We start from the raw sequence: 112,202 nt of genomic DNA on the forward strand, positions 1-112,202 counted from the left end.
GCGGATGCCTGCCGCATCCGCGCGGAACGCGCGAGCGGGGCTTTCTCGCGCTTACAGCGTTCCTCGCGGACATGAGCACCATGTTTCGCGGCACGGCGGCGACACGAAGCCAACAGCTTGCGCCGTGCTTTCACCGCGCTATGAGTGTATTTACACAACGCTTATGTGTTTTCATTGGAGTTCGAATCGTCAATAGCGGCAACGCCATACCGCGTTTCAGGCGGCGGCAACCGCGCACGGATAGCGTTTCGATACACTCGACACAGCGCCTCGAATCGTCTTTCGCGAGGCTCAATAACCAGGAGAGCACCATGCAAACCAGCGCACGCAATCAATTCGCCGGCGAAGTCGCCGAAGTCAAACACGGCGCCGTGAACGACGAAGTCACGTTGCGCACACCGGACGGTCTCGAGATCGTCGCGATCATTACGCACGGCAGCGCGACGTCGCTCGGCCTCGCTGCCGGCAAGAAGGCGTTCGCGCTGGTCAAGGCGTCGTCGGTGATCGTGATGGTCGACGTGGCGAAGAGCCAGGTGTCGGCGCGCAATTGCATCGCCGGTACGGTGTCGGCCGTCACCAAGGGCGCGGTGAATTCGGAAGTGACAATCAGCGCGGGTGGCGCGCAGATTGCCGCGATCATCACCAATGAAAGCGTCGAGCGTCTCGGCCTCGCGAGCGGCAAAGCGGCGACGGCGATTTTCAAGGCATCGAGCGTGATCGTCGGCGTCGAATAATGATCTGCGCATGGCGTTGTCCGCAGGACTAACGTCCGGATCAACCTTCAGGCCGTACGCAGAACGGGCGGAATCTGACGAAATCGGGCGGAAAGAGGACGGCACGCGCAGCAGGGCGTGCCGTGAAGGAAACAGCGGCTTGCTTTACACTGCACACCTCGCTGTTTCTCTTTCCGCTTTCATCACGGACGCCGTCATGTTCGAAGTCTCCTCCACCTCGCATCTCCCCAAAGCCGCGCATTACGAAGAACTGGTCTCCCAGGCCCGTTCGCTGCTCGCCGGCGAAACCGACTGGGTCGCCAACGCCGCGAATTTCTCCGCGTTCGTGTTCCATTCGCTGAGCGATCTGAACTGGGCCGGCTTCTATTTCCACGACGGCCGCGAACTGGTGGTCGGGCCGTTCCAGGGCAAGCCCGCCTGCGTGCGCATTGCGCTCGGCAAGGGCGTGTGCGGCACCGCTGCGCAAACCCGTCAGACGCAAGTGGTGCGCGACGTGCATGAATTCCCCGGCCATATCGCCTGTGATTCGGCATCGCAATCGGAAATCGTCGTGCCGCTGGTCGCGCCGGACGGCACGCTGATCGGCGTGTGGGATGTCGATAGCCCGATCGTTGCGCGCTTCGACGAAGAAGACGCGAAGGGCATGGAAGCGCTGTGCGCGGTGTTTATCGAAGCCGCGTTGCCGCGCGGAGCATAGGCGTTTCAATAAACGCCGATCCGGCGGTGCGGCGGCACCAAAGCGTTGCCCGAGTTTTCCAACTGAGACGATCCCGACGTCCAGTAGATCTTGCCGCCCCGGTGGATAGCAACGCTTCGGCGGGACATCAGATTTAAGGTTTCATCGACGTCGGCGTACTGCTCTTCGCATGCCCGGCCGTGTACCTTTCCGATAGCGGCTGTCTGTCGATCCTGAATGCAGCGAGCCTGGTGTCCGCGCGTGAGACGCGTCTGTTCGTGCCGGGCAATGTTGTCGTGCGCGGTTGCCGTGCGCGACACGCTCGATTCAATCAGCAGCGTGTGCCGCACTTTGAGCATGCCGGCAATAGTGAGCACTTCTTGATGTGCGCGATGACGCGCATGCCGCCACCTGAATTGGGGAATACACCGAGGGAAACGATTGCTGCGAAGAATGCACGGTCCCGGCACTGGACCCGGCCAGGAAAGCCGTTATCATACAGACGGTTACCCGGCGGATCGGACCGAATCTGCCGGCGTCGCCGATTGCGCCGTACACGCCATAAAAAACGCTTACCCGCTTTCCTTATTCGCTTCCAATACCCAGGAAATTCAAAGGCCGGCGCGATGCAAGATCACCATTATGCCGAAGCGCGTCCACGCGACGCCGCGCTCGCGGCGGCGCCATACGGCATGTTCATCTGCACAGCCGACGGCACGTTCGACTCCGTCAACGCTGCTTTCGAAAAGCTGACCGGCTTTGCCGCCGAAGAACTGGTCAGCCGGCGTACTTTCGAATCCTTGCTCGACCCGGCCGAACTCGCGAGGCGCCGCGCCGAATTGCCGCCGCTCCCGGAAATAAGCTCGCGCTACGAAGGCGAATGGACTTATGTGCGGCGCAACGGCACGCCGATTCGTGTGGTGTTCGCGCTCGCGCCGCTTGCACCGCTTGCCGCCGAGCCGGCGTATCCCGGCGGGGTCGCCATGGGGCCCGTTCGCTACGTCGGCATCGCTATCGACATGACGCGCTACGCGCAATCCGAGGCGCGCCTGTGGTACGTCGCGCATCACGACGGCGTGACGCGCCTGCCCAATCAGACGCTTTTCACCGAACGCCTCGAACTCACGATCGCGCGTTGCCAGCGAAGCGGCAATGGTTTTACCGTGCTGATCGCCGAGCTCGATCATTTGCGCAAACTGCGCGATGCGCTCGGTTTGCATGCGGCCGAACTGGTGTTGCAGATCGTCGGCGAGCGGTTGCGCGGTCTGTTTCCCAACGACGGTACGATCGCCTCGATCGGCGGCACGCAATTCGCGCTGCTGATCAACGAAACCGGTGCGGCGGCCGATGCTTTCGCTGCCGAGGCACTGAGCCGCATCGCCGAATCGATCGACTACGCGGGCACTGCGCTGAACATCACGGCGAGTATCGGCATCGTCGCTTATCCCGCCGACGGTGCCGATGCGCCGACGTTGATGCGTCGTGCGGGCGTGGCGTTGTCGGCGGCTTCGGCGGTGAACGGCAATGCGGTGCGGCGCTTTTCCACCGCGCTCGAAGGACTGGCGGCGCGCCGCTTCGAACTGGAGACGATGCTGCGCGAAGCGCTCGAGCGTCAGCAACTGCATCTCGTGTATCAGCCGCAGGTGACGCTGTCCAATGGCCGTATCGCGCAGGTGGAGACGCTGTTGCGCTGGAATCATCCACAGCGTGGTTTGATCAGTCCGGTCGAGTTCGTGCCGGTCGCGGAAGAGTCGGGCCTGATCGAGCAGATCGGCGAATGGGTGATCCGTACCGCGTGCCGCGACGCCGGCAAATTGCTGCGGCTCACCGGCACCTTGCCGCGGGTCGCGGTGAACGTGTCGCCGCAGCAGTTCCAGCGGCACACGCTGTTCGAGACGATCCGCGGAGCGCTGGAAGATGCCGCGCTCGACCCGTCATACCTTGAAGTGGAAATCACAGAGGGCGTGCTGCTCGGCGATACTGAGCAGGCCTTGCAGACACTGCATGCGTTGCGTGAATTAGGTGTCGAAGTCGCGGTGGACGATTTCGGCACCGGCTATTCGAGTCTCGCGTATCTCACGCGTTTTCCGCTGAACCGCCTGAAAATCGATCGCTCGTTTGTGATGCGCATGAGCACCGACGCGCAATGTGCAGCGCTTGTCGGCGCCATTATCGCCATGGCCCATGCACTGAAACTGCGCGTGACGGCCGAAGGCGTCGAGACGGCTGAACAGGCCGCGCAACTGGAAGCGCTCGGCTGTGACGAGGCGCAAGGATTCTGGTTCTCGCGACCCGTCACCATCGCGGCGTTGCGCAATTTGCTAAGGCCGTTGGGCGCAGGTTGATGAACCGGCTAACCTGGTTTTAGCAAGCTGCGTGCCTCGGTTCCGCGGATGCAAAACGCGGGAACGTATCCTGCTTCCTTGCGTCAAGAGAACATATACGCAACGGAACGCAGGCAAACAATGAACGATCTCCTGACTCGTCTAGTGCATTTCCAGCCGTCGCTGCTCGTCACCTTGACGCACGATGCCCTTCAGATCGTGCTGGCCGCGCTGATCCTGATCGTCGGCTGGTGGCTGTCTAACCGGGTCGGCTCGGTATTCGAAAGAGCGCTCGTACGCTCGCGTGCGGATCCCACGCTCGCGCCAATGTTAGCGGCGATGGGCACCTGGGCTGTGCGTGTACTCGTTTTCATCGCGGCGCTTGGCGAAGTCGGCATTGCCACGGCGAGTGTGCTGGCCGTGCTGGGTGCCGCAGGTCTCGCGATTGGCCTCGCTTTGCAAGGCACGCTGCAGAACATTGCGGCCGGCATGATGCTGCTGATGTTGCGGCCATTTCGCGTCGGTGACGTGATCGAGGGGAGCGGGGCGGCCGCAGGCATTGTGCGCGAAGTGGGGCTGTTCACTACGCGCATCGAACGTGGCGATGGCAACGCGGTGTTTGTGCCGAACAGTCAGATCTGGAGCAATCCGGTGATCAACTACAGCAGCGGCGGCACACAGCGCATCGAGGTCGAAGTTGGACTCGCGCAGCGTAAGGACGTGGATACCGCGATCGGCGAATTGAAGAAACTGGTCGCCGACGAACCGCGCGTCCTGAGCGGCTCGACGCTTGCGCCGGTCATCACCGTAGCCGACTATCCCGAGCGCGGCGGCGCAACGCTGCGCATCGCCGCATGGGTGCGCTCGCCGGATGCGTCGCTCACCACCGGCGATCTCCACGATCACGCTCAGACCGCGCTCGAACAGGCCGGCTGTCCGGTGGCGGCGTAGCGCCTGGCGTGTCGCGCTCAGTGTGTGCCCGATGCTCGCGGATGGGCGAGGAAAAAACGCAGCATTTCGGCTGTCGCGTCGGGACCGGATGGGTCCGTGTACGAGCCGCGCGGACTGCCGCCCGCCCATGCGTGGCCCGCGCCATGAATCGTCCATGACTCCGCTTCGACGCCATTCGGCGCGACAAGCCGCTGCACCGTGCAACCGTGCCGGCCGCTCGCGGTGCCCGTGACATGTGACGGCGCGACTGTCGTGGCGCCGGCGTCGAAGCCCGCTACGAGCGCTGCGGCGTTCGAGGGATGCACGGTCGTGTCCGCATCGCCATGAAACACGATGAGCGGACGTTGCGGGTCGAGACGTGAGCGGTCGCGATGCACCTTGCCGCCCTTCATTGCGGCGAGCGCTGAGGGCAGATTCTTCGCGCTGCCGTAGGCAAGGCCGGAATGCACGCAGGCTGCCGCATACAGATCGGGCGAGGTCTTCAGCATGATGTCCGCCATCGCGCCGCCCGCGGACAGACCCGCCACGTAGACCCGCGCCGGGTCGACGCGGTAGCGCGCCATCACCTCACGGGTGATGCCCGCGATCAACGACGGTTCGCCCTGATCGCGCTGCTGGTCGGCAGGCTTGAACCAGTTCCAGCATACCGAAGGATTGGCCGCTTGCGACTGATTCGGATACACCACGATAAAGCCGTGACGCTCGGCCATTTCGTTCATGCGCGTGCCGGCCGCGAAGTCGTCGGCGTTTTGCGTGCAGCCGTGCAGCATCACGATCAGCGGCAACGGTTCGCCGTGGTAGACGGCGGGCACGTAGAGCTTGTATTGGCGTTGGCCCGCGCTATTGCTGAAGGTATGGGTGCTGAAAGTGCCGGGCGTGTCGGCGTCGAAAGTGTGTTCGGCAGGTGCGTGCGGCGTGGCGTCGGTGTGTGACTGCGTCCACGCTTGCGCCCATTCGTTGACACTCTGCGGCATCGACGGGCTTTGCGCATGACCTGCTTTGGCCGCGCTGCCCGCGAGCGCGCGCTGAACCGCGGCGGTTGCTTCCTTCGGCCCCTTGGTGCGTAGCAGGTCGAAGGCTTCTTTCATCGACTTCAGGAAATCTTCATTCATTTTTTTGAGCGTGGGCTACTGCGTTGACTTGCATGGGGCGTGGCTGGGTCAGGCGATGAGCTTCACAGGTTCAAGTCCGCGTTCAATCGTCGGATCAGGATCGGATCAGCCAGGCGCGGCGTGCCTACCTGATGCGGCCGGCGAGCGCGGCCTTGACCGCGGGCGACGCGTGAAACGCGCCGAGCACCGCCACCGATGCGATCGTGGCCGCCGCGAGTTCCGGCGGCACATCGGCGGCAATGCTGGCGAGGCCGAGTACCTGAATGTCCAGTTGTTCGTTCGCGGCCTGAACGGCTTCGAGGTTCTGCCTCGAGAAATGCTGCAAGCCGAGCACCATCGCGCGCCGGGTTACCGTTTCCGTGACGACCTGCGCGTGTACCGCGAGTTGATTGCGGATCGCCGTACGGATCAGATCGGTGCGGTTCGAGTAAAAACCTTCTTCGACGAGTAAATCGATCTGGCCGAGGTCGACCGGACCAAGGTTGATGGTGATTTTTTCGGTCTCGCCGCCTTTGGGGCGGGAGGTGTCGATCAGTTTGAGGTTGGCCATGTCTATCTCGTGCGGTGTTTGGTCTGGAATCCAATTACCATCCATATAACATCCAGTTGGATGGTTGTACGCCTCGTATCTCGCGGCGGTCAACCGGAAAATTGAGGGTCGATAGCAGCGGCGGCATTCCGCGTCAGTGAAATCCCTTAACGACACGTTCTGATGGTATCGCTACCATCGGCGGCAATGAAGCATTCGGCAGCGTGTAGTCGTCGAATGCAATGGTAGCGTTACCATGGAGATATCAGTGTCATCGAACCGCAAAACATCTGAACAGCTTCGCAGTTATCGCTGGTATGGCGTCAATGACCTGCGCTCGTTCGGCCACCGTTCGCGCACGGCGCAAATGGGTTATCACCCGTCGGATTACATGGGCAAGCCGGTGATCGCCGTGGTCAACACGTGGAGCGAGATCAACTCGTGCCACACGCATTTCAAGCAGCGCGTGGAAGAAGTGAAGCGCGGTATCTGGCAGGCCGGTGGTTTTCCTGTCGAGATGCCGGTGATGACCCTCGCCGAACCGTTCCAGAAGCCGACGACGATGCTGTATCGCAACTTCCTCGCGATGGAAACCGAGGAGTTGCTGAAGTCCTATCCGTTCGATGGCTGCGTGCTGATGGGCGGTTGCGACAAGACCACGCCCGGTCTGCTGATGGGCGCGATCAGCATGGATCTGCCGGCCATCTATCTGCCGGCGGGTCCGATGCTGCGCGGCAACTGGAACGGCCGCACGCTCGGCAGCGGTTCGGACACGTGGAAGTACTGGGCCGAACTGCGCGCCGGCAAGATCACGGAAGAGGAGTGGAAGGGCATCGAGAGCGGCATTGCGCGCTCGCCGGGCCATTGCATGACGATGGGCACCGCGTCGACCATGACCAGCGCCACCGAAGCACTCGGTCTGACGTTGCCCGGCTTCTCGTCGATTCCTGCTGTCGACTCGCGGCACGCGCAGTTCGCCTCGCTGACCGGCCAGCGCATCGTCGAGATGGTGTGGACCGATCAGAAACCGTCGGACATTCTGACCGCCAAATCCTTCGACAACGCGGTGACCACCGTGCTGGCAATGTCCGGTTCGACGAACGCGATCGTCCACCTCGTGGCCGTGGCGCGCCGTGCAGGCATCGATCTGACGACGGCGCGTTTTGACGAACTCGCGCGTATCACACCGGTACTCGGCAATCTGCGCCCGGCGGGCCAGTATTTGATGGAAGACTTTTTCTACGCCGGCGGCTTGCGTGCGTTGCTGGTCGAGTTGGGCGAACTGATCGACGGCACGCAGATGACGGTCAATGGCGCGACGCTCGGCGAGAACATTGCCGGTGCGGAAATTTTCAACGACGACGTGATCCGCAAGCGCGGCAATCCGCTCGTCGCCAGCGACGGTCTCGCGGTGCTCACCGGTAATCTCGCGCCGGATGGCGCGGTGATCAAACCGGCCGCGATGGAAGCGCATCTGCAGAAGCACCGGGGTCCGGCGGTGGTGTTCAAGGACTACGCCGACATGGCCGCGCGGATCGACTCTGAAGAATTGGACGTTACTGCCGATTCGGTGATCGTGCTGCAACACGCGGGTCCGGTGGGCGCACCCGGTATGCCCGAGTGGGGCCAACTGCCGATTCCGCAGAAGCTGCTGAAGCAGGGCGTGCGCGACATGGTGCGTATTTCCGATGCGCGGATGAGCGGCACCAGTTACGGCGCGTGCGTGCTGCACGTTGCGCCTGAATCGTTCGTCGGCGGTCCGCTTGCGCTCGTCAAGGACGGCGATGTGATCGAGCTGGATGTTCACAGCCGCCGTCTGCATCTCGAAGTGAGCGATGCAGAACTCGTCGCCCGCAAGGCCGCGTGGCAACCGCCCAAGCGTCCGTTCGAGCGTGGCTTCGGCGTGATGCATCAACTGCACGTGACGCAGGCCAATAAAGGCTGTGATTTCGACTTCCTCGAAGAACCGGTGAGCGCAGGCGTGCAGCAGACTCCGGCGCCCGTCACGCAGACGGAGCAAACCGTGTCGGCCACGGCGCGCGCTGAACCCGACATTCACTAACTCGATCCAAATCCTCTCATGACCACATCCGACATCACCATCAACGACGCGACACTCGAGCAGTTGCGTCACGTCAGCACGGCAACGCTGACTACGCAACTTTTCAAGCGCGGCTTGCGCAACGTATTTCTGCAAGGCGTCGCGCCGCTCGTCAAACCGGCGCCTGGCGCACCGAACCTCGTCGGCCCGGCGTTTACGCTGCGCAACATCCCGGCACGGGAAGATCTTGACCACGTCGGCGTGTTTCAGGACCCGGATCATCCGCAGCGCAAAGCCGTTGAAACGGCGCCGCCCGGCAGCGTGCTGGTGCAGGACTGCCGCGGCGAACGCGCGGTTGCGTCGGTCGGTTCGATTCTCGCGTTGCGTCTCGCGAAGCGCGGTGTGGCCGGCATGGTCTCGGATGGTCCGGTGCGCGATAGCGGCACGATCGCGGACCTCGGCTTGCCGCTCTGGTGTGCCGGCGCGAGCGCACCGCTGAATCTGGCAAAACATCATGCGGTCGATATGAACGTACCGATCGCCTGTGGCGGTGTGCCGGTGTATCCCGGCGATATCGTCGTCGCCGATGTGGACGGCGTGGTCATCGTGCCGCGCGAAATGGCAACCGAAGTCGCGCGCGACTCCATCGAGCAGGAGCAGCTCGAAGCGTTCATTACGCAGCGCATCGCAGAAGGCCGGCCGCTGCGCGGCACGTATCCGCCGAACGAGGAAACGCTTGCTGCTTACGCGCAATGGCGCGCACAAAAACAATAATGCGTTGAGGCTGTTTCGATCCATCGCATAGTCATGGTTCGCGCGAAAGGCGCGAGCGCAGGAGACACAGTGAATATCACGACACCGGCGATCGACGAATCGCGCCTGATCAACCGCCTGGCACTCCGTTTGATGCCGCTGCTGGGCGTGCTCTATCTCGTTGCCTACATCGACCGTTCCAATATCAGTTTTGCCAAGCTGCAGATGCTCGGCAGCCTTGGGCTTTCTGAAGTCGCGTACGGACTCGGTGCGTCGTTGTTCTTTATCGGCTATCTGTTGTTCGAAGTGCCGAGCAACGTATTGCTGCATAAGTACGGCGCGCCACGCTGGATGGCGCGCATCATGTTCACGTGGGGCGTCGTCACGATACTTCTCGCGTTCACGCAGAATGCGACGATGTTCTACGCGCTGCGTTTTCTGCTCGGCGCGTCGGAAGCGGGCTTGTATCCGGGTGTGATTTACTACCTGACTTTGTGGTTTCCGTCGCGGCATCGCGTGCGAATGCTCGGCTACTTCACCGTCGGCAGCAGTCTGGGCAACATGGTGGGTGCGCCGATCTGCGGCTGGCTGCTCGACAAAGGCGGCCTCGCTGGGTTGCATGGCTGGCAGCTCGTGTTCATCGTCACCGGCCTGCCGTCGATTCTGTTGACTTTCGTCGTGCTGTTCCTGCTGCCGGCGTCGCCGGCCCAGGCAACATTTCTCTCCGCCGACGAAAAGCAATGGCTCACCAGCACGCTCGACGCGGAACGCGCGCAGATGAAGGCAAATTATGGAGGTCACTCCTCGCTGCTGAGCGTGCTGACGGAGCCGCGTGTGATCGGCATGGCGCTGTACTACATGATGCTGTCGATATCCGTCTACGGCGTGAGCTACTGGTTGCCGACGCTGGTGAAGGGTTTCGGCGTCAGCAACACAACCAACGGTTTGCTGAACATCATTCCATGGCTGATGGCGACGATCGTGCTGGCGTGGCTGCCGTCGAAGCTGCGTGGCGGTAATCGCGCAATCGTCGCGATGCTGGTCGCCGCGCTGCTCGGTGTTGCGTGCTTCCTGAGCGCCGTTTTTCTGCCGACCAACACGTTGCGTTTTGCCGCGCTCTGTTTTGGCGCGCCTTGCATGTACTTGCTGATCCCGTGTTTCTGGACGCTGCCGCCGAAGTTCCTGTTCGGCGCGCGCGCCGCAGCCGGGATTGCGGCGATCAATTCGCTTGGCAATATCGGCGGCTTCATTGCGCAGAATCTGGTGCCATGGGTGCGTCAGACCACGGGCAGCGTGAAAGCGCCGATGCTGATTCCGGCGACTTGCCTGCTGGTGTTTGCCGTCGTCACATTGCTGATTCTCCGCCGCAATCGAAACACTCGCGTCGCGCAAAGCCAGGTGCCGGTGACCGAATGAATCACCTCTTTCCGGCGATGGATTCGTACCGCCTGAAGCGCGTGCCTACCCGCAGCGGACGGCGGGCCGCAGTCTACAATAGCCGCGATACCTAACTCCAGTCACTGAGCCATGCCGAATCACAAGCCGACCGACGCCAGCCCTGACGTGCCGGAAGCGGCGACGGCGCCCGCGAAACGCTTGCGAGGCGGCCCCAAGGGCCTGCGCATTACAGACGTCGCCGCACAGGCGGGCGTCGCGCCGATTACGGTATCGCGGGTCTTCAACAGTCCTGAGACGGTCGCGCCTGAGACGCTCGAACGGGTGCGGCAAGTGGTGCAAAAGCTCGGCTATGTGCCCAATCGTCTCGCGGGCGGCTTGTCGTCGTCACGCTCGCGTCTGATTGCGGCGATCGTGCCCACCATCGCCCACTCGCTGTTTTCCGAAACGATCCAGGTGTTCAGCGAGACGATGTCGCGTGCCGGTTACCAGGTGCTGCTGGCCTTGAGCGGCTACAGCGATTCGAGCGAAGAGGCGTTGCTCGACGCGGTGCTGAGCCGGCGTCCGGAAGGCGTGTTGCTGACCGGTGTCGCGCACGCCGATTCTTTGCGCGAGCGCTTGCGCAATGTGGGCATGCCGATCGTCGAAACGTGGGACATGACCGAGACGCCGATCGACATGCTGGTGGGCTTTTCGCACTATCAGGTCGGCGTGGCGGTGGCTGAGCATTTTCTGGCGCGTAACGTGCGGACGCCGGGCCTGGTCTCAGCGAACGACGACCGCGCGCTCGCGCGGCGGGCCGGTTTTCGCGAGCGTCTCGCGCAAGCGGGTATCGACGGGATCGCCGAAGTGCTGGTGTCGCCCCCGAGTTCGGTTGCTGTCGGCAAGGCGGCATTGCCGACGCTGATCGACCAGGCGCCGAACCTCGACGCGGTGTTCTGCGGTTCGGACCTGCTCGCTATCGGCGTGCTCGGCGCGGCCAAACGCATGGGGATGGACATGCCGTCGCAACTTTCTATTTGCGGTTTCGGCGACCTCGAATTCGCGACTGAAACCACGCCGCAATTGACTACTGTGCGAGTCGACGGCACGCGCATCGGACTGACGGCCGCGCGATGTTTGCTGGACCGGTTAGCTGGTGTCGACAAGACCCGGGTGACGGATGTCGGGTTTCATATTGTTGAGCGTGAGACGGGCTGACGCGGTTGCGCTTGCCCTCGCTGGATCAAGCGCATCTGGCATGCCGATGAAGGCAGGGATTTTGCCGATTACATAAGCACGATATCGTACTGCTCCTGGCTCAAATTCGACTCCACCTGTAACGACACGGGCTTGCCGATGAAATCGATCAGCATCGCCAGATGCTGCGATTCTTCCTCCAGGAAAAGATCGATCACCTGCTGCGACGCCACCACGCGGAACTCGCGCGGATTGAACTGCCGTGATTCACGCAGAATCTCGCGCAGCACGTCGTAGCACACCGTGCGCGACGTCTTGACCTGCCCCTTGCCCTGGCACACCGGGCAGGGCTCGCACAGCACATGCGCCAGCGATTCGCGCGTGCGCTTGCGCGTCATCTCCACCAGACCCAGCTGCGAGAAACCATTCACCGTCACGCGCGTGCGATCGCGCGACAACGCCTTCTTCAACTCGCCGAGCACCTGATCGCGATGCTCGACGTTTTCCATATCGATGAAGTCGATGATGATCACGCCGCCCAGATTGCGCAGCCGCAATTGCCGCGCGATCGTGTGCGCGGCTTCGAGGTTGGTCTTGAAGATCGTATCGTCGAAGTTGCGCGCGCCGACGTAACCACCGGTGTTGACGTCGATGGTGGTCATCGCTTCGGTCTGGTCGATCACCAGATAGCCGCCCGATTTCAGATCGACCCGGCGTGACAAGGCGCGCTGGATTTCCGCCTCGATGTTGTACAGATCGAAGAGCGGCCGCTCGCCGGTGTAGTGATGCAGCTTCGACGACACCGCCGGCGTGAATTCCGCCGCGAAGTCGGCAAGCATCTGATAGGTCTCGCGCGAATCGACCTGAATACGCGAGGTCTCGTCGTTGACGAAATCGCGCAGCACACGCTGCGCGAGATTCAGGTCCTGATACAGCAGGCTGGTCGGCGGCATACGCTGACCTTGCGAGATGATGGTCGCCCACGTCTTGCGCAGATACGCCACGTCACCGGCCAACTCTTCGCTGCTCGCATCTTCAGCGATGGTGCGCACAATGTAGCCGCCTTTTTCATCGGCAGGCAGCACGGCGGTCAAACGCGCGCGCACGGCCTCGCGTTCGGCTTCGCTCTCGATCTTCTGCGAGATGCCGATGTGCGGCTCCTGCGGCAGATACACGAGCGTGCGCCCGGCGATACTCACTTGCGTGGACAGCCTTGCGCCCTTGGTGCCGATCGGATCCTTCACGACCTGAACCATCAACGTCTGACCTTCGAAGACGATCTTTTCAATCGGCTGATGCGGCGTCTGATGCTGCGGCTCGCCGGCAATGCGCGGATGCCAGATATCCGCTACGTGCAGGAACGCGGCGCGTTCCAGACCGATGTCGATGAAGGCGGATTGCATGCCCGGCAACACGCGGACGACTTTGCCGAGATAGACATTGCCGACGCGTCCTCGCGACAGCGTTCGTTCGACGTGAAGTTCCTGGACGGCGCCTTGCTGGACTAGCGCGACTCGCGTTTCCTGCGGCGTGACATTGATCAGGATTTCTTCATTCATGGTGTTGTTTTAGAAGTCGATGCTCGCTGCACGCAGGAGGGCAGCGGTTTCAAAAAGCGGCAAACCCATGATACCTGAATAGGACCCGTCGATATGTTCGACAAACTCCGCGGCGCGTCCCTGCACGCCATACGCGCCCGCCTTGCCGAGCGGCTCGCCGCTTGCGGCATAGCGGCGCACGGCGTCCGCGTGCAGTGCAGCAAAACGCACCTTCGATACCGATAGCGCAGCAGGCAGCAACGTGCCTTCCGCATCGACCACCGCGACGGCTGTCAACACTTCGTGGGCGCGGCCCGCGAGACGCGTGAGCATCGCGACGGCATCGGCGGCGTCGACGGGTTTGCCGAGGATCGCGTCGTCGATCGTGACGGTTGTGTCGGCCACCAGGATCGGCCGCGCGGCATGGCCGCCTGCCACGAGACGCGCGCGTGCGGCGTGCGCCTTGGCGATGCACACGCGCTGCACGTAGTCGCGTGCGCGTTCGCCGGGCAGTTCGACTTCGAGCGCTTCGGCATCTTCGTCGGGACGCGGCAGCAGCAATTCGAAACGTACGCCGAGCTGTTGCAGCAACTCCTGACGGCGTGGGCTTTGCGAAGCGAGGTAGACGAACGGATGTAGCGAAGCAGCGGGCGTTGGCATGAACAGGTCTCGATGAAACGGTTGCTGGCGATGTTTCGCGGATTGCACGTGAACGCCAGGTGCGTGCGCTGCGTTCGAACGGCATGCGCTCACGTGCAAAGGCATCGGATGAAAAACATCGAATGGAAGCGCCGATCAGCGGATCGGCCCTCAGCGGCGCCGCGCGAAACACGGCGACGAGCAACGAGAGGCTGGATCACGCGATCTGTCAGCCGCCTCGTTCGCTCACACGCGGTGATAGGGGTGATTTTGCGTGATGGTCCACGCGCGGTAAAGCTGTTCGGCGAGCAGCACGCGCACCATGGCGTGCGGCAGGGTCAGGCTGGAAACGCGCAACAGCATATCGGCGCGTGCTTTCAGATCGGGATCGAGTCCGTCGGCGCCGCCGATCAGAAACGCCACGTCGCGGCCGTCCTGCTGCCAGCCGGGCAGCGCGCCGGCGAGCTGCATCGTGGTCCAGTCCTTGCCACGCTCATCGAGCGCGACAATGCGCGCGTTCTTCGGCAACGCGGCTTCGATTTTCTGCCGCTCGGCCGCCATCACGCTTTCGGCCGGCCGTCCCGACGAACGCTGCTCGGGCTTGATCTCGCGCAACTCGATGCGCAGCTCGGGTGGCATGCGTTTCGCGTATTCGTCGAAGCCGGTGGCGATCCAGTCCGGCATCTTGTGGCCGACGGCGAGGATGTGCAGTTTCATGACGGATGTAATCAGGGGCGCAAGCGCAGCAATCGCTGCAATCGCGGACGCAAGCGCTTGCCATGCGTCGCAGACTTCAGCGGTTTGCCGGCCACAACCTTACTTGCGGCGTACCGGCGTCTTGCGTGCGGTTTTCTTCGCAGCCGGCGCTTCGTCCTCTTCTTCCTCGTCGTCCGGCTCGCTCACGCTGGCGCCGCCGAACGGATTCGGCGTGGACAGCTTGATGCGCACCGGCTTGTCGCCCCAGATCTCTTCGAGGTTGTAGTACTGGCGCAGCGCCGGTTGCAGGATGTGCACGATCGCGTCGCCGCAATCGACCAGCACCCATTCGCCGACGTCTTCACCTTCGGTGCTGACCACGTCGCCACCGTTTTCCTTGACGCTTTCGCGCACGCTCGAAGCGAGTGCCTTGGTCTGGCGGTTCGAGGTGCCGGAGGCGACGATCACGCGATCGAACAGGGCGGTCAGGTGGCTGGTGTTGAACACCTTGATGTCTTGCGCTTTGACGTCTTCGAGAGCGTCGACGATCACGCGTTGCAGTTTGCGAATATCCATGGGGTTACCGGTGGTACAGATGATGTTGAAGAATATAGTCCCACACCGCGGTGGGGACATGGCTTGCGGCCCGGGCCTGGCTCTTGTCCTGCGGTTCGCCGCCCGCGAGGGCAAGCCGCTGGGTCACCTGTTCGCGCAGATGCGCGCGAATGTCGGTGGCCGAGACGTTGAACGCAAGCGTCGTATCGATCAGCAAGTGGCCGCAGGGGGTGGCTTGCAGAACGTCGGCGCGGGCACGGCGCGCGTCGATTTCTTTCGCGACCACGGGCGGAATCGACGCGAGGTCGAAACCGGGGCGCGTGGCCGCGCAAATATGGGCAAACTCGAACAGGCGCCGCCAGTCGCGCCATGTGTCGAGATGCACCAGTTGATCCGCGCCGATCAGAAGCGCAATCGACGCATCCTGACCTTCGCGTTCACGCCATAACTGCAGCGTGTCGATGGTGTACGTCGGACCGTCGTGTTCAATTTCGTCGGTTGCGACCCGCACGGTCACGCCCGGCAGCACCAATGCGCCGGCGGCGGCCCGGGTCATGGCCAGCCGGTGAACAGCCGCTGACACGTCGGTTTTTTGCCACGGCTGGCCGGCCGGCAGCAGCACCAGTTCGGTCAGGTTCAGCACCTCGGCGAAACGCCGCGCGAGCGCGAGATGGCCGTCGTGGATCGGATCGAATGTGCCGCCGAGCAGTCCGATCCGGCGAGGCAAGGCGACAGGATGAGCGTTCGGCTTCAGGTGAAAATCCTTTGCGTGGTCACGTGGAGTACGGTGTGGGCTTAAAGCCTCACACCCACTCGCGCGGCACGAGAAAATCGCTGTAAAGACGCGCTTCCGGCGTGCCGGGCCCGGGCTGCCAGTTGTAGCGCCAGTTCACCACAGGCGGCATCGACATCAGAATCGATTCGGTGCGTCCGCCGCTCTGCAGCCCAAACAGTGTGCCACGGTCGAAGACCAGATTGAACTCGACGTAGCGGCCGCGCCGGTATGCCTGGAATTCCCGCTCGGCTTCGCCGTACGGAATGTTGCGGCGCTTTTCGATGATCGGCAGATACGCTTTGAGGAATCCTTCGCCGACGCTTTTCAGCATCGCAAAGGATTGATCGAAGCCCGGCGCCGAGAAATCGTCGAAGAAAATCCCGCCGATGCCACGCGGTTCGTTGCGGTGCTTGAGGAAGAAATACTCGTCGCACCAGCGCTTGAAACTCGGGTAGAGGTCGGCGCCATAAGGCTGCAGCGCATCGCGGCACACCCGGTGGAAATGCTGCGCGTCTTCCTCGTAGCCATAGTACGGCGTCAGGTCCATGCCGCCGCCGAACCAGAACACCGGTTCTTCGCCGGCCTTGGTCGCGATCAGCAGACGCACGTTCATATGCACGGTCGGGCAGTGCGGATTGTGCGGGTGCAGCACGAGCGAGACGCCCATGGCTTCGAAACCGCGGCCGGCCAGTTGCGGGCGCGCGGCGCTCGCCGAACCCGGCAGCGCGTCGCCCGCTACGTCCGAAAAGCCGATGCCGGCTCTCTCGAAGAAATTGCCGCCTTCCAGAATCCGCGTGCAGCCGCCGCCGCGCAGCTTTTCGCCGGGGGCGCGCTGCCATGCGTCGGTCGCGAACGGCTTACCGTCGAACGCGCCGAGCGTGTCCGCGATATGCGTTTGCAGGCCTTGCAGCCAGCTGCGCACGGCCTGTGCGTCATAGCTCGAATCGGTCATGAGTGCAGATGCTGAGGGCGGCACGCTCGTCGTGCCGCGGGTTCTTCGTGAAGGGCGAGGGCCGGGCTTCGCCTGGGGTATCCCTGCGAAGACGCGGCGCTACGGTTATTCGCGCCGGGTGAAATACCGATCAACCGGGGGCAGCCCACGTGGTGCGGTGGGCGCCGCGACAGCCGCGAAAACCCGCAGTGTAGCGCCGTTGGCGCCGCACGCGGGCAAGTGGGGGTAGGGCTTACTGCTTGCCTTCGCTCTTGGCGTCGTGCTTGCGGTTCAAGGCGCGGTAACCGATGTCGCGGCGATATTGCATGCCGTCGAACGAGATCTGGTTGATCGTTTCGTACGCGACCGATTGAGCGCTGCGCACCGAATCCGCCAGACCGACCACACACAATACGCGGCCGCCCGAGGTGGTCAGCTTGCCGTCCGACAGCGTTGTGCCCGCGTGGAACGTGACCGAATCCGCGGTTTCAGCCGGGATATCGCTGATCCGGTCACCCTTGCGCGGCGTGTCCGGATAGTTGTGCGCGGCGAGCACCACGCCAAGCGCGGTGCGGCGGTCCCATTCGAGTTCGATCGTGTTGAGCGTGCCGGCGATGGCCTGCTCGACCACCTTCGAAAAGTCGCCCTTCAGGCGCGCCATGATCGGCTGCGTCTCCGGGTCGCCCATCCGGCAGTTGAATTCGAGCGTTTTCGGGTTGCCTTGCGCGTCGATCATCAGGCCGGCGTACAGAAAGCCGGTGAAGCGGATGCCTTCTTTCTCCATGCCGCGCACGGTCGGCTGGATGATTTCGCGCATCACGCGTGCATGCAGTTGCGGCGTGACGATCGGCGCGGGCGAGTAGGCGCCCATGCCGCCGGTGTTCGGACCCTGGTCGGCGTCGAGCAGGCGCTTGTGATCCTGGCTCGAAGCGAGCGCCAGCACGTGCTTGCCGTCCACCATCACGATGAAGCTGGCTTCCTCGCCCGCGAGGAATTCCTCGATCACGACGCGCGCGCCGGCGTCGCCCAGCTTGTTGTCCGACAGCATCATGTCGACGGCTGCGTGCGCTTCTTCCAGCGTTTGCGCAACCACGACGCCCTTGCCGGCGGCGAGGCCGTCGGCCTTGATCACGATCGGCGCGCCCTTGGCGTCCAGATACGCGTGCGCGGCGGCGACGTCGGCGAAGGTTTCGTATTCGGCGGTCGGGATCGCGTGGCGCTTCATGAACGCCTTGGCGAAATCTTTCGAACTCTCGAGCTGGGCGGCTTCCTTGCTCGGCCCGAAAATCTTCAGACCGCGCGAGCGGAACAGGTTGACGATACCCGCGGCGAGCGGCCCTTCCGGCCCGACCAGCGTGAAGGCGATCTGTTCTTTCTCGACGAAATCGGCGAGTTCGGCCGGATCGGTGATGTCGATATTGCGCAGACGCTCGTCCTGGGCGGTGCCGCCATTGCCGGGAGCAACGTAGACGAGCTGGACCCGTGGCGATTGCGCGAGCTTCCATGCGAGCGCATGTTCGCGACCGCCGGAACCGACGACGAGTAACTTCATGTGAATCCCCGAGACTTAAAAACCATAAACGGCTGAAGCATCACGCCCAGCCGTGGAATAACAGCGAGGTTTGCAATGGGCCCGCAGCCAGGCAGCGGCGCAGGGCACATAGCGAACCCGGGTGGCGGCAATGTGGAAGGGCATAAATCGATGCCCGATCAACGCCCAACCAATGCCCAACCAACGCCCGCTCAACTGCAACGCGAGGGCCAACCGGCGGCGCGGGCGTGGTTCGACGAAGCAAACTCACGCGCGAGGCACCGCCGGAGCACGCTCATTCGTCGGCGATCGCGGCGTTTGTATAGACTTCCTGCACGTCGTCCAGACTTTCCAGCGCGTCGAGCAGCTTCTGCATTTTCACGGCGTCTTCGCCCGTGAATTCGACTTCCGTCTGAGGTTTCATCGTCACCTCGGCCAACTCGGCCTTGAAGCCCGCGGCTTCAAGCGCGGTCTTCACCTTCGGGAAATCGTTCGGCGGGCACAGCACTTCGATACTGCCGTCTTCGTTCGTGACGACGTCTTCGGCGCCGGCTTCGAGCGCGGCTTCCATCAGCTTGTCTTCCGGCGTGCCGGGCGCGAACAGGAACTGGCCGACGTGATCGAACATGAACGACACCGAGCCGTCCGTGCCCATGTTGCCGCCGTTCTTCGAGAACGCGTGACGCACGTCCGCCACCGTACGGGTGCGGTTGTCGGTCATGGTGTCCACGATCACTGCCGCGCCGCCGATGCCGTAGCCTTCGTAGCGGATTTCTTCGTAGTTTGCGCCATCGACACCGCCCACACCGCGCTGGATCGCACGGTTGACGTTATCTTTCGGCATGTTGGCGTCGTACGCCTTTTCGACGGCGAGCCGCAGACGCGGGTTCGAGTCGATGTCGCCGCCACCCATGCGGGCCGCCACCTGAATTTCCTTGATGAGCCGCGTCCAGACCTTGCCGCGCTTGGCGTCCGCCGCTGCTTTTTTATGCTTGATGTTGGCCCATTTCGAATGACCCGCCATACTTTTCTCCGTCGCGCGCGCCAGTGGGGCGCACGCATAGTGCAATTGTCGTTGCGATGTCGGGCGCGCGGCGCTGCTGATTGCGGCCTTGCGCCTCGATGTCAAACCGCTCGGCGCCGGACCGCCCGGTGTCAGGCTTTCCTCAGCTTGATCGCGCCCGGCCGGTCCGGCTGGCGGGACCAAAGGTCGGCAGCGCGGTTGGGGCGGGGCAGGACGGTCAGCGGGCGGCTCAGCGGCGCTCAGATGCGCCGGTCCCGGCAGACCCGGCGTAGAGGCGTGATGCACCGCGTGGCAGTGCAAGTCGAGCCGCTCTTTGAGCGGATTCGAATTTTATCACGGCGCAGGGGTGCGGCAGAGGAGAGCTTAGTCGGAAATCGCGTGGAAATTGAGCGGTGGCGGCGTGTTGCGCGCGCCTCCACCGCGTTTTTTCAGCCCGCTGTCAGTTTTTCGTGCCGAACAGGCGGTCGCCGGCGTCGCCGAGACCCGGCACGATGTACGCGTGCTCGTTCAGGTGCGAATCGAGCGACGCCACGTACAGCTTGACGTCCGGATGCGCGTCCTGGAACACCTGCACGCCTTCCGGGGCCGCCACCAGCGCGAGGAACAGGATGTTCTCGCCGCGCACGTTGCGGCGCTTGAGGACGTCCACTGCGTGGACGGCGGAGTAACCGGTCGCGACCATCGGATCGCACAGAATGAACACGCGGTCTTCCAGATCCGGCAGGCGCACCAGATACTCGACCGGGCGGTGGTCCTCGGCGCGATACACGCCGATGTGGCCCACACGCGCCGACGGCACCAGCTCCAGCAGGCCGTCCGACATGCCGATGCCGGCCCGCAGTACGGGCACGATCGCCAGTTTCTTGCCGGCGATCACCGGCGCGTCGATCTCGACCAGCGGCGTGGTGAGGCGGCGCGTGGTCATCGGCAGGTTGCGGGTGATTTCGTAGCCCATCAGCAGCGTGATTTCGCGCAGCAGTTCGCGGAACGTGCGGGTCGAGGTGTCCCGGTCGCGCATATGCGAGAGCTTGTGCTGGATCAGCGGGTGATCGAGGATGAAAAGATTGGGAAAACGGCTGTCCTGGGTCATGGCGGGGGCGCAAGCGGCGGCTAGAGGGATCGGTTTGGCGGTCCGCACGGCCTGAGACCGGCGGGCGGACGCGCCACGGCGCAAGTTTACCGAAAGAGTGGCGCCGGAAGATACCGGAGATTGCAGTGGCCCGGCACAGTCCGGCACCGATTCTTCTAGAATCGGGGGAAACTTTGCCAGGATCGGGCAAACGCGGGACCATCCCCGCGCCACGACTACGTCATGAGGATAGATACATGGACATGGGAATCGCAGGACGCACCGCGCTGGTTTGCGCGGCCAGCAAGGGTCTGGGGCGCGGCTGCGCGGAAGCGCTGGCCGCCGAAGGCGTCAACCTGACGATCGTCGCGCGCACGGCCGAGACCCTGGAGGCGACCGCCGCCGAGATCCGCAAGCAGAGCGGCGTCGAGGTGAAAACGGTGGCGTGCGATATCACCACGCCCGAAGGACGTGCCGCGGCGCTCGCCGCCTGTCCGCAGCCGGACATTCTGGTCAACAACGCGGGCGGCCCGCCGCCGGGCGACTTTCGCAACTTCACGCACGAAGACTGGATTCGCGCGCTGGAGAGCAACATGTTGACGCCGATCGAACTGATCCGCGCGACCGTCGACGGGATGAGCGAGCGTGGCTTTGGGCGCATCGTCAACATCACGAGCTCGGCGGTCAAGGCGCCGATCGACGTGCTCGGCCTGTCCAACGGGGCGCGCTCCGGGCTGACCGGCTTCGTGGCGGGTCTCGCGCGCAGCAAGGTGGCGTCTTCGGGCGTGACGATCAACAACCTGCTGCCCGGCCTGTTCGACACCGATCGCATTGCCACCACTTTCGCGGCGCAGGCCAAGGCGCAAAACATTTCCGTCGACGACGCACGCAAGCAGCGCATGAAGACGATTCCCGCCGGCCGTTTCGGCAATCGCGATGAGTTCGGCCGCGCCTGTGCGTTCCTGTGCAGCGTGCATGCCGGCTACATCACCGGGCAGAACTGGCTGATCGACGGCGGCACTTACCCAGGTACGTTCTGAGCGGCCAGGTATTGAGGCACCGGCGCAGCACCGACGCAGCACCGGCCTCACCATCACTACAACAACGACATTCACAACGGTTTCAGGAGTCTTACGTCATGACCACCCGCATTGCGCTGATTGCGCACGATCACAAGAAAGACGATATCGTCAAACTGGCCGGCGAATACGTCGATACGCTCAGGCGCTGCGAGATCGTCGCGACCGGTACGACCGGCACGCGCATCGGTGACGCGCATGGCCTCACGGTCGAGCGGATGTTGTCCGGCCCGCATGGTGGCGACTTGCAGATCGGCGCGCAACTCGCGGAAGGGCGGGTGGACATGGTGATTTTCCTGCGCGACCCGATGACGCCGCAGCCGCACGAACCGGACATCAACGCACTGGTACGCGCCTGCGACGTTCACAACATTCCGTGCGCCACCAATATTTCGACCGCGCGCATGATTCTCGACGTGCTGGCCTTGCGCCTCGGGCAGCAGGTCTGAACCGGCGCGGTGGCGCTTCACGATCAGGCTGAATCACACATCAAGGAGACATGATGGTCAAAGCAATCCGATTCGACAAAACCGGTGGCCCGGAGGTCATGAAATGGGTCGACGTCGAAGTGGGCGAGCCGGGAACGGGCGAGATTCGCATCAAGCAGACTGCGGTGGGCCTGAACTATATCGACGTATATTTCCGCACGGGTTTGTATCCGCTGCCGTTGCCCGGTGGCCTCGGCATGGAAGCGGCCGGTGAAATCACGGCGGTCGGTGCGGGCGTGACCGGCCTGAAGGCAGGCGACCGCGTGGCATACGTGGCGCGTCCGCCAGGCGCCTACACCCAGGAGCGTGTGCTGCCGGCGGCGCAAGTCGTCAAGGTGCCGGACGCGGTGAGCGACGAGCAGGCGGCCTCCGTCATGCTGCAAGGCTTGACCGCGCAATACCTGCTGCGCCGTACCTATCCGGTGAAGGCCGGCGATACGATTTTGATCCAGGCCGCGGCCGGCGGCGTCGGCCTGCTGGCTTGCCAATGGGCGAAAGCGCTGGGCGCGACGGTGATCGGCACGGTGGGTTCCGACGAGAAAGCCGAGATCGCCAAGGCACACGGTTGCGATCATGCGATTGTTTATACGCGCGAAAACTTCACCAAGCGCGTGCGCGAAATCACCAACGGCGCGGGCGTGCCGGTGGTGTACGACTCGATCGGTAAAGACACGTTTACGGGCTCGCTCGACTGCCTCGCGCCGCTCGGCATGTTCGTGAGCTTCGGCAATGCGTCGGGACCGTTGCCGCCGATCGATTCATCGGAATTTGCCGGACGCGGTTCGCTGTTTTTTACGCGCCCCACGCTGTTTACCTATATCGCCAAGCGCGGCGACTACGAGGCGATGTCCGCCGAACTGTTCGACATGCTGGTGTCGGGCAAGGTGAAGGCGAGCATCAATCAACGCTACGCGCTGGCAGATGCCGGTAAGGCGCACGCGGATCTCGAAGGGCGCCGCACTACGGGTTCGACGATTCTGCTGCCGTAAGGCGTCTGGCGCCAATCCATACCCCATTGGCACAAGGCCGTTCCATCCCATGATGGAACGGCCTTTTCCGTTTACGCGATTTTTACACCCCGTCTCGGATCTTTGACCAGCCCTTTACGCGCTTCGGCATAACGTTGCACCTATCCAAAGTCCGTGAATGGGGAATAAAAATGGATGTGCTGTATGTCGGGGGGCTGGTGCTGTTTTCCGCGCTGACCTTTGCGTTGATCGCCGGCTGCGAAAAGTTGATGCAGTTCCGGCGCGGCCAGGGAGCGCGCTCATGAACTGGATTCTCTGGTTGTCGGGCGCGGCGACCGCGCTGCTGTTTGTGTACCTGGTCTATGCGCTGTTGCGCGCGGAGGACATTGAATGAACTCGAACAATGTCCTGCAAGCGGGCTTTTTCATCGTCGTGCTGCTGGCGGCCGCGGTGCCGATGGCCCGCTATCTGAGCAACGTGATGGACGGCAGCTCGCGCGTGGTTCGCTTCGGCGGCCCGATCGAGCGGTTGCTGTATCGCATCGCGGGCGTCGATCCGTCGACGGAAATGGGCTGGAAGCACTACGCGATCGCCACGATCGCGTTCAACGCGCTTGGCGCGCTGTTCCTTTACGTGTTGCTGCGTGTACAAGGCTGGCTGCCGGGCAATCCGCAGCAGTTCGGTCCGATGACCGTGGACGGCGCATTCAATACAGCGATCAGCTTCGTGACCAATACGAACTGGCAGGATTACACGCCCGAGCAGACCGTCGGCTATCTGACGCAGATGCTCGGCTTCACCGTGCAGAACTTCTTCTCGGCCGCCACCGGCATCGTGGTGGTGATCGCGCTGATTCGCGGCTTCGCGCGTCACACCGCGCAAACCATCGGCAACTTCTGGGTCGACCTGACGCGTGTGACGCTCTACGTGTTGCTGCCGATGTCGGCGATCATCGCTGCGTTGCTGATGAGTCAGGGTGTGATCCAGAACTTCAAGTCGTATCAGGACGTGCCGACGTTGCAAACCACGACGTACGCCGCCCCGAAGCTCGATGCACAAGGCAATCCGGTGAAGGACGCCAAGGGCAATCCGGTAACGGTCGATACGCAGGTGAAGACGCAGACCATCGCGATGGGCCCGGTTGCTTCGCAGGAAGCGATCAAGATGCTCGGCACCAATGGTGGAGGTTTCTTTAACGGTAACTCGGCGCATCCGTACGAAAACCCGACGCCGTTCTCGAACTTCGTGCAGATCTTCTCGATCCTGATCATTCCTGCGGCATTGGCGCTCGTATTCGGCCGCATGATCATGGACCGCAAGCAGGGCGTGGCCGTGCTCGCGGCGATGACGATCGCTTTCGGCGCATGCGTGTTCGGCGAAATCGGCGCCGAGCAATCGGGTAATCCGGCCTTGACCGCGTTGCACGTCGATCAATCGGCGAATGCGATGCAGTCGGGCGGCAATGCGGAAGGCAAGGAAACGCGCTTCGGTATTGCGCAGTCGGGCATCTTCACGGTGGCGACCACGGCGGCTTCGTGCGGCGCGGTAGCGAATACGCACGACTCGCTGACGCCGATCGGCGGCCTCTATCCGATGCTGTTGATGCAACTCGGCGAAGTGATCTTCGGCGGCGTGGGTTCCGGTATGTACGGCATGCTCGTGTTCGCCCTGCTGGCCGTGTTCGTGGCAGGCCTGATGATCGGCCGCACGCCTGAATACGTCGGCAAGAAGATTGAGGCGTACGAGATGAAGATGGTGTCGATCGTGGTGCTGCTTACGCCGCTGCTGGTGCTGGTGGGCACGTCGATCGCGGTGCTGACCGAGGCGGGCAAAGCGGGTATCGCTAACCCCGGCGCGCACGGTTTCTCTGAAATTCTTTACGCGTTCAGCTCGGCTGCGAATAACAACGGCAGTGCGTTTGCCGGCCTGACGGTGAGCACGCCGTTCTACAACTGGCTCACGGCGATCGCGATGTGGTTCGGCCGCTTCGGCTCGATCATCCCGGTGCTGGCGATTGCCGGTTCGCTGGCATCGAAGAAGCGCATTGGTGTGACGGGCGGCACGTTGCCGACTCACGGCCCGCTGTTCGTCGTGCTGCTGCTCGGCACGGTGTTGCTGGTCGGCGCGCTGACTTATGTGCCCGCGCTTGCGCTCGGACCTGGTGTCGAACATCTGATGATGATGGGTGCCCATTGAGGCGGCCCATCGGGATGACACAGGCGACCAGCGAGTGAACACGCGCAAACGGGAAATTCGAGGATTCAATGACTGAACATAATGCAACCAGGTCCATGTTCGACCCGGCGCTGCTGCGCCCGGCGATCGTGGACTCCTTCAAAAAGCTCACGCCGCGCACGCAGTTCCGTAACCCGGTGATGTTCTGCGTGTACGTCGGCAGTATTCTGACGACCATTCTGTGGATCGCCGCGCTCGGCGGCCAGGCCGAGGCGCCCGCGGGCTTCATTCTCGCGGTCACCTTGTGGCTGTGGTTCACGGTGCTGTTCGCGAACTTCGCGGAGGCGCTCGCCGAAGGCCGCTCCAAGGCCCAGGCCGCGTCGCTGCGCAGCGCGAAGAAAGACGTGATGGCCAAGAAGCTCAACGAGCCGCATCCGAAGTCGCCGATCCGTATTCTGACGGCGTCCGATCTGCGTAAAGGCGACGTCGTGCTGGTCGAAACCGGCGACGTGATTCCGGCTGACGGCGAAGTGATCGACGGTGTCGCGTCGGTCGACGAATCGGCGATCACGGGTGAATCCGCGCCGGTGATCCGCGAGTCGGGCGGCGACTTTTCGTCGGTGACGGGCGGCACGCGCGTGCTGTCGGACTGGATTGTCGTGCGTGTTACGGCGAATCCGGGCGAGGCCTTCCTCGACCGCATGATCGCGATGGTCGAAGGCGCCAAGCGTCAGAAAACGCCGAACGAAATCGCGCTGACGATTCTGCTGGTCGCGTTGACGATCGTGATGTTGCTCGCTACCGCCACGCTGCTGCCGTTCTCGATGTTCTCCGTCGAAGCTGCGAAAGCGGGTCACGTGGTCACGATTACCGCGCTGGTCGCGCTGCTGGTGTGTCTGATTCCGACCACCATCGGCGGCTTGCTGTCCGCGATCGGTGTGGCTGGGATGAGCCGGATGATGCAGGCGAACGTGATCGCCACCTCGGGCCGTGCTGTTGAAGCCGCGGGTGACGTCGACGTGTTGCTGCTCGACAAGACCGGTACGATCACGCTCGGTAACCGTCAGGCATCGCAATTTGTGCCGGCGCCCGGCTTGACCGAAGAAGCGCTCGCCGATGCAGCCCAGCTTTCGTCGCTCGCCGACGAAACGCCGGAAGGCCGCAGCATCGTCGTGCTGGCCAAGCAGCGTTTCAATATCCGTCAACGCGATATGGGCTCGCTGCATGCGGTGTTCCTCGCGTTCACGGCGCAAACGCGCATGAGCGGTGTCGACCTGCCGGGCCGCGAAATCCGCAAGGGTGCGGCTGACGCGGTGAAGCACTACGTCGAAGTAAATGGCGGCCGTTTCCCGAACGAAGTCAGCACGGCAGTAGCCGAAGTCGCGCGCCGCGGCAGCACGCCGCTGGTGGTCGCCGAGAAAGGCGAGCAGGGCGCACGCGTGCTCGGCGTGATCGAACTGAAGGACGTGGTGAAGGGCGGCATCAAGGAGCGCTTTGCCGAACTGCGCAAGATGGGTATCAAGACCATCATGGTGACGGGCGACAACCGCCTGACGGCAGCAGCGATTGCAGCCGAAGCAGGCGTCGACGATTTCCTCGCCGAAGCCACGCCGGAAGCCAAGCTCGCGACGATTCGCTCGCACCAGGCCGAAGGTCGTCTGGTGGCGATGACCGGCGACGGCACTAACGACGCCCCGGCGCTCGCACAGGCCGACGTCGCGGTGGCGATGAACACCGGCACGCAGGCCGCGAAAGAAGCCGGCAACATGGTCGACCTCGATTCGAATCCGACCAAGCTGATCGAGATCGTCGAGATCGGTAAGCAGATGCTGATGACGCGCGGCTCGCTCACCACGTTCTCGATTGCCAACGACGTCGCCAAGTACTTCGCGATCATTCCGGCGGCGTTCGCGACCACCTATCCGGCACTGAACGCGCTGAACGTGATGCATCTGGCCACGCCGGCTTCCGCGATTATGTCGGCGGTGATTTTCAACGCGCTGATCATCGTGCTGCTGATCCCACTGGCGCTCAAAGGCGTGCGTTATCGCGCGCTGGGCGCGGCGATCCTGCTGCGCCGCAATCTGCTGATCTACGGTTTGGGCGGGATTATCGTGCCGTTCATCGGCATCAAGCTGATCGATATGGTGCTGGCCGCATTCGGCTGGGTTTGAGCAGCGGCTGTTTAAGAGGAATTACTCATCATGAAAAATCTGTTCCGTCCGTTGATCGTGATTTTCGCGGTGCTGACCGCCGTCACCGGACTCGCTTATCCCGCCGTGATGACCGCGGTCGGTCAGGCGGCTTTCCACGATCAGGCTAACGGCAGCATGCTCGAGCAGGACGGCAAAGTGGTCGGCTCGAAGCTGATCGGCCAGCAGTTCGATGCGCCGCAGTACTTCTGGGGCCGTCTGTCCGCCACCAGCCCGATGCCGTACAACCCGCAGAGCTCGGGCGGTTCGAACCTCGGGCCGACCAACCCGGCGCTGCTCGACGAAGTCAAAGGCCGCATCGACGCGCTGAAGGCTGCCGGCACGGATATGTCGAAGCCGGTGCCGGTCGATCTGGTGACGTCCTCGGGCAGCGGTCTCGATCCTGAGATCAGCCCGGCGGCCGCCGCGTATCAGATCGACCGCGTCGCCAAGGCGCGTAAGCTCGCTACGAACGATGTGCAGGCGCTGGTCGATCGTTATACGAGCGGTCGTCAGTTCGGTATTTTCGGTGAGCCGCGTGTGAACGTGCTGCAACTGAATCTGGCGCTCGATGAGATGAAACACGGTTGAGCGTCACTGACGCCGATAAGCGTGGTTGATGGCTGTGGTTCGAGGAGGCGGCGACCATGTGGTGCCGCCTTTGCCATTTGTTCGCGACTCCGCTTTTGCAGCGGGCCGCCTGGGCGCCGCATGTATCGCCGGCAACTGGCAGCCGGCGTGGCTGCTTGTGCCATTTGCGGCGCGGCCGCTGCCGTGCCACCATGCATGCACTATCGCTCGCCTTGCTATGAAAACCATTGAGCATGAACCGCCCCGATCCCGATGAACTGCTCGACAAGCTGCAACGCGACGAAGAGAAACGTCAGCGGGGCAGGCTGAAGATTTTCTTCGGCGCGTCGGCAGGCGTCGGCAAAACCTACGCGATGTTGCAGGCTGCGCGGCGCCGTGCCGATGAAGGTGCGGACGTGGTGGTCGGCATCGCCGAAACGCATGGCCGCAGCGAAACCGCCGCACTGCTCGACGGCCTCGACGTGCTGCCGCTCCAGCATATCGAGTATCGCGGCCGCAAGCTCGGCGAGTTCGATCTCGACGCCGCGCTCGCCCGCAAGCCGCAACTGATTCTCGTCGACGAACTCGCGCATTCGAATGTGCAGGGCGCGCGGCATCTGAAGCGCTGGCAGGACGTCTACGAACTGCTCGATGCGGGCATCGACGTCTACACCACGGTCAATGTCCAGCACCTCGAAAGCCTGAACGACGTGGTCGGCCAGATCACCGGCATCCGCGTCTGGGAGACGGTGCCCGACCGTGTGTTCGATCGTGCCGACGAAGTCACGCTGGTCGACCTGCCCGCCGAAGAACTGCTCGACCGGATGCGCGACGGCAAGGTGTATTTGCCGCAGCAGGCCGAGCGCGCGGTGCGCAACTTCTTTCGCAAGGGCAATCTGATCGCGTTGCGCGAGTTGGCGCTGCGCCGCACGGCCGATCGCGTCGATGCGCAAATGCGGGAATACCGCGCCGATCGTTCGATCCAGCGAATCTGGCAGGCGCGTGAGCGCTTGCTGGTGTGCATCGGTCCCGGCCCGGAAGCGCCCATGCTGGTGCGTGCGGCGGCGCGTCTCGCCGCCAGCCTGAAGGCCGACTGGATCGCCGTCTATGTGGAAACGCCCGCGCTGCAGCGTTTGCCCGACGCGCGCCGCGAACGCACGCTGAACGCCTTGAAGCTCGCCGCCGAACTCGGCGCCGAAACCGCGACGCTCGCCGGTACCGATGCGGTCGCCGCGCTGATCGGTTATGCGCAGGCTCGCAACGTCTCGAAGCTGGTGGCCGGTGCGTCGGCGCGCACGGGGCTCAAGCGCTGGCTGCGCCGTCCGCTCGGCGAGCGCATCGCCGAGCGCGCGGGCGATCTCGATCTCACGCTGATTCGCGCGTCGTCCGAACGTGACGGCGGGGAGCAGCGCCGCTTGCTGAACACCACCGCCAATGCGTGGCGCGAGGCGCTGAGCACGGCGCGCGAACGCCGTTCGCCGCCGCGCGCCTACGGCATCGCGCTGGCGATTTGCGCGGCCATCACGCTGCTGTCGAGCCAGTTGATCGACCATATCGATCTGACCAACCTCGTCATGCTGTACCTGCTTGGCGTGATCTTCACGGCCGTGAAGCTGGGGCGCGGGCCGGGTGTCGTGCTGTCGTTCCTGAGCGTGGCCGCATTCGATTTCTTCTTCGTGCCGCCGCGCATGTCGCTCTCAGTGTCCGATACGCAATATCTGCTGACCTTCATCGGCATGCTGCTGACGTCGCTCGTCATCAGCCATCTCACGTCGAGCTTGCGCCGCGAGGCGAGCGTGGCGCGGCGCCGCGAGCAACGCACCGGTGCGATGTATGCGATGGCGCGTGAGCTGGCGGCGGCGCTCACCATGGAGCAGATCGTCGGCATCGGCAGCCGGCACGTGAGCGAGGTGTTCGGCGCGCGCGTCGCGATTCTGTTGCCGGACAGCGCCGACCAGGTGAAGCAGAAGATCGAGGACCCGGACGCGACGATCACGCTCGAAGGCGAGATGCTCGATAGCGACGTCGGCCAATGGGTCTACGACCAGCAGAAGCCGGCCGGGCACGGCACCGATACGCTGCCGGCCGCCGCCGCGCTGTACCTGCCGCTGAAAGCGCCGATGCGTACACGCGGCGTGCTCGCAGTCGTGATGCGCGACGAGCGCGAGCTGGACGTGCCCGAGCAGCAGCGCATGCTCGACGCGTTCGCCGCGCAAATCGCGCTGGCTCTCGAGCGTGTGCACTACGTCGACATTGCGCGCGATGCGCTCGTCAATATGGAATCGGAGCGTTTGCGCAATTCGCTGCTGTCGGCGATTTCGCACGACCTGCGTACGCCGTTGACGACAATCGTCGGCTTCTCGTCGATGCTGGCGCAATCGCGCGAGGCGCATCCCGGTGCGCAACCCGGCGACGATCTCGTTGAAGCGATTCATGAAGAAGCGCTGCGCATGACCGGCATCGTCACCAATCTGCTCGACATGGCGCGCTTGCAGGCAGGCAGCCTGCAACTGAACCAGCAATGGACGCTGCTTGAAGAAACGGTGGGCGCCGCGCTGCGCGCCTGCAAACGCGTGCTGGCGAATCATCCGGTGCAGGTGAAGCTGCCTGCGGATTTGCCGCTGCTGCATCTCGATGCCGTGCTGATGGAGCGGCTCTTTTCCAACCTGTTCGAGAACGCGGCCAAATACACGCCGCCGGACACGCCGTTGACGATCGGCGCGCAACGTCTCGACGCGGACGGCAAGTCGTTCGTCCGCGTCGCGATCGACGATAACGGCCCTGGTCTGCCGGCCGGCATGGAAGCGCGTGTGTTCGAGAAATTCACGCGCGGCGAGAAAGAGTCGGCCAAGCCGGGCATCGGCCTTGGCCTTGCGATCTGCCGCGCAATCGTGGAAGCGCACGGCGGTACAATCGGCGCGCTCAATCGCGTGTCCGCGGACGGCCGCATCGAAGGCGCGCGCTTCTGGTTCACGCTGCCGGTGGAAACGCCGCCCGAAGCGCCGGACGCGCTGGAAGACGAAGGCGCCGACGCCTTGCCCGACCTCGATTCAACTCCTAATCCGCTTTCCAAGCCCAGCCATGAGTGACCCGAGCATCACAGTCGTCCTGATTGAAGACGAAAAGCAGATTCGCCGCTTCGTGCGAACCGCGCTGGAAGGCGAGGGCATCGTCGTGCACGACGCCGAGACCGGCAAGCAAGGTCTCGTCGAAGCCGCGACGCGCAAGCCCGATCTCGTCATCGTCGATCTCGGTCTGCCCGACACCGACGGTCTCGACGTGATTCGCGAATTGCGCGGCTGGAGCGAATTGCCGGTGATCGTGTTGTCGGCCCGTACCCAGGAAACCGAGAAAGTCGCCGCGCTCGACGCCGGCGCGGACGATTACCTCACCAAGCCGTTCGGCGTCTCCGAACTGCTGGCGCGAATCCGCGCGCATATGCGCCGGCGCAATCAGGGCGGAGCGAATGAATCGCCGGTGGTGCGCTTCGGCGCGGTGACGGTCGACCTGGCTTTGCGTCAGGTGAGCCGCGACGGCGCCGCCGTCCATCTCACACCGATCGAATACCGCCTGCTTGCGACGCTGGTGCGTCACGCCGGCCGCGTGCTGACGCACCGGCAATTGCTGCGCGACGTGTGGGGGCCCTCGCATGTCGAGAGTCATCACTATCTGCGGATTTATATGGCGCATCTGCGCGGGAAACTGGAGCGCGATCCGGCGCAACCGGAGCATATCGTCACGGAAACGGGCGTGGGATACCGGCTGGTGGGCTCGGTTTGAGCCCGCCGGGGGCGTCCGCCGCGCCCTTGCGGCTCTCGCTACGGCAAGGCGGCAGGCTATTTTGATATAATTACAGTTCGTAAGGACGACCTTGCGCATCTGTTACGAACGGGGACGGCCCCATCTGACCATGGAGCTGTCTCATGTCCTGGATTCTTCTGCTGATTGCCGGTTTGCTCGAAGTCGCGTGGGCGGCCGGTCTCAAAACCTCCGAAGGCTTTACCCGGCTCTGGCCGTCCGTGTTCACGATCGTGACCGCGCTCGGCAGCTTCGTGCTGCTCGCCATGGCCATGCGCCAGTTGCCGCTCGGCACGGCCTACGCCGTGTGGACGGGGATCGGCGCGGTGGGCGCGTTTATCTTCGGCATCGTCATGATGGGCGAGGCTTTGACGGTCGCGCGGGTGGCCAGCGCGGCGCTGATTGTGATCGGATTGATCGGTTTGAAGCTGTCGTCGGGGCATTGAGCCTTTGTTCCCTGACGGGGCTGGCGTGTTCGCGTGCGCACGAACCGCGCAATTAGAGTCCGCCATTTGTTAGCCGCTCTGCGTTCTGCGAATTAACGTGGCTATAATGAGATTGAATCCAACCTGAAATTGCCCGCGTCCTATTTGGCGCGGCCGGCTTGGCGCGGGTCTGACGACTTCGGTGCGGCGGCTCCCTTTCCTTTGCCCGTCGAAGCGCCCGGCACGCACAGCGCGCCTGGAGGCGGCCATGCTTGAATCACTTTCGCTCGCTGCGGGCCTCTCATGGGGCAGCGGTCTGCGCCTCTATCTGACAGTCCTGCTGGCCGGCGTGTTTGCACGCCTGGGCTTCATCCATCTACCCGATACGCTGTCCGCACTGTCCTCGCCGTGGGTGATCGGCGTGGCCGGCGTGCTGACGGTCACTGAATTTCTCGCCGACAAAATCCCCGCGTTCGATTCCTTATGGGACGCGGTCCATACTTTTATCCGCATTCCGGCCGGCGCCGTCCTGGCAGCCGGCGCGCTCGGCCATGCCGATCCAGCGCTGCTGACCGTCGCGGCACTCGCGGGCGGCACGCTGGCGGGCACCGCGCATCTGGCGAAAGCGGGCACCCGCGCGTTGATCAACCTGTCGCCGGAACCGGTGTCGAATGTCGTGACCTCGACCGCTGAAGACGGCCTCGTGTTCGGCGGCATGCTGCTCGCGCTGTTCGTGCCGGTGCTGTTCCTGGTGTTGATGGTGGGCTTCCTGATGTTGGCCGGCTGGGCGTTGCCGCGGCTGTGGCGCGGCGTGCAGGGCGGTTTTCGCGGGATGGCGACGCACATGGTGTCGCGCTTTGCCAGGAGCAGGCACGATTGAGCGATACGGGACGAGGTGTGACGGCGCGCGCCAAGGCCGCGCGCCGGTTGGGCGGCGGGGATCTGTTGCGGCAGGCTATCCGCATGACGGCGCGCGACTGGCGCGCGGGCGAACTGACGATGCTGCTGCTGGCGCTGGTACTGGCCGTCGCGGCGCTGTCGAGTGTCGGCTTTCTGGCTGACCGCCTGCATCAGGGGCTTGAGCGCGATGCGCGGCGCATGATCGCCGCCGATTTCATCGTTCGCGCCGATCATCCGGTTGATCCGCAGTTTGCGCAGCAAGCCACGGCACTCGGTCTGAATACCGCCAGCACGGCGATCTTTCCCAGCATGATCAACTCGGCCGGTGCGCAGCCGGTCTCGCGGCTGGCCGCCATCAAGGCGGTGTCGCCGGGTTATCCGTTGCGCGGCGCGTTGCGGATTGCGTCGGCGCCGGGCGCGACGGATCATCCTACCCAATCGATTCCAGCGCCGGGCACGGTCTGGGTCGACCAGGCATTGCTCGATGCATTGAAACTGCATGTCGGCGATGCCGTGAAGGTCGGCAATCGCAGCTTCACGATCGGCGCGATCATCACCCGCGAGCTCGACCGAGGTTTCTCGTTCGTCAATTTTTCGCCGCGTTTGATGCTGCGTGCCGACGATGTCCAGTCGACCGGCCTCATCACTTTCGGCAGCCGCGTGACTTACCGCTTGCTGGTGGCGGGCGCGGATGCATCGGTGGCGCGCTTCGCTCAATTCGCGCACGACAAGGTGGACGGCGGCAAGATGCGCGGCGTCGCGCTCGAGTCCTTGCAGGACGGTCAGCCGCAAGTGCGTCAGACGCTCGACCGCGCGAGCCACTTCCTGACGCTGGTCTCGCTGCTCACCGCGTTGCTCGCGGCGGTGGCGATCGCGATGGCCGCGCACCGGTATATGCGCCGCCATCTGGACGGTTGCGCGGCGATGCGCTGTCTGGGTGTCAGTCAGGCCACGTTGCGTGCGCTGTTCACGCTTGAATTCGTGGGGCTGGGTTTGATCGGCGGCGCGCTTGGTGTGGCGCTCGGTTATCTGGGACATCTGGTCTTGCTGACGTGGCTCGGCAGTCTGATCGACGTCGTGTTGCCGTATCCGACCGCATGGCCCGCGCTCGAAGGAATTGCAGCCGGTCTCGTGCTGTTGCTCGGTTTCGCGCTGCCGCCGCTGTTGCCGTTGACGCGCGTGCCGCCGGTGCGTGTGCTGCGTCGCGAATGGGGCGATGCGGGGCGCACCGCCTGGGCCGCCTACGCGCTCGGCATTGTGCTGTTCGCCGCGCTTCTGATCGTCGCAGCGGGCGAGTTGAAGCTCGGCGGCATCGTCGCGGGCGGCTTCGCCGGTGGACTGCTGGTGTTCGCGTGCATCGCGCGGCTGGCGTTGTGGGGCGCGTCGCGTTTCGTGCGCAGCGAGCGTGTGAATGCGGGCATCGGCTGGCGCTACGCGCTGGCCTCGCTGGAGCGGCGCAGCGGCGCGAGTGCGTTGCAGATCACCGCGCTCGGCATCGGTCTGATGTGCCTGTTGCTGATCGCGATGACGCGCAACGACCTGGTGGCCGGCTGGCGCAAATCGACGCCGCCCGATGCGCCGAACGAATTCATCATCGATATTCAGCCCGACCAGCGCGAAGCCGTTACGCAGTATCTGAGCACGCACGGCGTGCCCGGCACGGTGCTCTCGCCGATGGTGCGCGGCCGGCTGATCGCGATCAACGGCAAGCCGGTCAATCCGGATTCGTTCAAGGGCGACGATGCGAAGCGGCTCGTCGACCGCGAATTCAATCTGTCGTACACAACCGAGCTGCCCGACGACAACCGCCTGTCTGCCGGCACATGGTATGGCGATACCAAGACGCCGCAGATTTCGATCGAGCAGGGGCTCGCGAAGCTGATCAGCGTGAAGCCCGGCGACACGCTGCGCTTCGACGTGACAGGCCTGCAAATCGACGCGCCGGTGACGAGTGTGCGCAAGCTCGACTGGGGCTCGTTCAAGGTCAACTTTTTCGTGTTGATGCCGCCGGCGGCCTTGCAGGATTTCCCGGCGACGTTCATCACGAGTTTCCACTTACCGTCGGAAAAGCAATCGACGATCGACGGACTGATCGCCGCCTATCCGAACCTCACGGCAATCGACACCGGTCCGATTCTGGCGCAGGTGCAGCGCGTGTTGCAGCAGGTGATCGGCGCCGTGCAATTCCTGTTTGCATTCACGCTGGCGGCCGGCGTGCTGGTGTTGTACGCGGCGCTGGCCGGCACCCGCGATGAGCGTATGCGAGAATCCGCGCTGCTGCGCGCGCTGGGGGCCTCGCATCGCCAGGTGCGCGCGGTGCAGATCGCCGAATTCGTGGCGGTTGGCGCGCTGGCCGGGTTGATGGCGGCGCTCGGCGCGCAGGTGATCGGCTGGCAACTGGCGACGCGCGTGTTCGAGTTTTATCTGGCCTTCGATCCGTGGTTATTGCCGGCGGGCATTGCGGCCGGCATTGCCTGTGCGGGCGTGGGCGGCTGGCTAAGCCTGCGGCATGTGCTGGCGCGCCCCGCGTTGCAATCGCTGCGGGACGCGTGAATTTTCTATTTTGTGATTGGGTATGAGCGAACTTAACGACGAAGTGTCCGCCGCACAGCCGACGGCCTTCGAACTGGTGGGCGGCGAAGCGCGCGTGCGCGAACTGGTCGACCGCTTTTACGACTTGATGGATCTCGAAGCGGAATTCGCCGGGATTCGCGCCTTGCATCCGGAGTCGCTCGACGGCTCGCGCGATAAGTTTTTCTGGTTCCTGTGCGGCTGGATGGGTGGGCCCGATCATTACATCAGCCGCTTCGGGCATCCCAGGCTGAGGGCGCGGCACATGCCGTTTCCGATCGCGTCCAGCGAGCGGGATCAGTGGCTTCGCTGCATGGCATGGGCGATGGAAGACGTCGGGCTTGCCGAGCCGTTGAGAGAGCGCTTGCTGGCGTCGTTCTTCGAGACCGCGGACTGGATGCGCAATCGCAATGGTTGAGAGGGGAGCGGAACCGGAAGCGGCAGAGGATGCAGAGGCGCGTGCGGTCCTGGACTGCTGGTTCGGCGCCCCGAATACGCCCGGCTTCGGCCACGCGCGCAAGCTCTGGTTCTCCCGCGACAAGGTTTTCGATGCGATGCTGCTGGAACGCTTCGGGACGCTCATCGACGCGGCGCGCGAAGGCGCCCTCGACAGTTGGACAGTAACGCCGCTCGGCGCGTTGGCGCTGGTCATCGTGCTGGATCAGTTTTCCCGCAATTGCTATCGCGATACGTCGCGTGCTTTTGCTGCCGATCACAAAGCGCTGCTTATCGCGCAACAGATGATCGCAAGCGGCGCCGATCTTCTATTGCCGGGCGTGCATCATCGCGCGTTCGTGTATCTGCCGTTCGAACACGACGAGACGCTTGCGAGCCAGCGTGAATCGATGCGCCTGTTCACTCAGTTGAAGGCCGAGCCGGGCGGCGCGTCGTACTACTCCTCGGCGGTCCGGCACGCCAGAATCATCGAGCGCTTCGGACGCTTTCCCCATCGCAATGCGCAGCTCGGGCGGCCTTCGACGGCTGAAGAAACCGTTTTCCTGAAAGGGCCCGGCTCGTCGTTCTAAAGGCAAAGCAGGCGCATAAGCATACGCAGACGCGCCGGCCAGGTGTCATCTGGCGCGATGTCCTAATCGTCGCGCTCGGGCGCCGCCGGAGTCCGCACGAACACCCGCAGCAGTTCGTCGGTGTCGCCTGGCCGCGCGCCCGACCAGAACAGCCGCCAGTCGCCGGCCGGCATGCGTGCATTGTCGCGGCGGCTCTCTTCGATCAGCCACGTGCACTCGGTCGTCGCCGTGTTGGCGGTCGGTTGATGCTCGATGCCGGTGTAGTAGTACAGCATCGGCGCTTCGGATTCGCCGAGTCCCGTGCTGGCCATGCAATCGCCATCGTTCCATTCGATATTCATGCGGGCGCCGAGTTCTTCGAACACGGAGCGGTAGCTCTTCGCATAGTCGAGCCATGGCAGCAGCAGCGTGCTCACCAGCCCCCACGCGAGAATCGCGCCCGCGCACCAGCTCAGCGCGCCACGCCATTTGCCGGTGTATTTGAAGACCGGCAGCAGCCACAGCCAGCCGAGCGTCATCAGCAGCGCGGCCGCGATCATCCCGGGCCTGACCGGCAGGACCCAGTCGAGCGGCAACCAGCGGCCGAGCCGGTGCAGCGACGCATGCGTGTTGGCCGGATCGCTCATGATCGACCAGATGATCCACGCGAGCGCGGCGGTGCTGCCGAACAGGATGCGGCTCGTCATGTCCCAGCTCGCGTGCACACGCCGCGGCAGTTTTTCGATGCCTTGCATCGCCAGCAGGGCGAGCGGGGCGATGAACGGCAGGATGTACAGCTCACGCACCGTCGCCGAGCTTTGCAGGACGGCGAAACCCGTCCCCGCGAAGATCACCGGCAGCGCCACACGCGGATCGCGCCAGCGGCGCCAGGCGCCGCCTGCGAGTGCGACCAGCGCCAGCGGTACGACCGGAAAGCCGACGCTCAGCACGGTGCGCAGCACGAACAGACGGCTCTCGTTTTCAGAGCCCAGTTCCGCCACCGAAAAGCCGAAGAAGCGGCCGATATTGTTGTCCCACAGCCAGACCTTGAAGAGCGCTTCGGAGCGCAGATAGAAACAGATCGGCCAGATCAGCGCGAAGGGCGCGCAGACCAGCGCGGCGATGCCGAGCGCCCCGGCAAAACTGCGCGTGCGGCAGGCGGGATACAGCACCAGCACCGCGACCGTGGTCGCGCCGAACACGAGTGGCACGAACAGGCCCTTCGCCAGCAGCGACACCCCCACGCCCGCGCCGAACATTGCCGCGCCGCTCAGAATCGCGTGGCGCCGGTGGCGTGCGTCGACCGGCAGCAGGCGCGCTTCGTCGCGCAGGTGCACCAGCACCAGTTCGAATAGTCCGCAGAAGCCGATCGCGGCGCCGGCCATCAGCGCGACGTCGGTCATCATGTCGTGTACGTGCTTGATGACGACGAGCGTGCTCGCGAATAACGCCAGCGTGCCGATCACGCGGACGTCGAGCCAGCTCGACGCGGCCACCGCGCGGCGCGCGACGCGTGCCGTGTAGTAGACGGTGAGGCCGGCGAAGAGCGCGCTCGCGAGGCGTGCGGCGTCATGCAAAGGCAGGTAGCGGCCGAACATCCATGCGAGGCCGGCGGCGACCCAGTCGTAGATGGGCGGCTTTTCGACGAAGGGTTGGCCGGCATTGGTCGGCACGACCAGATCGCCGGTGTCGAGCATGTGCTGGATGATGCCGAAGGTATAGGTCTCGTCCTGTTTCCACGGCTCGTGGCCCAGGATGCCCGGCAAAAGCCAGGCGCACAGGATCGCCAGTGCGATCAGCCATCGCATCGGACGGGCAGCCGTGAGCGCGCGCAAGCGCCGGGCTCCGCGCGAAGCGGGAGGCGCAGCGGCGGGCTCCGCGGAACCGGCCGGCGCGGCGGGTCTTGCGGGCGTCGAGGCGTCGGCTACGGTGGTGTTACCGGCCGGCAAAGCCGTGCCGGATTCGGCAGTGTGTGCCGGGTCGGGTTGTTTGTCCGGCGCGCTATCGGCAGGGCCGGCCGGTGCAGGCGTCGCAACCGCACCGTTCCCCGCGCGCCACGGCGCGGATGGGTTTTCGTACATGAGAATCTCTGGTCGCCGTACGCGGCGACGTGGGCCGCGGACTTATGCTGTGGCTGTGCGTCGCATGCGGTCGCGTGCGAACGCTGCGATTGTAGTCCTGGTTTATTACTGTGGATTACAGATAATGTAGGGAATATCGCGGCTAGTCAGACAGATCGCGCTGATTCCTCGTCAGATCGACGGGAATTCGGGGTGAGAAGGGGAGAAATCGGCCGCCGGGAGCCGTCGGCCGTGGGAACAGAAGAGGGATTCAGCGTCCGCCGGCGACGTCGAGCAGCGCGCCCGTCACATAGGAGGCGGCATCGCTCAGCAACCAGACGATCGACTCGGCGACTTCGTCGGCGCTGCCGGGACGGCCCAGCGGGGTTGTCGCGCCGAGCTGGGCGGCACGCTCGGGCTTGCCGCCGCTGGCGTGGATTTCAGTATCGATCAGCCCCGGCCGCACCGCGTTCACGCGCACGCCCTGCGGACCGAGTTCCTTGGCGAGGCCGATGGTCAGGGTGTCGACGGCGCCCTTGGAGCCGGCGTAGTCGATGTATTCGTTCGGCGAACCCAGACGCGCGGCCGCCGACGAGATATTCACGATCACGCCCCCCGCGCCGCCGCGTGTGGTCGACATCCGGCGCGCGCCTTCGCGTGCGCACAGATACGCGCCGAGCACGTTGACGTCGAACATGCGCTTCAGGCGTGCGAGGTCCATGTCCGCGAGCTGGCTCGACGGCGCGACGATCCCGGCATTGTTGACGAGCGCATCGAGTTGGCCGAACTTCTGCTGGAGCGCGTCGAACATCGCGATCACATCGGTCTCGCTGGCGACGTCGCCGGCAATCGGCACTGCACGGCCGCCGGCGCGTTCCACTTCAGCAACGGTTTCCTGCGCGGCCGCCAGATTCCGCGCGTAATTGACGCCGACCGACCAGCCGCGTGCGCCCAGCAAACGTGCGGTCGCGCGGCCAATGCCGCGGCTGCCGCCGGTGATCAGAACGGTTTTCGTCATCGCAACCTCATCCTCGGGTGTGTTCAGCAGGGGCAGTACGGCGGGTGTTCAGAAGGCCGGAGACGCGCAACAGGCGGAGATCAGACCGCGTCGCGTTTGATGGCCCATTTGTCGCTGACCGGCGGTTGATAGCGTTGCAGCTTGTCGATCAGCGCGACGGGATCGGCATCCCTTTGCAGGATGTCGAAGTAGGTCTGCCGCATGAAGCCCTCGTCTACCGTGTGCTTGAGCAGCGCGATCAGCGGATCGTAGAAGCCGTCGATATTCAGCAGTGCCACCGGCTTCTGGTGATAGCCGAGTTGCGCCCACGTATAGACCTCGAACAACTCTTCGAGCGTGCCCGCGCCGCCCGGCATCGCGACGAACGCGTCGGACAGATCGGCCATCATCTTCTTGCGATGATGCATATCGGGTACCACGTGCAACTCGGTCAGGCCGTTATGGCCGACTTCCTTGTTGACCAGCAACTCGGGAATCACGCCGATTGCGCGGCCGCCTTCGGCCATCACCGTATCGGCGATCACACCCATCAGGCCGACCTTGCCGCCGCCATAGACCAGCGCGAGATCGGCTTCGACCAGCGCGCGGCCGAACGCGCGCGCGGCTTCGGCATACAACGGTCTGGCTCCGTCGGAGGAGCCGCAATACACACACACCGACTTCATGCTCAAACGTCCTTCGGTTCGTTACGGGGCGCTGCCCCTTCCTTCGGCGGCAGGTAGTCGTAGAACTCGCGTTTGGGCAGCTTGCCCGACACGAGGTCGTCGAAAATCTGCCGTGAGCGGCCGCGCAGATAAGGCGCCATCAGCGACACGATCTGCACGCTCACCTGGTGCAGTTCGGCGCGAATCGTTTCCTGCTCGTTGTACTTGCGCGGGTTCATCACGAACTGATACGACAGCCAGTACGTGCCGATCACCCCGACGTTGGTGGCGATCACGTGCAACTCTTCCGGCGTGGCGACCATTTCTCCGTCGGCCACGAGCTGCTCGCAGAACTGGCTCGCAAAACGCACCTTGTGGCTGATGATCTGTTTGAAGTGCGTTTCGAGCGTGCGGTTGCGCGCCAGCAGATCGTTCAGATCACGATACAGGAAACGATAGCGCCAGGTGAAATCGACCATGTACTGCAGGTACGACCACATCTCGTCAATTGTTGCGCGGTGATCGTCGGGAAAGCGCAGACGCTTTTCGATCTCCTGCTCGAACTGACTGAAGATGCTGTTGATGATGTCGTCTTTGTTGCGGAAGTGGTAGTACAGATTGCCTGGACTGATTTCCATTTCCTCGGCGATCGTCGTTGTTGTGACGTTCGGTTCGCCGATCTCGTTGAACAGCTTCAACGAGAGCTCGAGTATCCGTTCGCGGGTGCGGCGGGGAGGTTTGGCTTCCATGTCGTCCGGCCCTGGTTTCGCCGGGCTGGGCGCGTGGCGGCATGCCGCTGTTGCGTGATCCACCCGGACGCGGTTGGTATTTTGATTGAGCGCCTCGACGGTTTTCCGTGAGACTGTCAGACGATTATAAACCGACCGTTCTTATACCAAGCGGATACTCAGGGTTTTCATTCTTTGGGACGTTTTCAGGACCTTTGGCGGCGACGTAAAGCGAGTTTTTACAGCCACGCTTTAACCCAGCGCACGACGAGTGGCCCGACGATCAGTCCCCACGTCATCACGCACATGCCGAGTGCGACCATGACCGCCGCGCTGCCGAGATCTTTGGCCCGGCGCGACAACTCGTGGCGCTCGAGCGAAATCCGGTCGATGGCGGCCTCGACGCTCGAATTCAGCAATTCGACGATCAGCACCAGAAACACCGAGCCGAGCAGCAACACGCGCGACACGGGATCGACCGGCACCAGCACGCCGCACGGAATCAGAATCGCGGCGAGCGTGAGCTCCTGGCGAAACGCGCTTTCTTCGCGGATCGCCACGCGAAATCCGGCGAGCGAATTTTTCATCGCATGCCATGCGCGGGTCAGCCCCCGATTGCCCTTATACGGGTTGAAGGGCAGCGGGGCGAGCGGATCGTCGGGGCTGAGCGGTTCGTGGTGGGGATCGTTCTCGGGGCGCTCGACCCTCGCGCCGTTCACGCCGTGGAAACCATTCGCGTGATTGGCATGATTCGGCGTGCCGTGCTCGCTCACGTCGTCGAACGGGTCGACGCCGGCGGCGTCGGTGCCGGCATCGACAGCGCGCAACGCGCCATTCGATGCGCGTGCCGCAGTGGAGTTTCGGGTTCGCATAAGCGGGTCGGCACGTCGCGTCATGCGGCGGCGCTTTCCTCGCTGTACGACGTGCGCGGCAGCGGCTTCAGATGCGCCGCGAACTGTTCGGATGCCGCCGCCCACGAGAAGCGTTCGGCCCATGCGCGTGCGTGGCTGCGTTCGATCTTCAACGCTTCGAGGCAAGCCTCGCGCAAATCTTCGTGCATCGCGCCCGCGCCGCCGTCGCCGAGCACGTCGATCGGGCCGGTCACGGGATACGCCGCGACCGGCGTGCCGCAGGCCAGCGCTTCGAGCAGCACGAGTCCGAAGGTGTCGGTGCGGCTCGGGAACACGAAGACGTCGGCGGCCGCATAGACCTTGGCCAGTTCAGCTTGCGTCAGGACGCCCAGGTAATTCGCTTGCGGATAGCGCGATTTCAGTTCGGCGAGCGCCGGGCCTTCGCCCGCTACCCACTTCGAGCCGGGCAGGTCGAGTTTGAGAAACGCCTCGACGTTCTTCTCGACCGCTACACGCCCCACGTACAGAAAGATCGGCCGCGCGGTGTTGAGCACTTTCGAGTCCATCTGGTGAAAGATGTCGAGGTCGACGCCGCGGGTCCACAGCACCACATTGGTGAAGCCGAATTTTTCGAGGTCGGTCTTGACCACCGGCGTGGGCGCCATCACCGCCAGCGAAGCCTTGTGGAACCAGTGCAGAAACTTGTAGGTAAGCGCGAGCGGAATGCCGAAACGCGCCTGCACGTATTCGGGAAAGCGCGTGTGATAAGCGGTTGTAAACGGCAGCTTGTGCTTGATCGCATAGGAACGCGCGGCCATGCCGAGCGGGCCTTCGGTGGCGATGTGCAGCGCGTCGGGCGCGAATTCGTCAATCCGCTGATGGAGCTTGCGGCGCGGCAGCAGCGACAGGCGAATCTCGGGATAGGTCGGGCACGGAATCGTTTTGAATTCGAGCGGCGTCAGCAGATCGACGTGGTGGCCGAGTGCAGTGAGCTCGCGCGTAGTGTTTTTCAACGTGCGCACGACGCCATTGACCTGCGGTTCCCATGCGTCGGTGACGATCATGATCTTCATCGGTTTCGGCCCAATAGAAGTGGAGAGGGACTACGCGGTCGCCCGGGCCTTTTGCACGCCGACTTCCGGTGCGCGCATCACAGTCCAGTAGATCACCTTGAGTTCGCCTTCATACGTCTCGACGAGTGCCGACAGGCTTTCGACCCAATCGCCGTCGTTGCAATACAGCACGCCGTCGATCTCGCGGATCTCGGCTTTATGGATGTGTCCGCAGACCACGCCGTCACAGCCGCGGCGGCGTGCTTCGTCGGTCATCACGCGCTCGAACGACGAGATGAAATTCACCGCGTTCTTCACCTGGTGTTTCAGGTATTGCGACAGCGACCAGTAGGGGAAGCCGAGGCGGCTGCGGATCCGGTTGAACCAGCGGTTCAGGATCAGGATCATCGTGTAGAGCGTGTCGCCGAGATAGGCGAGCCACTTGGCGTGCTGGATCACGCCGTCGAACAGATCGCCGTGCACGATCCACAGGCGCTTGCCGGCGAGCGTCGTGTGGAATGCTTCGCCGCGTACGTGGATGTCGCCGAATGCGAGGTCGCAGAACTGGCGCGCGGCTTCGTCGTGATTGCCCGGGACGTAGATGACCTGGGTGCCTTTGCGCGCTTTGCGCAGCACCTTCTGCACGACGTCGTTGTGCGCCTGCGGCCAGTACCAGCCTTTTTTCAACTGCCAGCCGTCGATGATGTCGCCCACGAGGTACAGGTATTCCGACTCGTTGTGCCTCAGGAAGTCGAGCAGATACGGCGCCTGACAACCGCTCGAACCGAGGTGGATGTCGGATAGCCAGATGGTGCGGTAGCGGTGCGGCTCGGCGTGGTCGTCGTCGTGACGACTGGCGTGCGCGTCGAGCGGCAGTGACGGCACGGGCAGCGGCAGTCCGTGACTAGGGTTGGGTTCCGGGCGGAACGCGACAGGGTCGACGCTCGGGCCGGTCTGGCGGAACAGGGAAGTCGCGGACGTTTTGGGGTCCATGGCTCACGCGTCGAGTTGCGGTGCCCGTATTGCGCCAGCCGCGCGTGACCGTGCCGTGACAGTCACGAGAAGTTCTTATTACTGTGTCGGAAGACAACGGTGCGGACGAGATCTGTGGCGAGCGGCAATCGCAGTCAGGCGAGCGCGAACCGCGGGCGCGGCGGCGTGAATTGCGAAACGCTCAGGTCAGTGAGCTTACTGCGCGACGCCGATGACGCGCGTGCCGGCGAGGCGGTCGTGCAGGAATTGACGCTGCGGATCGAAGCGGCCGGTGGCGGCCCATAGCACGAACCAGAGCGCCGCGACCAGCAGCGTTTGCGGCACAGCGAGGTTCAGCAACGGATGTAGCGCGAGCGGCGGTAAAAACCACAGCCACGCCAGCACGTAACGAGCGATCGCGCGGCCCGTGGACAGCGGCGCACCGTCAGCGGCGACGACGCGCAGGCGCCACGTTTTCATCGGCAGCGTCTGGCCGCTGTGGGTCCAGAACCAGACGAAATACAGCCCGACCACGAAGCCGATCCACGCTGCGAGCAGGTTGTGGTGGGTCAGACCGTTGCGCTGCTGCGTCAACGTGCTGAACAGATAGCCCGCGATGAACACGACGCCGAACAGGATCACGGCTTCGTAGAGCAGCGCCGCGAGGCGGCGGCGGACGGTGGGCGCGGTGCCGGATGAATCGGCGGGCAGGGTCGAGGTGGCGAGCGGCTGGGACACGGGCGGGCCCGGCTCAGGAGCCGTTGAAGATCGACGGCGCCTCAGCGGGCGATACCGGTAGCGGCGTGGCGGGCACGAAGCTGCCCGCAGCAGGAATCTCCGGCGTGACGGGGGGGCTCGGCAGGGGAGCGGCCGCCGCGGCACTCACCGCTGCGGCACCGCTCGCGCCATGCTCCCGGGCATTGACCAGGCGGTCGATACCCTTGATCTCGGTTTTGCCGGACGGCGGCGCGCTGACGACGCTAGGCCGCCGTTTGCGCTCGCTCGCGGCGAGCCGTTCCTTCTGCTCTTCCGGCAATTGCTGATACGTCTTCCACGCATTCTGGCGGGTTTCGCGCGGCAATTCCTTCGACACCTGGTAGTTTTCGCGCGCAACGCGCCGCTGATCGGGGGTCATACGCACCCATTCAGTCATTCGGTCATGCAGGCGTTTTTGTGCATCAGGCGATAACTTCGGATAACGTGCCGCGATCTTGATCCATTTTCGCTTGCGTTCGTCGCTAAAGGAATCCCAGACGCTGGCGAACGGCGCGAGCGCAAGATGTTCGGCCGAATTCAGGCGCGACCACGCCATCGGACTATTGCTGTTGGACAGGCCGGGCAATTCGACGGCGAGGGTGGGCGCGGGCGCTTTTGCGGTCGGGTTGCCGCCGGCAGCAGGCGCGCTGGCGGTCGACGGGCTCGGATAAAAGCGCGGATACGTCGCGGCGAACGACACCAGAGCCGCGATCGCGCATCCGAAAACAACGGCCAGGCCGCGCTTGTAACTCACCCGAAGAATCTCCCGCTCAGTGGGCGCGTGATAGGTACGCGTTGAAGCCGTGGTCGAGATAGGCATTGAGCGGCAAGTCGTCGCTTAGCATGGCTGCGTCGATATCGGCGAGTTCGGCGGTGCGCTGCTGGTCTTCCCAGTAGGCGATGCCCACGAGGCTGACGACCAGCGCGACCAGCGGCCAGGCGAGCGCAAAGCGGCGCAGCGGCGAACGGCGGCGCTGCGGCATGTTGAGTTGCGGCATGCCAGCCGCCATGCCGGCACCGGCGAAGGCGGGCACGAATACCGGGGCGCTCACGGTTTCGGGCTTCTTGCGAGCAAGCGCGGCGCGGCGCGCCACGGCGAGCCGGTCGACGGTGGCGGCCGGCATGCTGGCGGCGGTTTCGTCGAGCGCGCGGCGCACTTGGCGGGCGAACTCGAGTTCTTTGGTTTCCAGGGAGCTCATAGCGTGATTCCTTTAGCCTTGAGCGCTTGCGCCAGCGTGTGGGTGGCCCGCGAGCAGTGCGTTTTCACACTGCCTTCGGAGCAGCCCATCGCGGCGGCAGTCTCGGCGACATCCATATCTTCCCAATAACGCATGAGAAACGCCTCCCGTTGACGTGCCGGTAACTTTTGGATCTCGTCGTCGATTAACTGTAAGACCTGTTCGCGTTCGAGTTTCTGTTCGTTGCTCTCCGAGCCCGCCGAACCTTGCTGCGCCTCGAATGTTTCGAGAGGGTCGAATTCGTCGTCGTCGGCATTGCCGAGTGAAGAAAACAGGCTAACCCACGTGTTGCGCACTTTGGCACGACGGAAATAGTCGTGCATCGCATTCTGGAGAATACGCTGAAACAGGAGCGGAAGTTCGGCGGCCGGACGGTCGCCGTATTTTTCGGCGAGCTTGATCATCGCGTCCTGCACGATATCGAGCGAGGCGTCGTCGTCCCGCACGGCGTAGACCGTCTGCTTGAATGCGCGCCTTTCGACGCCCGCCAGAAAATCGGCGAGTTCCTTGTCTGATGCCATCCGTTTGGGGGTCGGCGCAGCGTGCGTGCGCGTAATCGGTCGAAAAATGTCGTAAAACTCGCGGATGCTAACAAACTTTCGCGCCGCTGGGGCGAAACCCGCCCTACCTTGCATCTCGATAACAAGGTTTCGGTCAATATTGAGATTGGAGGGAGGCCGCCACGGCAATATTTGCTTGACCGCGCGGACATCTGCAGATATCGTCGCTGGTTCGCAACATAAGTGACTTGTCTCAATTGAGGTGTGGCCCAAGAAGCTCACCTGTCAACTGGACGCGCCGCTTGAACCCGAGCCACAAGCCCGGCAGAGAGCACCCGATCAATTTTTTGCCGAAAATTCGAAAGGTGAATAAATGAATATGCCCAGCGCGGAATTCTCCACGTCGGATACGACCCTCCATCCCGAAGCTGACTCTATCGGCGCCACCGTGCTCATGAAGGCACTGGCCGACGAAGACGTCGAGTTCATCTGGGGCTATCCCGGCGGCTCGGTACTCTACATTTACGACGAGCTGTACAAGCAGGACAAATTCCAGCACGTCCTCGTGCGCCACGAACAAGCCGCAGTCCACGCCGCTGACGCCTATGCGCGTTCCACCGGCAAAGTGGGTGTGTGCCTCGTGACCTCCGGCCCCGGCGTCACCAATGCGGTGACCGGCATCGCCACCGCCTACATGGATTCGATTCCGATGGTGGTGATCAGCGGCCAGGTGCCTACCGCCGCGATCGGCCAGGATGCGTTCCAGGAGTGCGATACGGTCGGCATCACGCGTCCTTGCGTGAAGCACAACTTCCTCGTGAAGGACGTGCGCGACCTCGCCGCTACCGTCAAGAAAGCGTTCTACATTGCCCGTACCGGCCGTCCCGGCCCGGTGCTGATCGACATTCCGAAAGACGTGTCGAAGACGCCGTGCCAGTACGAACCGCTCAAGAGCGTTTCGCTGCGCTCGTACAATCCGGTCACGAAAGGTCACTCCGGCCAGATCCGCAAGGCCGTGGCCTTGCTGCTGTCGGCCAAGCGTCCGTACATCTACACCGGCGGCGGCATCATCCTCGCGGATGCATCGCGTGAGCTGAACCAGTTCGCCGATCTGCTCGGCTACCCGATCACCAATACGTTGATGGGTCTGGGCGGCTACCGCGCGAGCGACAAGAAATTCCTCGGCATGCTCGGCATGCACGGCACGTACGAAGCCAACATGGCGATGCAGCACTGCGACGTGCTGATCGCGATCGGCGCGCGCTTCGACGACCGTGTGATCGGCGACCCGGCGCACTTCGCGTCGCGCCCGCGCAAGATCATCCATATCGACATCGATCCTTCTTCCATCTCCAAGCGCGTCAAGGTCGACATTCCGATCGTCGGCGACGTGAAGGAAGTGCTGAAGGAGCTGATCGAGCAGTTGCAAACGGCCGAGCATGGCCCGGATACCGCGGCGCTCGCCGACTGGTGGAAGGACATCGAAGCCTGGCGCGCCAAAGACTGCCTGAAGTTCGACCGCAAGAGCGACATCATCAAGCCGCAGTACGTGGTGGAAAAGGCGTGGGAACTGACGGACGGCAATGCCTTCGTGTGTTCCGACGTCGGCCAGCACCAGATGTGGGCGGCGCAGTTCTATCGCTTCAACAAGCCGCGCCGCTGGATCAATTCCGGTGGTCTCGGCACGATGGGCTTCGGCTTGCCGGCGGCGATGGGCGTGAAGATGGCGCACCCGGACGACGACGTGCTCTGTATCACGGGCGAAGGCTCGATCCAGATGTGTATCCAGGAACTCTCGACCTGCAAGCAGTACGAGACTCCGATCAAGATCATTTCGCTGAACAACCGCTATCTGGGCATGGTGCGCCAGTGGCAGCAGATCGAATACAGCAAGCGCTATTCGCATTCGTATATGGATGCGCTGCCGGATTTCGTGAAGCTCGCCGAAGCGTACGGCCACGTCGGCATGCGTATCGAACGCACGGCCGATGTCGAGCCGGCGCTGAAGGAAGCGCTGCGTCTGAAAGATCGCACGGTGTTTCTCGATTTCCAGACCGATCCGACCGAAAACGTCTGGCCGATGGTTCAGGCCGGCAAGGGCATCACGGAGATGCTCATGGGTTCGGAAGATCTATAACGACGGTTTCTAGCGTCGGCTTCGTCATGCACGCCTTCAAAAAGGGCGAAGGCGGACGAAGCGGCGCGAAACCGTTCGCAGACATCGACAAAACATCTGGAAGAAGCGAAACATGAGACACATTATTTCTGTCCTGCTGGAAAACGAACCGGGCGCGTTATCACGCGTGGTGGGGCTGTTCTCGGCACGCGGCTACAACATTGAAACCTTGACGGTGGCGCCGACCGAAGACCGATCGCTGTCGCGCATGACCATCGTCTCCATTGGCTCGGACGACGTGATCGAACAGATCACGAAGCATCTGAACCGCCTGATCGAGGTGGTGAAAGTGGTCGACCTTACCGAGGGCGCCCACATCGAGCGTGAGCTGATGTTGATCAAGGTGAGGGCGGTCGGCAAGGAACGTGAGGAGATGAAACGGATGTCGGATATTTTCCGCGGCCGCATCATCGACGTCACCGAAAAGACCTACACGATCGAACTGACGGGCGCGAGCGACAAGCTCGATGCCTTCATCGAAGGGATCGACGCGACTGCGATTCTCGAAACCGTCCGTACGGGCAGTTCGGGCATCGGCCGCGGCGAGCGCATTCTGAAGGTTTGAGTCGCGCTTATCGACGATTCGCAACCGTCTCGATCGAAGCCGGGCAGTGCCTTCAAGAACCCGGTCAGGCAACACACCATTCGCAGTATTTGTATTTCACCGATTTCACCGAATTTAGCCAAGGAACCGACATGAAAGTTTTCTACGACAAGGACGCCGACCTCTCCCTCATCAAGGGCAAGCAAGTCACCATCATCGGCTATGGCTCGCAAGGCCATGCTCACGCGCTGAACCTGAAGGAAAGCGGCGTGAACATCACGGTCGGTCTGCGCAAGGGCGGCGCATCGTGGAGCAAGGCTGAGAACGCCGGCCTGCAAGTCAAGGAAGTGGCGGAAGCCGTCAAGGGCGCGGACGTCGTCATGATGCTGCTGCCGGACGAGCAGATCGCTGACGTCTACGCCAAGGAAGTGCACGCCAACATCAAGCAAGGCGCAGCGCTCGCCTTCGCACACGGCTTCAACGTGCACTACGGTCAGGTGATCCCGCGTGCGGATCTGGACGTCATCATGATCGCGCCGAAGGCGCCGGGCCACACGGTTCGCGGTACGTACTCGCAAGGTGGCGGCGTGCCTCACCTGATCGCGGTTGCGCAAGACAAGTCGGGCGCAGCGCGTGACATCGCTCTGTCGTACGCGGCAGCGAACGGCGGCGGCCGTGCCGGCATCATCGAAACGAACTTCCGCGAAGAAACGGAAACCGACCTGTTCGGCGAACAGGCCGTGCTGTGCGGCGGTACGGTCGACCTGATCAAGGCCGGCTTCGAAACGCTGGTGGAAGCGGGTTATGCGCCGGAAATGGCGTACTTCGAATGCCTGCACGAACTGAAGCTGATCGTCGACCTGATCTACGAAGGCGGCATCGCGAACATGAACTACTCGATCTCGAACAACGCCGAATACGGCGAGTACGTGACGGGTCCGCGTATCGTGACGGCTGAAACGAAGAAGGCGATGAAGGCTGTGCTGACGGACATCCAGACCGGCGAGTACGCGAAGAGTTTCATCATCGAAAACAAGGCCGGCGCACCGACGCTGCAATCGCGCCGCCGTCTGACGGCTGAGCACCAGATCGAAACGGTGGGCGCGAAGCTGCGTTCGATGATGCCGTGGATCGCTGCAAACAAGCTGGTCGACCAGTCGAAGAACTAAGAAGCCAGCTTTATGGCATCTTGACCGGCGCGGCACCTCGTCGCAGCGGCCGGTAATGCAAAAAGCCGTCCAAGGGTGCTGAACCCTGGGCGGCTTTTGCTATCCTACGGTTTTACAAAAATACAGAAGCCATCCATGAATTACCCTCATCCGATCATCGCGCGAGAAGGCTGGCCGTTTATCGCCATCGCGGCCGTCGTTGCATTACTGGTTCATGCCTTCGGCGGATTCGGCTTTGCATGGCTGTTCTGGCTGATCCTGATCTTCGTCGTGCAGTTTTTCCGCGATCCGGCTCGCCCGATTCCGACTCAGGCGAACGCCGTACTGTGCCCGGCGGACGGCCGTATCGTCGCAGTCGAGACAGCGCATGATCCGTATGCCAACCGTGAAGCGCTGAAGATCAGCGTGTTCATGAACGTTTTCAATGTCCACTCGCAACGCTCGCCGGTGGATGGCGCGATCTCCAAGGTCGAATATTTCCCGGGCGCGTATCTGAATGCCGCCGTGGACAAGGCTTCGACCGAAAACGAACGCAATGCGGTGGTGATCGAAATGGCCGGCGGCCAGACGGTGACCTCGGTGCAGATCGCCGGTCTGATTGCGCGGCGCATTCTTTGCTATGTGCGAGCCGGCGAGCCGCTCACGCGTGGCCAACGTTATGGATTTATCCGTTTTGGCTCGCGCGTCGACGTGTATCTGCCGGTTGGCAGCCGTCCGCGTGTGTCGATCGGCGAGAAGGTTTCGGCGTCGTCCACGATCCTCGCTGAACTATAAAGCGGCACCAAGGAGGTTTTCCGAATGGCCGCATTCAAACCGCGTCGACCCCGCAACAGCGGACCGCTGCCGCGTCCGTTCCGCCGTAACAAGCCGATCGCGGCGGAGTCGCCGGTAGTCGACAGCCGGCGCGCCCAGCGTCAGCAGTTCCTGAGAAAACGCGGCATTTACCTGCTGCCGAACGCGTTTACCACCGCCGCGCTCTTTTGCGGCTTCTTTGCCGTGGTGCAGGCAATGAACGTGCGCTTCGAAATCGCGGCAATCGCGATTTTCGTGGCGATGGTGCTGGACGGCATGGACGGCCGGGTCGCCCGCATGACGCATACGCAAAGCGCGTTCGGCGAACAGTTCGACAGTCTCTCGGACATGGTGTCGTTCGGCGTGGCGCCGGCGCTCGTCATGTACGAGTGGATCCTGAAGGATCTCGGCCGCTGGGGCTGGCTCGCTGCGTTCGTCTACTGTTCAGGGGCGGCGTTGCGTCTCGCGCGCTTCAACACGAACATCGGCGTGGTCGACAAGCGCTTTTTCCAGGGTATGCCGAGCCCGGCCGCCGCGGCGCTGATCGCCGGTTTCGTGTGGCTCGCCACCGACAACCGCGTGCCGCTCAAGCTGGTGTGGCTGCCATGGGTCGCTTTCGTGCTGACCATCTACGCCGGTGTGACGATGGTGTCGAACGCGCCGTTCTATAGCGGCAAGGCGCTCGACGTGCGGCACCGCGTGCCGTTCGGCGTGATTCTGCTGGTGGTGGTGGCGTTCGTGCTGGTGTCGTCCGATCCGCCGTTGATGCTGTTCGGCCTGTTCGTGCTGTACGGTCTGTCGGGCTATGCGTTCTGGGGCTACCAGGCGCTGCGGGGCAGAGCGAATCCGGCTCGGTCGGTGGCGCGGGACAGGTAATTGCGCATCTTGTTTTCATGCAGGTGACACGGAAAAACGGCGGCTTTCGGGCTGCCGTTTTTTTGTTGTCAGACCCGTCCGGCGGCGGGTGGCAGGCAGGTCGGACGCTAATTGCACGATGACGGGAATGTCGCTATAGTCGTTCGATGAATGCGTTCACGTTTCTATTTGCTCTGTAATGCGTGAACTGCAACGCGAGCCTCAACAAAAGCCGGGGCGCACCCAAGCGTACTCGTGCTGGCGCGTCCAACGCGCTGATCGTTTCCGCCCTCCGTCTGCCTCGTCTGCGGTTTATCGCGTCGCCAGCGGTGGCGCAAACACCCGAATTCCAGAATATCCGCTCCCCACAATTGAACGACTCCTCAGGAGACCCGACATGGCCGACAAACTGATCATATTCGACACCACGTTGCGTGACGGCGAGCAATCGCCCGGCGCGTCGATGACGAAAGAAGAAAAAATCCGTATCGCGAAGCAGCTCGAACGGATGAAGGTCGACGTGATCGAAGCGGGCTTCGCGGCCAGCTCGAATGGCGACTTCGATTCGATTCACACAATCGCGGGCCTGATCAAGGACAGCACGATCTGCTCGCTGGCCCGTGCGAACGACAAAGACATTCAACGCGCTGCTGACGCACTCAAGCCGGCCGATCATTTCCGCATCCACACGTTCATCGCAACGTCGCCGCTGCATATGGAAAAGAAGCTGCGCATGACGCCGGATCAAGTGTTCGAACAGGCAAAGCTGGCGGTGCGTTTCGCCCGCAAGTTCACGGACGACGTCGAGTTCTCGCCGGAAGACGGCAGCCGCTCGGACATGGATTTCCTGTGCCGCGTGCTGGAAGCGGTGATTGCCGAAGGCGCAACCACGATCAACATCGCGGACACGGTCGGCTACGGCGTGCCGGAACTGTACGGTCAGCTCGTGAAAACACTGCGTGAGCGGATTCCGAACTCGCATAAGGCCGTGTTCTCGGTGCATTGCCATAACGACCTCGGCATGGCGGTGGCGAACTCGCTGGCCGGCGTGCAGATCGGCGGCGCGCGTCAGGTCGAATGCACGATCAACGGTCTCGGCGAGCGCGCGGGCAATACGTCGCTCGAAGAAATCGTGATGGCGGTGAAGACGCGCAAGGATTACTTCGGCCTCGACATCGGGCTCGATACGACGCAGATCGTGCCGGCTTCCAAGCTGGTGTCGCAGATCACCGGTTTCGTCGTGCAGCCGAACAAGGCGGTGGTCGGCGCGAACGCATTTGCGCACGCATCCGGCATTCACCAGGACGGCGTGCTGAAAGCGCGCGACACGTACGAAATCATGCGGGCCGAAGATGTGGGCTGGAGCGCGAACAAGATCGTGCTCGGCAAGTTGTCGGGCCGCAATGCGTTCAAGCAACGTCTGCAGGAGCTGGGCATCGCGCTCGATAGCGAAGGCGAACTGAATACCGCGTTCGCACGCTTCAAGGAACTGGCCGACCGCAAGTCGGAAATTTTCGATGAAGACATCATCGCGATCGTGACTGAGGAATCGGCTGAAGCGCAGGAAAAGGAGCACTACAAGTTCCTGTCGCTGTCGCAGCATTCGGAAACCGGCGAGCAGCCGCACGCGAAGATCGTGTTCTCGGTGGAAGGCAAGGAAGTGACCGGCGAAGCACGCGGCAACGGTCCGGTGGATGCCACGCTCAATGCGATCGAAACCGAAGTGGGGAGCGGGTCGGAGCTGCTGCTGTATTCGGTGAACGCCATCACAACCGGTACGCAGGCGCAGGGCGAAGTGACCGTGCGGCTGTCGAAGAGCGGGCGCATCGTGAACGGCGTGGGCACCGATCCGGATATCGTCGCGGCTTCCGCGAAGGCGTATATCTCGGCGCTCAACAAGCTGTATTCGAATGTCGATAAATTGAATCCGCAGCGTTCGGAGTAGTAGAAGCCGGTGCGCTGATTGCGTGCCCGCTGAACCGGATTGTTAAGAAGCCTCGTGCCCTGAAAAGCACGGGGCTTCCTGCTTTTGTGGTGTCTCCTCCTCGTGACTACCGCGCTGAGTTACCGCGCGCTGAAACTACTCCGCCGCTGCGCGCCGCATCGACCATCCGCGCGCCGCGCGTGCCTGCGCCTGGACCTGATGCCGTACTTCCACCGCGATCTCGCGGCGCGGTGCATCGGCGACAAACGTATCCAGCAGTTCGCGCACGTCGTGATCGACGAAATCGGCACGCGTTGCGTCGACGATCAAGGTCGCGCCGTCGGGAATCTGCTGCAGATAGTGCTTGAGTGGCACCTTGCCGAGAAACGACACGTCCTTGCGAAACGACAGCAGATAGTGATCGCCGTGCTGCGCGAGCACGATCGGGCTGCGCAGGTTCGCATACAGCGCGAGCAGCACGCTGCACAGAATGCCGAGCACGATGCCGATCAGCAGATCGGTGGCGAGCACGCCGACCAGCGTGACGATGAACGGCGCAAACGGCGCGAAGCCTTGCTTGGCGACGGCGACGAACAACGACGGCTTGGCGAGCTTCACACCGGTGAAAATCAGAATCGCTGCAAGACAGGCAAGCGGGATCAGGTTGATGACGCTGGTCAACGCGAACACGCTTACCAGCAGCAACACGCCATGAATAACCGCGGACAGGCGGCTCTGCGCGCCCGCATGCACATTGGCGGAACTGCGCACGATGACCGAGGTGATCGGCAGGCCGCCGATTGCGCCGGCGATCAGATTGCCCACGCCTTGTGCTTTCAATTCGCGATCCGGCGGCGCGGTGCGTCGGGCGGGGTCGATCTGCTCGACCGCTTCTAGGCTCAACAGCGTTTCGAGACTCGCGACGATCGCCAGTGTGATGGCCACGCGCCAGACGTCAGGATTGATCAACTGCGTGAAGTGCGGCCCGAAGTCGGCCCATGCGAGGGCGAGTTGCAACGCGGCGAACGATTCGAGCGACGGCAGCGCGACGCGATGCTCGGCAGGCGGCGCGAACGACGGGCCAAGCAGACTGAGCAACAGCGTCGCGCCGATGCCCAGCAGAACCACCGCGAGCGGCGCCGGCACGAGCCGCACCAACGCAAAGCGACGCAGCGCGCGTGTTTCCCAGCCCACCAGAATCGCCAGCGACAGCAATGTGATGACGCAGGCCGCGAGTGAAATCGAGCCGAACGGCGTCGTGATGCTACCGGCCATTTGAACAGCAGCTTGCGTTCCATCCGACGCATTGGAGTTGAACAGCCCGAGCGCAAGCGGGAACTGTTTGACGATCAGCAGCACGCCGATCGCCGCGAGCATCCCCTTGATCACCGGTGACGGCACATAGGCGGCAAATCTGCCGGCCTTCACCATGCCGAAGCCGAACTGGATCGCACCGGACAGCAATACGGCCAGCAGGAACGCGGAGAAGCTGCCGAGTTGCGCGATCCCGTCGACGACGATCACGACGAGGCCCGCCGCCGGCCCGCTTACGCTCAATCGCGAGCCACTCAGCACGGCAACCACGAGGCCGCCGACGATGCCCGATACAAGTCCGGCAAACGGCTCGACGCCGGACGCATTGGCGATACCCAGACAGAGCGGCAGCGCCACCAGAAAAACGACCGTGCCTGCTAGCAGATCGCGCTGAAACGTGGAAAAGAAAGCTCGAAGGTTCATAGGGTCCGTGCGGTAGTGTTTGGCGTTGCGTGTGCGGCGAAGGCCATGCCGAGGCCGGTTCGTGAGAGACGCATGCGCTATGCGGCGCTATGGGCGGCCGTCGCGCAGGTCATCGCGTCGTCGGCTTCGTAGCCGGACGTGAGCACCTTGATGCGACCGTCTTCGAGCGCGAAGATCCAGCCGTGAACGAGCGGTGCCGGGTCGGCGTCCCGCACGATCGGGCTCGCGCGTAACTGGCGCACCTGTTCGAGCACGTTCAGCTCCGCGAGGCGGTTAACACGCTGCTGCTCGCTCGCATGACTCCCGAGTTCGTCGCCATGTGCTTTTGCCAGCGCGCATAACGGCGCGATCCGGCGATTCACGTGCGGCAGCGTCGGTTCCGGCGGCAGCAGGGCGGCGCGCACGCCGCCGCAGCCATAGTGACCGCAGACGATCACGTGCCCCACCTTCAGCACCCGCACCGCATATTCGAGGACGCTGGCGGAGTTGTCGTCGTCGGGATGAAAGAGGTTGGCGATGTTGCGGTGAACGAACAGATCGCCCGGCTCGCAATGCGTGATGGTTTCCGCGGGCACACGGCTGTCCGAGCAGCCGACCCACAGCACGTGCGGATTCTGGCCCCGCACCAGATCACGAAAAAATTCGGGGTTGCGCGCGGCGGTTTCGTGCGCCCATGCAACGTTGGCGACCAGCAGGCGTTTGGGACGGTTCATGGATAGCGGCTCCGTAGGTGGGGGCACCGACTCGTAACCGAATCCCGGCCGCGCACGGGCAGCGCAGTGGGTACGGGCAACGCGAATCAATGCTTACGAAAGCCTTTCTATCAAGAAATAAATCGGCTGTGCGCGAAATAAAATTCGCCGGCATGCGCCATAAATAAAAAAAAGCCGCCTGAAGAGGCGGCTTTGCAGATTCATGCGCAATGGGTTCGAGCGGGTGCTCAGAACAGGCTGCGGCGATCCGGATCGTGGAGCGGATCAGGGGTTTTTTGCGTGAGCCGCACGATGCCCTGATCGTCGAAATAAAAGCTGTACATCATGTACCAGACGTTGTCTTCCATGTAGCGGTACGTCCAGACCTCACGCTTCATCAACGGGAAGTACGAGGTTTCGACTGGGCGGCCGAAGTTCACCAGCACGTCGCTCTTCGTCCACTTGCCGATTTCCGCCCGGTAGAACTCCATGGGCTGAAGCACCTGGCGCACGGTGACGATCTTGCCGGATGCGTCGATGTCGGCCGCGGTGGTGGTCTCGCCCATCGGCTGGGTCGGCCACATCAGCCGCTTGCCGCCGTTGGGCAGGTCGTAGCTTTCACGCGGCGCGCCAAGACGCGCGACGATGGTCGATTCGTCCGCGCCCTGGCTGTATTGCTGCCATGGCTGCACGCAGCCGGCGAGCGTCACCGTGAGCGTCAGCGCGCTCAGGCAGATGAACGCGGCGCGGCGCAGGCGTGGGGCGGACGGCGCTTCGATCGAGGCCGCCGTGGATGGGTGGCGGTTGAACATGAATTCCTCCGATGGCATTTGAATAGCGGTTTTTATCATCGAGACACATTATTTTGACACGGGCGGCAGCAAAAGATTTGCGCTTCGCGCGACACGTCGCTGGAAGGACAGTAACGGATTCGCCGGCTTGCTTATTCCGCCTGGAACGCCCTATGATCCGCGCTTCGACGAATCAAGCGGGGCAATGACGATGGCGAAGTGGCAACGGGCGGCAGCAACGGCAGTCATGGCGCTGGCGGCGATTTCGATCGCCGCGGCGGCTTATGCCGCGGCAGACACGGCGTCGGGTCCGGCGAGCAGTCCGGCGAATAAGCCTGCCGGTACGCCGATCCAGCTGGCGCTGATCGAGGGCATGTCCGGTCCGTTTGCGAACGCCGGCGCGGCGGTGGAGCGCAATCTGCGTTTCGGCGTCGAACAGGTGAATGCGCAAGGCGGCGTGAAGCTCGCCGACGGCGCGCATCCGCTCGAACTGGTCGTGCTCGACAGCAAGGGCAGTGCTGAAGAGGCGTTGGTGCAACTGCGCGCCGCCGCGGACCGGCACATCGGCTACATCATGCAGGGCAACAGTTCGGCCGTGGCGGCCGCGCTGATCGGCGCGATCGAGAAGCAGAACAGCCGCGAGCCGGCTAATCGCGAACTGTTCCTCAATTATTCCGCCGACGATCCCGCCTTGACCAACGCCAATTGCAGTTTCTGGCACTTCCGCTTCGACGCGCATGCGGGCATGCGCATGGACGCGCTGGTTGACGTGATCCAGCGCGACAAAGCGGTGAAGAAGGTTTATCTGCTGAACCAGGACTACAGCTTTGGCCACGATGTCAGCAGTCTCGCGCGCTCGACGCTGGCGGCAAAGCGGCCGGATATTGCTGTCGTCGGCGACGAATTTCATCCGATCGGCCGCGTGAAGGACTTCGCGCCGTACATCGCGAAGATTCGTGCGAGCGGCGCGGACGCGGTCATCACAGGCAACTGGGGCAACGACCTGACGCTTCTGGTGAAGGCGGCGCGAGAGCAGGGTCTGGACACCCGGTTTTACACGTTCTACGGCAACAGTCTTGGCGCGCCTGCCGCGTTAGGTGACGCCGGCGTCAAACATGTGATCGCGGTAGCCGATTGGCACCCGAACGCCGGCGGCGCGGCCTCCGACGCATGGTATGCCGCATTTCGCACCCGTTTCCCGGCTGCCCAGGACGACTACCCGGTGCTTCGCATGCCGTTGATGATCGAAACCCTCGCCGCGGCGATGAACCGCGCCGGCAGTGCCGACCCGACCGCCGTCGCCCGGGCTCTGGAGGGGATCAGGTTCGACAACGGCTTTCACGCCTCGTGGATGCGGGCCGACGACCATCAATTGATCCAGCCCCTTTACGTGATGGAAATGGACAAGGCCGGCACGCCGGGCGTCAAGTTCGACAACGAAGGCTCCGGCTATGGTTTTCGCACCGTGCTGGCTTTGTCGCCCGAGCGCACTGCGCCGCCGGCCGTGTGCAAGATGAAGCGGCCGTAAAGCAGGCCCGGGCAAACGCAGGCTGGCCACGATCCCGCCCGGTACAGCGGGGTTCGCGGCCGAATTGGGCTGTGCTACAATACGCGTCCCGTTGTGAGGCATGTTGCATGGTTGTAATTTGTAATGTGCATACGGGGTAATCCACGGCACGGCCTTTCTTCCGTGACCGCCTGTCTAGTTCTCAAGGAAATCGACATGTCCGCAGTTGAAACAAGCAAGAAGTCCGAAGTCGTTGCGCAATTCGCACGCGCAGCTAACGACACCGGCTCCCCCGAAGTGCAGGTCGCGCTGCTCACGACCCGCATCAACGAACTGACCGTTCACTTCAAGGCCCACACGAAAGATCACCACAGCCGCCGCGGTCTGCTGCGCATGGTGAGCCGCCGTCGCAAGCTGCTCGACTACCTGAAGGGTAAGGACGCGGATCGTTACCGCGCACTGATCGAGAAGCTGGGTCTGCGTAAGTAATCGGCCAGTCGTTCAGCAAGATGCCTGTGTCAGTTCCACTGATACAGGCATTTTGTTTTTGAACGGTGCGCTTCATGTGATGTGCACCGCCTGTCGGCCGCGGTAGCGTGACGGTTCATGCGGCGGCTAGCAGGAAAACAGCAGTAAAAAAAGCAGCAAAAAAGCAGAAATACGGCCGGGCTTCAGGGCAGAGCTTTGTGTCATTCCAGCGGTTCGCGCGCGTACATTGCGTAGGGCGTGGTTCTCTGGAATGGCATAACACTACTCTTCCCCTGCGGCGCCGGTCCTGGCGTTGCCGCGCCGCTTCTGGTCCGCGCGGCATAACGAAGAGGAAAAGCAATGACTATGTTCAATAAGATCGTCAAAGAATTTCAGTGGGGCCAACATAAGGTTCGCCTCGAAACGGGCGAAATCGCTCGTCAGGCAAGCGGCGCGGTGATCGTCGATGTCGAAGACACCGTCGTGCTGGCTACTGTGGTCGGCGCCAAGACCGCCAAGCCGGGTCAGGACTTCTTCCCGCTGACCGTCGATTACCTCGAAAAGACCTACGCCGCAGGCAAGATCCCCGGTGGTTTCTTCCGCCGTGAAGGCCGCCCGTCGGAAGGCGAAACGCTGATCTCGCGCCTGATCGACCGTCCGCTGCGTCCGCTGTTCCCGGAAGGCTTCTACAACGAAGTTCAGGTCGTGATCCACGTCCTGTCGCTGAACCCCGAAATTCCCGCTGACATTCCCGCGCTGATCGGCGCGTCGGCGGCGCTCGCTATTTCCGGTCTGCCGTTCAACGGCCCGGTCGGCGCAGCACGCGTGGCCTACATCAACAACGAATACGTGTTGAACCCGACGCGTCCGCAGATGAAAGAATCGGCACTCGACCTGATCGTCGCCGGTACGGAACGCGCGGTGCTGATGGTGGAATCGGAAGCGCAACAACTGACCGAAGAAGTGATGCTCGGCGCCGTGGTGTTTGGCCACGACCAGATGCAGATCGCGATCAACGCGATCCACGATCTGGTTCGCGAAGGCGGCAAGCCGGAATGGGACTGGAAGCCGGCTGCCAAGAACGAGCCGCTGATCGCACGCGTGTCGGAACTGGCGCAAGCCGATCTGCTCGCCGCTTATCAGATCCGCGACAAGCAAGCCCGTTCGACCAAGCTGAAGGAAGTCTACGCAGCGACGTCGGCCAAGCTGGAAGAAGAAGCAGCGGCAGCCGGCACGGTTGCAGCAGATAAGGCTAGCGTCGGCAATGTGCTGTTCGACATCGAAGCCAAGATCGTCCGTACGCAGATCCTGAACGGTGAGCCGCGTATCGACGGCCGCGACACGCGCACGGTGCGTCCGATCGAAATCCGTACCGGCGTGCTGCCGCGTACGCACGGTTCGGCACTGTTCACGCGTGGCGAAACGCAGGCTATGGTGGTCGCAACGCTGGGCACCAAGGGCGACGAGCAGAACATCGACGCGCTCGAAGGCGAGTACCGCGAACGCTTCATGCTTCACTACAACATGCCTCCGTTCGCGACCGGCGAAACGGGCCGCGTCGGTTCGCCGAAGCGCCGTGAAATCGGTCACGGCCGTCTGGCCAAGCGCGCGCTGGCTGCCTGCCTGCCGAGCGCCGACGAATTCGGCTACTCGATCCGCGTCGTGTCGGAAATCACGGAATCGAATGGTTCGTCGTCGATGGCTTCGGTGTGCGGCGGCTGCCTCGCACTGATGGACGCCGGCGTGCCGATGAAGGCGCACGTCGCCGGCATCGCGATGGGCCTGATCCTGGAAGGCAACAAGTTTGCCGTGCTGACCGACATCCTCGGCGACGAAGATCACCTCGGCGACATGGACTTCAAGGTGGCGGGTACGGAACAAGGCGTGACCGCGCTGCAGATGGACATCAAGATCCAGGGCATCACCAAGGAAATCATGCAGGTCGCGCTCGCGCAAGCGAAGGAAGGCCGTATGCACATCCTCGGCAAGATGACCGCGGCTGTGTCGGGCGCGAACACGGTGCTGTCGGACTACGCACCGCGCATGATCACCATCAAGATCAACCCGGAAAAGATCCGCGACGTGATCGGCAAGGGTGGTTCGGTGATCCGCGCGCTGACCGAAGAAACCGGCACGACGATCGATATTTCGGACGACGGCGTCGTCACCATCGCCAGCACGAGCAGCGAAGGGATGGCCGAAGCGAAGAAGCGTATCGAGAACATCACGCTGGAAGTCGAAGTGGGCCAGGTGTACGAAGGCACCGTGCTCAAGCTGCTCGACTTCGGCGCGATCGTGAACATCCTGCCGGGCAAGGATGGTCTGCTGCACATCTCCGAAATCGCCAACGAGCGCATCAAGGACATCAACGACTACCTGAAGGACGGCCAGCAAGTGAAGGTCAAGGTCATCCAGACGGACGAAAAGGGTCGCGTGCGTTTGTCGGCCAAGGCGTTGCTGAATGAAGGTGCAAACGGCGCGCCGCAAGGCGAACCGACGCCGCAGTAATGCGGTAGCAGGGCGACGGCCGGCAGCGCGAATGCGCGCCGGCCGTTTTTCATGAAGGGTGCAGGATGGATTGCACTGCAGGCCGGTACGAGAGAGACGTGAGAGACGCAGGCAGGTGCAAAACGGTATAAGCGGGTACTCTGTTTGCATGAAGCGCTTCGTCGCGGTTCTGGCGATTTTCACTATTTCGTTCCAGTAGGCAACGCAATCCAATCTTGGAGTTGACGCAGATGAAAGCGATCGAAATCACCGAATTCGGCGCACCGGAAGTCCTGAAGCTGGCGGAGCGGCCCACACCGCAGCCGAAAGCAGGCGAGGTGCTGATCAAGGTGGCGGCATCAGGCATCAACCGTCCGGACGTGTTTCAGCGCAAGGGGGGCTATGCGCCGCCGCCGGGTGCGTCCGATCTGCCGGGGCTGGAAGTGGCGGGTGAGATCGTCGGCGGCACTATCGACGAGAAGAACAATCCGTTCGGTCTGAAAGTGGGCGACCGCGTGTGCGCGTTGCTTGCTGGCGGTGGCTATGCGGAATATGCGACCGCGCCGCTGTTGCAGTGCTTGCCGGTGCCGGCTGGCTTGTCGGATGTCGAGGCGGCTTCGCTGCCGGAAACATTCTTCACGGTGTGGAGCAATGTGTTCGACCGTGCGCAACTCGGCAAAGGTGAAGGCGCGCCGAACGAAACATTGCTGGTGCAGGGCGGCTCGAGCGGCATCGGCGTGACGGCGATCCAGATCGCGCATGCGCTGGGGTTTCGCGTGTTCGCTACGGCGGGGTCGGACGAGAAGTGCCGCGCCTGCGAAGCGCTCGGCGCTGAACGGGCGATCAACTACAAGACTGAGGATTTTGTCGAGGTCATCAAGTCGCTGACGAATGATCGCGGCGTTGACGTGATCCTCGATATGGTGGCGGGCAGTTATGTGCCACGTGAGCTGACGGCATTGGCCGACGGCGGTCGCATCGTGCTGATCGCCTTGCTGGGCGGCGCGAAAGCGGAGCTCAATCTGAACGAAGTGCTGCGCCGCCGTCTGACGGTGACGGGTTCGACGTTGCGCCCGCGGCCGATCGAGTTCAAGGCGAAGATCGCCGCGCAATTGAAAGAGCGCGTGTGGCCACATCTCGAAGATGGCCGTATCAAGCCGGTGGTGCATCGTGTGTTTCCAGCCGCGCAGGCCGCTGAGGCGCACGCGCTGATGGAAAGCAGCACGCACGTTGGCAAGATCGTGCTGACTTGGGGTCAGGACGCTTGGCGCGGCCGGTTTGACACGGTCGGTTTGACCCGATCCACCCCACGCAGTAAAATTGCGCGTTTTGCGCACGCCGAATGAATCCGAAAGGCGGGCTTTCAGGCGCAAACTAGGCCCGCCGCCAAGACAAGACGAGACGATGTCGAAACAACGAGCCAAGCTGGTAGTCGGTAACTGGAAGATGCACGGGCGTCTTGCTGAGAACGCAACGTTGTTGCGGGCAGTGGCGCAAGGCGCGGGCGAATTGCCGGCTGAGGTGTGTGTCGGCGTCTGTGTGCCGAGCCCTTATCTCGCGCAGACTCAATCGTTGCTGGAAGGCAGCAAGGTCGTGTGGGGCGTGCAGGATGTCTCCGCGTTCACGCATGGGGCCTATACCGGCGAAGTGGCCGCGCAGATGGTGGTGGATTTCGGCGCCACGCTGGCAATCGTTGGGCACTCGGAGCGCCGTGCCTATCATCGTGAAAGCGCGGAGTTGGTTGCGGTGAAGACGCAGCGTGCGCTGGAAACGGGTTTGACCCCGATCGTGTGCGTCGGCGAAACGCTGCAAGAGCGTGAAGCCGGCTCGACCGAACAGGTGGTCGGCGCGCAACTAGATGAAGTGCTGGCGAAATTGTCGGCGGAAGATGCGGCGCGTATCGTTGTTGCATACGAGCCGGTTTGGGCGATTGGCACAGGTAAGAGTGCCACGTCGGACCAGGCGCAAGCGGTGCATGCGTTCTTGCGTTCACTTCTTGCGGCAAAGGGCGCGGCGGTAGCGGATGTGCCGGTGTTGTATGGCGGCAGCGTGAAGCCGGAGAACGCGGAAGAATTGTTCCGCCAGCCGGATATCGACGGTGGCCTGATTGGCGGCGCGTCGTTAAAAGACCAGGATTTCCTGGCGATCTGCAAGGCGGCCGGCGCGATCAGCGTCGCCAGTTAAGCAGGGCGCCTCGGCGAGGATGACCCAATCCCGCGCGGCACACTTTGTGTGGCGCGGTTAAATAAAGACTCAGGTGAGTGTGATGCTGTATTTGAAAACATTGATTATCGTCGTTCAGCTGTTGTCGGCACTCGGGGTCATCGGCCTTGTGTTGCTGCAACACGGCAAAGGCGCCGATATGGGCGCTGCTTTTGGTAGTGGCGCATCGGGCAGCCTGTTCGGTGCGACCGGTTCGGCGAACTTTTTGTCGCGTACCACGGCCGTCCTCGCAGCCGTGTTTTTTGTAACAACGTTGACACTTACCTACCTCGGTGCGTATCGTGCAAAACCGTCCGCAGGCCTGCTGGGCGCGGCTGTAACCGCGCCGATCGCAGCTTCCGCGACTTCCGCCGCGTCCGCTCCGGCGGGTGGTTCGGCCGTATTGCCGGCGTCCGCTGCATCTGTCCCCGCTACAGACGTGCCGAAATAAATTTTTCGTTCAAAGTGCTTTTGTGCGTTGAACAAACTGTTTAGACCAGTTACAATCTAAGTCTTGAAGCGATTCGCGGGTTTTATAAGTTGTTTTCCCGGATTGCATACAGTGCCGACGTGGTGAAATTGGTAGACACGCTATCTTGAGGGGGTAGTGGCGAAAGCTGTGCGAGTTCGAGTCTCGCCGTCGGCACCAAATGTTATCTAAATGCCAGCCGCATGCTTCGCTTCGGCTGGCATTTTCACTTCTGGCTCGCGGCTTGCGCTGAGCTTGCGGCATGTGCGTTGTCAAGGTGATTTCGCGTCAGGAGTGCTATGCTCTTGGCGGCATTCAGAACCAACCGAAAGAGGATAGTCTTGAACCTCGCAGCCTATTTCCCCGTCTTGTTGTTCCTCATTGTGGGCACCGGTTTAGGCGTAGCACTGGTCAGCATTGGCAAGATCCTCGGTCCCAATAAGCCCGACACCGAGAAAAACGCACCATACGAGTGCGGCTTCGAAGCATTCGAAGATGCGCGCATGAAGTTCGATGTGCGCTACTACCTCGTCGCCATTCTCTTCATCATTTTCGACCTTGAAACCGCGTTCCTGTTCCCGTGGGGTGTAGCCCTGCGCGACATCGGCTGGCCTGGCTTCATGGCGATGATGATTTTCCTGCTCGAATTCCTGTTGGGCTTTGCCTATATCTGGAAGAAGGGCGGCCTCGACTGGGAATGATGGATTAATCGCCGGTTTGCGTGGGTGGCCAAGGCTTGCCGCCCCGTCTGGAGTGGAAAGCAAATGAGTATCGAAGGGGTCTTGAAGGAAGGGTTTGTCACCACGACGGCAGACAAACTGATCAACTGGACGCGCACCGGCTCGTTGTGGCCGATGACGTTCGGTCTCGCGTGCTGTGCGGTCGAGATGATGCATGCGGGCGCTGCCCGTTATGACCTCGACCGTTTCGGCGTGGTGTTTCGTCCGAGTCCGCGTCAGTCGGACGTGATGATCGTCGCCGGCACGCTGTGCAACAAGATGGCGCCGGCTCTGCGCAAGGTCTACGACCAGATGGCCGAGCCGCGCTGGGTGATCTCGATGGGCTCGTGCGCGAACGGCGGCGGCTATTACCACTATTCCTATTCGGTCGTGCGCGGCTGCGATCGGATCGTGCCGGTCGACGTCTACGTGCCGGGTTGCCCGCCTACGGCGGAAGCGCTGGTGTATGGCGTGATCCAGCTGCAGGCCAAGATCCGCCGCACCAATACAATCGCCCGTCAATAAGGCAACGCCTCCCCCACAATATGGCAAGCAAACTCGAGACCCTGAAAGCGAACCTCGAGGCGGCCTTTGGCGGCCTCCTGTTGAGCACCACCGAAGCAATCGGTGAGTTGACGATCGTCGTGAAGGCGAGCGACTACATCAATGTGGCAACGCGTCTGCGCGATGACCGCTCGCTCGGTTTCGAGCAACTGGTCGATCTATGCGGCGTCGATTATCAGACCTACGCCGACGGCGGCTATGACGGTCCGCGTTTCGCGGCCGTTCTGCATTTGTTGTCGGTGCAGAACAACTGGCGCCTGCGTCTGCGCGTGTTCGCACCGGACGACGAAGTGCCGATCGTCGCATCAGTCGTCGATGTCTGGAATTCGGCCAACTGGTACGAGCGCGAAGCATTCGACCTGTACGGCATCGTCTTCGAGGGTCACCCGGACCTGCGCCGCATCCTGACCGACTACGGTTTCATTGGTCACCCGTTCCGTAAAGATTTCCCCGTCTCCGGTTATGTCGAAATGCGTTACGACCCGGAAGAGAAGCGCGTCGTCTATCAGCCTGTGACGATCGAGCCGCGGGAAATCACGCCGCGCGTGATCCGCGAGGATCGCTATGGCGGTCTGAAACACTAAGAGAACGCCATGGCAGAGATCAAGAACTACACGCTCAACTTCGGCCCTCAGCATCCGGCGGCGCACGGTGTGCTGCGCCTCGTGCTCGAACTCGACGGCGAAGTCATCCAGCGCGCCGATCCGCACATCGGCCTGCTGCATCGCGCGACCGAAAAGCTCGCGGAAACCAAAACCTTCATTCAGTCCGTGCCGTATATGGACCGCCTCGACTACGTGTCGATGATGGTCAACGAGCACGGCTATGTGATGGCGATCGAAAAGCTGCTCGGCATCGAAGTGCCGGTTCGCGCGCAGTACATCCGTGTGATGTTCGACGAAGTCACGCGCGTGCTGAACCACCTGATGTGGATCGGCGCACACGCACTCGACGTCGGCGCGATGGCGGTGTTTCTGTACGCGTTCCGCGAACGCGAAGACCTGATGGACGTGTACGAAGCAGTGTCCGGCGCCCGGATGCACGCGGCTTACTACCGTCCGGGCGGTGTCTATCGCGATCTGCCTGACGCAATGCCGCAATACAAGGCGTCGAAGATTCGCAATGCGAAGGCCTTGTCGAGGATGAACGAGAACCGTCAAGGTTCGCTGCTCGACTTCATCGACGATTTCTTCACGCGTTTCCCGAAGTGCGTCGACGAATACGAAACGCTGCTCACCGACAACCGGATCTGGAAGCAACGTCTGGTCGGTATCGGCGTGGTCAGCCCGGAACGCGCGCTGAATCTCGGTATGACCGGCGCGATGCTGCGCGGCTCGGGTATCGAGTGGGATCTGCGCAAGAAACAGCCGTACGAAGTCTATGACAAGCTCGATTTCGACATTCCGGTCGGCGTTAATGGCGATTGTTATGACCGATATCTGGTTCGCGTCGAAGAAATGCGCCAATCCACGCGGATTGTGAAACAGTGCATTGAGTGGTTGCGCAAGAATCCGGGCCCGGTGATGGTCGACAATCACAAGGTTGCGCCGCCGTCGCGGGTTGGCATGAAGTCGAACATGGAAGAGCTGATTCACCACTTCAAGCTCTTCACGGAAGGCTTCCACGTACCGGAAGGCGAAGCGTATGCGGCTGTCGAGCATCCGAAGGGCGAGTTCGGTATCTACCTGATCTCGGACGGTGCGAACAAGCCGTATCGCCTGAAGATTCGCGCGCCGGGTTATGCGCACCTGTCCACGCTCGATGAAATGGCGCGCGGTCACATGATCGCCGACGCTGTGACGATCATCGGTACGCAGGACATCGTGTTCGGCGAAGTGGATCGCTAGGACGTATTCATCGGCGCGTGTCTTCAGCTTGCACCGAAGCACGCGTCAAGCACAGGAACGCCGGGTCTGTCGCAGCATGATGTAAGCGACGGGTTTTCGTTCGGTAGGAATTGAAAGAGTCGTGTCTGAAAATGATCTCAGCTGAAGGCCTGAAAGAAATCGATCGTGCGATCGCGAAGTATCCCGCCGATCAGAAACAGTCCGCCGTGATGTCGGCGCTGGCTACTGCTCAGGAAGAGCATGGCTGGCTGTCGCCCGAACTCATGCAGTTCGTCGCGGACTATCTCGGCATGCCGGCGGTCGCCGTGCAGGAGGTGGCTACCTTCTACACGATGTACGAGACCTCGCCGGTCGGCAAATACAAGATCACGCTCTGCACGAACCTGCCGTGCCAGCTCGGCCCGGACGGCGGCTCAGACAGCGCCGCTGAATATCTGAAGCAGAAGCTCGGCATCGACTTCGGCGAAACCACGGCTGACGGCAAGTTCACCTTGAAAGAAGGTGAGTGCATGGGCTCGTGCGGCGATGCGCCGGTGATGCTGGTGAACAACCATCGCATGTGCAGCTTCATGAGCCGCGCGAAGATCGACCAGCTGCTCGAGGAACTTTCGAAATGACGTCTTTACACGATCGTCACATCAAACCGCTGATTCTCGCCGGCCTGAACGGCGACAACTGGCATCTCGAAGACTATGTGGCGCGCGGCGGTTACGCTCAGCTGCGCCGCATTCTCGAAGAAAAGATTCCGCCCGAGCAGGTGATCGCCGACGTCAAAGCGTCGGGTCTGCGCGGCCGGGGCGGTGCGGGCTTCCCGACCGGTCTGAAGTGGAGTTTCATGCCGCGTCAGTTCCCGGGCCAGAAGTACCTCGTCTGCAATTCGGACGAAGGCGAACCGGGCACGTTCAAAGATCGCGACATCCTGCGTTTCAATCCGCATTCGCTGATTGAAGGCATGGCCATTGGCGCGTACGCGATGGGCATCACGGTCGGCTACAACTATATTCACGGCGAAATCTGGGAAGTCTATAAGCGCTTTGAAGAAGCGCTTGAAGAAGCCCGCCGTGCCGGATTCCTCGGCGACAACATCATGGGTTCGGGCTTCTCGTTCGAACTGCATGCGCACCATGGTTACGGCGCCTACATTTGCGGCGAAGAAACCGCGCTGCTCGAATCGCTCGAAGGCAAGAAAGGCCAGCCGCGCTTCAAGCCGCCGTTCCCGGCGAGCTTCGGCGTGTACGGCAAGCCGACCACGATCAACAACACCGAGACGTTTGCCGCAGTGCCGTTCCTGCTCGCAATCGGCCCGCAGAATTACCTCGAAATCGGCAAGCCGAACAACGGCGGCACGAAGATTTTTTCGGTTGCCGGCGACGTCGAACGTCCGGGCAACTATGAAATTCCGCTCGGCACACCGTTCGCCACGTTGATGGAACTGGCCGGCGGCATGCGCGGCGGCAAGAAGATCAAGGCCGTGATTCCTGGCGGCTCGTCGGCACCGGTGATCCCGGGCGACATGATGATGCAGACGGACATGGATTACGACTCGATCGCCAAAGCTGGCTCGATGCTCGGTTCCGGCGCGGTCATCGTGATGGACGAGACGCGTTGCATGGTGCGCTCGCTGCTGCGTCTGTCGTACTTCTATTACGAAGAGTCGTGCGGCCAGTGCACGCCGTGCCGGGAAGGCACCGGCTGGCTGTATCGCGTTGTGCATCGTATCGAGCACGGGCTTGGCCGTCCGGAAGATCTGGATCTGCTGAACTCGGTTGCCGAGAACATCATGGGCCGCACGATTTGCGCGCTCGGCGATGCGGCGGCCATGCCGGTTCGCGGCATGCTCAAGCACTACTGGGACGAATTCGAATATCACGTCGCCCACAAGCATTGTCTCGTCGGCGGGCACGCCGGTGCGGCAGCGGCATCGGAAACAGTGGCTGCCTAAGTACGGCAGGTAGTGCACCAGAACACGTCATCCGCGGGATTCATCGCCTGAAACGGGCGATGAACAGGCGAACGATTGAGCGGTAACAGGTTAAGGAAGATTGACCATCATGGTTGAACTTGAAATAGACGGCAAGAAAGTAGAGGTGCCTGAAGGCAGCATGGTGATCCAGGCTGCGCATAAGGTCGACACGTACATTCCTCACTTCTGCTATCACAAGAAGCTGTCGATTGCGGCCAATTGCCGGATGTGTCTGGTCGATGTCGAAAAGATGCCGAAGGCCGTGCCCGCATGCGCCACGCCGGTGTCGGCCGGCATGATCGTGCGCACCAAGTCGGACAAGGCCGTGAAGGGCCAGCAAGCCGTGATGGAATTCCTGCTGATCAACCACCCGCTGGATTGCCCGATCTGCGATCAGGGCGGTGAGTGCCAGTTGCAGGATCTGGCCGTGGGTTACGGTAAGTCGGCATCGCGTTATAGCGAAGAAAAGCGCGTCGTGTTCCACAAGAACGTCGGCCCGCTGATCTCGATGGAAGAAATGTCGCGTTGCATTCACTGCACGCGTTGTGTCCGCTTCGGCCAGGAAGTTGCCGGCGTGATGGAACTCGGCATGCTGGGCCGCGGCGAGCATTCGGAAATCACGTCGTTCGTCGGCAAGACGGTCGACTCCGAACTGTCCGGCAACATGATCGATCTGTGCCCGGTCGGCGCGTTGACCAGCAAGCCGTTCCGCTACAGCGCCCGCACGTGGGAACTGTCGCGCCGCAAGTCGGTGAGCCCGCACGATTCCGTCGGCGCAAACCTTGTGGTGCAAGTGAAGAACAATCGCGTGATGCGTGTTCTGCCGTTCGAAAACGAATCCATCAACGAATGCTGGATTTCGGACAAGGACCGCTTCTCGTACGAAGGCCTGAACAGCCCGGAACGTCTCACGCAGCCGATGCTCAAGCAAGGCGGCAAGTGGGTCGAGACCGACTGGCAATCCGCGCTTGAATACGTGGTCAAGGGTCTGAAGGGCATCAAGGGCGACCACGGCGCGAACGCACTGGCTGCGCTCGGCACGGCTCACAGCACCGTCGAAGAACTGTTCCTGTTGAAGCAACTCGCGCAAACGGTCGGCACGCCGAACGTCGACTTCCGTTTGCGTCAGTCGGATTTCTCCGCACCCGTCAACGGTGCGCCGTGGCTCGGCACGACGATCGCCGATCTCTCGAACCTCGACGCCGCACTGGTGATCGGTTCGGATCTGCGCCGCGATCATCCGCTGTTCGCCGCGCGTCTGCGCCAGGCCGCCAAGAGCGGTACGAAACTCACGCTCGTCCAGGCCACCAATGACGACGCGCTGATCCCGCAAGCGCAGCGTGTCGTTGCCGCGCCGTCGGCATGGCTCGACGCGCTGGCAGGTATCGCGGGCGCGGTGTCGGAAGCAAACGGCGTTGCACTGCCGGAAGCCTTCGCCGGCACGCAGCCGACGGACGCCAATAAACAGGTCGCGAAGTCGCTTGCTACCGGCGAACACCGTGTGGTGCTGCTCGGCAACGCCGCGGTCCGTCATCCGGATTTCGCTGCGATTCACGCCGCGGCGCAATGGATCGCAGACGCGACCGGCGCCACGCTGGGTTTCCTCACGGAAGCCGCCAACACGGTCGGTGCGCATCTGGTGAACGCATTGCCGGGCGAGGGTGGTTTGAACGCGCGCGAAGTGTTCGAGCAACCGCGCAAGGGTTATGTGCTGCTGAACGTCGAACCGGAATTCGACACGGCCAATCCGGCGCAGGCTTTGGCCGCGCTGAAACAGGCTGAAATGGTCGTCGTGATGTCGCCGTTCCAGATCGGCGCTGAATACGCTGACGTCCTGCTGCCGATCGCCCCGTTCACGGAAACGGCAGGTACGTTCGTCAACGCTGAAGGTACCGTGCAGACGTTCAACGGCGTCGTGCGCCCGCTCGGCGACACGCGTCCGGCATGGAAGGTCTTGCGCGTGCTGGGCAGCCTGCTCGGCGTGCCGGGCTTCGAATTCGACACGTCGGAAGAAGTGCGCACGGCAGCGCTTGGCGATGGCGAGATCAAGTCGCGTCTGTCGAACAAGACGGGCGCTGCGGTTGCACGCGGCAAGGCAGCGAAGGCAGCGGAAGGCAAGTTCGAGCGTATCGCCAACGTGCCGATTTACCACGCCGACGCGCTGGTGCGTCGCGCTGAGTCGCTGCATCTGACGGCAGCGGCGCGCGCAGCGAATTCGGCCGCTCTGCCGGCTGCGCTGTTCGACAAACTGGGTTTGAAGGAAGGCGACGCAGTGCGCGTGCGCCAGGGCGAGCAATCGGTGCAGTTGCCGGCCGTGCGCGACGCAAATCTTGCGGAGACGGTCGTCCGCGTATCGGCGGCTACGCCTGCCGGTGCAGCGCTGGGCAGCCTGTTCGGTGAACTGGTGGTGGAGAAGGCGTAAATGAGCTTGTTCGATACGATCAACTCGGGCGGCACCCAGCTTCTCGGTGTGGCATGGCCCACGGTGTGGGCACTGGTGCGCATCCTGGTGGTGGCCGTCGTGATCCTGCTGTGCGTGGCTTACCTGATTCTGTGGGAACGTAAGCTGATCGGCTGGATGCACGTGCGTCTCGGTCCGAACCGCGTGGGCCCCGCAGGTTTGCTGCAGCCGATCGCCGACGTGCTGAAGCTGCTGCTGAAAGAAGTGATTCAGCCTGCCCAGGCGAGCCGCTGGATCTACATGATCGCGCCGATCATGGTGGTGGTGCCGGCCTTCGCGGTCTGGGCGGTGATTCCGTTCCAGGCGGGCGCGGTTCTCGGCGACATCAACGCGGGTCTGCTGTACGCAATGGCGATCTCGTCCATTGGCGTGTACGGCGTGATTCTGGCGGGCTGGGCGTCGAACTCGAAGTACGCGTTCCTCGGCGCCATGCGCGCGGCGGCCCAGATGGTCTCGTACGAAATTTCGATGGGCTTCGCCCTCGTCGTCGTGCTGATGACTTCGGGCAGCCTGAATCTGTCGGACATCGTCGGTTCGCAGGAGCGCGGCATTTTCGCCAGCTACGGCCTGAACTTCCTGTCCTGGAACTGGCTGCCGCTGCTGCCCATGTTCGTCGTGTACTTTATCTCGGGCATCGCCGAAACGAACCGTCACCCGTTCGACGTGGTGGAAGGTGAGTCGGAAATCGTCGCGGGCCACATGATCGATTACTCGGGGATGGCGTTTGCGCTGTTCTTCCTCGCCGAGTACATCAACATGATCGTGATCTCGGCATTGGCTGCAACACTGTTCCTCGGCGGCTGGAGCGCACCGTTCGGCTTCCTGTCGTTTGTCCCGGGCATCGTTTGGCTCGTCGCCAAGGTTTTCTTCCTGCTGTCGGTATTCATCTGGGCGCGTGCCACGTTCCCGCGCTACCGCTACGACCAGATCATGCGTCTGGGCTGGAAAATTTTCATTCCGGTTTGCGTGGTGTGGCTCATCGTGGTCGGCTTCTGGATCATGTCGCCGTTGAATATCTGGAAATAAAGGGCGGATGAACCCATGACCGCAATCCAAAACTTTTTCAAGACCTTCTTCCTGACGGAACTGCTCAAAGGCCTCGCGCTGACCGGACGTTACACGTTCCAGCGCAAGGTGACGGTGCAGTTCCCGGAGGAGAAAACCCCGATTTCGCCGCGTTTCCGCGGCCTGCATGCGCTGCGCCGCTATGAAAACGGCGAAGAACGCTGCATCGCCTGCAAGCTGTGCGAAGCGGTGTGCCCGGCGCTCGCCATCACGATCGAATCGGAAACCCGTGCGGATAACACGCGCCGCACGACGCGTTACGACATCGACCTGACCAAGTGCATCTTCTGCGGTTTCTGCGAAGAGAGCTGCCCGGTCGATTCGATCGTCGAGACGCACATTCTCGAATATCACGGCGAAAAGCGCGGCGACCTGTATTTCACGAAAGACATGTTGCTGGCCGTGGGCGATCGCTACGAAGCGGAGATCGCTGCGAACAAGGCAGCCGACGCACCGTATCGTTGAAGCACCTCAGTTAAAGCAGTAAATGCAGCAGTAACACGGCCTGTTGTCGGGCCGAGCGCCGCGGCCTGACCGCCGCGGCACGGCGCACCTGTGCGGAGGGTTCTGGCGGTTTCGGCCGTCGTTGTCCGCCACACGTGCCAAAGAACAATGCCTGACGATGGCCTAACGATGAACCGGTAATCATGGAATTCACGACCGTACTGTTCTACATCTTCGCGCTACTCCTGGTGGTTTCAGGGCTGAAGGTGATCACCTCGCGCAACCCGGTTTCGTCCGCACTGTTTCTGGTGCTGGCGTTCTTCAACGCAGCCGCGATCTGGATGCTGCTGCAGGCCGAGTTCCTCGCGATCCTGCTGGTGCTGGTGTATGTCGGCGCGGTGATGGTGCTGTTCCTGTTCGTCGTGATGATGCTGGACATCAACATCGACGTGCTGCGCAAAGACTTCAAGCGCTTCGTGCCCATGGCCACGCTGGTGGGCGCGATCATCGTGATCGAGACCGCGCTGATCCTGTGGCACGGCTACGGCGCGACCGCCACGGCGCTGCGTGACACCACGGCTGCCGCGAACGGTATGGGCGACTGGTCGAACACCCGCCTGATCGGCAAGGTCATCTATACCGACTACATCTTCGCGTTCGAAGTCGCCGGCCTCGTGCTGCTGGTGGCGATCATCGCGGCGATTGCGCTGACCACGAGCCACAAGAAAGACAGCAAGCGCCAGAACGTCAGTGAGCAGGTCAAGGTACGTGCTCAGGACCGCGTGCGCATCGTGAAGATGGCATCTGAAAAGACCGCGGCAACTGTCGCGGCGGAAGAAGCCGCCGCAGCGGCAGCGGCGGCAGCAACGGCCGACTCGGCACCCGCTAAAAACAGCTGAGCGGACAGGAGATAGAAATCATGTTGACCCTTGCTCATTACCTTGTCCTCGGCGCGATCCTGTTTGCGATCAGCGTCGTCGGCATTTTCCTGAACCGTCGCAACGTCATCATCATCCTGATGGCGATCGAACTGATGCTGCTGGCGGTGAACACCAATTTCGTCGCGTTCTCGCATTACCTCGGCGACGTGCACGGTCAGATCTTCGTCTTCTTCGTGCTGACGGTTGCAGCAGCTGAAGCGGCGATCGGACTCGCAATTCTGGTGACCCTGTTCCGTAGCCTCGACACGATCAATGTCGAGGACCTCGATCAGCTCAAAGGTTAATTTCAGGTAAAGCGGTTATGTCAACGACACTCAATGAAAACCTGCTGCTGGCGATCCCGCTGGCACCGCTGGCCGGCTCGCTGATTGCGGGGCTGTTCGGAAAAGCGGTAGGGCGAGCCGGTGCGCATTCGGTCACGATCCTCGGCGTCGCGATCTCGTTCATCCTTTCGGCCATCGTATTCTTCCAGGTGATGGACGGCGCGAGCTTCAACGCGACCGTGTATAACTGGATGCAGATCGGCCAGACGAAGTTCGAGATCGGCTTCCTGGTCGACTCGCTGACGGCGATGATGATGTGCGTGGTGACCTTCGTGTCGCTCATGGTGCACATCTACACGATCGGCTACATGGCCGACGACGACGGCTACCAGCGCTTCTTCTCGTACATCTCGCTGTTCACGTTCTCGATGCTGATGCTCGTGATGAGCAACAACTTCCTGCAGCTGTTCTTCGGCTGGGAAGCGGTGGGTCTGGTGTCGTACCTGCTGATCGGCTTCTACTTCACGCGTCCGACGGCGATCTACGCGAACATGAAGGCGTTCATCGTGAACCGCATCGGCGACTTCGGTTTCCTGCTCGGTATCGGCCTGCTGTTCGCATTCGCCGGTTCGATGAACTACGGCGACGTGTTCGCGAAGCGCACCGAACTCGCGGCATTGAGCTTCCCGGGCACGGACTGGGGTCTGCTGACGGTCGCCTGTATCTGCCTCTTCATCGGCGCGATGGGTAAGTCGGCGCAGTTCCCACTGCACGTCTGGCTGCCGGATTCGATGGAAGGCCCGACGCCGATCTCCGCACTGATTCACGCGGCAACCATGGTGACGGCCGGTATCTTCATGGTCACGCGCATGTCGCCGCTGTTCGAACTGTCGGATACGGCGCTGTCGTTCGTGATGGTGATCGGTGCGATCACGGCGCTGTTCATGGGCTTCCTCGGGATCGTCCAGAACGACATCAAACGCGTGGTGGCTTACTCGACGCTGTCGCAACTCGGTTACATGACGGTCGCCCTCGGCGCATCGGCCTACTCGGTCGCCGTGTTCCACCTGATGACACACGCGTTCTTCAAGGCGCTGCTGTTCCTCGGCGCGGGTTCCGTGATCATCGGCATGCACCACGATCAGGACATCCGCAACATGGGCGGCCTGCGCAAGTACATGCCGATCACGTGGATCACGTCGCTGGTCGGTTCGCTCGCGCTGATCGGCACGCCGTTCTTCTCCGGCTTCTACTCGAAAGACTCGATCATCGACGCAGTGAAGCTGTCGCATCTGCCGGGTTCGGGTTTCGCGTACTTCGCGGTGGTGGCAAGCGTGTTCGTCACGGCGCTGTACTCGTTCCGTATGTACTTCCTGGTGTTCCACGGCAAGGAGCGCTTCCGCGATCCGAAGCATCCGGAATCGCCGATGGGCATCGAAGCGGCCGCGCATGCGCATGACGGTCACGGCCATGATGCACACGGCCATGGTCATGGTCACGACGACCACGCGCACGAGCCGCATGAAACGCCGTGGGTGGTGTGGGTGCCGCTGGTGCTGCTGGCGATTCCGTCGATCGTGATCGGCGCGATCGGTGTCGGTCCGATGCTGTTCGGCGACTTCTTCCAGCACGGCGTGGCGTTCGACAAGGTGATCTTCATCGGCGAAAACCATCCGGCGCTGCATGAGATGGCGGAAGAATTCCAGGGCTGGGCGTCGATGGGCCTGCACTCGGTCTCGGGTCTGCCGGTGTGGCTGGCGCTCGCGGGTGTGGTGACCGCGTGGTTCCTGTACCTGGTTCGTCCTGATCTGCCGGCTGTCATCAAGCGCGCGTTCGGTCCGATCTACACGCTGCTCGACAACAAGTACTACATGGACAAGATCAACGAAGTCGTGTTCGCGCGGGGCGCTGTGGCAATTGGCCGTGGTCTCTGGAAGGAAGGCGACGTCGTGGTTATCGACGGTATCGTCAACGGCAGCGCACGCTTTATCGGCTGGTTTGCCGGCGTGATCCGCTTCCTCCAATCCGGTTACATCTACCACTACGCGTTTGCCATGATTATCGGCATGTTGGGGCTCCTGACCCTGTTTGTAACGCTCGGCGGCAAATAAGGCGAGGGACACTAATGCACGCTTATCCGATTCTCAGTATCGCGATCTGGTTACCGATCCTCGTCGGTCTCCTGGTCCTGGCTATCGGTTCCGACCGGAACCCGGCTCCGGCGCGCTGGATTGCGCTGATCGGCTCAGTCGTCAGTTTCATCGTGACGATCCCGCTGATTACTGGTTTTGATTCGAGCACCGCCGATCTGCAGTTCGTCGAAAAGGCGAACTGGATCGAGCGCTTCAACATCACGTACCACCTGGGTGTCGACGGCATCTCGATGTGGTTCGTCGTGTTGACCGCATTGATTACGGTGATCGTTGTGATCTCCGCGTGGGAAGTCATCACGAAGAACGTCGCGCAGTACCTCGCTGCGTTCCTGATCCTCTCCGGCATCATGGTCGGCGTGTTCAGCGCAGCGGACGGCATGCTGTTCTACGTGTTCTTCGAAGCGACGCTGATCCCGATGTACATCATCATCGGCGTGTGGGGTGGGGCGAACCGCGTGTATGCGGCGTTCAAGTTCTTCCTGTACACGCTGATGGGCTCGCTGTTGATGCTGGTCGCGTTGCTGTACCTGTACATCCAGACCGGCACGTTCGATCTGGCGACGTGGCAGAACGCGCAGATCGGCATGACCCCGCAGATATTGTTGTTTATCGCGTTCTTCATGGCCTTCGCCGTGAAGGTGCCGATGTGGCCGGTTCACACTTGGTTGCCTGACGCCCACGTGGAAGCGCCGACCGGCGGCTCGGTCGTGCTGGCCGCGATCATGCTGAAGCTGGGCGCCTACGGTTTCGTGCGCTTCTCGCTGCCGATCGCACCGGATGCAAGCCACTTCCTCGCGCCGGTCGTCATTACGCTGTCGCTGATCGCGGTGATCTACATCGGCCTGGTCGCGATGGTGCAAGCCGACATGAAGAAGCTGGTCGCGTATTCGTCGATCGCGCACATGGGCTTCGTGACGCTCGGCTTCTTCATCTTCAATCAGCTCGGCGTGGAAGGCGCGATCGTGCAGATGATCTCGCACGGCTTCGTGTCGGGCGCGATGTTCCTGAGCATCGGCGTACTGTACGACCGTATGCATTCGCGTCAGATCGCCGATTACGGCGGCGTCGTCAACGTGATGCCGAAGTTCGCGGCGTTCGTGATGTTGTTTTCGATGGCCAATTGCGGCTTGCCGGGTACCTCCGGTTTCGTCGGCGAGTTCATGGTGATTCTGGCTGCTGTCCAGTACAACTTCTGGATTGCCGGTGGCGCGGCTGTCACGCTGATTCTCGGCGCGGCCTACACGCTGTGGATGTACAAGCGGGTGTACTTCGGCGCGGTCGCCAACGATCACGTGAAGAGTCTCGTCGACATCAACCGCCGCGAGTTTTTCATGCTGGCAGTGCTCGCTGCACTGACGCTGTTCATGGGCCTGTATCCGAAGCCCTTTACCGATGTGATGCACGTATCCGTGGAAAACCTCCTCTCCCACGTCGCGCAGTCCAAGCTGCCGTTGCCACAGTAATGCAGAGCGGAGGAATTTAAAGATCATGCAAAACGCCCCTATGACTGTTCTGTTACCCGACGCACTGGTGATGCTCGCCGTTGTCGTTGCGTGGCTCAACGACACGTTCGTCGGCCAGTCCGGTCGCCGTACCACGTATTTCATCGCGTTCTTCTCGACGCTGATTGCTGGCATCTGGTTCGCGGTGAACGCGTTCGACCCTCAGGTGCACTACTTCTTCGGTCACATGTATGTGGTGGATTCGTTTGCCAGTGTGATGAAGGCGGTGGTGACGCTCGGCTATGCCGTGTCGATCGTTTATTCGCGCCGGTACCTCGAGGATCGCGGGCTGTTTCGCGGCGAGTTCTTCCTGTTGGGCATGTTCTCGCTGCTCGGTCAGCTCGTGATGATCTCCGGCAACAACTTCCTGACGCTGTACCTCGGTCTGGAACTGATGTCGCTGTCGCTGTACGGCGCGATCGCTCTGCGTCGTGACGCGGCGCCTTCGAACGAAGCGGCAATGAAGTACTACGTGCTTGGCGCGCTGGCGTCCGGCTTCCTGCTGTACGGCATTTCCATGCTGTACGGCGCGACCGGTTCGCTCGATCTGAACGAAGTGTTCAAGGCGATCGGCACGAGCCACTACGATCCGAGCGTGCTGCTGTTCGGCGTGATCTTCATCGTGGCGGGCGTGGCGTTCAAGATGGGCGCGGTGCCGTTCCACATGTGGGTGCCTGACGTGTATCAGGGCGCTCCGACGGCCATGACGCTGATGGTCGGCGGCGGTCCGAAGGTGGCGGCGTTCGCGTGGGGCCTGCGCTTTCTCGTGATGGGCCTGCTGCCGCTGGCGGTCGAATGGCAGCAAATGCTGGTGATTCTGGCGGCGCTGTCGCTGATCGTCGGCAACATCACCGGTATCGTGCAACGCAACGTCAAGCGCATGCTCGCGTACTCGGCCATCTCGAACATGGGTTTCGTGCTGCTCGGCCTGCTGGCCGGCGTGGTGGATCAGAAGACGACCGGCGCGGCCAATGCGTACGGCTCGGCGATGTACTACAGCATCGTCTACCTGATTACGACGATGGGCACCTTCGGCGTCATCATGCTGCTGGCACGCCGCGATTTTGAAGCGGATACGCTCGAAGACTTCAAGGGCCTGAATCAACGCAGCCCGGTGTTCGCGTTCGTCATGATGGTGATGATGTTCTCGCTCGCCGGTATTCCGCCTGCGGTCGGCTTCTACGCCAAGCTCGCGGTGCTGCAGGCAACCATGAATGCCGGTTTGACCTGGCTGACCGTGCTGGCCGTGATCACGTCGCTGTTCGGTGCGTTCTACTACCTGCGTATCGTCAAGTTGATGTACTTCGACGAACCGCAAGACAAGTCGCCGATCCTTGCCGACACGAGCACGCGTGCTTTGCTCGCGCTCAACGGAGTTGCCGTGCTGGTGCTCGGTATCGTGCCGGATCCGCTGTTGAAAGCCTGCCTGCAGGCTATCCAGCACACGCTGCTGCTCTGATGTCGGCTGCGGGTTGGTTTATCGTGTTGTTGGCGCTGGTCGGCGCCAACCTGCCGTTCCTGAATCAGCGCCTCTTCGCCGCCGTGCCGTTGAAAGCGGCGAAGAAGAGCGCCTGGATCCGAATTGCCGAATTGATCGTGCTGTACTTTGTGGTCGGTGCGTTCGGTTTTCTGCTGGAAGCACGCGCGGGTAACCGCTTCGAACAGGGGTGGCAGTTCTACGCGATTACGTTCGCGTTGTTCATTGTGTTTTCATTCCCCGGCTTTACCTTCCAGTATCTCGTCAAACGTCGCTGACGGCGTCCCGCCGTCGCGCACCACGCTGTCCTGAGGTCGCATATGGCTGAACTTCCCGATCACGATGCCGCGCTCACCGAGACCTGTCTCGAGAGCAAACTGATCCATCAAGGGCCGTTCCTGACGCTCAAGTGCGATACCGTGCGCTTGCCCGACGGTAAGCAGGCTACTCGCGAGTACGTTCAGCATCCGGGCGCCGTGATGGTGATCCCGCTATTCGACGACGGTCGCGTGTTGCTGGAAAGCCAGTACCGCTATCCGATGGGCAAGGTCATGGTCGAATATCCGGCCGGCAAGCTCGATCCGAACGAAGGCGCGCTCGCTTGCGCGAAACGTGAGCTGCAGGAAGAGACCGGCTATACGGCACGCGAATATGTTTATCTGACGCGCATCCATCCGATCATTTCCTACTCGACCGAATTCATCGATATTTATCTGGCGCGTGGGCTGACGGCCGGCGAGCGCAAACTCGACGACGGCGAATTTCTCGAACTGTTCACGGCCAGCGTCACCGATATGCTGGAATGGGTGCGTACGGGCAAAGTGACGGACGTGAAAACCATCATCGGCACGTTCTGGCTGGAGAAAGTGTTGTCCGGTGCGTGGCCAATGGCCGAGCCGCAATAACGTTCAGATCGAAACGCAATACGGGTGCGGCTCGCGCACCGGCTGGAAAATCTGCAAGAAGCCCCTGTTGGTCGATGACCAGCAGGGGCTTTGTCATTGTGGGCACGATATCGACTCAGTGCGTTCCTTGATGTCTGAAAAATGGGCTCCCGTCCTATGCCATCCGACAGTCTCGCCCTCTGATCGTTGCCGCACTAGTATCGACGTCTGGCAACAGAGTTTGTTATCTCATTTATTTTGGATAACGAAGGGTACGAGATGGGTTCGATTACGGTCGCGCGCCCACTTGGTTGTCACTTGACAACCAAGTGGGCGCGCGCTAAATTGGAGGATATAGATGGTTCGAAGAATCCATTCCAGGAAAGAGGTCGAGGCCGCGCTGGCTTATGCGGAAAGAAACGGCTGGCGTGTTCAGGGCGGTGGGAAAGGTCACGCTTGGGGAAAGATGTACTGTCCTTACAACGACGCGGAATGTCGGTGCGGTGAGTTCTGCATCTCAAGTGTGTGGAGCACGCCGAAGAACGCCGGCAACCACGCAAAGCACCTCAGGCGCATCGTCGACAACTGCACGACACGTCGGCAGTAAACGTGTTCGAAGGGCAAGAGCCCGAGGCTGAATGAAGCAGGAGTAGCTTATGGAATATGTATTCACCTTGAAGTACCGCCTCGCTGCGGAAGATTGCGATCTTGACGAGATTGTCGAGCGCCTGGGCGAAGCCGGATGTGACGACGCCACTATCGGCGTGGGGCAACCGGGGCGTATTGCGCTGGTTTTTGCTCGCGAAGCTGCGTCGGCGTTCGAGGCGCTTGTCAGCGCACTCAAAGATATCAAACAGGCAGTACCGTCTGCACGTCTTGTCGAGGCGGGGCCGGATTTCGTCGGCCTCACAGATGTCGCAGAGGTGGCGGGCGTGTCACGGCAAAACATGCGCAAGCTGATGCTGAGTCACGCAATCGACTTTCCGCCGCCGGTTCACGAGGGCAGTGCGTCGGTGTGGCATCTGTCGGACATCCTTGACTGGCTGAATGCGCGTGGCGGATATGACATCAAGGCGGACATCTTCGATGTCGCGAAATCGGCCAAGCAGATTAACCTCGCCAAAGAGGCGCTCAAACTCGAGCCGCGGCTTAACCGCCGGCTCGAATTCCTTGTGGCGTAAAAAGGGCGCAACGGCAAGCGCGCCAAACCCGTGAGCTGTGTCCAATCGGCCGCTCTTGCATCTGTGGATTCGGTGTGTCGTTTGCCGGTTGAACCAGCTTAGGCAGTCAGTTGCGCAAAGCGTTAAAATCGCCCACCGCGTTCGATTTGTCGGCGACGCCTGGAGTTAACGCACCGTCCGTAAAAATTTACGAACGACCGTTCACAAATTTCTATTTTGCGCTAAACTGGCACGCAAGCCCTGATTCCACATGAAGGTCCTCGATTTACAGTGTCCGCATGGCCATCGGTTTGAAGGCTGGTTCGCTTCGGCTGATGACTTCGAGTCGCAGCAGTCCCGCAAGCTCGTCGAATGTCCGATCTGCGGTGCGAACGAAGTGAGCCGCCTGCCGTCGGCACCCCGGCTGAACCTGTCGGGCGCGACTGACACCAAAGTCCCTGCAGGCGCGGGGGACATGCAGGCGCGTGTGATGCGTGCATTGCGCGAGGTACTGGAAAAGACCGAGAACGTGGGCGACCGCTTCGCTGAGGAGGCACGGCGCATTCACTACAACGAAGCGCCTGCGCGCAATATTCGCGGTGTCACGACGCCGGAAGACGCGAAAGCCTTGGTCGAAGAAGGCATCGAAGTGATGCCGCTGCCGGTCCCGGCTGCCTTGAAGGAACCGCTGCAATAGCGCAGTGGCTCACTGGCAGCGGGCGGTTGCGGCCAGGAGACACGACGCATGAATCTGGACTATTCCCCTGCTGACGACGCGTTCCGCGCCGACATCCGCGCCTGGCTCGAAGCGAATCTGCCCCGCGAGCTGAGCGACAAAGTACTCAACCATAAGCGCCTGAACCGCGAAGACTTCGCGGGTTGGCATAAGCTGCTCGGCACGCGCGGCTGGTCGGTCATCGCATGGCCGAAGGAATACGGTGGCCCGGGTTGGGACGCGACCCAACGGCATATCTGGGACGAAGAGTGCGCACGTATCGGCGCGCCGTCCGTGTTGCCGTTCGGCGTCTCGATGGTGGCGCCCGTGCTGATGAAGTACGGCAATGAGGCGCAGAAACGTCACTATCTGCCGCGCATTCTCGACGGTACAGACTGGTGGTGTCAGGGCTATTCCGAACCGGGTTCCGGTTCTGACCTGGCCTCGCTGCGCACGCGTGCTGAGCGTGTCGGCGATCACTACGTGGTCAACGGTCAGAAAACCTGGACTACGCTCGGCCAGTACGCCGACATGATGTTCTGCCTCGTGCGTACTGACAGCGGCGCAAAAAAGCAGGAGGGCATCTCGTTCCTGCTGATCGATATGAAAACGCCGGGCATCACGGTGCGCCCCATCATCACGCTCGACGAAGACCACGAAGTCAACGAAGTATTTTTCGAGGACGTGAAGGTACCGGTCGACAATCTGGTCGGTGAAGAGAATCGTGGCTGGACCTATGCGAAGTACCTGCTCGGGCACGAGCGCACGGGTATTGCCCGTGTCGGGCAATCGAAGCGCGAACTCGTATTCCTGAAGCGCCTCGCGCTGGATCAGCGGAAGAACGGCAAACCGTTGCTGCAAGATCCGGTGTTCGCCGCGAAAGTCGCGAGTCTGGAGGTCGAACTGATGGCACTCGAAGTCACCGTGCAACGCGTGGTCGCCAATGAAACGGGCGGACGTGGGCCGGGTCCGGAAGCCTCGATGCTCAAGATCAAGGGCACAGAAGTGCAGCAGGCGCTGACAGAACTGATGTTCGAGGCAATCGGGCCGCTCGCCGCACCGTTCGACGTGCCATTCCTTGAAGGCGAGCGCGAACATAGCCTCGCCGGCGACGATGAAGCCGCGCCGCTGGCCGCGTACTACTTCAACTTCCGCAAGACGTCGATTTACGGCGGCTCGAACGAAATTCAAAAGAACATCATCGCGCAGATGATTCTGGGACTTTGAGGAGCGGCGCATGGACTTCACTTTCAACGACGAACAACAGCAATTTGCTGACGCGCTGCGCCGCTATCTGGACAAGAGCTATGGTTTTGAAGCGCGTCAGGCAATTGTGCAAACGGAATCCGGCGTATCGGATGTGCACTGGGCAGCGTTCACCGAACTAGGACTGACCGCCTTACCGGTGCCGGAAGCGCAGGGTGGTTTCAACGGCAGCCCGATTGACATGCTGGTGGTCATGCAGGAGCTCGGCCGTGCTTTGGTGGTCGAGCCGTATTGGGCGACCGCAGTAGGTATCGAAGCGCTACGGCTTGCTGGCACCGGTCAGGGTGAAGATGCCTCGCTGCTTGAGCGCGCAGCGCAGGGCGAAATCAGGCTGGCAGTGGCATTTCACGAACCGCACGCACGCTACGATCTGTTCGAAGTCGCGACAGCTGCGAGCGGGCAGGGCGAACAGCGGGCATTGACTGGTACGAAGTCAGTTGTGTTGCACGGCGCGCAAGCAGATTACTGGATCGTGCCGGCACGACTGAATGGCGAGATCGCGCTCTTTGTTGTCGCTCGCGATGCGGCCGGCGTCAAGGTTACTGACTACCGCACGATCGATGGCCAGCGCGCAGCGACGCTCAAATTCGAAGGCACGCCGGCACGCCAACTCACCGGCAAACACGCTGGTGCCGCAGCGCTCGAGCACATCGCAGACTACGGCACGGTATTGCTGTGTGCGGAAGCGGTGGGTGCCCTCGACGCGCTGAACCACGCCACGGTCGAGTACACCAGGACACGTCAGCAGTTCGGTCAACCGATCGCGCGTTTTCAGGCGTTGCAGCATCGCATGGTAGAAATGTTGATTCACGCCGAGCAGGCAAGGTCGGTCACCTATCTTGCGGCGGTGCGTTACGCGAGCACAGACGCTGACGAACGTCGCCGCGCAGTCTCCGCGGCGAAGGCGCGCGTCGGTCAGGCCGCGCGTTTCGTCGGTCAGCAGGCGGTCCAATTGCACGGCGGCATGGGCGTTACGAACGAAGTCGCGGCGGCGCATCTGTTCAAACGTCTTGCTATCATCGAAACCACATTGGGCGATGTCGATCATCATCTCGCGCGGTTCGCCGCGCTGCCCGGTTTTGTTTCGACCGAGGCCTGATCAGCCGGTCGAATCGGATAAGAAAGAGGTGTGCGATGGGTCTGAGTTACGAGGACATGGTAGTCGGCACGACTACTGAAGTCGGCAAGCATACTTTCACGCGTGAAGAGATCGTCGAGTTCGCCGAGAAGTTCGATCCGCAGCCGTTCCATCTGGACGAGGCTGCAGCTGCGGCGTCGCCGTTTCGCGGACTGGTCGCGAGCGGCTGGCATACCTGTTCGGTGATGATGGGCATGCTGGTGCGCAACACGATCGCGGGTTCCACGTCGATGGGTTCACCCGGTATCGACGAGATCCGCTGGTTGAAGCCGGTGCGCGTTGGCGACACGATCACGATGATGAACGCCGTACTCGACAAACGCGTTTCGGAGAGTAAGCCGGATCGCGGCATCGTTTCGACGCAGTGGGAAGGCATCAACCAGCACGGCGAATTGGTGATCACGGTTCGCTCCAAGGGTTTGTTCGGGCTGCGTAATCCGGGAGCCGCGTCATGACGGGCAGCAGCGCGGCGCCTGCCGCAAGCTTTGGCGATGCAACCGCGTTGCGTGCGCTGGTTGGCGCAGAACCGCTCGTTAGCAGTTGGCTGACGGTCGATCAGGCGAGCGTCGATCGTTTTGCCGAAGCCACTGGCGATCATCAGTGGATTCACGTCGATCCCGAGCGGGCGCGGCGTGAGTCGCCGTTCGGTGGTCCGGTCGCACATGGGTTCATGACGCTGTCGTTGATTCCTGCACTGCTCGGCAAGACGGTGGCGCTCAAGCAGCGTATGGGTGTCAATTACGGATTGAATCGCGTGCGGTTCACGTCGCCGGTGCTGGTCGGCTCGCAGTTGCGTGCCCGGTTTGCGGTGAAATCCGTCACCGACGTCGAGAATGCCGGCGTGCAGGTCGAATGGGATGTGACGCTGGAGAGGCAGGGTAGCGAACGGCCTGTATGTGTCGCGGAGTTCATCACGCGACATTACTTCTAGCGTTCCAGTACATGCATGTGGGCAAAAAAGCGCGAGCGGCGTCGCGGCCGGCTCGCGCTTTTTTATGCAGACGCTTCTGCTAACGCAATGTCATCGCCACGATAGGCTCGAACACTGGCGCAGCGGCGAAATCAGTGCTTCGCGTACTGTGTCGCGCCGAACAGCATTTCTTTAGCCTTATCGTCCATGAGCGGCTTGCGAGCCGACGCCAGCACGTCGACGCCACGGACCACCGCCGGACGTGCGGCAATCTCCTCATGCCAGCGCTTCACATTCGGAAGCGTGTCGAGTTCGATCCCCTGGTTTTGCCACGAACGGGTCCACGGAAACGCGGCAATGTCAGCGATCGTGTAATCGTTGCCGGCCAGATACTGTGTCTTGCCGAGCTGCGTATCCATCACGCCATAGAGACGCCGTGTTTCGTTCGTATAGCGATTGATCGCGTATTCGATCGGTTCCGGCGCGTAGATGCGGAAGTGGTGCGTTTGGCCGAGCATCGGACCGAGGCCACCCATCTGGAACATCAGCCACTGTAGTGTGGCATAGCGTGCGGCCGGATCGGTCGGCAGGAACTTGCCGGTTTTCTCCGCGAGATAAATCAGAATCGCACCCGACTCGAATAGCGCGAATGGCTTGCCGTCGGCGCCCTTGGGACCCTCGGAATCGACAATCGCGGGAATCTTGTTGTTCGGGCTGATAGCGAGGAATTCGGGCTTGAACTGATCCCCTGCACCGATATCTACGGCATGCACGGTGTACGCGAGGCCCGTTTCCTCGAGCATGATGTGAACCTTGTGGCCGTTCGGGGTTGCCCAGCTATAGACGTCGATCATCCTGGCTCCTTCGTTTCGTGAAAGCGGCGCCACAAAGGGCGCCGCAGTTGACGAAAATTAGAGCATAGATCGGACAATGCTGCTGGCCGTGAATCCGCGCGATCCGAGGCACGCGCCGTGCTCGCCGTCATGCTTGTACGCAAGCGACCACCGTATGCATGGCGTCGTCGCGCGCCACCCGGCTGGTCGCGAGCCGGCTGTGCGTGTTTCTCGGTCTCGATTTCGCGCCGCCGGCTAACCGCGCCAACCCTGACCTCAAACCCGCGTAATCGGCGTTTCCACGCGAGCCGCAGCTCCGGCATCCATATAGCGCGCCAGTTCGAGCTTGGCGATCGCGTTGCGGTGCACTTCGTCGGGGCCATCGGCGAAGCGCAACGTCCGCGCGTTGGCGTACGCATACGCGAGCGGGAAATCGTCGCTGACGCCGCCGCCGCCGTGTGCCTGGATCGCCCAGTCGATCACCTGGCATGCCATATTCGGCGCGACCACCTTGATCATGGCGATTTCTCCACGTGCGCCCTTGTTGCCGACCGTGTCCATCATGTACGCGGTCTTCAGCGTCAGCAGACGGGCCTGCTCGATCATGCAACGCGCTTCGGCCATGCGCTCCTGCGTGACACCTTGTGCGGAAACCGGCTTGCCGAAGGCGATGCGTTGCATGGAGCGTTTAGCCATGAGTTCGAGTGCGCGCTCGGCGAGGCCGATCAAACGCATGCAGTGATGGATGCGTCCCGGTCCGAGGCGGCCTTGAGCGATTTCGAAACCGCGTCCTTCGCCGAGCAACATGTTGGCGGCCGGCACGCGAACGTTTTCGAGCGTGATTTCCATGTGGCCGTGCGGTGCGTCGTCGTAGCCGAATACGGTGAGAGGGCGATGCACGGTGATGCCGGTGGCATCGGCGGGAACCAGGATCATCGACTGCTGTGCATGACGCGGCGCCTCGGGATCGGTTTTGCCCATCACGATGTAGACTTTGCAGCGCGGATCTCCCGCACCGGACGACCACCACTTGTGGCCGTTGATCACGTAGGTGTCGCCATCGCGCACGATGCTCGTCTGGATATTGGTCGCGTCCGACGAGGCCACTTCAGGCTCGGTCATCAGAAACGCTGATCGAATGTGCCCCTGCAGCAGTGGTTCGAGCCATTCGCGCTTGTTGTCGTCGCTGCCGTAGCGCTCGATCGTCTCCATGTTGCCGGTGTCGGGTGCGCTGCAGTTGAACACTTCCGGTGCCCAGGGCACGCGGCCCATGATCTCGCAGAGCGGCGCGTATTCCAGATTCGTCAGGCCGGCGCCGCGTACCGATTCAGGCAGGAACAGGTTCCACAAGCCGGCGTCGCGCGCTTTCTGTTTCAGTTGTTCGATCAGTTCGGTCGGGAGCCACGCGTTGCCGTTCTGGCGATTGCGCGCGATCTCGGCATAGAACGCCTGCTCGTTCGGATAGATGTGCTCGTCGAAGAAGGCGAGTAGTTTTTCGCGCAGCGCCTGAACCTTCGGGGTGTAATCGAAATTCATGTAAGACCTCGCGGATGACGAATGACGTGTGTTCGGGAGCGCAACCTGGTATGCCGATCTGCTTAGCGCACCTTCTGTGCGTAGCGCCAGGCGAGTTCGGCCATCGGCTTCGCGCGACGGCCGGCGTCGAGCGCCTGAGCGCTGGCCGCGGTGCCGTCGACCACGCGTTTCATGATCCCTTGCAGGATCGCGGCAATGCGAAACATGTTGTATGCCAGATAGAAATTCCAGTCGCCGTGGATCTCGAAACCGGTGCGCTTGCAATAGCGTTCGACGTATTGCGCTTCGTCGGGAATGCCGAGGGCCGCCCAGTCCAGACCCGCAATGCCACGGAATTGCGCTGGATCGACGTGCCACGCCATGCAGTGATAGGCGAAGTCGGCGAGCGGATCGCCGAGCGTGGACAACTCCCAGTCGAGCACGGCAAGTACGCGCGGCTCGGTGGGATGAAAGATCAGATTGTCGAGCCGGTAGTCGCCATGCACGACTGAGGCGCGCTCGCCTGTTTCAGCCGGCATATGCTGCGGCAGCCATTCGATCAGGCGCTGCATCGCGTCGATCGGTTCGGTTTCGGACGCGATGTACTGCTTGCTCCAGCGGCCGATCTGGCGTGCAAAGTAGTTGCCCGGTTTGCCGTAGTCGGCAAGACCGACTGCTGCGACGTCGACGCTATGCAGTGCGGCGATCACGCGATTCATTTCGTCGTAAATCGCCGTGCGCTCCGCGGGCGTCATGCCAGGCAGAGACTGGTCCCACAGCACGCGGCCTTCGACGAACTCCATCACGTAGAACGCCCGGCCGATCACGCTTTCGTCGTCGCACAAGGCGAGCATGTTGGCGACCGGCACGTCGGTGCCGGCCAGCGCATGCATCACGCGGTATTCGCGCTCGACTGCGTGCGCCGAAGGCAGTAACTTCGCGGCCGGTCCGGGTTTCGCTCGCATCACGTACGAACGCGACGGCGTGACCAGTTTGAAGGTGGGATTGGACTGGCCGCCGGCGAATTGCTCCAGCGTGAGCGGTCCGGCAAATCCGTCGACATGCTGGGCTAGCCACGCGGCGAGCGCGTCACTGTCGAAGCGTTGCCGCTCGTTGACCGGACGCGTGCCCTCGAAGGCCGAATAATCCGGTTTGTGTTCTGGTTCGCCAGTCTGTGTGGCTTGCACCATGTGTCTCCTCCAGTTTGGGGTCAGCTACGCTTGTATTGAATGAATTGTGCGTAGAGCATTTCCATCGTGGTGTTGCGAACGTCGCGATGCAGCGGCGACGGCGGTGAATAGTTGATCGTGCGCAGCACCCAGTCGCGCGGCTCGGCGCCGACGTCGAGCGCGTTGATGCAACCGGTGGCCTGCGCCAGATGGCCGAAGAAAGTGCGGCCGCCGGCGGTGAGCGCGTGCGACAGAATCGCGCGATTCACGCCGCCGTGCAGCACCAGCAGCACGGTGTCCCACGACGTGTCCTCGCGCAATGCCGCCACTGCGGGCAACACGCGGTCGAACAACGCACCGATGGTTTCGCCGTCGAGAAAGCGCGTGCTTTCCGGCACGATGCCGTCGAACACACCGAGAAATGCCGCTTCCATATCCTGCAGCGGAATGTTGCCGAGTTTGCCGCCGCGGATTTCCTGCCATGCGGGTTCGATTTCGAGCTCGATCTGCTGACCGGTCTGGGCCAATACGCGCTGCGCGGTTTCGATCGTGCGCGGCAAACCGCTCACGATCACCCGATCGAACCGGAGTTGCTGTGTGGCAAACACGCGGCCTGCCGCGCTTGCCTGCTCGCGGCCGTTGGCGTTCAGCGGTACGGTTTCGGGATCGATCGCGCGGCCGCTGTCGTCGAAGTAGGTCACGTCGCCGTGACGCATCAGGAAGATGCGGCGGCGCTTGGGGAGTTGGTATTCAGGCATCGTCCCTTGATTCGCTTATGTTCACTTGTAGACTGGAGCGCGTTTTTCGAGGAACGCGGAAATCCCTTCGAGACCGTCACGATGATGCAGGGATGCGACGAAGCTATCGCGTTCGGCAACCAGATGCTCAGCGAGCGGCTGTGCGCCGGCCGCGCTGATGAGCCCTTTGATGCGCGCGACTGAATTTGGCGAAATCTTGCCGAACTCGTCGGCCCAGGCGACAGCGGTGTCGCGTGCTGCGCCGGTCTTTGCCAGTTTGTTGACGAGACCGAGATCGTGCAGACGTGTGGCGCCGATCGGTTTGCCTTCGATCAGCACTTCGGTTGCCAGTTGACGTGGCAAGGCTTGCGCGAGAAACCACGAACCGCCGCCGTCAGGTGTGAGACCGACGCGCGCATACGACATCACGAACTTGGCGTCTTCCGCGGCGACGATCAGATCGCACGCGAGCGCCAGTGAAAACCCCGCGCCGGCTGCCGCGCCGTCAACGGCGGCGATCACCGGTTTCGACGACAGACGCAGCGCCGAAATCCATTCGCCGAGCAGGTCGATGCTCTCCGCCTGCACCGACGGATCTTTCGCGCGGTTTTCCAGCAGGCGATTCAGATTGCCACCGGCACAAAAGAAGTTGTCCGCGCCGGCAATCACGACGGCGCGTATGGAAGGATCGCGCTCCACCGATTCGAACGCTTCGATGCCCGCGGCATACATGTCCGGATGCAACGCGTTGCGTGCGCCGGGGTTCGACAGCGTGAGGACCAGCGTCGATTCGCTTTCGGTCGGGCGCGAGGTCAGCAGTTCGGCGCTCATTGTTGCGTCTCCGTTTGAATGTCGGCCGCGTCGCGTTGTGTCAGCGACAGACCCAGTTGTGCTCGTCTGGCAAGCCAGGGCGACGGACGGTAGCGCGGGTCGCCGAGCACGCTGAAGATATTGCGCAAGATGGTGAGGATCGTTTTCGCGCCGAGCGCATCGCCGAGCGCAAGCGGTCCGCGTGGGTAGCCGAGACCGAGCGTCACGGCGAGGTCGATATCGTCCGGCGTCGCGATCTGTTTTTGCGCGATGTCGCAGCCAATGTTGACGATGGTCGCTACGACGCGTTGTGCAACGAAGCCGGTCGAATCGCGGATTACGGTGACAGGCACGCCGTCGGCGGCAAACAGTGCGTGCGCGGTCTCGCGTGCGGCGCGGCTGGTGGCGGGGGTTGTCATCAGCGTGCGGCGCGGCACGACGGCCAGCGGAAAGAGGGTGTCGATAGCGACAACGCGAGTCGCATCGAGTGCTTCGTCGACGGCCGCGGTGGTTGCGTCGTGGCCGAACGGTGTCACAACGATCAGCGAGCCTGCTGCGGGTGTGGCGCCTTCGTCGAGCGTTACGCCGGCCTTGGCGACGAGTTGCACGACGGCTTCATGCGCTTGCGGATAGCGCTTGCTGACCCATACGCTTTGGGGCAGTTCAGTCGGCACGGGCGCTTCCGGAGGCACGTGCTGCTTGCCGTCTTCATAACGGTAGAAGCCTTCGCCCGTTTTGCGGCCGATCAATCCGCCCGCGAGCCGTGTGCCCGTGATCGGCGACGGCGTGAAGCGCGGTTCTTCGTAGAACTGGTGATAGATCGATTCCATCACCGGATGCGATACGTCGAGCGCGGTCAGGTCGAGCAGTTCGAACGGCCCGAGGCGAAAGCCCGCCTGCTCGCGCATGATGCGGTCGATGTCGGCGAAGCTCGCCACGCCTTCGCCTGCTATGCGCAGGCCTTCTGTATTCATGCCACGACCGGCATGATTGACGATGAAGCCGGGCATGTCTTTCGCGCGCACCGGCGTGTGGCCCATGCGGCGCGCGAGTTCCATCAGCGCGTCGCCAACCGCGGGATCGCTGCGCAGGCCGTCGATCACTTCGACGACCTTCATCAACGGAACCGGATTGAAGAAGTGATAACCGGCCACTCGCGACGGATCCGTGCAGCCCGCAGCAATCGCCGTAATCGACAACGACGACGTGTTCGACGCAAGCACGCAACGGCCGCTCACCACCGTTTCGAGCTCGCGAAAGAGCGTTTGCTTTACCTCGAGTTTTTCGACGATCGCTTCAAGGACCAGATCGCAATCGGCCAGATCGCCGATGGCCTGCGCGCCGCTCACGTTCGCCAGCGCGGCGAGCGAGCGGGCCTGGTCGAGCTTGCCTTTGGCGGTCAATTTGGCGAAAGTCTCGGCAAGGTAGTCGCGCGCGGCGCCAATCGCAGCGGGATTCGTGTCGTAGAGACGCACGGTGAGGCCCGCCAGCGCGGCAATCTGCGCAATGCCACGGCCCATTGCACCGGTTCCGACAATGCCGATAGTCTCGATACTGAAATTGCGAGAGGTCATTGTGATGCTCGACTCCATGGTTATTTTAGAATAGCACGATCGTGCAATTTAATGGATGATTGGTCGAAGGCCGCTGTCTTGATTTTGACGAGCGGTTTCAAACAATCCGAAGAAAGGAGACACCCGATGATCAAGCTGTGCGGTTTCGCGCTCTCTAACTATTACAACAAGGTGAAGTTCGTGCTCCTCGAACACGGCATTCCGTTCGAGGAAGTGTTCGTGATGCCGAGTCAGGAAGAGGCGATGCTCGAGCATTCTCCGCTCGGCAAGGTGCCGTATATCCAGACCGAAAACGGCGATCTGTGCGAATCGCAAAGCATTGTCGAGTATCTGGCCGCGCGATTTCCCGACAAGGCGATTTTCTCCGCTGACCCGTGGGAAGCGGCCAAGGAGCGCGAACTGATCATGTTCGTGGATGTGCATCTCGAACTGACCGCCCGCAATCTCTACAAGGAAGCATTCTTCGGCGGCACCGTGACTGACGCGACCAAGGGGCGCGTCGAGAAGCTGCTCGAGCATCACATTGCCGGCTTCAAGCGGATCGCGAAGTTCGGGCCGTATCTGCGCGGCGAGCGCTTCAGTGTCGCCGACGCAGCGGGTTTTGTGAGCTTGCCGCTGGTGGGCATGACGACTCAGACTATCTACGGCCGTGACTTTCTGCTCGACGCCGGCGTGGACTGGAAAAGCTACGTGAAGGCGATCAACGCGCGGCCGGCCGCACAGCGCGTGACCGAAGATCGTAAGGCGTATATCGCGGCCTCGCGCCCGGCCTGAGGCATGGCGGCGGTGTTGCGGGTGAAATGAACCCGGGCGTGCAACGCACGCGTGGGCCGCAGCGCGCGATGGCGAGGAACGTGGGTTCGTTCGCAGCATCGCGCGGGGCGTCCTAGAGCCGCGCCAGCCGGTCGAGCGCGGTGGCGAGGGTCGCTTCCTGCTTGGCAAAGCAGAAGCGCACCACGCCCGATTCATGGGCTTCGTGATAGAACGCCGACACCGGAATCGCCGCGACGCCGATCTCGCCAGTCAGCCATTGCGCGAATTCGGCTTCGGGCAAATCGCTGATCGCCGAATAGTCGACGCACTGAAAGTAGGTGCCGGTGCAAGGCAGCAGCCTGAAGCGTGAGTTCGCAAGGCCGGCGCGGAAGTAGTCGCGTTTCTTCTGATAAAACGCGGGGAGATCCAGATACGGTGCCGGATCTTTCATGTAGTCCGCGAGACCGATTTGCATCGGCGTGTTGACCGTGAACACGTTGAACTGGTGCACTTTGCGGAATTCCGCCGTGAGCGCTGCGGGCGCGGCTACGTAGCCGATCTTCCAGCCGGTGACGTGATAGGTCTTGCCGAAGCTCGACACCACGAAACTGCGCTGCGCCAGTTCCGGATAACGTGCCACGCTTTCGTGCGGCGCGCCGTCATACACCATGTGTTCATAGACTTCGTCCGACAGGATCAGCACGTTGGTGCCGCGCACGATTTCCTCGAGCTTGCGCATGTCTTCCGCGCGCCAGACCGTACCGGTCGGATTGTGCGGGGTGTTGATCAGCAGAAGCCGCGTTTTCGGCGTGATCGCGGCAGCGAGCTTGTCGAACGGGATGGTGTAGTCGGGTGCGTCGAGCGTGACGAATACCGGTTTGCCGCCGGCCAGTTCGATCGACGGCAGGTAGCTGTCGTAGGTCGGCTCGACCACGATTACCTCGTCGCCCGGATGCACCGTGCAGAGAATCGCCGTCAGCAGCGCCTGCGTGGCGCCCGCCGTCACCGTGATCTCGCTGGTGGCGTCGTAGCGGCGGCCGTACAGGTTGGCGATCTTGTCCGAGATTGCCTGACGCAGCGGCGCGACGCCGGCCATCGGCGGGTATTGATTGTGGCCGTCGCGCATGGCGTTCGCGACCGCGTCGACAATGCGGGGATCGCAACCGAAGTCGGGAAAGCCCTGGCCGAGGTTCACCGCGCCTTTTTCGGCGGCAAGCGCGCTCATTACAGTGAAAATCGTCGTGCCGACGTCCGGCAGGCGGGACGGAAACGAGGGACTCATGGGCGTGTCGTGCGGTGCATTCATGGCGCTGTCCGGAGCGTGGTCGAGTGAGTTGGCGAAATTGACAGGGAGCGTCGTTCGAAAAGGACGAAACCCGATTGTAGGGAATCGCGGCGCTGCGTGCGCGCGGTCGCCCCGACGTTGGCCATCCGGCCAGGGTTCATACCGGTGCGGGCTCGTCCGCGATTGTCATGCAGGCGCTGACGAACGGCGCCGGCTGTGCAATCTGGAAACCGAAGTCACGCGCAATCCGTTTGGCGAGTTTCAATACCGCGCGATCTTTCGACACCAGCCAGTCGGCCCGCGCAGCGTGCGCAAGCTCGAGGAATTTCTGGTCGTCGCGGTCTTTGCATTTGGGCAACGGTCTGGCATCTTCCGCGGGCGCCGCGGGTTCGACCAGCTGCGCGAGGCGTGCAACGACGGCAAGCGCCGCCTCCTTGTCGACATTGCGATGCACGAATTGCGGATAGTCGAGCACGTAGGTGAGCTCGGCGAGGCAGCGCGCGTCGATCAGCGCGGCGAGCGCGCCACTTTCGAGCGCGGCGCGGATCGGCCGCGTGTGCGGGTCGTCGAACACGAGAATATCGATCCACACATTGGAATCGAGGACGACGCGCAAAGCGCCGTGTGAGGCATGGGAACCGGGCATTCGTTACAATCTGGCTTTCGTCTTTGACCGCCAGGCACGGCGTGCCTGCAAGCCTCTATGATAATCGTTCTGTCGCCGGCGAAATCGCTCGACTACGAAACCCCTCCGCACGTCAAAAAACACACGATCCCCGATTTCGTCGACGACGCAGCCGAATTGATCGGCGGATTGCGTCTTTTGTCGCCGCAGCAGATCGGCTCGCTGATGAGCATTTCCGATCAGCTTGCGCATCTCAACTTCCAGCGCTACGCGGACTGGTCGCCCAGCTTCGGCACGCACAACGCCAAGCAGGCGGTGCTCGCGTTCAATGGCGACGTGTATGAAGGCTTTAGCGCGAGGACGCTGTCGTCGGCCGATCTGGATTACGCGCAGAATCACGTGCGCGTGCTTTCCGGCCTGTACGGATTGCTGCGCCCGCTCGATCTGCTGCAACCGTACCGGCTCGAAATGGGGACGCGCTTTGCCAATACGCGCGGCAAGGATTTGTACGCGTTCTGGGGTGAACGGATTACGCAGGCTTTGAACGTGCAATTGAAGAAGCGCGCTGCCGCTTCGCGCGTGCTGGTCAACTGTGCTTCGGGTGAGTACTTCAAGTCGGTCAAGCCAAAGTTGCTCGACGCGCCGATTGTCACGCCGGTGTTCGAAGACTGGAAGGGCGGCCGCTACAAGATCATCAGTTTTCACGCAAAACGCGCGCGCGGTCTGATGGCGCGCTATGCGGTCGAAAATCGTCTCGACAAGCCTGAGCAGTTGAGAGACTTCGACTCTGAAGGCTACGCATTCGACGCCGACGCCTCGAACGATTCCACTTACGTATTTCGCCGCCGCATCGCCGACTAGGCGATTGCCGCGCACACAAGCAGGGAAGAACATCATGACGTTATCGATTACGAGCAATTTCGACGCAGGCGCGATCGAAGTGCTGGCCTGCGAAGACGCCGGCAACATCCGTCTGCGCGTGCGGCCCGACAGCCACGCCGAGTTCGCGCAGTGGTTCTATTTCAGACTGTCCGGAGCGGCTGGCGAGCGCTGCGTGATGACTTTCGAAAATGCCGCGGCGTGCGCTTTTGCCGAAGGCTGGCGCGACTATCAGGCGGTGGCAAGCTATGACCGCGTGAACTGGTTCCGCGTGCCGACTTCCTACGACGGCCGTGTGCTGACGATCGACCACACGCCGGATTTCGACCGCATCTACTATGCGTATTTCGAGCCGTATAGCGAAGAGCGTCACTCGGAGTTTCTCGGCGCGGTCCAGCAAATGCCGCAGGCCACGCTTACCGAGTTGGGCAAGACGGTCGAAGGCCGGCCGATGTCGCTGCTGACACTGGGTACACCGCAAACCGGCGACACGCCCAGGAAGAAGATCTGGCTGATCGCGCGTCAGCATCCTGGCGAGACAATGGCCGAATGGTTCATCGAAGGTCTCGTCAAGCGTCTCGCGGGTTGGGGCGATTGGGCGGGCGATCCGGTGGCGCGCAAGCTCTACGATCACGCGGTGTTCTACATCGTGCCGAACATGAATCCGGACGGCAGCGTGCACGGCAATCTGCGCACTAACGCGACGGGCGCGAACCTGAACCGCGAATGGATGGAACCGGACGCCGCGCGCAGTCCCGAGGTACTGGTAGTGCGTGATGCGATTCATGCGACCGGTTGCGACCTCTTTTTCGATATCCACGGCGACGAGGCGCTGCCGTACGTGTTCGTGGCCGGCTCCGAAATGCTGCCGGGTTTCACCGAGCGGCAGGGCGAGGAGCAGAAAGCGTTCATCGAAGCCTTCAAGCATGCGAGTCCGGATTTCCAGGACAAGTACGGCTACGCCGCGAGCAAGTACCGCGAGGACGCGCTCAAGCTGGCTTCGAAGTACATCGGCAACGAATTCGGTTGTTTGTCTTTGACGCTGGAGATGCCGTTCAAAGACAACGCCAATTTGCCGGACGAGCGGGTGGGTTGGAACGGTGAACGTAGCGCGTCGCTGGGCGCCGCCATGCTGCAGGCGATTTTGCGGCACGTGGAGACGTTCGCCTGACCGGACGTTGTATAAAAAACGGGGCACACACTTCGAAAGTGTGTGCCCCGTTTTTTTTTGGGGGGCGCCGGCATGATCCACGGCGCGGGTTAGTGAAAACGGCCGCGGGTCAGTTCAGTCTTGCCCGTTATTGAGTCTTTTTCGCCGAAGATTTTTTCGCGGTCGATTTGCCCGAAGACTTGCTGGAAGGTGTCCGCGAAGATTTCCCCGAGCTTGCCTTTGAGGTCTTGCCGGTTGCTTTCTTCGTGGTTTTACCGCTAGCGGAGTGCTTGCCCTTCACGCTCTTATGCTTGCCTGAGGATGCTCGCGATCCCGTAGATCCGGAGCTATGCGCACGTGCCGGCGGCACCGGATCGTTCCAGCTGAATGCCAGCATCTGGGCGCCTACGTAGCCGCAGCGGAATTTGAGATCGGCCGGATCTCCATCTCCGCTCTGGCGGATACCGAGACCCTCGACGGTGACAATGTTGTCGACCTTGACGCGCTGCTTGCCCTCGTCGAACGAATCGTTCCAGGGCGTGACCGACGCATGCGCGCTGTCGAACGAGCTGGGCGGAAATTCGACATGGTCGAAAGCGGTCGATGTGCTTGCAACAAAATTGCCGTGAGCAGCGCAGTCCGCGACCAGCGGGTCTGCATGCATGTCATTGACAAATTTGTTGACGAGATCGTTGTGCTGTTCGAGTTGATCGGCGTATGCGGGAGTAGCGCACATGAGCGAGAGACCCGCTGCAATTGTTGCTAACCGGCCGACCAACCGCAGCAATCGGCGCGGTACGTTGGTGCTATCCATCTAGTTCGTTAGACGCTAATGAGACGTGAGGCACGTAAGATGCACGGCGGGAGGGAGGAGTTCAATCCTGACACAAATATTTTGTCCTGTCGTGGTGCGTAGACTCGGGCACTTGATGTGCCGAGATGGCAGATAGCCGCAGATACGTGTTTGATGCCGCGTCCGTGTCAGGTACGGGGCCCGCCCAATCGATATCGACGCACATCATAAGTGGTGACCCACGCCGGGCGGTAGACCGCGATCAATGCCGTCGACATGCCGGTGAACCAGGATTCGCCGGTGGCAAGCAGAAGCACGCTGAACGCGTAGCCGGCCGGCACCACGGTCATCGAACCGTCGGCGAGCGCAATGTGAACGCCGAGCGCCGCGGCCGCCGTGAGCGACACGGCAATGGCGGGCGAGACAAAACCCTGGCCGAAGATAAACATAAAGAGATTGCGCGGTAACCAGGCGATGCTGGCGCGCTGGATCAGGGTAGAGATGCCGACAGGCAGCGCACCGAACACGATGAACGTCAGAGCAATGCCCTGCCAGGGGGCGTCGAAGACGACAGCGGCGAGACCGGTGACTATTGCCATGGCGATCAGCGCCAGCGCCCAGTCGAATAATGTGACGACTAGCGTGGCGCCGAGCAGATGCATGACGGTGCCGTCGTCGAGCCATGCGTTGCTCGCCCACAGGACCGACACCGCGACAATGATCGCGAGCCAGACATGCTGGAGTGTGCCGTCCTGAAGTCGTTTGAAAGGATTTTTCCACAGCGCGAGCGCGACCACTATCGCAGTGGCGATCCAGCCACCGACAGCGACCCAGAACGGAAGCGGTGTGTAGAGGAAACCCATGTATTCCATATTACTCGTTGGACGAGAAAAGGTGTGAGCGGATTCCATGCCAGCCGGCGCGAACGCCGCCAGAAAATGCGTGTTCAGATTCTGGCGTGAGCGCCGGCTGACGTTATGCCGAACCTTGCGTGACCTGTTCTGCCTCCGGCCCGGCGGGCGCATCGCCGTAAGGCGTGCTCGGTTCGGCTGCCATTGGCAGCGTGTCGGCCGTGTCGTTCGCGGGCAACGGATACTGGAAGCGCCGCAGCGTGCGGCGCCGCAACGGCACCACGCCGGCTTGTCCCATTACCGGGCGAATCTGTCGTTCGCCGTCGTTGCGCAGTACTTGCAAATGAGCCGACAGCCAGCCGTTGTAGAGCGCGACCGCGGCGGCGCGGTTGGGCGCTCCGAGTTGCTGGAATATGCTGGTCAGATGGATCTTGACGGTACCTTCACTGATGCCGAGCGTGCGCGCGATCATCTTGTTCGTGCTGCCCATGTGAACGCAACGCATGATCTGCTCCTGGCGGGGCGACAGGCCGTTGGAAAGTTTGGTCCGGCGCGGCGGCGGACTCTTTTCATCGAATGGCCGGATGGCGGCATCCGGCGGTAGCGGAGGATTGAGCGCCAGCGCGCCGGGCGGTACATAGTGACCACCGAGCAGGACCATCTCGAAAGCGCGCACGATCAGGCACGGATCGGTTTCTCGGGGGACCACGCCGAGCACACCTTCGTCCATGAGGTCCCGCACGGCAGTTGGCGAGATCTGGTCGGTCAGCACTGCAATGCGCAAGTCCGGGTAATGGCTGAGCAGATGACGGGTATCGCCAACCGACATCCAGTCCTGCCAATCGATCACCAGCAGGTCGGGCCGCAGGCGCTTGAGCGTACGTTCAACCTGACGCCAATCCTGTGCTTCGTTAAAGCGCGCTAGCCGGTCGATTTGGCGCAGCAGTGCTTTGAGTCCATCGCGTCGTTCCGCGTCTGAGTTGAGTATTGTAACTAGTACATAATCACGCAAACGCCTGTAAAAATTAGGCTAATTTGGAGTATATAACACTGAAAAGTAAATTTTGCCCCCAAATTTGCCCCCTTTCAGAGTTAAACGAGAGAGCAGTCTGGACTCCCCCCGTTTGCAATCAATTGCAGGGTTGGCAATACGGCATCGTGTGGCCTGAGTCGTGCGTGGAGTTGTTGACAAAAAAATTCATATTTATCAAATATTTAAGCTATGTTTAAGGTGTCTTTGATGTAATGTGCGCGGGGTGCCGAAGCACAGTAGGCGGCAGAACCTGCCTACGGGGCACGCGAACTGCTATTGATTAATTGACGGCAGATCGATCGTCCTCATATGATGGGGCCGTGATCACACACATGAGACATGTGCGGTCGCCAACCGACCTCCTGGTTGATCGTGCTCAAGATGTGCAGAAGTCTGCCGTGATATAGGTACGAGACGCGGGCGCACGGACTAGCAATTGGAGAGTGTCCTATGGACAGGAAAAATAGGAATGATGAACCGGATCGCGACGACGAAGCACAAGGCGGCGATGTTCGACCGGTGAAGATCGATGCGGCACGCATGGCTGAGGCTTTGCGTGGGCCGTTTGTAGCAATGCCTGCAGGTCTTACGCGAGAACAGCAGCGACAGTTCATCTTGGATCACGCAAAATAACACCAAGAGCTACGTATGGCGTTCACGTGGGAATTCAGCGCATTATTCGCGAAAGAATTCGCTAATTTTCCGACAGATCAACAAGACGCTGTCCTAGACTTCACTGCCACCTTCGCCGCCCATGGCCTAGCGGATTTCACCAAATATACGGGGAAAATTACGCCCACCTGGAACGGGGTGGCGGTCGGAAGTGCGCAACATGCCTACGCCAAGGCGAACGACCTATGGCACTACCACTTAGGTCTTCCGCACTACAACTACGTGCATGGCAAGTACGCTACATCGGACTGGGTTTTGCATTTCCAGTGGCCGGGCAAGGGCTCGCATATCCGGCTCGTGGACGTTTGTTATCACAAGATGGCTACGGGTGCTTTCTATGTGCCTAGCCGGAAGTATTTAGCCGCTGCGCCTGATCCGGGCGAGCCCGAGGAAGCAGCAACGAAATAAGAAAGCCCCACTTGGGGCTTTTCTATTTTGGTACGAGCGGAAATAAAATAGCACCAGTGATTACGGGGCCAACGACAATGCGGCAGAAGGGCCTGTATGAGCGCTAGATGAGATACGCTTGGGCGGCCCACATTGCAGTGACACAGGATTAACCCACGAGGCCAGTAACGCATTCTGAAATGCGTGGGTAATTTATCAGGGCAGCGGGTTACCCTTCGCGTCGCGGCCAAGTAACTTGTTCAAACGGCTCATGCCGCATGCGTGCCCCTTGGCGCGCACGCTATCCAAAATCTTCTGCGTTTTCAAATCTGCCCAGCCGTTGGCATTGATGAAGCTGATCAGCGCGTCGTCGGCATCGAAGCGTTCGCGGGTAACCCGAGCGCCGGAGGCGGCTGCTTGAGGGCGTACGGTTTGAGGGGCGGTCGGGAAAGTGAACTCGCCTTCACGCACATTGCGGACGCAAGCAATCGGGTCAACGACAGTTACGAGGGCGGTGTTTGCTGCTGAAGTTTTCGTAGCCATTTCTCACTCCATTGAGTCGGTTCGGTGGGGGTGCTGCGTGAACGGACTCTAGGCAGAGGTCGCTGAAGCTCCGAAGGATTTCTGGCGTGGTCGGGGGAAATCCGGAGTTTTCTTCCTCGACCCGCGCAATCCTCTAGAATTGCTCCGGGGGCACAACATCAAAAGTCATTTGCGGGGGCAGCCATGAAGCTATTTGACGATATTGTTGAGCTACTCAGCGATAGGGCCGGGTCACTCACCGATGCGATGCTGAAGACCAAAGTCCTCATGCACAAGATCGGCCACAAAGAGCTTGCAGAGTGGGTAAGCGATGAACTGAACGGTTATGGGCCTGACAAAATTGTCCCGGAATATCGGGTTATCTCTATACGGCTGTTCGGTAGCGTGTCGAACATTGCGGTGCGTTACCCGCACACTCCGTTGCCAACCTCACACCTATCAGACAAGGAGCGCTTGGTCGTAACTGAAAAAAAACTTCGCGAGTCTATCCAGGTGCTGGAACGTTACGCCGCGTCTGATAATTCGTTGATTGCTCAAGTTAAGCCTGAATGGTTTCCGGCGATAAAGAAAGGTGGTATTGAAAAGAGCTTCCAGATAGAACAGGCTTGGACTCAATTCGAACCGGGGCAAGTGGTGGGTGTGCTCATTGAGGTTCGCTCGCGGTTGCTGGACTTCGTGCTTAACCTGCAAGATGAATTGGGCGACATACCGGAGGACGATATGAAAGAAGCGGCAAAAGGGGTCAACGCAGAGGCTATGTTCAATGCGGCGGTGTTTGGCGATAACACCACGGTGATTGTCGGCCACAACAACGCAACGACGATCACCAACACCGTCACCAAAGGCGACTTCAATTCGTTGGCCGAGACGCTGAAAAAAGCTGGCGTAGATGCAGCGGATGTTGCCGAGCTTCAGGCCGCAGTCAAGGACGACAACCCGGCTACAGTGACCGAGACAAAGCAGTTCGGGCCAAAGGTTAAGGAGTGGATGGGTAAAATGACCCAGAAGGCCATTGGGGGGGCATGGACCATTGGACTGGCCGCTGGAGGGAAGTTGCTAGCCGATGCCGTTGGCGGTTACTACGGAATTGGCTCGTAGTTCGTCCGCCGCCATGTGCAATCAATTGCACAGATTTTTAATGACGCAGGCCGGGATGGAGGCGCGCTGTTGGACTGCGTGGGGACGAAACCGTCCGAAACTCGCCGTTCCCGTTTTCTTTACTTGCTCGGGGCCGGTTTGCGTATGTGGCAGACTTCTGATCATCAAAACCACAAGCAGAGGCCGGTATGACTGGACTGGACGGGCTATCAGACAAGATCGTTGGTGCGTTCATTACCGGGGGTATAGGGTTGGTGTTTTGGGCGATTCAACGCCTGATAGAGCCGGGTGCCAAACTTCGCTACTGGATTCCACACAGCTTCAATTTCCGTGTGCTTTTTCCCGGTCAGCAGCAACCATGGAATGTTCAGACGGCCACTCTCACAGTGCAAAACCTTGGACGCAAGACCGCAGAAGACGTTGAAATCATCCATCGGACCAAGCCCGATCACTTTCAGTTAAACCCGCCGCGCACCTTTGAAGATACGACAGGCGCGGATGGTACTTATACGATGAGCATTGGTTCGCTTGGGCCGAAAGAGTTTTTGCAGATGCAGGTATTCAGCCACACCACCCCGCCTAATCTCGCTGGGGTGCGTTCGAAAGATGGTCCCGCCAAGCCGATGCCATTTCAGGTCATCCCTCAATATCCGAAGTCGGTTTTGTTTGGTGTGCGGGTCTGCATGTTCGTGGGCGCGCTGACAATCGTCTATGGGATCGTACGGGCCGCGCTGTTCGTTTTACGCGCGACCGGCGTTCTCTAGTTTTGCAGTCAATTACAGTTACGCGGCGGGCGGATGAAACTCTTAGACGAAATCATAGACCTTCTCAGCGACAAGAACGGTTCCCTCACGGGCGCGTTGCTCAAAACAAAAGTCTTGCTGCATCGAATCGGCCATCGTGAACTTACCGAATGGGTTAGCGACGAACTCGACGGCTATAAAAATGAGAAGCCGGTCCCGAGTTACCGGGTCGTCGGCGCTCGCGTGGTAGGTAATGTGCACGTTCCCGGGGGGCGCTTCAAAAATCAAACACTACCGACTGCGCATTTGCCAGATGAAGCGCGCCGAAGCTTCACCGAATGGCCAATGCCCCAGTCCATTAGCGTGCTCGAAAACTTGGCGCAGCAGACGCAATCGCTGAGCAATGCCATCCCGCCTGAATGTAACGACATCTTTGGTCGGGCTTATGAAGTCGGGCACGTCACTAGCGCGTGGAGGCAGATCGAACCCGGACAGGTGCAAGATATTGTTATTGCAGTTCGTTCGCGATTGCTTGATTTTGTACTGACATTGCAGGACGAAATAGGCGGTGTGTCAGAGGACAGTATGAAAGAAGCTGCAAAAGGTGTGGACGCGCAGGCGATGTTTAACCAGGCGATCTTTGGTGATAACGCCACCATCGTTATCGGTACCGGTAACAGCGCCACGGTTACGAATGCTGTCACGAAGGGCGATTTCAATTCACTGGTCGATACTCTAAAGAAAGCCGGAGTCGATGATGCGGATGTGGCGGATTTGAAAACCGCCATTGAGCAAGACGACCCCGCCGCCGTAGCTGAGCGAAAACAGTTCGGTCCCAAGGTACGAGTGTGGATGGCGAAAATGACCGGCAAGGCAATTGACGGTGCATGGAGTATAGGGCTTTCGGCAGGGGGCAAATTGCTTGCCGATGCCCTTGGCGCTCACTATGGCATCAAGTGATAGCCAGCGCGCCCGCTGCACAATCAATTTCGCAGCGTGTGCCGGGTAGATCGAACGAACTACGGACCGGAGTACACGGCGGGGGAGCCATGAGAATCAATGGGGCAGCAATTGCTCTGGCATCGCTGGGTGTTGCAGCCCACAGCGCAGTGGCACAGGATCAACAGCCGACAAAGCCAGTAACGACTCTGGAATGCTTAGGCAATCTTTCAGGGCAGGGCATTAACGCCCCCGACGATGTTGCCATCCCCGCACCGTCATCCGGTGAGACGAACACCTACACGATAGACGGCAATTCGCTAATCGCGAGCGGCGGCGGCACCTTCGCAGATACGCGGCTTGACCTTTGCAAGTCCACCAGTACCACCTACGTTTATTCGAATGACTGCACGGCGAATCGACACGCGTACATAACGGACTGGCTGACAGCTACCGACTTGGACAGCGATACCAGCCCATTTTTTAAGAAGTACAAGACCAGCGGCTATTTGCTTCAAACCGTGGTGGTGGATCGGGTAAGCCTGCATCTTTACGATGAAACGCTAACCGGGTACGCACGAACCGATTACGACAAGGCAAAAAAGAAGGTCTCGCAAAAATCGTTTCTCGTATCGATTTCCTATGATGCCGGGTGCAAGATCGTCAAGCCGAAAATCTGACTGGCACCGCTCGAAGTCGGAGGGAGCCGCAATCAATTGCACTTTGCAATTCGCTTTGCGAATGGTATGTGCGACGGCCACGCAGTTTAGACATACCATGAGCGCTCGACCCCAACATCCTACGAGCACGCGATGACGATCGTTGCCATCTGGTATCAGGATCGCGAACCCCATGAGTCTGTCTGGGCCTGTTCAGATTCCTGCATTTCCGACCTTCCGACGCACAGTCAGTCGGAACCGTTACCGCTTCTTCGGCACAGTCCCAAAATCTTTCCGCTCCAAATCACATGCATCGAGCACGGCCCGGTGCCGGAGGTCGCAGCTTTTCAGCACACGATAGGCCTTGCCTACGCGGGAAGCAGTCTGTTCGCCGTCAATCTATATGCCGCGCTTACGCCGATCCTTACTAATCTGCGAGGCAGCCACGGCGCAAGCGTGTCAATTCGCAACGTGGCCGATCTCGCCAAAGTGTTTTTGGCGGAGTTTGGACAAACTTATGGGGAACGTTACGGAGAACTCGCACGCGTTGAAATCGCGCTATTCGGTTACTGCAAGGTGGAACGCGCCCGCCGCGTATTTGTTTTGAAGCCAGTGTACATACAAGATGCGAGTGGGAATCACAAGCCAGACGTAAGCCTCGAAGAGATAGACTTTTCCACGCCCGAATATGTGTGCTTGCTAGGGGATCATAAAGCGGAGATACGTGAAAGAATCGCGACAGCACGGCAGAGCTTGCCGCTTGGGCTTTCGTTGCGTGAATATGCCCCTCGTAACGTTATTCGCGCGGTAATAAAGGAAGAGTGCTATTCGGGGATCAGCGGGACCGTCCAACTGGCCCATGCTCATGCCGGTGGCTTGCGGCAGTTCATGGACTTGGAGGCACCTGACGGCAGCATTGTGAATGTCGCCCCTATGAACTTCAAGTACCTTGGTTTTGACCTGGATAAGGTTGGTACAGTCGGGCCTTGTTGGTTGTCGCTTCCCGGCTTAGTGTAACAACGAGTACTGGCGACCTCATTGCAATTAATTGCAAAAAAGCCGGGTGCGTCCCGGCTCGTTTGACCGCCGCAGCACCGGGCGGTCTTTTTTTGTCGACATGGATGCTGGCCGCAGTCTCAGTGCGAACAAATTGCGCAGAGGTGACCCTAATCAGGGGTTTTTACTCGCTTCGGCGGCACATAGCGCGACCCGTCGCCATACGCATTAGTGAGCGTTCGGCCGTCACTCTTTCGTATTTTCAGGAAGAACAGGGTGGGCGACACGTCCGGCACACCGCCGCATGCCTTAGGGTGAATCTCCCGAACGCGCACCACGTAAAACGTCCCCTTATCGAACGTGTCGAACTGTAGGCATTCGATATTGTCCTTCGTCAATTGATATTTTTTCGTGATGGCAATGGCCTTATCTGCCGCGCTGTCGTCATTCGGGATTGCAAGCGGCTTTGCGTAAGCGTGCGTGGCTACGGCTAGGGCGATTATTGCAACGACGCGGCGAATCATTGGGTAGCCTTCGCACTGAGCTTGTCCAGTCCGTGCGCCTTGATGATGACGTTTAGCTTAGCCAGATATCTTGGGTCCGTTGCATATCCTCTATGCGCGATCAACACTGCGCACTTGCTCGCAGTTCCCTGCGTATAGCACGTCCGCAAATCCGGCTTGCTGGTGATGTACCTAGCATAGTCCTCCGCTGCATCGTCAAAACTCGCATAGGCACGGAACGCCGCGTTTGTCTGGATGCGTTGTCCGCTGACGACTTCATGCGTCGTGAAGGTTGCGGATGAACCATCGGGCGCACGCCCCTTGATGCCGAAATAGGCATTACCGACGACCTGCCGCCCCCAGCTACTTTCCAAAGCCGCTTGCGCGAGCAGGATGCCTGCTGGAACCCCGTACTGTTGTTGCAAGCGCAAGGCGGTTGCCATGTGGGCATCAAGGAACGCTTGGGTGTACGACGCAGTGGTTGGCGTTGCGTGGCCTTTGTGGTGATGGTGTTGAGGCATCGCTATGATCCGCAAAAACGAATAGTACGAAGAATGTATCAGAGCTTTCGCGGCAATTAAACCGTATCCCCGACGTCCGGGGGCGGTTAATGCTAGGCAGATTATCGAAGCCCTGATGTATCTAGGCTTCGCCCCCGGCGCAGTAACTTTTTGTTACGAAAAACATTTTGAGATATGCGAGGCGCTCACTCGCATCGTTTTCTATCGAATCTGGCAGCTAATCCATCGACCGATATTTTTATATGGTTTGGGCAGGACTTGTCACCCCTAGGGAAAACAATTCGATCGCCATAGTATTAACTCGTCCCAACCAGACACATGAATGGAGTCATCGAAATGGACACTGTAATGGAACAGCCAATCAAGGAAAGAAAGGACCGGCTAGGCCGCACGTCAATAGTTATTCCACCCACTTTAAGGGAAGCCGCACAACAGCATGCTGAACGTACCGGTGCATCCCTCGGCGGCGTTGTGCGTGTCGCGTTGCGTGATTTTCTGGCGAAACAACCGAAGGACTAAGCAGGAATGAAAAAGCCCGACCCGCTGGTAACGGTAATCGGGCTTGAATGGTTTTGGCAGTGGCGCTGACATAAACCAGAACACAGGATTTCATTATATGCCCTGTGTTGCTGGCGATCAATTAGTTGGAACACAGGGAGAAGTATCATGGACGAATCAGTACAGCAACACCTCACCGCCCCCGCCGTTTGTCAAACAGTTAGCCCTGCTTTGCAATCAGTTGCGCCAGCAACGACCCGTGCCACACCTCGCAAAATTCCCGGCCTATCCGAAAGCCCGCGCCGTGGCTTCGTCGTAACAGACCGCAAGCTGGTCGGCGGTAATCTGTGCGCGCGTGACATGCTCGGCCACCTTCGCTATTGGCTGGAGCCTGACGAAAGTGGTAAGCCGCGCTCGAATGGCTTTCACGAAGGCCACTATTGGGAATACTGCTCGATCACATTCTGGGAACGCCAGCTAGGTTACTCACGCGGAGAAGTCCGCAACGGTATCAGGGCGCTTCTGGCGAGCGGGGCGGTGGTGCGTGAGTCACGCCGTCAGGGCAACAACAACTACGACCATTACCGGCTCGTACTCGATGTGGCGGGCGTCAAGATTAGAGACTGTGCTTCACCAAGCACAGGGGTTAGTACCTATGCTTGTGCAAGCACACCCCCTGCTTGTGCAAGCACACCTATGACTGAAGTTACTGCTGAAGTTTCAAAAGAGAAAATCAAAATACACAAACAGGAGTTCCCTTCGGGAGACTCAGGAAAGGCTATCCCTGGAGCCTTGCAAGAGCAGCCAGGGGAAAACGAAAACCAACCTGCTTCTCCTGAGGCAGTTAAAGAACCTCCGAAGAAGAAAAAACCAGGACCGAAACCAGCACCTGAAAACATCGGAAGTGGTGATTGGGATAGTTATTTCCGGCTGTCGAAGAAGTACGACATGGATGCGCTGCATAAACTGTGTGCGAGCGTTTCAACGGGGTTTGTGAAGGGGACCACCATGCTTGCCGAGATTGATTGCGAGCGGCTGGAACGCCTTGAGTACTTTCTCGAATGCATCGACGGAGAAACGCTCGAAGAACATCTGACCTGGCTTCGTGGCGGGCAGGAAGCTGGCGAAGCGTACCAGTACCAACATTGGATGACGGTGTGTGATTGTATGGTGGGAGGGGGCGGTAAAGACCTGAGTTGCCCGCCACGCCCTCGTCTCGATTTCTATGACAAGCACCTCCCCAAATTTAAAGCGTTCCTGAAGGGTGTGTTTGATGCCACGGTGTATGGGCCACCCAAACCTGATGCCGCTACAGCGCTTGAATCTAGCCCCGCCTTGCCTACGCCTGGGGCTGGCCTATGCGCGAGTACCGAGCCGCTTGTAGCGCCCGCCAAAACGCCGATTGCTGAGGCACCCACAGTTACCTACCAGGAATACCTCTTCGCGCTCCGGGACGGCAACATGAAGGTTGAGCGCGCGTACCTCGGCCATTTGAAGGTGGCGGCATGAATAAAGAATTTTTGCTTCCCCGATAGAAGAAAAGAGCGAACAATTGTTCACATGGTCCGGGGAGATTACCGTGAACGAATTCGAAGAAGTTACGCCGCTTGAGTTAGTGCCGAAATCAGTAATTCAGGTCGTATTTGATGCTATTTCGCGCGGTGCGTCTGTAACGGCGGCTTGCCGCGAGGCCGGAGTGGGGCGGACCAGTTTCTATGCGTGGGTAGGGGCATCAGAGGAAATCGCGAGCCTGTATGCGAACGCAGTGAAGCAACAAGTGCATGCGCGGTTCTCGAAAAGTTAGTAGTTGCAATCAATTGCAGTGAGGTTGGATCGAGGAAGCGTGAAGGTGGCTTAGATGATGGCGCAGAAAGACGTACTTTCGATCATGGAGCGGCAATGCAGAGAATTGGGTCGCGCTCAATGTCCCGTGCTTGGGCTGGCAATTTTCTGCAAGTTGGTGGATGGCGTAATCGTTTGGCGGTACGCGGATTTTGACACACGGCACGGATGCAAGATGGTAACGGCACACCGTGACGAAGTAGACAGGATATTGCGGCGGCACGCCAAACGGGCAGCAGGGTGACGGATGGAACGCGAAAGACCAGCAACTACCGCCGACATGCAGAACGCGGAGCGGCAGGCTCGGAGGGGTGGCCTTGTAACAGCGGTTTCGAGCAGTCGATTGCTTACGGTGTACTGCCTGGAAATTGCGGGAAAAGTACTCTGGGTTTATGCCGATGCCGACCTGAACATCATGGTCATTAGTCGGGATCACGCAAGACGATTATTGAGGGAGTAGGAAGTGATTGACATTACCTCGCTTATGGATCGCACCGAGCAACTAGCGCGCGAATCCGGCATTGCGCTGTTCCCCGGCAACGCGGGAACGTATTGCCGGTTGAATGTGCAAACCGGTGAGGTTGAGTGGGTTGTGACGGATAGGTTTGGCCCAGCCTGCCTACCGGTTACAACATTAATCCTTAGCCATTTTGAGGCTGAGAAGTATTTGAAGAAAGCCAGCGGTATTTGCACCCATCAGGAGCTTTGAAATGAGCCTCAAAAATGTCTCCCTGTCCGCACCCGTGCGTCATGAAATGACTTCCGCCGAGCTTGCCTTGGTGGATCGGAAGGCCGACGCTCAGCGCAAAATGCTTGCGGCCCAAGCATCTGGTCGAGCCGATGAGTTCGGTCTGATCAAGCGTGAACGTCTTGACGACTCCAACCGGAAAATCCGCGAGTGGGATTCGGTTGATGGACGGAAGCATTGGATGACGCCGTTCAAGCAGAACGTGACGCATCACCAAATTGCGGTGTGGAACAGGGAATCGAGCGAGCAGGAACGGCAAACTCTAGAGACGAACTGGCGGCTGGCGAGGGGGTTGAAATGAGCGGATATTCTCATCTGCCGGTGGTTGCCACCGAGGCTACCGATATTTGGACGACACGAAAAGATCCCTGTGGTCCGGCTCCCAAAGGTGGATGGACTGCGGGCGAGCGCGCCGGGTACGAAAAAGTTCGAAAGAGTTTTGACCGCGTTTTGCAGGCAACGCGGGAGACTGTCTACGTTCCGCAGGAAGGCGAGGACGTGCAGTTGTATGAGGCTCGCCTGCTGAACGATCTGCGGCCCCATACCGAGAACTATCAAGGCTTCATCAACCTTCCTGGCTACAGCCCCGCGTCCATCGCCAAGCTTGCACCCGAGATTGTCCATGAGGCAATGCTTGAGCCAAAACGCGAAGGCCGACTGGTCGAGATCAAGCTGCGTGACCCTTATGGCCGTCCATTCTCGGAGTTTGAAGGTTCAAAAGCGAGCTGGATGAACCACTTTAAAGCGGTGCCAGCGGGAGAAGGTGTTTTTATCGACGGTGTGCGTCAAACCATCTTGGCGCGTTGATGGAGGTGCGTCGTGGGCGTTTTAAGTGGAAAGAAAGGATTTTCGCTAAGGAGTGCAAACCCTGGGACGAAATCGGGTGGCACTCGCGGGAACCGCTGGCCCGCCGCGAAAATTCCACGCTCGCCCGTAGCGCCAAAACGCTCCGATCCGCCAGGTACTACGTGGGTAGAGCGATTTTGTACGGCAGAACGATTGGCCGAAATGGAAGCGCCGCGCAGCAAGAGAGGCAAAAAATGAACACTGTACCGATGCTTGGTGATGTGGTTGGTCATGTACAGGCAGTGAGTGAGGCGACAAGCGCACAGCTCGCGGCCCGTCCGCATGACCCAGCGACCCTGCGAAGCGTCATCACGGCTCTGGGCCAGTTGGAGGATGCGCTCCTGCTGGCGGGCGAAACCGCGACACTGTCAGGTTGTCGGGGGCTGGCCGGAGTGTGGAGAGTCGTTACGGAATTGCACGCGCAGGTGTCGTTACATCTGCACGAAGTCGAGGCCAGAAAAACTTTGATTGATGTGCTGACGGAAGCGCAGCGCTCCACGTTGCATTAGGCGAGTGACAAACACTTCATGCAGAGAATGAATTGGAATCGTTATGGTGGAATTGTGAGGGAAGGAATTCCGACCAATGCAAAAACTCCCTATTAAGGCGATTAAGTGCGATTTAAGTAATTGTTGGTGCGGCGGCGAGCGTTGCATTACGTTTCACATTCTAGAGGATTAACAGGGGCGGTGGTCATGTCAAACGTATCCACGCTTAGTAACGAGCAAAAGGTGTTCGTGGTGAAGTCCCTCGCGTCAGGCAAAGGCGTGATTGAGACTGTGCGGGCGTTCATCCGTGAGTACCCTGACAGTCCCGCGCCCTCCCACCAGATGCTTGAGCGGTACAACCCGACGACAATCACAGGTTCCACTTTGTCCCCGGAGCTAAAAAAACTTTTTGAGAAGATCTACGAGAAAGCACAGAACCAGCTTCACCTCGTGCCCAACGCACACGCCAGCATGCGCGCCTTGCGCCTTGAGGACATGTACAACAACGCGCTGATACAGGGCGACCATAAGCTCGCGCTGGCGATACTTGCCGAAGCCCGCAAAAACAGCGAGCCGTTTATGTGGGACCCGGATGCGGGCGATGACGATGAAGGAGAGGAACCGTGAAGGGCCGCTTTGTACGCCGCAATAAGGACGGCACCTCCCCTAACGGCGAGACCGTGACGTTTAGGATGATTAATGACCCGCTTGCAATGGATGCAGAAGAACGGGAAATTATCAAGATGCCCATAGTCGATGGGCGGCGTAAGGGCATTTTCAAATTGATTGTCGAGCCTTGGCCTCACCCGCCATCGGTGAAAACAGCGGATAAAGCGGATGAAGAGTAATGCTATTTTTACTCCATAATTAGCATTAAAGGCCCCGAAGCCTTTAAATATGGGGCTCTGGCGGCAGAAGTAAATTTTAAAAAGCGGTTTTTACCATTGAATTTACCCTTTTTAGCGTTTGGAGCAGACCATGGCAAA

At 61.3% G+C, this 112,202-nt stretch carries 117 protein-coding genes, 1 tRNA gene and 1 pseudogene (1 of these 119 running past the window's edge); 79 read left to right on the forward strand and 40 right to left on the reverse strand.

Annotation, left to right across the window (positions count from 1 at the left end; genetic code table 11):
• The first annotated feature begins 311 nt into the window (after positions 1–311).
• Complete coding sequence (locus ACOSV0_RS04975; protein ID WP_434109124.1) at positions 312–734, forward strand: TOBE domain-containing protein; 423 nt, start codon at positions 312–314, stop codon at positions 732–734.
• A 196-nt stretch (positions 735–930) separates the two neighbouring features.
• Positions 931–1,431 carry a GAF domain-containing protein gene (locus ACOSV0_RS04980; protein ID WP_434109125.1) on the forward strand — a complete coding sequence of 167 codons (501 nt, stop codon included), beginning with the start codon at positions 931–933 and terminating at the stop codon, positions 1,429–1,431.
• Between the two features lie 5 nt (positions 1,432–1,436).
• On the opposite strand, the gene ACOSV0_RS04985 is transcribed toward ACOSV0_RS04980, so the two are convergent.
• The gene (locus tag ACOSV0_RS04985) at positions 1,437–1,787 is read right to left on the reverse strand and encodes a hypothetical protein (protein ID WP_434109126.1); all 351 of its coding nucleotides are present in this window, start codon (positions 1,785–1,787) and stop codon (positions 1,437–1,439) included.
• Between the two features lie 249 nt (positions 1,788–2,036).
• Here ACOSV0_RS04985 and ACOSV0_RS04990 point away from each other — a divergent pair, with 249 nt between their 5' ends.
• Complete coding sequence (locus tag ACOSV0_RS04990; protein WP_434109127.1) at positions 2,037–3,755, forward strand: putative bifunctional diguanylate cyclase/phosphodiesterase; 1,719 nt, start codon at positions 2,037–2,039, stop codon at positions 3,753–3,755.
• 120 nt (positions 3,756–3,875) lie between these two features.
• Positions 3,876–4,685: a mechanosensitive ion channel family protein gene (locus ACOSV0_RS04995; RefSeq protein ID WP_434109129.1), complete on the forward strand. Its 810-nt coding sequence runs from the start codon at positions 3,876–3,878 to the stop codon at positions 4,683–4,685.
• Between the two features lie 17 nt (positions 4,686–4,702).
• Here the strand turns inward: ACOSV0_RS04995 and ACOSV0_RS05000 are convergent, their stop codons facing one another.
• Together ACOSV0_RS05000 and ACOSV0_RS05005 are read right to left on the reverse strand one after the other, a co-directional pair.
• A complete protein-coding gene (locus ACOSV0_RS05000) occupies positions 4,703–5,797 on the reverse strand; it encodes an extracellular catalytic domain type 1 short-chain-length polyhydroxyalkanoate depolymerase (protein WP_434109131.1) in 1,095 nt (364 codons plus the stop codon).
• Positions 5,798–5,921: 124 nt separating this feature from the next.
• Positions 5,922–6,347 (reverse strand): CopG family transcriptional regulator, encoded by a 426-nt coding sequence (locus ACOSV0_RS05005; RefSeq protein ID WP_434109132.1) that lies wholly within the window; start codon positions 6,345–6,347, stop codon positions 5,922–5,924.
• Between the two features lie 235 nt (positions 6,348–6,582).
• On the opposite strand from ACOSV0_RS05005, the gene araD reads away from it, so the two are divergent.
• From araD to ACOSV0_RS05025, 4 genes are all read left to right on the forward strand, one after another.
• A complete protein-coding gene (gene araD, locus ACOSV0_RS05010) occupies positions 6,583–8,388 on the forward strand; it encodes an L-arabinonate dehydratase (RefSeq protein ID WP_434109133.1) in 1,806 nt (601 codons plus the stop codon).
• 18 nt (positions 8,389–8,406) lie between these two features.
• The gene (locus ACOSV0_RS05015; RefSeq protein ID WP_434109134.1) at positions 8,407–9,141 is read left to right on the forward strand and encodes a ribonuclease activity regulator RraA; all 735 of its coding nucleotides are present in this window, start codon (positions 8,407–8,409) and stop codon (positions 9,139–9,141) included.
• A 69-nt stretch (positions 9,142–9,210) separates the two neighbouring features.
• Complete coding sequence (locus ACOSV0_RS05020) at positions 9,211–10,536, forward strand: MFS transporter (protein WP_434109135.1); 1,326 nt, start codon at positions 9,211–9,213, stop codon at positions 10,534–10,536.
• 111 nt (positions 10,537–10,647) lie between these two features.
• A complete protein-coding gene (locus tag ACOSV0_RS05025) occupies positions 10,648–11,715 on the forward strand; it encodes a LacI family DNA-binding transcriptional regulator (RefSeq protein WP_434109136.1) in 1,068 nt (355 codons plus the stop codon).
• 68 nt (positions 11,716–11,783) lie between these two features.
• Here ACOSV0_RS05025 and rng read toward each other — a convergent pair whose 3' ends face one another.
• The 9 genes from rng to upp all read right to left on the reverse strand — a co-directional run bounded on the left by rng (position 11,784) and on the right by upp (position 20,473).
• Entirely contained in the window at positions 11,784–13,253 is a 1,470-nt protein-coding gene (gene rng / locus ACOSV0_RS05030; RefSeq protein WP_434109137.1) for a ribonuclease G, read from the reverse strand.
• Positions 13,254–13,262: 9 nt separating this feature from the next.
• The gene (locus tag ACOSV0_RS05035; protein ID WP_434109139.1) at positions 13,263–13,892 is read right to left on the reverse strand and encodes a Maf family protein; all 630 of its coding nucleotides are present in this window, start codon (positions 13,890–13,892) and stop codon (positions 13,263–13,265) included.
• A 225-nt stretch (positions 13,893–14,117) separates the two neighbouring features.
• Positions 14,118–14,588, reverse strand: a complete 471-nt coding sequence (gene rlmH / locus ACOSV0_RS05040; RefSeq protein WP_093639533.1) for a 23S rRNA (pseudouridine(1915)-N(3))-methyltransferase RlmH — start codon at positions 14,586–14,588, stop codon at positions 14,118–14,120.
• 99 nt (positions 14,589–14,687) lie between these two features.
• Positions 14,688–15,143 carry a ribosome silencing factor gene (gene rsfS, locus ACOSV0_RS05045; protein ID WP_434109141.1) on the reverse strand — a complete coding sequence of 152 codons (456 nt, stop codon included), beginning with the start codon at positions 15,141–15,143 and terminating at the stop codon, positions 14,688–14,690.
• Positions 15,144–15,147: 4 nt separating this feature from the next.
• Positions 15,148–15,876, reverse strand: a complete 729-nt coding sequence (locus ACOSV0_RS05050; RefSeq protein WP_434110167.1) for a nicotinate-nucleotide adenylyltransferase — start codon at positions 15,874–15,876, stop codon at positions 15,148–15,150.
• A gap of 49 nt (positions 15,877–15,925) precedes the next feature.
• Positions 15,926–16,849 carry an oxygen-dependent coproporphyrinogen oxidase gene (gene hemF, locus ACOSV0_RS05055; protein ID WP_434109143.1) on the reverse strand — a complete coding sequence of 308 codons (924 nt, stop codon included), beginning with the start codon at positions 16,847–16,849 and terminating at the stop codon, positions 15,926–15,928.
• Positions 16,850–17,081: 232 nt separating this feature from the next.
• A complete protein-coding gene (purD, locus tag ACOSV0_RS05060) occupies positions 17,082–18,380 on the reverse strand; it encodes a phosphoribosylamine--glycine ligase (RefSeq protein ID WP_434109144.1) in 1,299 nt (432 codons plus the stop codon).
• Positions 18,381–18,654: 274 nt separating this feature from the next.
• Entirely contained in the window at positions 18,655–19,383 is a 729-nt protein-coding gene (locus tag ACOSV0_RS05065; protein ID WP_434109145.1) for a YebC/PmpR family DNA-binding transcriptional regulator, read from the reverse strand.
• Between the two features lie 439 nt (positions 19,384–19,822).
• The gene (upp, locus tag ACOSV0_RS05070) at positions 19,823–20,473 is read right to left on the reverse strand and encodes a uracil phosphoribosyltransferase (RefSeq protein WP_434109146.1); all 651 of its coding nucleotides are present in this window, start codon (positions 20,471–20,473) and stop codon (positions 19,823–19,825) included.
• A gap of 236 nt (positions 20,474–20,709) precedes the next feature.
• On the opposite strand from upp, the gene ACOSV0_RS05075 reads away from it, so the two are divergent.
• The 15 genes from ACOSV0_RS05075 (at position 20,710) to ACOSV0_RS05145 (ending at position 36,643) form a co-directional block, all read left to right on the forward strand.
• Positions 20,710–21,492 carry an SDR family oxidoreductase gene (locus tag ACOSV0_RS05075; protein ID WP_434109147.1) on the forward strand — a complete coding sequence of 261 codons (783 nt, stop codon included), beginning with the start codon at positions 20,710–20,712 and terminating at the stop codon, positions 21,490–21,492.
• Positions 21,493–21,590: 98 nt separating this feature from the next.
• Positions 21,591–21,980: a methylglyoxal synthase gene (locus tag ACOSV0_RS05080; protein WP_434109149.1), complete on the forward strand. Its 390-nt coding sequence runs from the start codon at positions 21,591–21,593 to the stop codon at positions 21,978–21,980.
• A 53-nt stretch (positions 21,981–22,033) separates the two neighbouring features.
• Positions 22,034–23,008, forward strand: coding sequence for a quinone oxidoreductase family protein (locus tag ACOSV0_RS05085; protein ID WP_434110169.1), 975 nt, complete (start codon positions 22,034–22,036; stop codon positions 23,006–23,008).
• A gap of 170 nt (positions 23,009–23,178) precedes the next feature.
• Positions 23,179–23,292 carry a potassium ABC transporter ATPase gene (locus tag ACOSV0_RS05090; protein WP_120345708.1) on the forward strand — a complete coding sequence of 38 codons (114 nt, stop codon included), beginning with the start codon at positions 23,179–23,181 and terminating at the stop codon, positions 23,290–23,292.
• A complete protein-coding gene (gene kdpF / locus ACOSV0_RS05095; protein ID WP_011487462.1) occupies positions 23,289–23,381 on the forward strand; it encodes a K(+)-transporting ATPase subunit F in 93 nt (30 codons plus the stop codon). The genes ACOSV0_RS05090 and kdpF overlap by 4 nt, the downstream gene beginning before the upstream one ends.
• A complete protein-coding gene (gene kdpA, locus ACOSV0_RS05100) occupies positions 23,378–25,183 on the forward strand; it encodes a potassium-transporting ATPase subunit KdpA (protein ID WP_434109150.1) in 1,806 nt (601 codons plus the stop codon). Before kdpF ends, kdpA begins: the two co-directional genes overlap by 4 nt.
• A 68-nt stretch (positions 25,184–25,251) precedes the next feature.
• Entirely contained in the window at positions 25,252–27,336 is a 2,085-nt protein-coding gene (gene kdpB / locus ACOSV0_RS05105; protein WP_434109151.1) for a potassium-transporting ATPase subunit KdpB, read from the forward strand.
• A 30-nt stretch (positions 27,337–27,366) separates the two neighbouring features.
• Positions 27,367–27,945: a potassium-transporting ATPase subunit KdpC gene (gene kdpC / locus ACOSV0_RS05110; RefSeq protein WP_434109152.1), complete on the forward strand. Its 579-nt coding sequence runs from the start codon at positions 27,367–27,369 to the stop codon at positions 27,943–27,945.
• A gap of 233 nt (positions 27,946–28,178) precedes the next feature.
• Positions 28,179–31,013, forward strand: a complete 2,835-nt coding sequence (locus ACOSV0_RS05115; RefSeq protein ID WP_434109153.1) for a DUF4118 domain-containing protein — start codon at positions 28,179–28,181, stop codon at positions 31,011–31,013.
• The gene (gene kdpE / locus ACOSV0_RS05120; RefSeq protein ID WP_434109154.1) at positions 31,006–31,704 is read left to right on the forward strand and encodes a two-component system response regulator KdpE; all 699 of its coding nucleotides are present in this window, start codon (positions 31,006–31,008) and stop codon (positions 31,702–31,704) included. The genes ACOSV0_RS05115 and kdpE overlap by 8 nt, the downstream gene beginning before the upstream one ends.
• A gap of 143 nt (positions 31,705–31,847) precedes the next feature.
• Positions 31,848–32,168 (forward strand): quaternary ammonium compound efflux SMR transporter SugE, encoded by a 321-nt coding sequence (gene sugE, locus ACOSV0_RS05125; protein ID WP_054034983.1) that lies wholly within the window; start codon positions 31,848–31,850, stop codon positions 32,166–32,168.
• A gap of 247 nt (positions 32,169–32,415) precedes the next feature.
• A complete protein-coding gene (locus ACOSV0_RS05130; protein WP_169489237.1) occupies positions 32,416–33,027 on the forward strand; it encodes a DUF4126 domain-containing protein in 612 nt (203 codons plus the stop codon).
• Positions 33,024–35,600, forward strand: a complete 2,577-nt coding sequence (locus ACOSV0_RS05135; RefSeq protein WP_434109155.1) for an ABC transporter permease — start codon at positions 33,024–33,026, stop codon at positions 35,598–35,600. Before ACOSV0_RS05130 ends, ACOSV0_RS05135 begins: the two co-directional genes overlap by 4 nt.
• Before the next feature lie 22 nt (positions 35,601–35,622).
• Positions 35,623–36,036: a group II truncated hemoglobin gene (locus tag ACOSV0_RS05140; protein WP_325043844.1), complete on the forward strand. Its 414-nt coding sequence runs from the start codon at positions 35,623–35,625 to the stop codon at positions 36,034–36,036.
• Positions 36,029–36,643: a DUF924 family protein gene (locus ACOSV0_RS05145; protein WP_434109157.1), complete on the forward strand. Its 615-nt coding sequence runs from the start codon at positions 36,029–36,031 to the stop codon at positions 36,641–36,643. The genes ACOSV0_RS05140 and ACOSV0_RS05145 overlap by 8 nt, the downstream gene beginning before the upstream one ends.
• Positions 36,644–36,705: 62 nt before the next feature.
• Here ACOSV0_RS05145 and ACOSV0_RS05150 read toward each other — a convergent pair whose 3' ends face one another.
• The 11 genes from ACOSV0_RS05150 to ACOSV0_RS05200 all read right to left on the reverse strand — a co-directional run bounded on the left by ACOSV0_RS05150 (position 36,706) and on the right by ACOSV0_RS05200 (position 46,462).
• The gene (locus ACOSV0_RS05150; RefSeq protein ID WP_434109158.1) at positions 36,706–38,703 is read right to left on the reverse strand and encodes an ArnT family glycosyltransferase; all 1,998 of its coding nucleotides are present in this window, start codon (positions 38,701–38,703) and stop codon (positions 36,706–36,708) included.
• A 250-nt stretch (positions 38,704–38,953) separates the two neighbouring features.
• The gene (locus ACOSV0_RS05155) at positions 38,954–39,700 is read right to left on the reverse strand and encodes an SDR family oxidoreductase (RefSeq protein WP_434109160.1); all 747 of its coding nucleotides are present in this window, start codon (positions 39,698–39,700) and stop codon (positions 38,954–38,956) included.
• An 80-nt stretch (positions 39,701–39,780) separates the two neighbouring features.
• Positions 39,781–40,365, reverse strand: coding sequence for a TIGR00730 family Rossman fold protein (locus tag ACOSV0_RS05160; protein ID WP_434109161.1), 585 nt, complete (start codon positions 40,363–40,365; stop codon positions 39,781–39,783).
• Positions 40,366–40,367: 2 nt separating this feature from the next.
• Positions 40,368–41,093 (reverse strand): TetR/AcrR family transcriptional regulator, encoded by a 726-nt coding sequence (locus ACOSV0_RS05165; protein ID WP_054034977.1) that lies wholly within the window; start codon positions 41,091–41,093, stop codon positions 40,368–40,370.
• A gap of 218 nt (positions 41,094–41,311) precedes the next feature.
• Positions 41,312–41,944, reverse strand: a complete 633-nt coding sequence (locus ACOSV0_RS05170) for a diacylglycerol kinase (RefSeq protein WP_434109162.1) — start codon at positions 41,942–41,944, stop codon at positions 41,312–41,314.
• Between the two features lie 20 nt (positions 41,945–41,964).
• Positions 41,965–42,996, reverse strand: a complete 1,032-nt coding sequence (locus ACOSV0_RS05175; RefSeq protein ID WP_434109163.1) for a glycosyltransferase family 4 protein — start codon at positions 42,994–42,996, stop codon at positions 41,965–41,967.
• A 30-nt stretch (positions 42,997–43,026) separates the two neighbouring features.
• Positions 43,027–43,968, reverse strand: a complete 942-nt coding sequence (locus ACOSV0_RS05180; RefSeq protein WP_434109164.1) for a UDP-2,3-diacylglucosamine diphosphatase — start codon at positions 43,966–43,968, stop codon at positions 43,027–43,029.
• A gap of 195 nt (positions 43,969–44,163) precedes the next feature.
• Positions 44,164–44,685, reverse strand: a complete 522-nt coding sequence (locus tag ACOSV0_RS05185; RefSeq protein ID WP_434109166.1) for an RDD family protein — start codon at positions 44,683–44,685, stop codon at positions 44,164–44,166.
• A gap of 13 nt (positions 44,686–44,698) precedes the next feature.
• Positions 44,699–45,457: a DUF3106 domain-containing protein gene (locus ACOSV0_RS05190; RefSeq protein ID WP_434109168.1), complete on the reverse strand. Its 759-nt coding sequence runs from the start codon at positions 45,455–45,457 to the stop codon at positions 44,699–44,701.
• A gap of 16 nt (positions 45,458–45,473) precedes the next feature.
• Positions 45,474–45,902, reverse strand: coding sequence for a DUF3619 family protein (locus tag ACOSV0_RS05195; protein WP_434109169.1), 429 nt, complete (start codon positions 45,900–45,902; stop codon positions 45,474–45,476).
• Positions 45,899–46,462 (reverse strand): RNA polymerase sigma factor, encoded by a 564-nt coding sequence (locus ACOSV0_RS05200; RefSeq protein ID WP_054034971.1) that lies wholly within the window; start codon positions 46,460–46,462, stop codon positions 45,899–45,901. Before ACOSV0_RS05200 ends, ACOSV0_RS05195 begins: the two co-directional genes overlap by 4 nt.
• A 352-nt stretch (positions 46,463–46,814) precedes the next feature.
• On the opposite strand from ACOSV0_RS05200, the gene ACOSV0_RS05205 reads away from it, so the two are divergent.
• From ACOSV0_RS05205 to ACOSV0_RS05230, 6 genes are all read left to right on the forward strand, one after another.
• Positions 46,815–48,578: an acetolactate synthase 3 catalytic subunit gene (locus tag ACOSV0_RS05205; protein ID WP_434109170.1), complete on the forward strand. Its 1,764-nt coding sequence runs from the start codon at positions 46,815–46,817 to the stop codon at positions 48,576–48,578.
• A gap of 112 nt (positions 48,579–48,690) precedes the next feature.
• On the forward strand, positions 48,691–49,182 hold the full coding sequence (ilvN, locus tag ACOSV0_RS05210) for an acetolactate synthase small subunit (protein ID WP_011487482.1): 492 nt from the start codon (positions 48,691–48,693) through the stop codon (positions 49,180–49,182).
• Between the two features lie 131 nt (positions 49,183–49,313).
• Positions 49,314–50,330 carry a ketol-acid reductoisomerase gene (ilvC, locus tag ACOSV0_RS05215; protein ID WP_025496089.1) on the forward strand — a complete coding sequence of 339 codons (1,017 nt, stop codon included), beginning with the start codon at positions 49,314–49,316 and terminating at the stop codon, positions 50,328–50,330.
• Positions 50,331–50,465: 135 nt separating this feature from the next.
• Positions 50,466–51,104, forward strand: coding sequence for a phosphatidylserine decarboxylase (locus tag ACOSV0_RS05220; RefSeq protein WP_434109171.1), 639 nt, complete (start codon positions 50,466–50,468; stop codon positions 51,102–51,104).
• 24 nt (positions 51,105–51,128) lie between these two features.
• The gene (gene pssA / locus ACOSV0_RS05225; RefSeq protein ID WP_434109172.1) at positions 51,129–51,998 is read left to right on the forward strand and encodes a CDP-diacylglycerol--serine O-phosphatidyltransferase; all 870 of its coding nucleotides are present in this window, start codon (positions 51,129–51,131) and stop codon (positions 51,996–51,998) included.
• Positions 51,999–52,374: 376 nt separating this feature from the next.
• Entirely contained in the window at positions 52,375–53,922 is a 1,548-nt protein-coding gene (locus tag ACOSV0_RS05230; protein WP_434109174.1) for a 2-isopropylmalate synthase, read from the forward strand.
• A 135-nt stretch (positions 53,923–54,057) separates the two neighbouring features.
• Here ACOSV0_RS05230 and ACOSV0_RS05235 read toward each other — a convergent pair whose 3' ends face one another.
• The 3 genes from ACOSV0_RS05235 to ACOSV0_RS05245 all read right to left on the reverse strand — a co-directional run bounded on the left by ACOSV0_RS05235 (position 54,058) and on the right by ACOSV0_RS05245 (position 57,142).
• Complete coding sequence (locus ACOSV0_RS05235) at positions 54,058–55,638, reverse strand: SulP family inorganic anion transporter (RefSeq protein ID WP_434109175.1); 1,581 nt, start codon at positions 55,636–55,638, stop codon at positions 54,058–54,060.
• Positions 55,639–55,715: 77 nt separating this feature from the next.
• Entirely contained in the window at positions 55,716–56,351 is a 636-nt protein-coding gene (locus tag ACOSV0_RS05240; RefSeq protein WP_434109176.1) for a carbonic anhydrase, read from the reverse strand.
• A gap of 227 nt (positions 56,352–56,578) precedes the next feature.
• On the reverse strand, positions 56,579–57,142 hold the full coding sequence (locus ACOSV0_RS05245; RefSeq protein WP_434109177.1) for a hypothetical protein: 564 nt from the start codon (positions 57,140–57,142) through the stop codon (positions 56,579–56,581).
• Between the two features lie 184 nt (positions 57,143–57,326).
• On the opposite strand from ACOSV0_RS05245, the gene ACOSV0_RS05250 reads away from it, so the two are divergent.
• From ACOSV0_RS05250 to ACOSV0_RS05395, 30 genes and pseudogenes are all read left to right on the forward strand, one after another.
• Positions 57,327–58,649: a branched-chain amino acid ABC transporter substrate-binding protein gene (locus tag ACOSV0_RS05250; protein ID WP_434110172.1), complete on the forward strand. Its 1,323-nt coding sequence runs from the start codon at positions 57,327–57,329 to the stop codon at positions 58,647–58,649.
• Positions 58,650–58,844: 195 nt separating this feature from the next.
• Positions 58,845–59,117 (forward strand): 30S ribosomal protein S15, encoded by a 273-nt coding sequence (gene rpsO, locus ACOSV0_RS05255; RefSeq protein ID WP_011487489.1) that lies wholly within the window; start codon positions 58,845–58,847, stop codon positions 59,115–59,117.
• Positions 59,118–59,456: 339 nt separating this feature from the next.
• Entirely contained in the window at positions 59,457–61,604 is a 2,148-nt protein-coding gene (gene pnp / locus ACOSV0_RS05260) for a polyribonucleotide nucleotidyltransferase (RefSeq protein WP_434109179.1), read from the forward strand.
• A 230-nt stretch (positions 61,605–61,834) separates the two neighbouring features.
• Positions 61,835–62,848 (forward strand): annotated as a pseudogene (locus ACOSV0_RS05265) (NAD(P)H-quinone oxidoreductase); the annotation flags it as partial.
• Between the two features lie 139 nt (positions 62,849–62,987).
• The gene (gene tpiA, locus ACOSV0_RS05270) at positions 62,988–63,767 is read left to right on the forward strand and encodes a triose-phosphate isomerase (protein WP_434109181.1); all 780 of its coding nucleotides are present in this window, start codon (positions 62,988–62,990) and stop codon (positions 63,765–63,767) included.
• Positions 63,768–63,849: 82 nt separating this feature from the next.
• On the forward strand, positions 63,850–64,236 hold the full coding sequence (gene secG, locus ACOSV0_RS05275) for a preprotein translocase subunit SecG (RefSeq protein WP_434109182.1): 387 nt from the start codon (positions 63,850–63,852) through the stop codon (positions 64,234–64,236).
• Positions 64,237–64,349: 113 nt separating this feature from the next.
• Positions 64,350–64,434: transfer RNA gene (locus tag ACOSV0_RS05280), tRNA-Leu, on the forward strand.
• 161 nt (positions 64,435–64,595) lie between these two features.
• Positions 64,596–64,955, forward strand: a complete 360-nt coding sequence (locus tag ACOSV0_RS05285; protein ID WP_007175615.1) for an NADH-quinone oxidoreductase subunit A — start codon at positions 64,596–64,598, stop codon at positions 64,953–64,955.
• 63 nt (positions 64,956–65,018) lie between these two features.
• On the forward strand, positions 65,019–65,498 hold the full coding sequence (locus ACOSV0_RS05290; protein ID WP_006052903.1) for a NuoB/complex I 20 kDa subunit family protein: 480 nt from the start codon (positions 65,019–65,021) through the stop codon (positions 65,496–65,498).
• Between the two features lie 20 nt (positions 65,499–65,518).
• Positions 65,519–66,121, forward strand: a complete 603-nt coding sequence (locus tag ACOSV0_RS05295) for an NADH-quinone oxidoreductase subunit C (RefSeq protein ID WP_434109184.1) — start codon at positions 65,519–65,521, stop codon at positions 66,119–66,121.
• A gap of 9 nt (positions 66,122–66,130) precedes the next feature.
• The gene (locus ACOSV0_RS05300; RefSeq protein ID WP_132375254.1) at positions 66,131–67,384 is read left to right on the forward strand and encodes an NADH-quinone oxidoreductase subunit D; all 1,254 of its coding nucleotides are present in this window, start codon (positions 66,131–66,133) and stop codon (positions 67,382–67,384) included.
• A 131-nt stretch (positions 67,385–67,515) separates the two neighbouring features.
• The gene (gene nuoE / locus ACOSV0_RS05305) at positions 67,516–68,001 is read left to right on the forward strand and encodes an NADH-quinone oxidoreductase subunit NuoE (protein ID WP_054034960.1); all 486 of its coding nucleotides are present in this window, start codon (positions 67,516–67,518) and stop codon (positions 67,999–68,001) included.
• Positions 67,998–69,326 carry an NADH-quinone oxidoreductase subunit NuoF gene (nuoF, locus tag ACOSV0_RS05310; protein WP_434109186.1) on the forward strand — a complete coding sequence of 443 codons (1,329 nt, stop codon included), beginning with the start codon at positions 67,998–68,000 and terminating at the stop codon, positions 69,324–69,326. The genes nuoE and nuoF overlap by 4 nt, the downstream gene beginning before the upstream one ends.
• A gap of 109 nt (positions 69,327–69,435) precedes the next feature.
• Entirely contained in the window at positions 69,436–71,769 is a 2,334-nt protein-coding gene (nuoG, locus tag ACOSV0_RS05315; protein WP_434109187.1) for an NADH-quinone oxidoreductase subunit NuoG, read from the forward strand.
• Positions 71,770–72,834, forward strand: a complete 1,065-nt coding sequence (gene nuoH / locus ACOSV0_RS05320) for an NADH-quinone oxidoreductase subunit NuoH (protein ID WP_434109188.1) — start codon at positions 71,770–71,772, stop codon at positions 72,832–72,834. It abuts the gene before it with no gap.
• Between the two features lie 15 nt (positions 72,835–72,849).
• A complete protein-coding gene (gene nuoI / locus ACOSV0_RS05325; protein WP_012432383.1) occupies positions 72,850–73,338 on the forward strand; it encodes an NADH-quinone oxidoreductase subunit NuoI in 489 nt (162 codons plus the stop codon).
• Positions 73,339–73,520: 182 nt separating this feature from the next.
• Positions 73,521–74,216: an NADH-quinone oxidoreductase subunit J gene (locus ACOSV0_RS05330; RefSeq protein ID WP_434109189.1), complete on the forward strand. Its 696-nt coding sequence runs from the start codon at positions 73,521–73,523 to the stop codon at positions 74,214–74,216.
• 20 nt (positions 74,217–74,236) lie between these two features.
• Positions 74,237–74,542, forward strand: a complete 306-nt coding sequence (gene nuoK, locus ACOSV0_RS05335; RefSeq protein ID WP_013339863.1) for an NADH-quinone oxidoreductase subunit NuoK — start codon at positions 74,237–74,239, stop codon at positions 74,540–74,542.
• Positions 74,543–74,559: 17 nt separating this feature from the next.
• The gene (nuoL, locus tag ACOSV0_RS05340; RefSeq protein ID WP_434109190.1) at positions 74,560–76,632 is read left to right on the forward strand and encodes an NADH-quinone oxidoreductase subunit L; all 2,073 of its coding nucleotides are present in this window, start codon (positions 74,560–74,562) and stop codon (positions 76,630–76,632) included.
• 14 nt (positions 76,633–76,646) lie between these two features.
• The gene (locus tag ACOSV0_RS05345; protein ID WP_434109191.1) at positions 76,647–78,137 is read left to right on the forward strand and encodes an NADH-quinone oxidoreductase subunit M; all 1,491 of its coding nucleotides are present in this window, start codon (positions 76,647–76,649) and stop codon (positions 78,135–78,137) included.
• A 25-nt stretch (positions 78,138–78,162) separates the two neighbouring features.
• On the forward strand, positions 78,163–79,635 hold the full coding sequence (gene nuoN, locus ACOSV0_RS05350; protein ID WP_434109193.1) for an NADH-quinone oxidoreductase subunit NuoN: 1,473 nt from the start codon (positions 78,163–78,165) through the stop codon (positions 79,633–79,635).
• Positions 79,635–79,931 carry a DUF2818 family protein gene (locus tag ACOSV0_RS05355; RefSeq protein ID WP_434109194.1) on the forward strand — a complete coding sequence of 99 codons (297 nt, stop codon included), beginning with the start codon at positions 79,635–79,637 and terminating at the stop codon, positions 79,929–79,931. The genes nuoN and ACOSV0_RS05355 overlap by 1 nt, the downstream gene beginning before the upstream one ends.
• 42 nt (positions 79,932–79,973) lie before the next feature.
• Positions 79,974–80,558 (forward strand): NUDIX domain-containing protein, encoded by a 585-nt coding sequence (locus ACOSV0_RS05360; protein ID WP_434109196.1) that lies wholly within the window; start codon positions 79,974–79,976, stop codon positions 80,556–80,558.
• A gap of 337 nt (positions 80,559–80,895) precedes the next feature.
• On the forward strand, positions 80,896–81,144 hold the full coding sequence (locus tag ACOSV0_RS05365; RefSeq protein WP_434109197.1) for a hypothetical protein: 249 nt from the start codon (positions 80,896–80,898) through the stop codon (positions 81,142–81,144).
• Between the two features lie 49 nt (positions 81,145–81,193).
• A complete protein-coding gene (locus ACOSV0_RS05370) occupies positions 81,194–81,718 on the forward strand; it encodes a helix-turn-helix transcriptional regulator (RefSeq protein WP_434109198.1) in 525 nt (174 codons plus the stop codon).
• 250 nt (positions 81,719–81,968) lie between these two features.
• On the forward strand, positions 81,969–82,394 hold the full coding sequence (locus ACOSV0_RS05375) for a DUF1178 family protein (RefSeq protein WP_120298130.1): 426 nt from the start codon (positions 81,969–81,971) through the stop codon (positions 82,392–82,394).
• Between the two features lie 48 nt (positions 82,395–82,442).
• Positions 82,443–83,639 carry an acyl-CoA dehydrogenase family protein gene (locus tag ACOSV0_RS05380; protein ID WP_434109199.1) on the forward strand — a complete coding sequence of 399 codons (1,197 nt, stop codon included), beginning with the start codon at positions 82,443–82,445 and terminating at the stop codon, positions 83,637–83,639.
• A 10-nt stretch (positions 83,640–83,649) separates the two neighbouring features.
• Positions 83,650–84,777 carry an acyl-CoA dehydrogenase family protein gene (locus tag ACOSV0_RS05385; RefSeq protein WP_434109200.1) on the forward strand — a complete coding sequence of 376 codons (1,128 nt, stop codon included), beginning with the start codon at positions 83,650–83,652 and terminating at the stop codon, positions 84,775–84,777.
• 35 nt (positions 84,778–84,812) lie between these two features.
• Positions 84,813–85,271, forward strand: a complete 459-nt coding sequence (locus tag ACOSV0_RS05390; protein ID WP_434109201.1) for a MaoC family dehydratase — start codon at positions 84,813–84,815, stop codon at positions 85,269–85,271.
• Positions 85,268–85,747, forward strand: a complete 480-nt coding sequence (locus tag ACOSV0_RS05395; protein ID WP_434109203.1) for a MaoC family dehydratase — start codon at positions 85,268–85,270, stop codon at positions 85,745–85,747. Before ACOSV0_RS05390 ends, ACOSV0_RS05395 begins: the two co-directional genes overlap by 4 nt.
• A 131-nt stretch (positions 85,748–85,878) precedes the next feature.
• On the opposite strand, the gene ACOSV0_RS05400 is transcribed toward ACOSV0_RS05395, so the two are convergent.
• The 6 genes from ACOSV0_RS05400 to ACOSV0_RS05425 form a co-directional block, all read right to left on the reverse strand.
• On the reverse strand, positions 85,879–86,580 hold the full coding sequence (locus tag ACOSV0_RS05400; protein WP_434109205.1) for a glutathione binding-like protein: 702 nt from the start codon (positions 86,578–86,580) through the stop codon (positions 85,879–85,881).
• Between the two features lie 255 nt (positions 86,581–86,835).
• A complete protein-coding gene (locus ACOSV0_RS05405; protein ID WP_434109206.1) occupies positions 86,836–88,095 on the reverse strand; it encodes an acyl-CoA dehydrogenase family protein in 1,260 nt (419 codons plus the stop codon).
• A 62-nt stretch (positions 88,096–88,157) separates the two neighbouring features.
• Positions 88,158–89,264, reverse strand: a complete 1,107-nt coding sequence (locus tag ACOSV0_RS05410) for a phosphotransferase (RefSeq protein ID WP_434109208.1) — start codon at positions 89,262–89,264, stop codon at positions 88,158–88,160.
• 20 nt (positions 89,265–89,284) lie between these two features.
• Positions 89,285–90,001 carry a histidine phosphatase family protein gene (locus ACOSV0_RS05415; protein ID WP_434109209.1) on the reverse strand — a complete coding sequence of 239 codons (717 nt, stop codon included), beginning with the start codon at positions 89,999–90,001 and terminating at the stop codon, positions 89,285–89,287.
• A 21-nt stretch (positions 90,002–90,022) separates the two neighbouring features.
• On the reverse strand, positions 90,023–90,811 hold the full coding sequence (locus tag ACOSV0_RS05420; RefSeq protein ID WP_434109211.1) for an oxepin-CoA hydrolase, alternative type: 789 nt from the start codon (positions 90,809–90,811) through the stop codon (positions 90,023–90,025).
• On the reverse strand, positions 90,808–92,364 hold the full coding sequence (locus ACOSV0_RS05425) for a 3-hydroxyacyl-CoA dehydrogenase (protein ID WP_434109212.1): 1,557 nt from the start codon (positions 92,362–92,364) through the stop codon (positions 90,808–90,810). Before ACOSV0_RS05425 ends, ACOSV0_RS05420 begins: the two co-directional genes overlap by 4 nt.
• 126 nt (positions 92,365–92,490) lie before the next feature.
• On the opposite strand from ACOSV0_RS05425, the gene ACOSV0_RS05430 reads away from it, so the two are divergent.
• The gene (locus tag ACOSV0_RS05430) at positions 92,491–93,138 is read left to right on the forward strand and encodes a glutathione S-transferase family protein (RefSeq protein WP_434109213.1); all 648 of its coding nucleotides are present in this window, start codon (positions 92,491–92,493) and stop codon (positions 93,136–93,138) included.
• 112 nt (positions 93,139–93,250) lie between these two features.
• Here the strand turns inward: ACOSV0_RS05430 and ACOSV0_RS05435 are convergent, their stop codons facing one another.
• Complete coding sequence (locus ACOSV0_RS05435) at positions 93,251–94,423, reverse strand: pyridoxal phosphate-dependent aminotransferase (protein WP_434109215.1); 1,173 nt, start codon at positions 94,421–94,423, stop codon at positions 93,251–93,253.
• A gap of 136 nt (positions 94,424–94,559) precedes the next feature.
• A complete protein-coding gene (locus tag ACOSV0_RS05440; RefSeq protein WP_434109216.1) occupies positions 94,560–95,048 on the reverse strand; it encodes a putative toxin-antitoxin system toxin component, PIN family in 489 nt (162 codons plus the stop codon).
• Between the two features lie 57 nt (positions 95,049–95,105).
• Here ACOSV0_RS05440 and yaaA point away from each other — a divergent pair, with 57 nt between their 5' ends.
• Positions 95,106–95,888 carry a peroxide stress protein YaaA gene (gene yaaA, locus ACOSV0_RS05445; protein ID WP_434109217.1) on the forward strand — a complete coding sequence of 261 codons (783 nt, stop codon included), beginning with the start codon at positions 95,106–95,108 and terminating at the stop codon, positions 95,886–95,888.
• Between the two features lie 34 nt (positions 95,889–95,922).
• Complete coding sequence (locus ACOSV0_RS05450) at positions 95,923–97,077, forward strand: M14 family metallopeptidase (protein WP_434109219.1); 1,155 nt, start codon at positions 95,923–95,925, stop codon at positions 97,075–97,077.
• A 127-nt stretch (positions 97,078–97,204) separates the two neighbouring features.
• On the opposite strand, the gene ACOSV0_RS05455 is transcribed toward ACOSV0_RS05450, so the two are convergent.
• The 3 genes from ACOSV0_RS05455 to ACOSV0_RS05465 all read right to left on the reverse strand — a co-directional run bounded on the left by ACOSV0_RS05455 (position 97,205) and on the right by ACOSV0_RS05465 (position 99,550).
• The gene (locus ACOSV0_RS05455; RefSeq protein ID WP_434109220.1) at positions 97,205–97,870 is read right to left on the reverse strand and encodes a BspC domain-containing protein; all 666 of its coding nucleotides are present in this window, start codon (positions 97,868–97,870) and stop codon (positions 97,205–97,207) included.
• A gap of 167 nt (positions 97,871–98,037) precedes the next feature.
• Positions 98,038–98,712 carry an energy-coupling factor ABC transporter permease gene (locus tag ACOSV0_RS05460; RefSeq protein ID WP_434110174.1) on the reverse strand — a complete coding sequence of 225 codons (675 nt, stop codon included), beginning with the start codon at positions 98,710–98,712 and terminating at the stop codon, positions 98,038–98,040.
• Between the two features lie 112 nt (positions 98,713–98,824).
• A complete protein-coding gene (locus tag ACOSV0_RS05465; RefSeq protein WP_434109222.1) occupies positions 98,825–99,550 on the reverse strand; it encodes a helix-turn-helix transcriptional regulator in 726 nt (241 codons plus the stop codon).
• Positions 99,551–100,183: 633 nt separating this feature from the next.
• Between ACOSV0_RS05465 and ACOSV0_RS05470 the strand changes: the two genes are divergently transcribed.
• The gene (locus ACOSV0_RS05470) at positions 100,184–100,366 is read left to right on the forward strand and encodes a hypothetical protein (protein WP_408511730.1); all 183 of its coding nucleotides are present in this window, start codon (positions 100,184–100,186) and stop codon (positions 100,364–100,366) included.
• Between the two features lie 15 nt (positions 100,367–100,381).
• Positions 100,382–100,813 carry a hypothetical protein gene (locus ACOSV0_RS05475; RefSeq protein ID WP_434109224.1) on the forward strand — a complete coding sequence of 144 codons (432 nt, stop codon included), beginning with the start codon at positions 100,382–100,384 and terminating at the stop codon, positions 100,811–100,813.
• 195 nt (positions 100,814–101,008) lie between these two features.
• Here ACOSV0_RS05475 and ACOSV0_RS05480 read toward each other — a convergent pair whose 3' ends face one another.
• A complete protein-coding gene (locus tag ACOSV0_RS05480) occupies positions 101,009–101,335 on the reverse strand; it encodes a hypothetical protein (RefSeq protein ID WP_434109225.1) in 327 nt (108 codons plus the stop codon).
• Between the two features lie 183 nt (positions 101,336–101,518).
• On the opposite strand from ACOSV0_RS05480, the gene ACOSV0_RS05485 reads away from it, so the two are divergent.
• From ACOSV0_RS05485 to ACOSV0_RS05505, 5 genes are all read left to right on the forward strand, one after another.
• Complete coding sequence (locus ACOSV0_RS05485) at positions 101,519–102,433, forward strand: hypothetical protein (protein ID WP_434109226.1); 915 nt, start codon at positions 101,519–101,521, stop codon at positions 102,431–102,433.
• 188 nt (positions 102,434–102,621) lie between these two features.
• Positions 102,622–103,197, forward strand: a complete 576-nt coding sequence (locus tag ACOSV0_RS05490; RefSeq protein ID WP_434109227.1) for a hypothetical protein — start codon at positions 102,622–102,624, stop codon at positions 103,195–103,197.
• 33 nt (positions 103,198–103,230) lie between these two features.
• Entirely contained in the window at positions 103,231–104,136 is a 906-nt protein-coding gene (locus tag ACOSV0_RS05495) for a hypothetical protein (protein ID WP_434109228.1), read from the forward strand.
• An 89-nt stretch (positions 104,137–104,225) separates the two neighbouring features.
• Positions 104,226–104,795: a hypothetical protein gene (locus tag ACOSV0_RS05500; protein WP_434109229.1), complete on the forward strand. Its 570-nt coding sequence runs from the start codon at positions 104,226–104,228 to the stop codon at positions 104,793–104,795.
• A gap of 132 nt (positions 104,796–104,927) precedes the next feature.
• On the forward strand, positions 104,928–105,791 hold the full coding sequence (locus tag ACOSV0_RS05505; RefSeq protein ID WP_434109230.1) for a hypothetical protein: 864 nt from the start codon (positions 104,928–104,930) through the stop codon (positions 105,789–105,791).
• 149 nt (positions 105,792–105,940) lie between these two features.
• Here ACOSV0_RS05505 and ACOSV0_RS05510 read toward each other — a convergent pair whose 3' ends face one another.
• Both ACOSV0_RS05510 and ACOSV0_RS05515 read right to left on the reverse strand, forming a co-directional pair.
• Positions 105,941–106,294 carry a hypothetical protein gene (locus ACOSV0_RS05510; RefSeq protein WP_434109232.1) on the reverse strand — a complete coding sequence of 118 codons (354 nt, stop codon included), beginning with the start codon at positions 106,292–106,294 and terminating at the stop codon, positions 105,941–105,943.
• Positions 106,291–106,794: a glycoside hydrolase family 73 protein gene (locus ACOSV0_RS05515; protein ID WP_434109233.1), complete on the reverse strand. Its 504-nt coding sequence runs from the start codon at positions 106,792–106,794 to the stop codon at positions 106,291–106,293. The genes ACOSV0_RS05510 and ACOSV0_RS05515 overlap by 4 nt, the downstream gene beginning before the upstream one ends.
• Before the next feature lie 348 nt (positions 106,795–107,142).
• Between ACOSV0_RS05515 and ACOSV0_RS05520 the strand changes: the two genes are divergently transcribed.
• The 10 genes from ACOSV0_RS05520 to ACOSV0_RS05565 form a co-directional block, all read left to right on the forward strand.
• On the forward strand, positions 107,143–107,313 hold the full coding sequence (locus tag ACOSV0_RS05520; RefSeq protein ID WP_434109234.1) for a hypothetical protein: 171 nt from the start codon (positions 107,143–107,145) through the stop codon (positions 107,311–107,313).
• Positions 107,314–107,460: 147 nt separating this feature from the next.
• Positions 107,461–108,801: a hypothetical protein gene (locus ACOSV0_RS05525; protein ID WP_434109236.1), complete on the forward strand. Its 1,341-nt coding sequence runs from the start codon at positions 107,461–107,463 to the stop codon at positions 108,799–108,801.
• 70 nt (positions 108,802–108,871) lie between these two features.
• Entirely contained in the window at positions 108,872–109,096 is a 225-nt protein-coding gene (locus ACOSV0_RS05530) for a hypothetical protein (protein ID WP_434109237.1), read from the forward strand.
• A 501-nt stretch (positions 109,097–109,597) separates the two neighbouring features.
• A complete protein-coding gene (locus ACOSV0_RS05535; protein ID WP_434109239.1) occupies positions 109,598–109,843 on the forward strand; it encodes a hypothetical protein in 246 nt (81 codons plus the stop codon).
• 1 nt (position 109,844) lies between these two features.
• Positions 109,845–110,183, forward strand: coding sequence for a hypothetical protein (locus tag ACOSV0_RS05540; RefSeq protein WP_434109240.1), 339 nt, complete (start codon positions 109,845–109,847; stop codon positions 110,181–110,183).
• The gene (locus ACOSV0_RS05545; protein ID WP_434109241.1) at positions 110,180–110,689 is read left to right on the forward strand and encodes a hypothetical protein; all 510 of its coding nucleotides are present in this window, start codon (positions 110,180–110,182) and stop codon (positions 110,687–110,689) included. Before ACOSV0_RS05540 ends, ACOSV0_RS05545 begins: the two co-directional genes overlap by 4 nt.
• A gap of 233 nt (positions 110,690–110,922) precedes the next feature.
• Positions 110,923–111,237, forward strand: coding sequence for a hypothetical protein (locus ACOSV0_RS05550; RefSeq protein ID WP_434109242.1), 315 nt, complete (start codon positions 110,923–110,925; stop codon positions 111,235–111,237).
• A 186-nt stretch (positions 111,238–111,423) separates the two neighbouring features.
• A complete protein-coding gene (locus ACOSV0_RS05555; RefSeq protein ID WP_434109244.1) occupies positions 111,424–111,843 on the forward strand; it encodes a DUF2280 domain-containing protein in 420 nt (139 codons plus the stop codon).
• Entirely contained in the window at positions 111,840–112,064 is a 225-nt protein-coding gene (locus tag ACOSV0_RS05560; protein ID WP_434109245.1) for a hypothetical protein, read from the forward strand. The genes ACOSV0_RS05555 and ACOSV0_RS05560 overlap by 4 nt, the downstream gene beginning before the upstream one ends.
• A 130-nt stretch (positions 112,065–112,194) precedes the next feature.
• Positions 112,195–112,202: the 5' end (the start) of a hypothetical protein gene (locus ACOSV0_RS05565; RefSeq protein WP_434109247.1), read on the forward strand. Its footprint extends 292 nt past the window's final position; only the first 8 of its 300 coding nucleotides appear in the window; its start codon is at positions 112,195–112,197; the stop codon falls past the right edge of the window.

The sequence above is a fragment of the Paraburkholderia caffeinilytica genome (assembly GCF_051027425.1).
GTDB lineage: Bacteria > Pseudomonadota > Gammaproteobacteria > Burkholderiales > Burkholderiaceae > Paraburkholderia > Paraburkholderia caffeinilytica_A.

Bases quoted from the DNA above. Each gene is read 5' to 3' on its own strand.
- ACOSV0_RS04975 (WP_434109124.1), top strand. From the start codon at position 312: ATGCAAACCAGCGCACGCAATCAATTCGCCGGCGAAGTCGCCGAAGTC.
- ACOSV0_RS04980 (WP_434109125.1), top strand. From the start codon at position 931: ATGTTCGAAGTCTCCTCCACCTCGCATCTCCCCAAAGCCGCGCATTAC.
- ACOSV0_RS04990 (WP_434109127.1), top strand. From the start codon at position 2,037: ATGCAAGATCACCATTATGCCGAAGCGCGTCCACGCGACGCCGCGCTC.
- ACOSV0_RS04995 (WP_434109129.1), top strand. From the start codon at position 3,876: ATGAACGATCTCCTGACTCGTCTAGTGCATTTCCAGCCGTCGCTGCTC.
- ACOSV0_RS05000 (WP_434109131.1), bottom strand. From the start codon at position 5,797: ATGAATGAAGATTTCCTGAAGTCGATGAAAGAAGCCTTCGACCTGCTA.
- ACOSV0_RS05005 (WP_434109132.1), bottom strand. From the start codon at position 6,347: ATGGCCAACCTCAAACTGATCGACACCTCCCGCCCCAAAGGCGGCGAG.
- araD (WP_434109133.1), top strand. From the start codon at position 6,583: ATGGAGATATCAGTGTCATCGAACCGCAAAACATCTGAACAGCTTCGC.
- ACOSV0_RS05015 (WP_434109134.1), top strand. From the start codon at position 8,407: ATGACCACATCCGACATCACCATCAACGACGCGACACTCGAGCAGTTG.
- ACOSV0_RS05025 (WP_434109136.1), top strand. From the start codon at position 10,648: ATGCCGAATCACAAGCCGACCGACGCCAGCCCTGACGTGCCGGAAGCG.
- rng (WP_434109137.1), bottom strand. From the start codon at position 13,253: ATGAATGAAGAAATCCTGATCAATGTCACGCCGCAGGAAACGCGAGTC.
- ACOSV0_RS05035 (WP_434109139.1), bottom strand. From the start codon at position 13,892: ATGCCAACGCCCGCTGCTTCGCTACATCCGTTCGTCTACCTCGCTTCG.
- rlmH (WP_093639533.1), bottom strand. From the start codon at position 14,588: ATGAAACTGCACATCCTCGCCGTCGGCCACAAGATGCCGGACTGGATC.
- rsfS (WP_434109141.1), bottom strand. From the start codon at position 15,143: ATGGATATTCGCAAACTGCAACGCGTGATCGTCGACGCTCTCGAAGAC.
- hemF (WP_434109143.1), bottom strand. From the start codon at position 16,849: ATGACCGATTCGAGCTATGACGCACAGGCCGTGCGCAGCTGGCTGCAA.
- purD (WP_434109144.1), bottom strand. From the start codon at position 18,380: ATGAAGTTACTCGTCGTCGGTTCCGGCGGTCGCGAACATGCGCTCGCA.
- ACOSV0_RS05065 (WP_434109145.1), bottom strand. From the start codon at position 19,383: ATGGCGGGTCATTCGAAATGGGCCAACATCAAGCATAAAAAAGCAGCG.
- upp (WP_434109146.1), bottom strand. From the start codon at position 20,473: ATGACCCAGGACAGCCGTTTTCCCAATCTTTTCATCCTCGATCACCCG.
- ACOSV0_RS05075 (WP_434109147.1), top strand. From the start codon at position 20,710: ATGGACATGGGAATCGCAGGACGCACCGCGCTGGTTTGCGCGGCCAGC.
- ACOSV0_RS05080 (WP_434109149.1), top strand. From the start codon at position 21,591: ATGACCACCCGCATTGCGCTGATTGCGCACGATCACAAGAAAGACGAT.
- ACOSV0_RS05085 (WP_434110169.1), top strand. From the start codon at position 22,034: ATGGTCAAAGCAATCCGATTCGACAAAACCGGTGGCCCGGAGGTCATG.
- ACOSV0_RS05090 (WP_120345708.1), top strand. From the start codon at position 23,179: ATGGATGTGCTGTATGTCGGGGGGCTGGTGCTGTTTTCCGCGCTGACC.
- kdpF (WP_011487462.1), top strand. From the start codon at position 23,289: ATGAACTGGATTCTCTGGTTGTCGGGCGCGGCGACCGCGCTGCTGTTT.
- kdpA (WP_434109150.1), top strand. From the start codon at position 23,378: ATGAACTCGAACAATGTCCTGCAAGCGGGCTTTTTCATCGTCGTGCTG.
- kdpB (WP_434109151.1), top strand. From the start codon at position 25,252: ATGACTGAACATAATGCAACCAGGTCCATGTTCGACCCGGCGCTGCTG.
- kdpC (WP_434109152.1), top strand. From the start codon at position 27,367: ATGAAAAATCTGTTCCGTCCGTTGATCGTGATTTTCGCGGTGCTGACC.
- ACOSV0_RS05115 (WP_434109153.1), top strand. From the start codon at position 28,179: ATGAACCGCCCCGATCCCGATGAACTGCTCGACAAGCTGCAACGCGAC.
- kdpE (WP_434109154.1), top strand. From the start codon at position 31,006: ATGAGTGACCCGAGCATCACAGTCGTCCTGATTGAAGACGAAAAGCAG.
- sugE (WP_054034983.1), top strand. From the start codon at position 31,848: ATGTCCTGGATTCTTCTGCTGATTGCCGGTTTGCTCGAAGTCGCGTGG.
- ACOSV0_RS05130 (WP_169489237.1), top strand. From the start codon at position 32,416: ATGCTTGAATCACTTTCGCTCGCTGCGGGCCTCTCATGGGGCAGCGGT.
- ACOSV0_RS05140 (WP_325043844.1), top strand. From the start codon at position 35,623: ATGAGCGAACTTAACGACGAAGTGTCCGCCGCACAGCCGACGGCCTTC.
- ACOSV0_RS05145 (WP_434109157.1), top strand. From the start codon at position 36,029: ATGGTTGAGAGGGGAGCGGAACCGGAAGCGGCAGAGGATGCAGAGGCG.
- ACOSV0_RS05150 (WP_434109158.1), bottom strand. From the start codon at position 38,703: ATGTACGAAAACCCATCCGCGCCGTGGCGCGCGGGGAACGGTGCGGTT.
- ACOSV0_RS05155 (WP_434109160.1), bottom strand. From the start codon at position 39,700: ATGACGAAAACCGTTCTGATCACCGGCGGCAGCCGCGGCATTGGCCGC.
- ACOSV0_RS05160 (WP_434109161.1), bottom strand. From the start codon at position 40,365: ATGAAGTCGGTGTGTGTGTATTGCGGCTCCTCCGACGGAGCCAGACCG.
- ACOSV0_RS05165 (WP_054034977.1), bottom strand. From the start codon at position 41,093: ATGGAAGCCAAACCTCCCCGCCGCACCCGCGAACGGATACTCGAGCTC.
- ACOSV0_RS05170 (WP_434109162.1), bottom strand. From the start codon at position 41,944: ATGCGAACCCGAAACTCCACTGCGGCACGCGCATCGAATGGCGCGTTG.
- ACOSV0_RS05175 (WP_434109163.1), bottom strand. From the start codon at position 42,996: ATGAAGATCATGATCGTCACCGACGCATGGGAACCGCAGGTCAATGGC.
- ACOSV0_RS05180 (WP_434109164.1), bottom strand. From the start codon at position 43,968: ATGGACCCCAAAACGTCCGCGACTTCCCTGTTCCGCCAGACCGGCCCG.
- ACOSV0_RS05195 (WP_434109169.1), bottom strand. From the start codon at position 45,902: ATGAGCTCCCTGGAAACCAAAGAACTCGAGTTCGCCCGCCAAGTGCGC.
- ACOSV0_RS05200 (WP_054034971.1), bottom strand. From the start codon at position 46,462: ATGGCATCAGACAAGGAACTCGCCGATTTTCTGGCGGGCGTCGAAAGG.
- ACOSV0_RS05205 (WP_434109170.1), top strand. From the start codon at position 46,815: ATGAATATGCCCAGCGCGGAATTCTCCACGTCGGATACGACCCTCCAT.
- ilvN (WP_011487482.1), top strand. From the start codon at position 48,691: ATGAGACACATTATTTCTGTCCTGCTGGAAAACGAACCGGGCGCGTTA.
- ilvC (WP_025496089.1), top strand. From the start codon at position 49,314: ATGAAAGTTTTCTACGACAAGGACGCCGACCTCTCCCTCATCAAGGGC.
- ACOSV0_RS05220 (WP_434109171.1), top strand. From the start codon at position 50,466: ATGAATTACCCTCATCCGATCATCGCGCGAGAAGGCTGGCCGTTTATC.
- pssA (WP_434109172.1), top strand. From the start codon at position 51,129: ATGGCCGCATTCAAACCGCGTCGACCCCGCAACAGCGGACCGCTGCCG.
- ACOSV0_RS05230 (WP_434109174.1), top strand. From the start codon at position 52,375: ATGGCCGACAAACTGATCATATTCGACACCACGTTGCGTGACGGCGAG.
- ACOSV0_RS05235 (WP_434109175.1), bottom strand. From the start codon at position 55,638: ATGAACCTTCGAGCTTTCTTTTCCACGTTTCAGCGCGATCTGCTAGCA.
- ACOSV0_RS05240 (WP_434109176.1), bottom strand. From the start codon at position 56,351: ATGAACCGTCCCAAACGCCTGCTGGTCGCCAACGTTGCATGGGCGCAC.
- ACOSV0_RS05245 (WP_434109177.1), bottom strand. From the start codon at position 57,142: ATGTTCAACCGCCACCCATCCACGGCGGCCTCGATCGAAGCGCCGTCC.
- ACOSV0_RS05250 (WP_434110172.1), top strand. From the start codon at position 57,327: ATGACGATGGCGAAGTGGCAACGGGCGGCAGCAACGGCAGTCATGGCG.
- rpsO (WP_011487489.1), top strand. From the start codon at position 58,845: ATGTCCGCAGTTGAAACAAGCAAGAAGTCCGAAGTCGTTGCGCAATTC.
- pnp (WP_434109179.1), top strand. From the start codon at position 59,457: ATGACTATGTTCAATAAGATCGTCAAAGAATTTCAGTGGGGCCAACAT.
- tpiA (WP_434109181.1), top strand. From the start codon at position 62,988: ATGTCGAAACAACGAGCCAAGCTGGTAGTCGGTAACTGGAAGATGCAC.
- secG (WP_434109182.1), top strand. From the start codon at position 63,850: ATGCTGTATTTGAAAACATTGATTATCGTCGTTCAGCTGTTGTCGGCA.
- ACOSV0_RS05290 (WP_006052903.1), top strand. From the start codon at position 65,019: ATGAGTATCGAAGGGGTCTTGAAGGAAGGGTTTGTCACCACGACGGCA.
- ACOSV0_RS05295 (WP_434109184.1), top strand. From the start codon at position 65,519: ATGGCAAGCAAACTCGAGACCCTGAAAGCGAACCTCGAGGCGGCCTTT.
- ACOSV0_RS05300 (WP_132375254.1), top strand. From the start codon at position 66,131: ATGGCAGAGATCAAGAACTACACGCTCAACTTCGGCCCTCAGCATCCG.
- nuoE (WP_054034960.1), top strand. From the start codon at position 67,516: ATGATCTCAGCTGAAGGCCTGAAAGAAATCGATCGTGCGATCGCGAAG.
- nuoF (WP_434109186.1), top strand. From the start codon at position 67,998: ATGACGTCTTTACACGATCGTCACATCAAACCGCTGATTCTCGCCGGC.
- nuoG (WP_434109187.1), top strand. From the start codon at position 69,436: ATGGTTGAACTTGAAATAGACGGCAAGAAAGTAGAGGTGCCTGAAGGC.
- nuoH (WP_434109188.1), top strand. From the start codon at position 71,770: ATGAGCTTGTTCGATACGATCAACTCGGGCGGCACCCAGCTTCTCGGT.
- nuoI (WP_012432383.1), top strand. From the start codon at position 72,850: ATGACCGCAATCCAAAACTTTTTCAAGACCTTCTTCCTGACGGAACTG.
- ACOSV0_RS05330 (WP_434109189.1), top strand. From the start codon at position 73,521: ATGGAATTCACGACCGTACTGTTCTACATCTTCGCGCTACTCCTGGTG.
- nuoK (WP_013339863.1), top strand. From the start codon at position 74,237: ATGTTGACCCTTGCTCATTACCTTGTCCTCGGCGCGATCCTGTTTGCG.
- nuoL (WP_434109190.1), top strand. From the start codon at position 74,560: ATGTCAACGACACTCAATGAAAACCTGCTGCTGGCGATCCCGCTGGCA.
- ACOSV0_RS05345 (WP_434109191.1), top strand. From the start codon at position 76,647: ATGCACGCTTATCCGATTCTCAGTATCGCGATCTGGTTACCGATCCTC.
- nuoN (WP_434109193.1), top strand. From the start codon at position 78,163: ATGCAAAACGCCCCTATGACTGTTCTGTTACCCGACGCACTGGTGATG.
- ACOSV0_RS05355 (WP_434109194.1), top strand. From the start codon at position 79,635: ATGTCGGCTGCGGGTTGGTTTATCGTGTTGTTGGCGCTGGTCGGCGCC.
- ACOSV0_RS05360 (WP_434109196.1), top strand. From the start codon at position 79,974: ATGGCTGAACTTCCCGATCACGATGCCGCGCTCACCGAGACCTGTCTC.
- ACOSV0_RS05365 (WP_434109197.1), top strand. From the start codon at position 80,896: ATGGTTCGAAGAATCCATTCCAGGAAAGAGGTCGAGGCCGCGCTGGCT.
- ACOSV0_RS05370 (WP_434109198.1), top strand. From the start codon at position 81,194: ATGGAATATGTATTCACCTTGAAGTACCGCCTCGCTGCGGAAGATTGC.
- ACOSV0_RS05375 (WP_120298130.1), top strand. From the start codon at position 81,969: ATGAAGGTCCTCGATTTACAGTGTCCGCATGGCCATCGGTTTGAAGGC.
- ACOSV0_RS05380 (WP_434109199.1), top strand. From the start codon at position 82,443: ATGAATCTGGACTATTCCCCTGCTGACGACGCGTTCCGCGCCGACATC.
- ACOSV0_RS05385 (WP_434109200.1), top strand. From the start codon at position 83,650: ATGGACTTCACTTTCAACGACGAACAACAGCAATTTGCTGACGCGCTG.
- ACOSV0_RS05390 (WP_434109201.1), top strand. From the start codon at position 84,813: ATGGGTCTGAGTTACGAGGACATGGTAGTCGGCACGACTACTGAAGTC.
- ACOSV0_RS05395 (WP_434109203.1), top strand. From the start codon at position 85,268: ATGACGGGCAGCAGCGCGGCGCCTGCCGCAAGCTTTGGCGATGCAACC.
- ACOSV0_RS05400 (WP_434109205.1), bottom strand. From the start codon at position 86,580: ATGATCGACGTCTATAGCTGGGCAACCCCGAACGGCCACAAGGTTCAC.
- ACOSV0_RS05405 (WP_434109206.1), bottom strand. From the start codon at position 88,095: ATGAATTTCGATTACACCCCGAAGGTTCAGGCGCTGCGCGAAAAACTA.
- ACOSV0_RS05410 (WP_434109208.1), bottom strand. From the start codon at position 89,264: ATGGTGCAAGCCACACAGACTGGCGAACCAGAACACAAACCGGATTAT.
- ACOSV0_RS05415 (WP_434109209.1), bottom strand. From the start codon at position 90,001: ATGCCTGAATACCAACTCCCCAAGCGCCGCCGCATCTTCCTGATGCGT.
- ACOSV0_RS05420 (WP_434109211.1), bottom strand. From the start codon at position 90,811: ATGAGCGCCGAACTGCTGACCTCGCGCCCGACCGAAAGCGAATCGACG.
- ACOSV0_RS05425 (WP_434109212.1), bottom strand. From the start codon at position 92,364: ATGACCTCTCGCAATTTCAGTATCGAGACTATCGGCATTGTCGGAACC.
- ACOSV0_RS05430 (WP_434109213.1), top strand. From the start codon at position 92,491: ATGATCAAGCTGTGCGGTTTCGCGCTCTCTAACTATTACAACAAGGTG.
- ACOSV0_RS05435 (WP_434109215.1), bottom strand. From the start codon at position 94,423: ATGAATGCACCGCACGACACGCCCATGAGTCCCTCGTTTCCGTCCCGC.
- ACOSV0_RS05440 (WP_434109216.1), bottom strand. From the start codon at position 95,048: ATGCCCGGTTCCCATGCCTCACACGGCGCTTTGCGCGTCGTCCTCGAT.
- yaaA (WP_434109217.1), top strand. From the start codon at position 95,106: ATGATAATCGTTCTGTCGCCGGCGAAATCGCTCGACTACGAAACCCCT.
- ACOSV0_RS05450 (WP_434109219.1), top strand. From the start codon at position 95,923: ATGACGTTATCGATTACGAGCAATTTCGACGCAGGCGCGATCGAAGTG.
- ACOSV0_RS05455 (WP_434109220.1), bottom strand. From the start codon at position 97,870: ATGGATAGCACCAACGTACCGCGCCGATTGCTGCGGTTGGTCGGCCGG.
- ACOSV0_RS05460 (WP_434110174.1), bottom strand. From the start codon at position 98,712: ATGGGTTTCCTCTACACACCGCTTCCGTTCTGGGTCGCTGTCGGTGGC.
- ACOSV0_RS05470 (WP_408511730.1), top strand. From the start codon at position 100,184: ATGGACAGGAAAAATAGGAATGATGAACCGGATCGCGACGACGAAGCA.
- ACOSV0_RS05475 (WP_434109224.1), top strand. From the start codon at position 100,382: ATGGCGTTCACGTGGGAATTCAGCGCATTATTCGCGAAAGAATTCGCT.
- ACOSV0_RS05480 (WP_434109225.1), bottom strand. From the start codon at position 101,335: ATGGCTACGAAAACTTCAGCAGCAAACACCGCCCTCGTAACTGTCGTT.
- ACOSV0_RS05485 (WP_434109226.1), top strand. From the start codon at position 101,519: ATGAAGCTATTTGACGATATTGTTGAGCTACTCAGCGATAGGGCCGGG.
- ACOSV0_RS05490 (WP_434109227.1), top strand. From the start codon at position 102,622: ATGACTGGACTGGACGGGCTATCAGACAAGATCGTTGGTGCGTTCATT.
- ACOSV0_RS05495 (WP_434109228.1), top strand. From the start codon at position 103,231: ATGAAACTCTTAGACGAAATCATAGACCTTCTCAGCGACAAGAACGGT.
- ACOSV0_RS05500 (WP_434109229.1), top strand. From the start codon at position 104,226: ATGAGAATCAATGGGGCAGCAATTGCTCTGGCATCGCTGGGTGTTGCA.
- ACOSV0_RS05505 (WP_434109230.1), top strand. From the start codon at position 104,928: ATGACGATCGTTGCCATCTGGTATCAGGATCGCGAACCCCATGAGTCT.
- ACOSV0_RS05510 (WP_434109232.1), bottom strand. From the start codon at position 106,294: ATGATTCGCCGCGTCGTTGCAATAATCGCCCTAGCCGTAGCCACGCAC.
- ACOSV0_RS05515 (WP_434109233.1), bottom strand. From the start codon at position 106,794: ATGCCTCAACACCATCACCACAAAGGCCACGCAACGCCAACCACTGCG.
- ACOSV0_RS05520 (WP_434109234.1), top strand. From the start codon at position 107,143: ATGGAACAGCCAATCAAGGAAAGAAAGGACCGGCTAGGCCGCACGTCA.
- ACOSV0_RS05525 (WP_434109236.1), top strand. From the start codon at position 107,461: ATGGACGAATCAGTACAGCAACACCTCACCGCCCCCGCCGTTTGTCAA.
- ACOSV0_RS05540 (WP_434109240.1), top strand. From the start codon at position 109,845: ATGAGCCTCAAAAATGTCTCCCTGTCCGCACCCGTGCGTCATGAAATG.
- ACOSV0_RS05545 (WP_434109241.1), top strand. From the start codon at position 110,180: ATGAGCGGATATTCTCATCTGCCGGTGGTTGCCACCGAGGCTACCGAT.
- ACOSV0_RS05550 (WP_434109242.1), top strand. From the start codon at position 110,923: ATGAACACTGTACCGATGCTTGGTGATGTGGTTGGTCATGTACAGGCA.
- ACOSV0_RS05555 (WP_434109244.1), top strand. From the start codon at position 111,424: ATGTCAAACGTATCCACGCTTAGTAACGAGCAAAAGGTGTTCGTGGTG.